Raw genomic sequence first — 114,558 nt, 5'->3', positions numbered from 1 at the left:
CCTCATCATAACTTTCACGTTGGTTTCCCATGCCACACCTCGACCTTGAATTTATATCTATTATTATAAAGGCCGTCCCCTAGTGTGTGTCTACTGAAAAGTCTAACATCAGAGGAACCCGCACGCGGAACGTAGGGGCGCTATTTTGGCGTTTTACCGGTTTTTCCACCTCGAAAGCGGGAAATAGAGGCTCCTCGTTCCACGAAAACGTGAAATACGCTGTTTTGAGCAAAATAAAGCTTCTACGTTCCGCTAAAATCTGGTGATGCCGGTAAGTGTTGAGTTTGGGAAACAGATATAAGAGAATATGTTCACAGGTGGATGAACAATTATTGTTTGGCTACTTAGTAAAAGGAGCGGCTGGGAAGATCACCCTGACTGTCCTTTTAGGTTTTAGAGGATATCCGTAATTCTGTATTCACGTCCCCGTGGGACTGCCTCTCAACAAGTATCCCTTCCATTTCCGTTTTCATTTTACCACTTATCCACAAATCGGATTCTTGCATAATTTCCTATACAATAAAAAATGCCCAAACTGATTACTATCAGCCTAGGCATTACTTAAAATAAAATCATTTACTTTGTTCGAGCTGCTTTACAGCATTACCGAAATGATCATTTACTTGAACAAGCGCATCCAAAGCTTTCTCACGGCTTACGTTGAACATAATCATCAGAATCGCGACTCTTGCATCTCCCTTAGCTTCCATTCCGACGCGGCGGGCTGTTTCTTCATTAGCACTAGTCGCCTCTTGAATAATCCGCACGGTACGATCCCTAAGCTTCTTATTCGTCGCCTGAACATTTACCATCAGATTACCATACACTTTCCCCATCTGAATCATCACAGTCGTGGAGATCATGTTGAGAACCATTTTTTGCGCCGTCCCCGCCTTTAACCTTGTCGACCCTGTAATAATCTCAGGTCCGACGGGCACCTCGATCGGATATTTCACAACTGCACTGAGCTGCGTATCTCGGTTACAGCTAATTCCAATCGTCAATAGACCCAGCCGGTTAGCCTCTCGTATGGCGCCGATCACATAGGGTGCCGTTCCGCTCGCTGTAATACCGACGACTACATCACCTGCTCGTGCAACATCTGCTATCGCACGTACTCCAGCTTCTTCATCATCTTCAGCATTCTCTACAGCTGCACGAATGGCTATTTCTCCTCCAGCAATAATGCCGTTCACAAGCTCCGGCTCAACACCGAACGTAGGCGGGCATTCTGATGCATCTAGAACGCCGAGACGGCCACTGGTTCCAGCTCCAATGTAGAAGAGTCGGCCGCCGCGAGTCATCGCATCGACCACTGCTCCAGCTGCATCAGAGATTTGCGGCAAAGCTCCATTTACGGAGAGAGCTACCGTTTGGTCTTCCTCATTCATTAGAGTCACGATCTCCCGAACAGTAAGTCGGTCTAGGTGACTTGACTTTGCATTTCTCTGCTCGGTAACCGTTTGATTAACTTGTTGTACCACGTTACCTTGCCTCCTTTTTATGGATGCGTTACATTGCCTCTATTTACGAAAGATAAATGCTGCTATCCGTTGTTTCATTACTTCCGTTAATTCGAAGCCCCGTTCCTGCAAGGCAAGAAGATAGGCTCCAATGACTGGTGGGCGTTCGAGCAGTCGGACATCGAACATACCGGACCGCATCAACGGTGTTTGCATAAAGCGAGTTTCGAACATTTGATCTGAAAATAAGCCACCAGTTATCACAAGAGGGATTGTATTTTCCGCCAAATGATGGCTATCGCTTTCCTCAATGGGCTGTTGTTTCTCCATGGAAGTTATAACGGTATTAACGAGCTCTTCTAGCTCCTGAATCGCTTCTTCCACGAGCTTAACAGCAATCGGATCCCCATCTGCTGCAGCCCGCATAACGAGCTTGGATCCATCCGCAATCGCGGTCCGTACATTGTCCTGGCCATAAATGGTGTTGATCAATTGCCCAGGATGCTGTAAGGACCAACGTTCAAGAATTAACCCCGTCAAAGCTGTAGGCTCCCCTCGGCCGTCATACGCTCGCATAACAGCCACCAGCGCTTTCCGCCCAAGATCAAACCCGCTTCCTTCATCGCCGAGTAAATAACCCCAGCCTCCGACTCTTATAAATCCGCCTGTCGCCGGATCGAATCCATATGCGATCGAGCCTGTGCCTGAAATGAGTGCAATGCCCTTCTGCCCCCAAGTACCAGCGGCCAAAGCGGTCACTGCATCATTGTGCACGGTAATCGGAACACCTTCCGGCAATTCGGTTTGCAGCCAGTCACTGATCCGTTTCCTGTCTTCGGGACGATCACTCCCCGCAAGCCCAAGGAAGATCCCACCTAACTGGGACATCTCCGAACCCGATTGGTCTAATACGTCACGGATGAGTGTGAGCAGAACTCGCTGAACATCCTCCCATGGACGAGACTTCACGCTGCTGGATTCTCCGCGGCTTTCAGCCAATATGCTGCCTTCCGCATCGCCGAGAATACATACCGTTTTGGTCCCTCCGCCATCAATCCCAATATATCTAATTTCAGCCATATTATTTCACCGCTCCTGCCGTCATGCCTTCCATAAACTGTTTCGACGCTAGGAAAAACATGACAATCATTGGTACTGAAGCCAACGTGAGCCCGGCAAATAGCATGCTTAAATCCGTAGAGTACTGTCCGAACAACGACAGCATGCCAACCGGTATTGTCTTTTTCATATCGTCCTGGATAAAAATCAGCGGGAAGAAGAAATCGTTCCACGCCATAATAAAATTCATAATCATAACCGTCCCCAGTGCAGGGCGAATAAGCGGCAGCAAAACGTGCCACATAACACCGAAATCCGAAGAACCATCAATGCGTGCTGCTTCCTCTAGCTCCTTCGGCAGCGTTCTAAAAAAGCCAGTTAAGATCAGGACAGCGAGCGGCATTCCGATCGCCGTATACACGCTAACAAGCGACCAAATGCTATTCAGCAGGGCTAGCTTCTTCATCAATAGGAACAGCGGTACAATCCCAAGCTTAATTGGAATCATCATGCCTAAGAGAAAAAAGAAGAACAGCGCACCATTCCAACGGAACGGATATCTCGCGATATAAAATGACGCTAAAACGCCAAACAGCAGAATCAAAGCTACGGAAATGACACTAACCACGACACTGTTCCAAAAATAAGTTCCGAACGGAATTTGATGGATTAGCTTACTATATGCCGTAAACGATATAGAAGTCGGAAGCGACATCGGGTTTTTCAAAATCTGGATATTCGTTTTGAAAGAGGAGGTCAGCATCAGAAAGATCGGATACAAACTGACCAGTGCACCCAAGTACGCAGCAGCGTATTGGAGCCCCCGAACGGATTTGTTGGTTTTCATGGTGTGTGCCTCCTTTCTCAATGCTGGGACGATTGGCTCCTAGTAAAGTACAGGAACAAAGCGGATATAGTCGCGATAATGAAAAATAGTACTACTGCCAGTGCCGAACCTAGGCCTAATGCGACCGAATCGCCGCCAGACGAGCCGCCAAACGCAATCCGATAAAAGAACACAGCAAGCGTGTCGGTGGAGTTGTAAGGTTCCCCTTGCGAACCTTCCATGGCATAAATAAGTTCGAACGCTTCAAAAGCATGAATAAAGGTAAACACCGTAATGATGATTAATGATTGACTCATCATCGGCAGGATAATGGAACGGATCAGGCGTAAACCTTTTACTCCGTCCAGCCGCGCCGCTTCAATGACTTCTGTCGAAATTGCGTGCAGACCAGCGAGAAAAATCAACATGGAGAAACCTATGCCAAACCAACTGTTGACCAGTGTAATTGATGTTAACGCATAAGCCGGATCCCCGAGCCAAGGTTTAGCCCACGAAACAAGACCGATCTTTTTGAGTAGCACATTGACAATACCGTTGTTCGGGTTCAACATGAGTTTCCACAAAAAGCCAACGACGATGACAGAAAGCAGCCTCGGTAAAAAGTAAGCCATTTTCAGAAAGTTCGAACCCTTAAGTTTGCTGTAAACAAGATAGGCAAGCACGAACGCAATCACGTTCTGAACAGCCATTTCAACTGCAAAATAATAAAGATTATGACCAAACGCATTCCAAAATAAATGGTTGAACGGTTCTTTCGTAAACAGGCTCACAAAGTTGCCTAGCCCCACAAACTCCCCGCGGGTGTGACCCTTCCAGTCATAAAAACTGTAACCGAAAGCCGAAAGGATCGGATAGATCACGAAGAGAATGTAAACCGCGAGGGCAGGAACCGGGAACAGATGAACTGCTCCCTTTTTCCACCAAGACGATTTTGCAAAGTTATTCATGTGCCCCCACCCCTCTTTTTAAACTGATTTATTTCTTAGGCTTGAACCATGTATCTGCGCTCTTTTGAACTTCTTCCGTCACTTGCTCCGGAGTCAATTTGTTCAAATACATACCTTGAATGGAGTTTTCTAAAGTAGATTTAGTTGTAGGGTTGCCTGCATTGAAATAGACAACGGAAGCGTAAGGTGTAGATATCGTATCTGCATTCTTAGCAATTTTGGCTACAAGCGGATCTTTCGCTGCCACACCTGGGATTGTGCTTGGTTTTTGAAGTTCATTTACAGCAAGCGCTCCGAACTCTTTCGTTGTTAAAAACTCCATAAATTTCAGAGCTTCTGCCTTATGAGCAGATTTAGCATTCACTGAAAAGGAGCCGTCTACCCACGTTGTAACTGTTGCTTTGCCATCTGCTTTCATCGGCGGAACTGGGAACACATCCATTTGTAGATCTGGATTCGTTTTCTTCATGACGGCATATTCCCAATCACCCATGACCATCATAGCTGCTTGCTCGGAAACAAACATGTTTCTCATATCGTCCATACCAATCCCTACATAATTATCTGGGAAGTAAGGGGTCATATCTTTTAGCATTTTAATCGAACTTACATATTCAGGGCTTTTGAAATTCGCTTCGCCGGCAAGTATCTTCTTAATGAAATCAGTACCATAAACGGAAGGTGCAAGCGTACCTTGGGTTAGGGAAAGAATCCAACCTTCTTTAGAGCCGAAAGCAAACGGAGTTACTTTATTTTTCTTCAAAGTATCAGCTGTTTTCAACAGCTCATCCCACGTTTTTGGCTCTGTCAGATTATATTTTTGGAAGATTTTCTTGTTGTAAAATACTTGCGTGGAACTGAATACAGTCGGTACGCCGTATACTTTACCATCTGTTCCAGTAGCGGCCAGCAAAGTGTCCTTCGAGAACACATCCATTCCTTTGAGGCTAGTCAGCGGCTCTAAGTAACCGGCATCTGCCAATACAGCACCAGCCGCATAAGGACGAAGATGAATAATATCAGGGCCATTTCCACTTTGCAGTCCTGTGTTTAAGGCTGTGTTATATTCCGTATTTTTAATCGGCTTAAAATCAATATCAATGTTCGGGTTGGTTTTCTTAAATTCAGCAATGATTTTAGCGTAAGCTTCCGAATCTTCGGTACGCCAGCTGCCCATTGTCAACTTTACTTTTTCCTGAGGTGCTGCCGATGGCGCTGTACTAGCTCCACCAGGGGTTGTGCTAGGAGTTGCGGTATTGTTGCTGCTGCAAGCGACAAGCATGGAAGAAGCAGCGATCATAGTTAATAATGCCCCACTGAATAAACGTTTCATTTAGAAAGCCTCCCTTTAATGTTTACTTATATGTTTAACCTCAAGATAGATATGAGGACAAAACCGCTTCATGTAAAATTGGACGCAGCTCCCGGATCTTGGTGTTTCGTCCGAAATGAACCGCATTGGTAAGAAATACGACGCTGATGCCCTGTTCGGGCTCTACCCATAAGCTCGTTCCAGTAAAACCTGTATGACCGAAACTACCCGCAGGCCAGCTTTCTCCGCAGCTCGGGACGTTTGCTGGATCATGCTTGACCTCCCAGCCAAGGCCGCGGCCACTTACGGGAGCCGCTGTGGCTTCTCGCATCAACGATGGCGGAACAATATCCCACTGTTCCGGCTGCAACCACCATGCCGCATAGCGTGCAAGGTCGTCCGCTGTTGCGAATAATCCCGCGCTGCCGGTAACACCGCCAAAGTGGTAACTCTTCTCATCGTGAACTTCACCGATGATATAAGCTCCATCTACCAGTTCGGTTGCCGCAATTCGATCTTGAAGTTCGGATCCTGGGCTAAAAACCGCATGCCGAATATCAAGTGGATCGAATACATGCTGCTGAACAAAACGATCCAGCGGCTCGCCAGACACACGTTCTACAATGATCCCAAGAAGGATCATACCGAGATCACTATACAACTTGTCCTTACCTGGCTGAAATAAAAGCTCTTGCGCCAGAATTTCCCCGATTAGACTAGGCCTTGCTGCTTTGCGCGGAAAATAAGGTAAATCCGACGGCAGCCCGGACGCATGCATCAATAGATGACGCAGTGTGACTTGCGGATGGCGGAATTCAGGCAAGTACGCCTGTACGGAACTATCCAGCGACAGCTTCCCTTGAGACACAAGAACAAGAATAGATGGAAGCGTAACGGTTACCTTCGTAAGGGATGCGATATCGAACATTGTGTTCAGCCGAATTGGATGTTCCCTTGTGCCGTCCGAGTATAATCCATATGATTTTTGGAATCGAAATCGGTTCGATACAGTAATGTCGAGCACAGCGCCGGGCAACAACCCATCGCGCACCCATTCTTCTACCAAGCGATCCACTTTATCCATTGCGTTTCCCCACACTGACGGCTTGTCGCGTCTTTTCCAGAGATTTGATGCTTTCCTCATAATGTCGGCCAGCGATGCCGGCATACAAAATATCGATCACGTTCAGTTGAGAAATCCTTGAGGCCATCGCCCCGCTGCGGATACTCTTCTCTAAGGTGCTTATAAACAACTGTATATCCGCAAGCTCCGATACCGGATTGGCTCCGAACCGGGTCAACGTAATGACTGAAGCACCGTTATTCTTAGCAACGGCCAGAGCACGAATCATGTCTTCGGTTTGGCCTGAATAGGAGATTCCGAAGACAACATCACCGGGAATTAGATTGGCTGCAATCGTTGCTTGAGCATCAAACCCGGTGCCAATTTCACACCAACGATTAATACGCGTTAGCTTTTGCATGAAATCCTTCGCGATAACCGCCGATGCACCTACGCCGAACACTCCGACTTTTCTTGCGTTGCTCAGCGAATTAATTGCTTTTTCCACACTTTCCGGAGAGAGTACCGTCAAAGTATCTTGGATAGAAACAATATTGTTATTGGACACCGATTTGATGAGATCTACGATAGATCCGTCGGTACGGATTTCTTGGTACGATTCTGTAGGTAACGACGATTGTGATAAATCACCTGCGATCCTCAGTTTCAACTCCTGAAATCCTTTGCAGTGAAGGGAGCGTGAAAGCCTTACAATCGTTGCTTCACTTACGCCAGCAAACTCTGCCAGCTTCTGCACGGAAAGGCTAACTACCTGTTCCGGATGCTCCATAATATACTGTGCAGCCCTGCGCTCCATAGGCTTTAAGCTCCCCATAGCCGCTTCTATACTTACTAATCCACCTTTTAACATGGGAGTCACCCTCTACGGTTTCATGTGTAACTTTGAACTTGCATACCCTTATTATAGAGTTTTATTTCACTTTGTCTATACATTTCTGAAATATTATTTCACATTTTGCGTAAGGTTTAGATTGATATCCATCAAGCTTATAACTATAAAAAAAGATCAAGCCTCATTTGATTGAGAGCTTGATCTTATCTTTATCAGTTAATCATTCCTAATACATGATGAATAGATTTTTTCAAATAATAGGCATGCCATGGTGATCAAAATTTGCTGAGGGAACGTAGAGGCGTTATTTGGACGAAAAACACCCTAAATCACGAGGAAGAGGAACGACGATGCGTTATTCCGCGATTTTTCCCTCTAATACGTTCATATGATCAAATAACGCACCCACGTTCCCCTCATTCGATTTCTAGCCCCGATTTCCTAAAATAACGAATCGTAGTTCCGCTTACTAGAGGCCTGTTGGTCTTTTCTGTCCCCTTAAGTGAATTTAATACTTTTGGGACACCCCATCACTATTAACCACGAGAGCGGCGCATTCTATTAATAAGTTGGTGCAACAACGCCTAGATCGGCTGCAAGCTTTTTCAACTCTAAACCGTTTACTAAATCGATCCGTTCATTTCCTTTCACAGCAACATGCCATTCGCGTCCTTCATAAGAGATAACTCCTTCTACCGTTCGAACACTCATACCGATAAGCGACTTCAATTTTCCTTGACGATCGGTCACGGCTCTTAAGCCATTTGGAAATATGAGAGTGACCACACCGTCTCGATAAACCACGGATTCATCCAGTGTATTAATCAGCTCAAATGTAATACCATTTATAACCCGACTGTAAGCAGTTCCATTCGCAATCACTTCCCCGTGATCGACTGCATAAGGCAGCAGTCCTGTAAACCAAAGTTCATCTTCCGGTCTGGGCATAATACCGCTCAAACGTTCAACATAGTCCAACATACACAAAATCGCTGGTGAATAAGTCTCCGTAAAACCTTCCTCACCTGTCCATGGACTTAGCGCTTGAGCGAATCGAGTCATTTTATGAAATGCAGCCATTAACGGATATAACACATAGGTGAGTTCTACAAACCTTCCATGATGCTCAAAAGCATGCGGTGCACGGATCAAGCTAAGGAAATTGGATGGCCCTGCCCAGCTGTTATAACTGGAAAAAGGGTCAAACCTCGGATCGTCCATAGCGATCGACGTAAATGGATATTTGGCAAAAAACTTTCGCGTATTCAACAAATATTTGCGCAAAGCTTGATCAAAGAATGCTCGATCTCCCACTTCACATGCGAGCACACGCAGAAGGACATCGGACTGTACACGAACATGCTCATCATTTTTATCCAGATCATAAAAGAACTGATCCGTCTCATCAAAACAAAACCGGAACAAGCTGTTTAAGCTCATTTCCGCCTTTTCACGCCAGGGCTCTCCACTCTCCTCGAGTTCTTCCGCAATTCTCGCTAGGTAGAGTCGCTGACAGTATACATTTGCCGTTAAGTCGGGCGCAACGAATGGCAAGATTGGGGAGTCCGGATTACAAATTCTTGCGTCATTCCCATGTGGCGTATCCGGAACATGCCAAAAGCGTGGTGATAAATCATGTCCCGTATCAAATGTGCAAAAGGCTTCCACCCCATTCGTTCCGCGCGTATTGCGATAGGTATGCAGCCAATCATCATACTTCTGCATAGCTGTATATATTTTTCGTAAAAACGTCTTATCCTGCCCATTCAACTGATAATGATTCCATACGCTTCTAGCAAGCGGCGTCACCAATTGAATTTGTCTGTAAGAAGGCCCCGACTCCGTGAGTTTATAAGGAATTAAACCATCTTCACGCTGATAATCAGCAAACAATTCATAAGTCGATTGCGAAACAGAAGGAATGAAACGCGATAACAATTCAGCGTTAATCGTCCCCGTGCTTTCCAGCCAGCACCCTAGATAAATACCACCTTCATGCAATATTGGTTTCTCTCCACCCGTCGGTACGATACAGTCCAATAGTTTACGCAGAGCTTCGTAGTATACGCCCTCCAATTTATCGGAAGATGCTGCAAACTTCACTCCCGATTGGTTCCATTCCGCAAGAACTGGACCATCGGATTCCTTTTTTAAAGTACCAATCCGCTCCTCCGTACGAATCCTACGCAGCTTGCTTAACAATGCTTCTCTCATATATCCGCCTCTTCTCTCTAGTTAGGAACACGTCTTATGTCATCTAATTGAAAAAAAATAGACTGCCATTGGCAGCCTATTTCTCCCGACAAGCGGCTTTCGTTATTTGTTATTGTTGAAAATTTTCACGGTTCCGTTATAGAAATCCTCAACGCCCTTTTTCACATCTTTTTTACCAAAGCCAATTTCTTGCACAGTTGTTTCAATTAGTTTCGTATATTCCGTATTGCCTGGGGGGTTATAACTGATCGCAAACGGCTCTTTATTTGTCGCTGCCGAAACGCGGCTTGTGTAATCATAGATGACCTTCTCAACCGGAGTGGCATCCTTCTTCAGAAGATCCCGCATTTTGGAAGTCACAGGAACACCACGATCATTGCCAAGAATTTTCGCCGCGTCTGGATCATTGATCCAATAATTCATGAGCTTCGCAACTTCCTTTGGATGCTTCGTTTTCGCATAACCAGATAACCCTTGACTCGATTCGAAAACAACACCGGTCCCTTTCGGTCCGCGAGGCAGTTGAACAAGTGCTAATTGATCTGGAATCAGATTTTGATGAGCACCCAGCTGATTGGAGGCGAGTAAGCTCATCGCTACTTTGCCGGTTACAACGAGAGATTTACTTGTATCTGACGGCGGATTGGATACTTGCAAAGCTGGTGTTACCACGCCGCCTGTTTTTGTCATCGTATCCCATAAAGTGAACCACTCTTCCGCATCCTTCTGTTCGAAGCCTAACTTAGCGTTATCCATATCGTAGAGCTGTTTGCCTCTTTGTTTCATGTAAATATCCATACCGTCGACCGTGAAATTGTAGGTCCCGAAAACATCTTTACCAAGCTTATCCGTAATTTCTTTGCTGATTCGTCCATAATCTGCCCATGACCAACCATCTTGCGGAACAGGAATACCTGCTTTTTTGAACAACTCCGTGTTGACGACGATACCACGTGCGTTAGCTCCGGCGGAGACGTGAAGCAGCTTTCCTTTGAACGTACCGTATTGGATCATCGATTTGTCCATATCGTTTAAATCAAGTTCTTTCCCCACGAATGGATCCAGTTCAAGCAGCACGTTTTTATTAGCATAATCGACTACGTTCCCTCCGAGGAAAAACGCATCTGGCGCAGTACCCGAAGCCAACTGCGTATTTAGCTTATCGAAATAACCTGAACTCGGGGCAAATTCACCGACAATTTTGATATTCGGGTTTTTCTCCTCGAACTTGCGAAGCGCCTCATTGGTACGATCTGCCCGCTTCTGGTCACCCCACCACATAATTCTTAACTCTACCGGCTCTGCCTTTGATACTTCTTTAGCTGTACCTGCAGCTGTTGCATTTGGAGCGCTGCTGTTCCCCGTGCCAGTCCCTGAAGAACAAGCCGTTGTAACGGCCATCAACATGGCAAGTGTCGTTATCGCAAAACGTTTTTTCATATGAACTCTCCCCCTGAACAAATATTAGCAACCGCTTACATTCTGATCGTAATTCATTTTGAAAACCAATTGAATGTCATTTCTTCGGGTGTTGATTCATCATTTTTTCGGATTATTTAAGACCAGTGGTCGCAATACCCTCTAGAAAGTACTTTTGGAAAGAAAGAAAAATCGTCATGATCGGAACTAGCGAAAGAACGGACATTGCGAGCAGCGCTCCCCAATCGGATTCTCCCGATGGATCAAATAACGAGCGAATACCGAGTTGAACGGTAAACAGTTTGATATTGTTGAGGTAAATCATTTGCGAGAAAAAGTCGTCCCATGTCCAGATGAACGTGAAAATAGCGGTTGTGATTAAAGCAGGTACAAGAAGCGGCAAAATAATGCGAAAATAAATCTGGCCATGTCCGCAGCCATCAATGGTTGCGCTTTCGTCCAATTCCTTCGGAATTCCTCTAATGAACTGAACCATGAGTAAGATGAAGAACGAATCGTGTGCTAACCATTTCGGTACAATCAGCGGTAAATACGTGTTGATCCATTCAATCTTGTTATAAATAATGTATTGAGGAACCAACGTGACATGGTACGGAAGCATAATGGTGACCAGCATAAGGCTAAACCAAAGCTTTTTGAATCTAAATTCTAGCCGTGCAAACGCATAGGCGGCAAAGGAGCATGTGATAATGTTGCCAAGGACGGAGAGCACCGAGATTTGAGCCGAATTAAGGAAGAAACGACCAAACGTTGTGCCCTGCAGCCCTTTCCAACCATGAATATAATTGTCAAACGTCACTTTCTTAGGCCAAAGACTTGTATCTGAGAAAATCAATTGATTCGGCTTAAAGGAACTGCTAAGCAGCCATAAGACTGGATAGAGCATCAACAAGCCAAAGGCGATAATCAACAGATGCTTCAGCAGTTTGTTGTAGTTCGTGTTCGAAATCATCTGGTCATCCCCTTTCATCCTTGCTGTCCCCATAGAATACCCAATACTTCGATGTCACAAATACAATGGCCGTTAGCACACCGATTACAACAAGCATAATCCAAGCAAGCGCTGAGGCGTATCCCATATCGAAAAAGGAAAACCCTTTCAAATATAAATACAAGGTATAAAATAAGGTCGAGTTTACCGGCCCTCCACGTCCATCTCCGATGACATAACCGGGTGTAAATACTTGAAACGAATTAATAATGCTCATCACAAGGTTGAAAAAAATAACAGGGGATAGCAGCGGAAGCGTAATTTGAAAAAACTGCCTTACCTTGCCAGCTCCGTCCACCTGTGAAGCTTCATAAAGATCAGCAGGCACCTGCTTCAGTCCTGCCAGAAAGATGACCATGGCCGATCCAAACTGCCATACTGACAAGGTGATAATCGTGGACAAAATGTAGTCAGGGTGAGCCACCCAAGCCGGCCCTTGAATACCAAACCAACTTAGGAATTGATTGAATAATCCATCCCCATCGAATATTTTCCTCCAAACGATAGCAATCGCAACGCTCCCCCCAAGTAAGGAGGGGATGTAATAAACCGTCCGATAAACCCCAAGTGCACGAATCCCTTTATTAAGTGCCAAGGCCACTAATAAAGCGAAAATAAGTCTTAAGGGAACAGACATTAAGGCATATTGAAAGGTTATCCCCATTGAGTGATAAAAGGAGTCATCTTCGTTAAAAATTTGCACATAATTGTCTAGTCCTAGCCACCTGGGGGCATTCAATAAATTAAATTTCGTAAAGGATAGATACAGCGACCCCAGCATAGGACCCAATGTTAAGCAGAAAAAACCAACTAACCAAGGCAATAAAAATAAATAGGCTGTGCGATTTTGCCGCGAAAGGGCGGTTTTACCTAATGATGACATGAGAGCGCCCTCCTCCTTCGTGATCGATAGCGATGAATACTCATCACTTGTAAGATCATCATAAGGATTATAGGCGCTCCTTTGAATGCTATTTCTTCGGCTCTTGATTATCAATTTTTTCAGGTGCTTTACGAAGACGATAATCAGATGGCGGCATCCCATACATGCGTTTAAATTTAGAACTGAAGTAGCTGGCATTCGAGAAGCCTGTCAGTTCAGCGATATCCCATAAGCTCAACATCGTTTCTTCAAGCAGCTGTACGGCTTTGGCCATACGCACATCAGTGATGTATTGAATAAACGTTTTTCCTGCTTTGGATTTGAACATTTCGGAGAAATACGAAGAATTATAATTAAAGCGTTCGGCCAGCATAGTCAAATTAATATCGTACATATAGTTATCATGAATGAATTGCTCAGCTGCTTGTATCATGGAAAGTTCATCTCCGACAGGATCATTGCCCGAGTTGACAATTTTGTGTGCCAGGTTATATAGAAATTGCTGTGCTTTAGCTGCCGTATCGAACCCCCATACCTGCTCAGGGCGAATCCACAGCTGTTCTCCGTTATCCAAGGCAATGCCAGCCGTATAGGCGAGCGTGTCCAGCATGAGATATAGTTGAAAAATAAGTTTAACGAATCTGGCTTGCGATGCTGCGAAAGCTTCATTCAACTCTTTGTGAATCGCCTGTTCGAAAGCAGCAAGCTCTCCACGAGCCAAATAACGCTGCATCACCTTATTCGTTTCTTCTGAGAGTACAGCCTCTGGCGTTAACTGATTTTGAATGGCTTGCGGATCTTTATTCCCCTTCAAGTTCCACTCCAAAAGTGAAGACAGATAACCATCCTTCCACTGATTAAGCCCATTAACCGTCTTACCGATGCTAATCACTGGCTGGTATCCCAAATGATCGGTCACCGCAATGTGAAGCGTATCGACCAAGTGATCTATGTTTGTATTGGACGCCACAGCTATAAAATGCATTAATCCTGCATAGTTCGCATCGCGGAATATTTGAATTTGACCCGGGATGATCTCTGCAACCTCCCTGCAAACCATTTCAAACGGCAGCCGCAGCTTGTCCGGCGAACGCTCTAAACGCCCCGCGCCACCAGTGCGTTCCATGAAACCTGCTGTAAGGAAACAAACACGGCATTCCTCCCAGGTATCCAATTGAAACAACTTGGCCTTCTCCCTAATCGTTGCTTCCCGTGCCAATTCCTCTTTAACTAGGTGAACGATAAAATGCTCTTTCATTTCCTTATAATATTGCGAAAGCCGCCACTCTATCATAACTTGTTGATCTCGCTCGTTTCGCTGCGCATCGAGCTCATAAATAACCTTTAACATAGCCTCTTTAAGTTCATCTTGCGTAACCGGCTTCAGCAAATAATCCCTCGCCTGATTACGAATAGCTGCCTTGGCATAATGAAAATCTTCATAGCCTGTAATGACGACCAGCCGTAGAGAAGGATAGTTCTCATGGCATGCTTCCAAGAAGGATACCCCATCCATCATAGGCATGTTCATATCTGTAATCACAATGTCAACTGGATGATTCGTCAACCATGCTACAGCCTCTGCCCCGTTTCCCGCCTCTCCTACCATGGACAACCCGAGGCTTTCCCAGTCAATTTTGAGTCTCAGTCCCTGCCGAATTTCGGGTTCATCATCAACGATGAGTACACTATACATCTCTCGTTCCTCCTTGTATCGGCAATATAAGTGCTATATAGGTCCCCTGCTCCTTAGTGGAATCGATCTCAAAAGCAAACAACGGCCCATAATAAAGTTGACATCTGGCTAAAACATTCCGTAATCCGATCTGCTGTGACCGGCTGTTCAATATTTGCTCAAACTGTGAGGTTAACGATTCCGTTCTCAGTTGCTGTGCCAGTTCCTCTGGGATCCCAGGACCGTTATCCGCAACTGAAAGGATGAGTCGGTTATGTTCATTTCGTACCCGAATAATCACGTTAGCCTCAGCTTGTTCCCTGAAGCTGTACTTCACGGCATTTTCAATTAAAGGCTGCAAAATGAATTTTGGTATGACGCATTGACGCATATTATCGTCATCTACGACTGTAATTTGAAGCCGATCGGCAAATCGGATTTGCAAGATAGACACATAATGGCGGACATATTTCAGTTCCTCTTCCAGCGGTATCAGATCATCACTGATTTTCAATGAGAAGCGCATCATTTTCCCTAGAGATTCAATCACTCTCACTGTATCTTGTGTGCGATGCTGCATCGCCAGACTGCTTAGCAGTTCTAATGTGTTAAATAGAAAATGAGGATTAATTTGCATCAATAATGCTTTATACTCTGCTTGCTGCCTTAGCAGCTTTAGCTCAAATTCCGTCGTAATATGTTGTCTTAACTGACTCACCATGGTTCTGAACGTAGTCGTCACATAGCCGACTTCATTCCGAACTCTTGCCTCGGCCGGAATCCGATTCTCTGCGGCGTGGAAATCGCCCATCTGCACATAACGCATCGCGGAGGCGAGCCGAGAGAGCGGTTTGGAAATCCCATGCGAAAGCCATATCGCTGTAGCAATGGCTGCAACAAGCAATAATGATGCGAAGATTAGGATGCTCGTTCGAAGCTTATAAAGCTTGCCGTATAGATCAGCTTCAGGCACGATGCCAACCAGCAGCCAATTATTAAGCTTCAGCTTTTTATAGACGAGAATGTCTTTAGTTCCATGCTCATTCTTTAAGTAGACAACCCCATTCAGGAGATGGTTCGCGCGGATCGCCTCCATTTGTTTCGCTGCCTCCGGATGAGAGGAAGTATATTCCTGTTGGCCTAAAACAGAATCTCCCTGCCCATCCAACAGGAATATCGTGCCTTTCTCTCCAAGATGAATCCGACTTAGCGGTTCGAGAAAGAATTCGGATTTTACATTGATTTTCATCATATTTTTGGATTGAGAGGGTTCAAAAGTGCCGATAGGAAGCAATAAACTCAGGACGTCAAATGGTTTCGAGCGTCTTACCTCAATCGGGTCTTGATGAGCGGATACCCATTGGATTCCTCTTGTTTTAAAATGATCATACCACCGCTCACTTTTGAACGATGTATCATTGGTGATCTGATTATCTGAGGAGATCCACATCCCCTCTTGCTGATACACTGTGACCGACGATATAATCGAATAATTGTTCGTCGTCTGTGTCAAAAACTGGCTTAAATTAATGTTCGCGAGCATCTTCTCACCGGCGGGCAAAGCCGGATCAGAGAGCGCAGTATCCCAACTTTTCGTTGTGCTGCTATTAAACACAATCGAGGAAACATCGTAGATTTGCACAAGCGCCATGTTGACGAACGACCCATATTCGTCCATCTTTTCATAGGCTGACGACTCGATATAGGAGCGAATGATTGAACGGGACTCCGTGAAAAAAAGATAGGACATCGTCCCGAACGAAACGAACAACAAAACCACGAAAAAAACGATCAATCGGTTTTTGAGCGAATAGAACATCGTAGACCCCCTCAGTCTGCTCAACCATCGCTAGCTAATTACATCCATATAACGCCTAGAAGCTGGGGTTTGTCAACTAAAAACATACTTGCGAGGTGTCGAAGTCATTGCTTGCAAATTGTTTTAGGAACTAAAAAAAGGAGCCTTTCGGCTCCGACATGTTCCTAATTTTAATAAGTGCGGCAAACAAATTCATTAGTATCAAAGAAACGTTCAAATTGAAAATTTGAGTGAGTACTCCCACACCAACAACAGGAACAATGAATGCGGTATAAGCGGTTGAACAGCACTGTGTTGATTCAAACGCCAGACTCAAGCTTCATGTTTGTATAAGCAACTTCACGCCCATTCACGAATAGCCCTATTCTGTGCTCACCGGGATAATGACGACGAGTTGTCAGATCCGCCCAACTATGCGTCCGAGTGCCGTTAAGATGGGTACCGCCTGAAACTGTTTTGTCTGACAGTAAGAACAACTTGCACGATGTCTGTCCCCCCGCCTTTACAAAGTAAATGCCGTATTCGACGCGGATATGCGCCGATTCGCCCTCCCTAATTCTAAGCTCGTACCTGACGTCGCATTTCTGACCGATTGTTAGTATTTGAGGCTCCGTTATTATTGAAGCATGGATGGCAAGGGGAATCTCATCCGTGGTTTCCGCATAGCCAAACAGTGCAAGCACCTCAGGATTCGCCTTACGAATTAATGTCCTACACCCATGTCGCAAAATCCAGTTTGTACCTGGATTCTTTCCTTTCCAGCGGCGAGCTGTTTCGATCACCACGGATGGATGATCCTTGGCAATATCATTAAGATTGTTGGCAACGCTCTTACGTACATAAAGCGACGGATCCTCCTTCAATTGCTCCAAAATAGGCAGCAAGGGAGCAGGGTCACGCTTAAATATCGGTAGTGCCTGCCCCCACGGAAGGCGCGGCCGACAACCCTCGCTAGCAAGACGCCGAACATGCTCATCCTTATGCTTAGACCACGTCATCATCTGCCGCATCATCCGTTCCGGATGTCGCAGAATGAACGACCTTACTGCAAATTCTGCAGACGACCTCATGGTGAACCGTTCCAATGCTTCCATGGAAAGTTCCCAGTGTTCCTCCGCCTGCCCATACACTTCCACGAAATCCGGGAAAAACAAGTATGGAAAACCAACGCATACCTCGTCAATCTTAAACAGCACGTCCAATGCTTCCTCGTACCGTTCGGGTAGGTAAGCACCAAGCTTCTGTGAGATCCGCCGCGTACGTTCTTTAAGTTTAAGCCCCTCCCATGTATCGTCCATGATCGCTGCAATGAAGCCCTCAGTATCGAAGGCCCGATACACGTCATGAACCAAGGCTCCGAATCTGCGCAAAAACTCCAAATTATATATTGATTTCAACGGTTCTGTCATCGCCTAATCTCCTCTTTCCTCTGTCTATATAAGGCGTATCTTACTATTGACTTCGAAATTTGTCTAATCTATTATTCTTATGAAATACATTACTTATATTCATGAAAGAGAGTGGTCAATATGGAACTCACGCAACTGGATTACTTCCTTACCGTAACTCGTCTTCAGCATATGACCAAGGCCTCCGAAGCTCATTCCATCACTCAACCGGCGTTAAGCCACGCTATTTCTAAGTTAGAAAACGAGCTCGGTGTTCCTTTATTCGAACGTCGCGGCCGGAATGTCCAAGTTAATCGTTATGGGGACATGTTCGCGAAATGGGTTGAAAGAGCGCTAAAAAATATTGAGAGCGGCATCCAAGAAATTGAAGAATGGTCTAACCCCGATACTGGCGTGATCAACATGTCGTATTTAAATATACTCGGCGTTGAGTTGGTTCCCTCACTTATCCGTGACTACCAAAACAAAAACCCAAAAGTTCGGTTCGAGTTAATGCAGGGCGACAATGAGCATATTGATCAGCATTTGGAAAATGGATACTCCGACCTTATGATAACATCTAGGGAAACGACCTCACTCGATCATGAATGGTTAAGAATGAAGCTGCTTCCGCTATACATTGTTGTCCCTGTTTCTCACCGATTTGCTGAACGGTCATCGCTTAGCCTAACTGAATTAACTGGTGAGCCATTTGTCGGACTCAAAAAAAACTGCGGATTACGGGCAACCTTGCTGTCTCGTTTCCAACATACGGGATTCACACTTGCATCTACCTATGATGCAGAAGATCTTTCAACAGTAGCGGGCTTTATTGCGGCAGGCCTTGGCGTATCCGTACTGCCTAAGACCTTAGGACTCATGCTTGACGGTTTAGCATGGCTGCCAATTGAAGAAGAAGGTTGGCATTGGGAGCTCGGTTTGAAATGGCGAAAAGATCGGTATCTGTCGCCCGCATCCGAAAGGTTTATTGATTTTGTTGATAAGACATTTCAAACACAAGATCCAAACCTAAGTGATGCTGATTTTAAAAAATAAAACTCGCCATTCGTTCTTGAATGACGAGTTCCGAGATTATTAATTTATTAAACAGTCGGAATCGTTCCGCCATCAATCACATATTCGCTTCCCGTGATGGATGCCGCACGATCAGAAACCAAGAATGCCACCAGTTCGGCAACTTCTTCTGGGAGTCCCGGACGGCCAAGCGGAATGCCGCCTAACGAGTCCATTAATTGCTTCAGCGCGCTTTCTCTGCTGCCTGTTTCGGTTGCAATTCGATCGATCATCGCATCAGCAGCCTCGGTTTGAATAAAACCTGGTGACAGCGTGTTTATTCGTATGCCGCGTGGAGAAAACTCGTTGGACAAGCCTTTGCTGTAGTTGGCAAGAGCTGCTTTCGCGGCTGCATAAGCCAGTGTCGTTTCATAAAGTGGCAGCCGTCTCTGGATGGAAGTGATATGCAGAATAACACCTGATCCTTTCTCTACCATCAGCGGCAGCAATCCACGGTCTAACCGAACAGCAGCAAGAAGATTCCAATTCAGCGCATGGAGCCAGTCTTCGTCAGACAAGACGAGCGCTCCCCCTGGTGGTGTGGTCGATCCGCCGACAACATGAACCACAATATCGATACCGCCAAGCTGATCCTTTACCCCTTGAATGACCTTCTCGACCCCTTCAGGCGAAGCAATATCCGCTTGAACGAACAGATTCGATTCTGACAAACCGTCAGATGCGGAACGAGCAGTTGTCAGGACGGTTGCACCTGCAAGCGAAAGTCTTTTTACAATAGCTTGGCCCATCCCTTTCGTACCGCCAGTTACGAGTATCTTTTTCCCTGCAAATTCTTTATACGGATCTTCTAACCATTTACTCATTATGTTTTCCTCCTATAAGTATGAAATTTGGGATATCTAAACTTCGGACTTTCGATCACTTCATGCGTTCCATAAATAGCAAGAGGCGTGATAGGATGCCCGGTCAACCCAGCCGTGGCTTTCTCTGAATATATGTTGAGCTCAACAGCATCTTTGGTTTTCTCACGTATGAAAATTACATGGACCGACATCGTCCCCCTCCTCTCCTTCTTTTTTTCATTTTAGCTAATCAGTTTCAAGGTAATTTTACGCTTAAACCTTAGATAACGTCTAATCGATAGTAGTAATCAAATTCATTAATATAATTCATGTAAGAAAACAACTTAATAAATAAAAACGAGCCTTCGCTAGCACAAAACCAGCGAGGACTCATCCTATTAATAACCGTTCTTGAAACGGTTCATTGAAAATAACGAAATGTCATGCTCACTTCTGCCTGTCGTAATAAGTTGGCACAAGATTTCGCCGACTACACTACTGAATTTAAACCCATGTCCGGAAAATCCAGCAGCAAAAGCTATATGAGGATACTTTGGATGTGCATCTATAATGAAATTTTCATCGGGAGTGAGGGTGTACGTGCAGGTTTTTCCCTTGCGTAGTTTCGTATTAGCCAAAGGCATAAAGCGGCTTAAAAACATTCTTAAGTCTTCTTCATCCTCCTGAAGTGCCCCAAACTCGGGAATGGCTTCATCCGGATTAATTCGAAGTCCCCCATCATGACGTCCTACCTTAAGACCAGCTCCCCCCATGCTGGGAAAACCGTAATAATGTCCCAAGGAGGTTTCAAAAGTAAACGCCGGAAACCGTTCCTCCCCGAATAAAAAGTCATCTGCTTCAAACCACGCAAACGTTTTTCTTTTGGTAACCAGCGGTGGATGGATATTCAAGAGCGAAAGCAGCTTAGAAGACCAAGCCCCTCCTGTAACGATTAGGGCGCGTCCTCTATAACTTTCATCGGCTGTTTGGACCGTCACCCCAGTTGAATCGATAGACAACTCTTGTACGGATGTATTCGTTAAGATGGTCACTGGATGAAGTTCCAACAATTCCCGATAAGCACGAATACATTCCTCGCTCTTAAGCACACCTGAATCTGATTCGAAGCAGCCCACGTAGCCGTCTGGGAGCGAAATCCCAGGCCATATGGTATGAATTTCACTGGAATCCACGGCTTGCAGCGGAAGTGAATAGGCTTCGGAGCTAGAAACAACTTGTTGTATAAAGGTTGAATCATGAGTGCCTACATTCAGTACCCCGGTTTGGTAGAACAGTTTTCTTCCCGACTCTCGCTCCAAATCGTACCAAAGCTTCTGGGCTCTGAGGGCTAAAGGGACATAGCTCGTCCCTTCTCCATAGGCATGCCTGATAATACGGGTATCGCCATGATGTGCCCCGCGATCGTGCGGAGGGTTAAATGAATCCAGCAGCAAAACGCTTTTCCCTTCAAGGGCCAAATAATAGCCTGCTGCCATCCCCATCGAACCGGCACCAACAATAATTACGTCATAGTTCATCATTCCATCACTTCCTCTGAAAAAAAGTTCAACATACAATACTGGCTCGAATGACATAAGCTGCAGATTCATTGCGAAAATGGCATAATCTAATATTCACATTATCCAACAAGGAAGCTCCCCACGATAATACGCAGAAGTCGCCTTTCTCTAACCACAGAGACTGATCTTCATTTATACTAAGTCTTACTCGGCCCTCGGTACAATAAAAAGCTTCTGTTACTAGTGAAAATTCCACATCATCCTTGTGACTTTCGATCTCATGAGTAGCTCCTTCTTTGATAAATAAAGCTTCTAGTTCTCCCCGGCAACCCGCCGCTGTGATGAGATTGAAGTCTGTTACCTTCCCCATACTCCGGGTGACCCATCCTCCGCTGAAGCTCTCCTGCTCGTAGGGCTTTAATCCCACCTGACGTGATCCTTCATATTCTAGAATCACTTCTCCTTCTATAACCATAAGCTTTCTCCAAAAGTCAGGAAGGCAGGTGAACAAAGACTGCTCATCTTGAATGCTGGCCGTGCTGATTCTCCATAAAAAATTTCGTTTATTATACTCCGCGTGTTCAGGATATATGGCAAGCTGCGTTGTCGTTCCTCCTGACCAAGCGGCCGTTATCTGCTCATGCTTTTTAATGACTTTGATCGAATAAGACATATAAGCATCTCCTTGAATTTATTCCATAACGATAAACGAATGGAAAAAAGGACCTGGAAATACCAAGTCCCACATAACTAGTCCGAACAATGACTACTCTGCCTTTATCATATCAGCGTACCAAGAAAAATACGAACCTACCGCATCGTTCTTACGGATCAATCTCTTTGTTCTATCCTTAATCTCATCCACATTAACGTTTAAGCGTGCACTACCTGTATCTATGGCTGCTTGAGCAACGGCGGCAGCCACATTGGCAGCAATCATCGGTTCAAACGGATGCGGAATCACATAGTCCTGATTCAACTTATGTGCCGGAACCAACCCGGCAATGGCGTACACAGCGGCTAGTTTCATTGCCTCATTAATCTCTCTAGCACGCACATCTAGTACGCCGCGAAAAATGCCAGGAAACGCCAATACATTGTTGATTTGGTTGGGAAAATCGGAGCGTCCCGTGCCAACGATCGCAGCTCCAGCTGCTTTCGCCTCCTCCGGCATAATCTCCGGCACCGGATTCGCCAATGCAAATATAATAGAGTCACGGTTCATGGTGCTGACCATTTCTTTGGTAAGCGCTCCTGCCGCAGAAACGCCAATGAAAACATCGGCTCCTCTCACTGCATCGGCGAGCTTACCTGTTAGATTGCCTTTATTCGTCATCCGTGCGATTTCCAGCTTGAATGGATTCATGCCTTCTTGTCTTTCTTCATGAATAATACCCTTCGTATCGCATACGATGATATCCTTAGCACCCATATGGCCCAGAAGCTTCATGGCCGCTATGCCGGCTGCGCCTGCCCCGTTAATAACCACACGAATTTGGTCGATCGTTTTGTCGACTAATTGGAGAGCATTGATTAATCCAGCCGCAATGACAATAGCCGTACCATGCTGGTCATCATGAAAAACAGGAATAGCGCATTCCTTTTTCAATCTCTCTTCAATTTCAAAACAATCCGGGGCTGCGATGTCTTCTAAATTAATTCCGCCGAACGAAGGTGAAAGCTGCTTGACCGTCTCAATCACTTTCTCTTTATCCAACGCATCTAAACAGATCGGAATCGCATCTACACCGGCAAATACTTTGAAAAGCAAGGCCTTTCCCTCCATCACCGGCATGGCCGCATGCGGACCGATGTTCCCCAAACCGAGCACAGCCGTTCCATTCGTAACGACGGCAACCAAGTTTCCTTTCATCGTATAATCGTATACTTTATCTTCTTCAATAAAAATCTCTTTACAAGGCTCTGCAACTCCCGGAGAGTAGGCAAGGCTCAAATCACGGACAGTGCCTACCGGAACCTTGGCGATAACCTCAAGTTTTCCGGCATACTTTTTATGCATGTGAAGAGCATCTTCACGTAAATTGTTCATGATTCATCACCTTCCAAGGAATTTTGATCAGAGCATAGATTAAATCCATCCGCGCCATTTTATCGCTTCGACCATTCGCTTTAAACCAACGATATAGGCCGCTAATCTCATGTCTACTTGCTTTTGCAAGGATAACTGATAGACGTTATGAAACGATTTTCTCAATATTTGTTTAAGCTTTTCGTTCACTTCTTCTTCATTCCAATAATAGCCCTGATTGTTTTGGACCCATTCAAAGTAAGAAACGATCACCCCGCCCGAGCTGGCAAGCACGTCTGGAACGATCAAAACGCCTTTTTGGGTCAAAATTTCAGTAGCCTTCAAAGTCGTCGGTCCGTTGGCCGCTTCCACCAAAATCTTTGCCTTAATATCGGATGCATTGTCTTCTGTGATCTGGTTTTCAATCGCAGCTGGCACTAAGATATCACAGTCTTGGATTAACAGCTCTTGGTTCGAGATCACATTCGGGAACAAATTCGTCACCGTTCCGAAAGAATCCCGTCGATCTAATAAATACTGCACGTTCAAGCCTTCAGGATCGTAGAGAGCCCCTTGAGCATCCGAAATGCCTACCACTTTGGCTCCAGCCTCGTGAAGGAACTGAGCAAGAAAGCTGCCTGCATTGCCAAAGCCTTGGATAATGACTCGCGCGCCCTCAATTGGAATCCCAGCGACATGAGCCGCTTCTCTAAGCAACAGCACCACGCCCATGGCGGTAGACGATTCTCTTCCAATCGATCCGCCCAAGACGAGCGGCTTGCCGGTAATAAAACCTGGCGAATCGAATTCCCGAATCCGGCTGTATTCATCCATCATCCACGCCATGATTTGTGAATTCGTGAACACGTCCGGCGCCGGAATATCCTTGGTCGGCCCGACAAGTTGGCTGATTGCCCTTACGTAACCACGGCTTAATCGTTCCAGCTCCCCGAAGGATAGCGTGCGCGGATCGCACTGGATCCCGCCTTTGCCTCCGCCGTATGGTAGATCCGCAATACCGCATTTAATAGTCATCCACATGGAAAGAGCCTTCACTTCGTCTTCGGTGACCCCGGGATGGAAGCGAATCCCGCCCTTGGTCGGACCTACCGCATCATTATGCTGTGCACGGTACCCTGTGAACACTTTCACCGAACCGTCGTCCATTTTCACAGGAATGCGTACGGTTAGCAACCGAAGCGGTTCCTTTAGCAATTCGTATAAGGATTCCGCGCATCCCATTTTGTCGAGAGCAGCTTGGATAACAAGCTGCGTTCTGCTCAAAACATTCAAGCTTTCCGCTTGCATAGGCTTCTCTTTTACTTCCGTCGGAGCTTCCATGATGATCCCCCTCGAATCTTCGTACAGACTGTAACCGTTTAATGAATCCGTTTTCCGTCGGAGACCACCATTTTCCCCTGTTTAAATACCGAATGGACATGGTTGATCCCAAAGTGATAAGGCAGATAGGCCAAGTTATCCGCATTGAAAATAACCAAATCTGCCTGTTTGCCCGCTTCCAAACTGCCTATGGTATCCGCTTTTCCGATCGCGTGAGCCGCATTGATGGTCACAGCCGTCAGAACTTCCTCCGGCGTCATCCCTAAATTCAGGCAGCCTAGCGTCATAACGAGCTGTATAGATTCCGTTGGCGAGCTGCCCGGATTATAATCCGTGGATAAAGCTACGGGTAGTCCCATTTCAATCATCCTACGTGCACGGGCGTGATGCTTCAGTCTTAAATTAAAGGAGGTAGCAGGCAAACAGACGGCAATGACGCCAGCCCGCTTCATCGCTTCCAATCCTTCATCTGATGCAGCAATCAAATGTTCGGCAGAAATACAGCTCAGTTTGCCGGCAAGCTGCGCGCCGCCCATCGGCTCAATTTCGTCCGCATGGATCTTCAAGCCGAAGCCCATCGCTTTTGCAGCCAGCAGGATTTGCTCCGATTCTTCCACGGAAAATACGCCGTGCTCACAAAACACATCGCAAAATTCAGCAAGTCCCTGACGTTTCACTTCGGGGAGCATCTCTTCAATGATAAGCTGAACGAATTCTTGAGACCGGCCCTTATATTCTTCTGGCACCATATGAGCACCCATGAACGTAGACACCAGATCAACCGGATGTTCCTGATTGAGTTTGCGAGTGACCCTAAGCTGCTTAAGCTCATCCTCCAGAGTTAAACCATATCCGCTCTTGGCTTCTGCAGTGGTAACCCCATAAGAAAGCATCGTATCCAAGCTTTTTTTAGCCTTTTCGTACAGCTCTTCTTCCGTAGCCTGACGGGTTGAACGGACTGTGCTGAGTATACCGCCGCCTTGAGCTAAAATTTCTAAGTAAGAAGCTCCTTTCAGCTTCAGTGCTAGTTCATTCTCACGCGAGCCACCGTGAACCAAATGAGTATGAGGATCAATAAGTCCTGGGGTAACAAGCTTACCCTCAGCATCATGCTTATGAGTTACCGGTAGTTCACCGATTTGAGCCAAAACTTCTTCTTCCGATCCCGCTGCAACAATGATCCCGTCTCTGATGGCCACGGCTCCCCTTCGAACTGCCGCAACCTCAGACATTTCACTGCCTTGCCGCGGTTCCTGAGTTCCTTGCATCGTAATCAGCGTACCAATGTTATGGATCAGCAGGTCAATCCGATTGTTCTCCATCGATTCTCCCCCTCGAAATACAGCAAGCCCGATCGGGCTTGCTGCGAGTTATCATCCTTCATTTTATATGTTCTGTAACGATTAGATGCCCATCATCGGTACGCGAACGCCGCGTTCCTTCGCCGTTTGAATGGCAATGTCATAACCGGCATCAGCATGACGGATGACGCCCATTCCAGGGTCCGTATTCAAGACGCGGGCTAATCTTTCGTCTGCTTCTTTGGAACCGTCCGCAACTACAACCATACCTGCGTGCAGCGAGTACCCCATGCCTACGCCGCCGCCATGATGGACGGAAACCCAGCTTGCACCAGATGCTGTATTTACAAGCGCATTCAATATGGCCCAGTCGCCAACAACATCGCTGCCGTCTTTCATGGACTCGGTCTCACGGTTTGGAGAAGCCACCGAACCGCAATCCAGATGATCACGTCCGATAACGATTGGCGCAGACAGTTCTCCATTGCGCACCATTTCATTAATAGCTAGACCCATCTTGGCCCGTTCCCCGTAACCCAACCAGCAAATACGAGCTGGCAAACCTTGAAACGCCACTTTTTCTCTTGCCAATTCGATCCATTTACGTAGGTGCGCATTTTCTGGGAACAGTTTCAAAGCAAGTTCATCGGTTTTGTAGATATCCTCCGGATTACCGGATAATGCCGCCCAACGGAATGGTCCTTTCCCTTCGCAGAAGAGCGGACGAATGTAAGCCGGAACAAATCCAGGGAAGTTAAAGGCATCCTTAACCCCTTCATCAAGAGCCACTTGGCGGATATTGTTGCCGTAATCAAATACAGTTGACCCAAGTTTTTGAAGATCAAGCATCGCCTGCACATGAGCAGCCATCGATTTCTTGGACAGCTTCACATACTGTTTCGGATCGTTTTTACGCAAGTCAGCCGCAGCTTCCAATGAATACCCGACCGGCACATAGCCGTTAAGCGGATCGTGGGCCGAAGTTTGATCGGTTACGAAATCAGGCACAATTCCCCGTTTCACAAATTCTGCGAAAACCTCTGAAGCGTTTCCTACTAACCCAATAGCGAGCGCTTTCCCCTCAGCTTTCGCTTCGTTCGCTAGCTTCAACGCTTCATCTAGATCGTAAACCATGACGTCACAATAACGCGTGTCGATTCTGCGTTGAATACGGGTCGGATCCACGTCCACACCGATGACCACGCCATCGTTCATCGTTACAGCGAGAGGTTGAGCGCCGCCCATGCCGCCAAGTCCGGCCGTTAATGTCAAGGTACCTCTTAATGTGCCTCCCGAATGCTGCCTAGCTGCCTCAGCGAAGGTCTCATAGGTTCCTTGTAAAATGCCTTGCGTACCGATATAAATCCAGCTGCCAGCCGTCATTTGGCCATACATCATAAGACCCTGTTTATCGAGTTCATGGAACGTCTCCCAGTTGGCATATGCTGGAACAATGACCGAGTTGGAGATGAGAACCCGCGGCGCATGCGAATGCGTTCTGAATACACCAACCGGTTTCCCGGATTGCACAAGCAGCGTTTCATCCGCTTCCAGATTTGTTAAACATTCTACGATCTTGTCATAAGACTCCCAGTTCCGTGCAGCCTTGCCGATTCCCCCGTAGACGACGAGATCTTCTGGACGTTCGGCTACGTCAGGGTCCAGATTGTTCATCAACATACGCAGGACAGCTTCCTGCTGCCACCCTTTTGCTGTTAGCTTCGTTCCGTGTGCTGCTCGAATCGTACGTTTGACTGTTTGTTCCATGAATTAGTCACTCCTCTATGTTGTGTTCGAATTAATCTCGTTTCATATATCCCGTCAAGAAAGTCAAAATGACATGCAAGGCGGTCCTGACCGTCGCTCTACGGGGATCTTGCATTGGATCTACACAAACAATATCAAAGCCTCTTACCTTAGGATGCTGCCCTAAAAGGAATACCGCTTCCAGCAACTCCCATGAGGTCATTCCGGCCGGAACGAGTGCTGGCACACCTGGCGCATAAGCTTGATCCAGCACATCCATGTCAACAGTTACATAGATGGCATCCGTCCCGTCACCAGCAACCTCCAACGCCTGTTTCACCAAGGATTCGATCCCGTTCTTAGCAACCTGTCGCGCTGTATATTGGGTGATTCCTTGCGCCATGGCATATTCATGATACGCTCTTGAATTGGCAAAGCTGTGAAGTCCGATTTGCGCAATATGGCGACCTTCAACCGTGCCCGATTCGATCAACCCGCGGATTGGCGTTCCATTGGAAGGACCTCCGTCCTCCAGATTCCGGACATCCATGTGCGAGTCAAGCTGAACGATACCCACCTTACCACCGACATGGTGCTTAAACGCTTTCACAGAGGGGCACGTAATGGAATGATCGCCGCCAGCAATAATCGGGAACAAATGAGGCATTGCTGCATAAACGTTCTTCAGCCCTTGTTCGATATTGGCATGACAGCGCAGCAGATCCGTCACATGCATCTGAATATCACCAAGATCACGTGCTTTTAATTCCTGCAAATCGACACCGTGGTCGATACTGTACGTCGTGACATTTGCAAATAATTCCCGTAAGGCATTCGGTGTCATCGAAGCGCCTGAAATACTGATTGACGTCTTAGAAAGCGGAACACCGATGAAACCGACTTGGACTTCTTCCTCGCCTTCCCAAGGGGTCAACCACTGGGATACCTTGGTCTCGAATCGATCCCGCCAATTAGAGTTTCGTACGAATTCTGGCGGATTCAGCAGTTCAATTTGTCTCAAAGCTGCTTCCCTCCTGTAGGTTGATAAAACAAATGTTTGTTTGTTTCTATGAATACATCATACTTAAAAAAGAGGCATCTGAATCTAGCCGAATTTGCTGAAAGGTAGCACAATATTACGATTTATCCTTGAAGGAATCATTTCTATGAAAACGCTTAAAAGCCAACCCCTGAGCGGGTTGGCTTAAAGTGATTTTATCTATAACACTAGCACTGGGCAGATGACCGATAGTCCGTCGGGCTGCACCCCATAATCATTTTAAATTTCCTTGCAAAATAGTTCGCATCCTGAAAACCGACTCGCGCGGCAATCTCTTGCATGGTTAATTCCGTTTTCTCTAACAAATAAACGGCCTTCTCTATACGAACTTTATTTAGAAAGTCGACAAAGCTTACACCTGCTTCTTTCTTGAATATATGGGCAAAATAATGGGTGCTTAAGTAACAATGCTGGGCAATTTCTTTTAATAACAATTTGTCTTGATGATGCTCTCTTATATATACAATGGCGGATCGCACAATTGGGGAAACCTCTAAGGCATGATCGTCCGATACTTGCTTGGCCAACTTCCTCCAGTATGCACACAGCTTTTTAACAAATTTGTCGTATCGAATGGTACTGTACAAGTCTTGAAGCATTCTTGCATTTTCAGATAAAATCTCAGAAGCATTACCGCCTAAGTCGACAACCATTCTTGACAAAGAGAGGACTAAATCATAGGCTTCCGACTTAAATAGATCAATATTATGCTTATACGATCGGGAAAGGCTTTCTAATAACTCAACCAAATAAGCAATCGAGCCTTCTTCATCACCGATCCGGACTCGTGACAGCAATTCGATTTTCTCTTCATGAGTCACCGGCTTAGCACGTTCTTCCTGAATGCTTCTTTGTCCTTCATATTGAAAAATCATCCGGTTTCCTTGAAAGAAACGGTCGATCAATGATTCTTTGGCTTCGCTGTAGGAAAGATGAAGCTTGTAAGGATCTTCGTAATAAGTGCCAATACCGGCTGACACAGAAAAGCCCTTCGTATCTACGAAGTTTTGAATTTTCCGGACCATGCCATACGTAACTTGCTTGTAGGTCGGTTCTACGGGCTGAATCGATTGGAGTTCCAATAATACGGCTAACACGCCTTCTCCCACCCATACCCACAAGAAAGGCAAGGTAATACTCTCGAAAATGGCTTCCACCAGCACCTGCCCGATCTCAATACTCCATTGCAATGACTTGTCCAAAGCCAAATCGGTATAACGGTCTATGGACAAAACGATAACGATTTGGGGTCGCGGTTCGATGCCAAGCCGCTCACGCATTTCTTCAAAATCCGCTTCATGGATTAACGTCCCGGAAATGAGAAGCTGCGAAAAGGAGGCTTGAGCTGTATCCAGTTTCATTGTCTAATCACCCCCTATCTTAAAAAAGGAAGCCGTTTTGCTCTTAAACTTCAGAGAAAACTGCTTCCATGTTATTTTATTCTATTTCACCTATCATGTCTTCAACAACCTTAACGATGTCGCCCTCATGAATTTGATGATAGATCGTCACGATGTCAGGATAGAAAAAGCGGTCTTCCTCCACCGTTGGCACTTGTGTTCGTATCAGGTTATAGACTTGCTCAATAACCGGAGAAGATTTCATCGGCCGATGAAAATCGAGAGCTTGTACAGCAGTCATTAATTCAATTGCCAAAATATACGACAGCTTTTTCGAAATCTGATAGGCTTTCTTCGAGGCCGCATATGCGAAACTGACAACATCTTCTTGATTGGCGCTAGTGGGAACACTTTCTACGGAGGCTGGATGAGAAAGAATCCTGATTTCCCCCAGCAGCCCAACAGCTGTATATTGAGGGATCATATATCCATTGTTTAATCCCGGATTTCTCACTAAATAACTAGGCATCTCGCTCAGGTGAAAATTTACTAATCGATCGATTCGTCTCTCCGCTATTTTTCCCAAATTACCCATGGCTATACACATGATATCTGCCTGGATACCGACATAAGTGCCGTCAAAATTACCCCCCATTAAGGCAATCCCGTCGTCTTCCTCGGGAACAATAACAGGATTATCACTTACAGAGTTAAGCTCATTATTAATGGTGTAGGCGGCATCCTTCAAATTTCTTTTAGAAGCTCCATGAACCTGAGGGATGCATCTTAAACTTAAAGCATCCTGCACTCGATAGTTTTTATACGTTTCGGCAATTTCACTGTCTTTAAGGATTCGCAATAAATTTTGTGCTGTCTTAGCCTGCTCCTCATGTTGTTTTAAAGCATGGAGCCTTGGATCGAAGGCATGAATCGTACCTTTTAAAGCTTCGAATGACATTGCGCCCGCAATATCAGCTGTTTTCACCGCTTGAATGGCATTAAATAGGGTTAATATGGCCATAGCTGTGACAGATGACGATCCGTTGGTCAGCGCCAGCCCTTCTTTACAACTTAATGTCGTAGGGGTTAACCCTGCTCTTTCAAGCGCCTCTCTGCCTGTAAGGAGTTCCTCCTTGTGCCAAGCTTTTCCCTCCCCAATTAGCACTAACGCCATATGTGCTTCTGGGGCAAGATAACCGACGGATCCATCACCGGGAGCAAACGGCGTAATTCCTTGATTTAAGAGCGATGCTATGAGCTCTAGCAGTTCCAATCGGACGCCGGAATAGCCACGCCCCAAATGAATGAGCATCGTCAGTTGAATCGCTCTGACAACTTCTTTCTCCAGTGGATCGCCTACGGAAACTGCATGGGATCTAACGATATTGCGCTGCAAAGCTTCGGCATCTTCGGTTGAGATGATCTCGGTCACATTGCTCCCGAAGCCGGTCGTTACGCCATAAATGATGCGGTTTTCGTTTAAAAATTTTTCGATAAGACTTCTGGAATGATTAACGCGATCGCAATAAATCGGCGAAAATGATACTTTTGCCCCGTAACGGGCTACGGCGACAAATTCGGCAACAGAGACCTGATGATCGCCAAGAATTACTTGATTTATGTCTTTAGGATGAGTAGGAGCAGAAGCAATTTTCATGAAAACATCTCCTTTTAAAACCAATACATACTATGCAATAGTTGTCAGTTAAATATTCATACAAGAGATGTCGGAGACATCTCTTGTAAAAGTTTTTTAATGATAATGGATGTCATCATCCAGGGCAAGCGATTTCGTCTCCGGCGCCCAGGCGATGGAAACAATGGTCCCTATCAGCAGAACTATTGTCATACCAATCATAGAAGGGGTTAGTCCCATGGAATTAATTGTTACCGGCAACAGAAATGTTCCAACAGCCGAACCGATGCGGCTTATTGCAGTCACGACACCGACACCAGATCCCCGGATTTCGGTTGGAAAGAGCTCGGCTGGATATACTAAGGTAAGATTTGAAGCGGCTGACATGACGAAGGTAAATAAACAAAAGATCGTAATAGCCACGATGTGTGAACCAGCAGGTAAAAGAGTAAGTGCAAGCAAAGAGATTGTAAGGATAATAAACGTGTTAATCGTAAAGCTTCTGCGCGAATATTTCTCGGTAAACCACAGACCGGCAATCGAACCGACAAGCAGGAATAAATTTAAAATCGTGTCCATAAGGAACGTCTCTTCAAATCCCATTTTAGCTAAAATATCTGGTAGGAACGTATAAATTGCGAAATAGGGAAGCACTTGACAGACATAGAAGAGACCGCCAAATGCCGTACGCTTCCAAAGCTGTTTTCCGAAAAGATCTTGAAAACGGTACGTTTTGGAGGTATGCTCCAAACGCGTTTCATCAAGCTCCGCAAGTGGACCGATATGCTTCTTCACGATTTCCCTTGCTTCCTCCACACGCCCCATGCTAATGAGCCATCTTGGAGATTCAGGTGTTCCGATCCGCATTAGAAGAACGATTACTGCCGGGATAGCCGCACTGGCTAGCATCCACCGCCAGGAATCCGGGCCGGTCTTAAGCAGATAATAACCGACAATGTTGGAGACTACATATCCGACAGTCCACATGACATTCAAGAAAGAAAGTAAAAAACCTCGATGTTTTCTAGGCGCGAACTCAGCAAGCAGCGTCGACCCAATCGCGTAATCGCCACCCAAAGCAAAACCAATCAATATACGCAGGATGAACAGAATCGTAGGATCTTGTACAAAAAATTGCAAGAAAGATGCTAAAGCAATGACTACGAAGTTACCAAGGAAGATTTTCTGTCTACCTATACGGTCGGATAGTCCTCCGAGGAGTAGACTGCCGAAAAAAAGTCCGATCAACGCTGAACTTCCTATTAATCCGCTCCAAATCGGGCTAAGGTTCATTTGAGGTCCAATCAAAGTGAGAGCCATTCCAATAATGCCGAGAGCATACCCATCAGAAAAATTAGATCCAAACGTAAGTGCTGTAATTTTCAGATGAAACTTATTGAGTGGAGCGTCATCAATCTTATAAGGTTTCGTGGAAAGTTGTACGGACATAGAAGTAACCCCCGTTTATGAAAATCGATTTTAAAATTTCTTGCCCGGTTCATCTTTTTCTACGATTTTATCAAGTTAGGACTCCATGCGCCTCCTTCATGTTAATTAACTTAACAATAAATGATTTTAGATCATCAAAACGAATATTAATGTTAAGTTTATTAACATTAGGATACTCTCAAAACAGATGGATGGAACTAAACAATATTGCCTAACACTAGCACGATTTTGCTTTCCAGTTTAGAATCAGACTGATCTGATCATTTCTGATTTTGACTAATAAAGTGATACATTCCATTCCTTTTCTTTGTTTCAAAGCACTTTAAAGCGTTTTCAAAATACCAATGTTCCTTTGAGATACGCTGCAGTAAACAAATTATAAACGCTCATTATGGATTGCGCTCTAGATTATAGTTCGGATCACTAGCACAATATTGCTGGAAAGAAGTGCTACTTGCAAGGTTTATGAAATGATTTGGAGCAGCCATAATTCTTTCAGCATACCCAATTTGATAATAAAAATAACCATACAGCAGTGGGGGCTGAATGGTTATTTTTATTATCAAATATTCTTTCATCGGGATGACGAAGTCGCCGCTTGACGGGGAATCTCCAGACTTGACTGCTCTTTTTTATTGCCAATGATAAGCTGGAGCAGCATCATTAGCACGACGACTATGACCATTCCGCCAAATGCCGGAACGAAACTGCCTGTAGCATCATGTAGCCAACCAACAAAAATCGGACCCAAAGAACCAATAACATACCCACCAGACTGGTTCATCGCTGCCCAAGCACTCGCGGTTTCCACATCACCCGTTTCTTCGAGCGGCAGCATTAAAACGATCGGGAACAATCCGCCTGCACCGATGCCGAGTAGCATGGCACAGTACCAGGGATTACCGTTCATCATGAAGACAAGCAATCCTGCAAGCTGAAAAAAAGCGCAGCCCAATAACCAGTACATCCGTTTAGGAAAGCGCGCAATCAGGATCGGCAGCACGAAACTTACCGGTATTTGAATAAACGTGAACAACGTTAGCATTCCCCCGGCAAATGCTTTATCGTATCCTATGCTTTCAAACGCTGGAGCCAACCAGGCTGTTAAAGAGTAAAAAATGACCGCCATTAAGCCAAAGAGCAGCGTTATGATCCGCGCTCTCTTATTTCTCCATGGGAGCTTAACCCTTCCTGACGTGTTCTTTGAAGCTGTTGAATTCGAATTCGAGTGCGATGCATGTGCAGCCAGACGCCACCATACTGGAAGTGCAACAATGGCGAATATAGCCCATGATGCTAGCGAAGCGCGCCACGAATCGTGAAAAAGATGCTGAATCGGCGCGGATAATCCTGAACTAAGAGCTGCCCCAATTACCATTGCTGAGGAATAAATTCCTACTAAGGAAGATGCACGATTAGCGAAATATCTTTTAATAAATCCAGATAGCAAGGGTCCAGTTATCGCAATGCCTACGCCCGCAAGAAAAGCGGTAAGCAACAACAGCAGCGAGGAAGCCGCAAAATAGCGAAGAATGGTACCTACACCTATAAGCAATAGAGACCAAGTCAGTGTCTTCTCCAATCCCCATCGATTACTTATCTTAACGGCTATAGGCGAAAACAAACCCATACATAGTACCGGAATTGAGGTAAGAAGGCTGGCCAAAGCCCCGTTTATTCCAAGATCTTTACGCATCGTTTCCAATAATGGAGCAATCGACGAAATGGCCGGACGTAAATTAATGGAGGCAAGAAACAATGCACATACTAAATATCCAAACCTTAATTTCATCTTGCATTTCCCCTTACACTTCATTTTGTACGATCGAGCAGCGCTCAATTACACTAGTGTAAAAGAAAACGAATAATTGATCAATATTATCATTCCTATTATAATCATAAGCAATACTTATGATATATAGAGGTGAAAAGCTTGGAATTTCGTCAATTAGAATATTTTATCGCCGTATGCGAGGAATTGCACTTCACTAGAGCTGCGGAAAAAATAGGAATCTCACAGCCTGCATTAAGCCAACAAATCCGTGCGCTAGAAGATGAATTAAACATTCCTTTGTTTGACCGGATTGGCAAAAAAATCGCTATCACAGAAGCAGGCTCCATTCTTCTTGAGCAAAGCCGTGTTGTCCTGCGAAGTCTGAAAAACGTCAATGAATTTATCGGTGAACTTCATAATTTGCAGAGAGGCACATTAATCGTAGGTGTATTACCCTCGGATTTGGATTACAGAATATCAAAAATGTTAATTGATTTTTACCACGAATTCCCCAAAATTAAGCTCAGAATCGTATCTTCTGTTGAAATTGTTGAACAGGTACTGGCAAATGAAGTCGATATAGGCATTGGAATCATGCCTCAGCCAGATGAACGCTTGGTACGAATTCCTCTGTGCCTTGAAGAATATGTGCTAGCGGTTTCCGAGAACCACGCCTTAGCAGGCAGACAGTCTATTGATATTGACGAGCTGCGCCATGTTGAAACCGTCATGCCTCCTAAAGGTATGATTGGCAGAGAGCTCGTTGACGATTTTTGCCGTGAGTATGGGTTTGAATTAACCACTATTATGGAAACCACCTCACCAACTTCCATTATTAATTTAATAAGGGCAAACATTGGAGCGAGCGTCCTCCCACTTCCTTTAATCCAATCCATTAATGAACCAGATCTGAGATGCATTCACATTACCAAAAATGCGCCTAGCCGCAATATCGGCATCATCTATCGGTCCGATCGGTTTCTTGGTCAAGCGGCTAAAGCCTTTATTCGCAAAGTGACCGAGCATTTTAGTCCGAAATAAACGGACTCTAATCGAATTTTTAGTGCTGAAATAAGTCCCTTTGTTTCACGCACATCGCAAGGCATAAAGTACTACGTGTCTGGACAAAATAGGTAAATACAACCGAAAGGAGGAGATAGATTTGGGTCCTGACCAAACTAATCAGTTGGAACAAATCAGAAAATTACATGAAAGAGTTTCAAGTACATCAATTGATTATTGGTTTAAATATTCAAATATAAACACTTGGGAATTTTGGTTTACTATAGGGTTATTTATTATTCCTTTAATAGCCCTTTATTTCTTAATCGACAGAAGAAAGGCTCTGCTTATCGGTTTCTTTGGTTTTAATATTCATATGTGGTTCCATTATGCTGATATCTTTTGCGTAACAAACGGACTTGTGATTTATCCCTATAAGTTAATTCCTTTTCTGCCTGCAAGCGTTTCTCTTGATACGTCTTTCATTCCAGTGACTTTCATGTTGCTTTACCAATGGACTTTAAATAATCGTAGAAATTACTACCTTTATGCTACAGCATACACTATCTTTCTTTCCTTTTTGTTTAAACCTGCTTTGGTAGCATTTGGCTTATTCCGTTTATATAAAGGAATGAATTATTTTTACATCTTCCTAATTTTTTTGGGTGTCTCTTTTTTATCCAAATGGGTTACCAACCTATTCCTGCATTTTCAACAAGAACGCCAAAAAGAGCCAACATACGGACAAAAAATTTCAATAAAAAAACTATTCCTTAAAAAAGAAAAAGCTAAATAGAAGCCTTATGACATATAAACAGATACAACAAGGATCACCCTTCGCTGATGAGCATCTCAGCGGAGAAGGTGATCCTTGTTGTTATACTTGCCTTATTCCTTTTTCTTTCAGCAGTTTCATGTAAAATCCCCCCACGACGCTGCGATGCTGGAAATTCAGCTGCCGGGCTGTAATCGTATCCGTCCAATCAGAGAAAGCTACCCGGTCCGGGGTGTCGTTTATCATTTTCCATAACGGTTCCACTAGCTTAATAAAATCGTCCCGATCAGTCGCGAGCGAAGCTGACCATATGAGCCAATCCGCTTTCGTATAAGTTTCCCTGCTATCCAGCGGAGTACCGTATTCATTCCTTTGCTTCAAATACCATTTCACTTCTCTGTGGATGACCTCTTCGCCGAATAATTCCGTGCCGAATATTAAATCCCATATTAAGTTATACTTCAAGCTCCAGGTTCCTTCTTGACCGAACGCCAATTTCGAGTGATCCCCGTCGTCAGCAAACATTTTCCATTTACTCGCCATTTCCCTTGCTAAGCTCAAATAACGAACCGACTCCACCTCATTATCCATAAACGCCATAAGTATGGAGTAGCTCGCTACACCCATAATGGCTTTGATGGACAGGTTTGCGTTTCGTTCCAAATGTCCGGCAAAATCATCCGTGCATAGTTGATTATCTGGGTCTAAACCGAATTCTAATAAATAATGAGTCCATTTCTCAAGCAAATCCAAATTCTCACTCGCAAAGCTAACCTTGCCCCCGGATAAGCAAGCGGCAGCCGCCATAATCAGCATATTTCCACATTCTTCAACCGGCATTTGCCCTTCCCTTGCATTATTGCTATACACCTGGCCATTGCCTAGCGGATATTGCCCAATATCATGGGGAGCGAACTCAAAAGGCCAAGCGTCGGTTCTGGCATATTTATAGATCGGCCGAATCATTGCTTCAACAAGTTCCGGATTATACAGAAGGAATAACGGAACAGAAGGGTAACTGACATCCACGGTGGCCATGCAGCCATTGCTGTAGCATTCTTTTGAAAGGAACAACGAATCCCCATTCGAATCGTTTACGAGTTTATGAGCGGCGATAGCCTGCCGGTAGGATAGAGCGATTATATCCGCATATTTCTCGCCACCCGCCTTAAGGGCATCTTCAAGTAATTGCTGGTCGTACCCCGCGCATCGCACCATTAGTTGTTCGTAATCAGAAAATGCTTCGGCAATCATCTCCATCGTACTCTTGCCGTTTCTTTTCCAATAGGCCTGCAGCTTATCACCGAAATATTCCACCGCATAAATGTCGTCGTAGGCAAGCACAACCAAGTTTTCGACCGGGTCTGCGCCCAACTCGCCCACTTCGAACACAACCGCCATCACGGGTTTGCCGTCCGCGACCTCCAAAGGCATTCGATGTGCTTCCCCTGCAATGATTTCCACATTTCTCACGAACAATTTGCGAATATTGGCCGAATCGACATAAGTCCTAACACGGTCCGAACTCTGAGTGCATAGATAGAAATCGCCCCAGTCGATACGTAAATCGTCACCCGACTTGTTCAAATAGCGCTGCTCGGCATGGCTCATTCGCTGCCAAACGACCCCTTCATTCTCCCCCTGTTCCCATACGACGGCTTGCCGTGGATGATCAACACACCACTCACCCGTTACGTCGAAATAGATTTTCACGTCATGAGATTTCCCATCCGTTGAACGGACCTCCAACAAAACATAGGATGCGGGCCGAGATAAAACATCCAGATCATCCAAAAGCAAAGGCGTAATAAATCGAACATCAAGAGCTACGCCTGCAGCTTCGAAGGAGTATGTGCTGCAAAGCGGGGTGATGGACAAACGGGTTTGTTCCATTGCCGGCGGCTCCGTGAAATATCGTTCGGCGCTAGATTCTACCCGCCCAGCAAAACGCCAAGTCGTTCCGTCGATTCTGATCAATCCGGTCATGGCTTGCCTTTGACCCGTCCAATGGCGCGTGAAATCATCCGTAAGTCGATCGGCCGAAGACCATACGCTGAAATAAGGATCTACGGTTACAAGCGGAACTGCCGACGGTCTAAACGTACCCTCAGTCATGTGACAACACCCTTTCTAAATGCATTAATATGTATATATAATATAATAAATATATGGATGCATATATGTCAATGATAGTTATCGTAGTCTTTGAAAAGGCAAAAGCCGATTAAGAGTCGCTTGACTCCTAACCGGCTTTTGTCACATCATTCGCTTCATTTACGCCTCAAATGCTGCCCTTCTGGTGCTTCTTTCGTCTTCTATCGTCATAGACCGTCTCTGTTCTCTTCTCGGAACTCCCGTGGTGATAGACCGTTTATCTTGCGGAATAGCTTCGAAAAATAATGCAAAGACGAAAATCCGTGTTTGTCTGCGATCTCGGTGATGGTTAGATTCGTAAAGAGGAGGTCGTCCTTAGCCCGATTGATCCTGAATTGGATGACATACTGAGTTGGTGGCAATCCGGTTGCATATTTGAACAAATCAAAAAAGTAACCACGGCTTATGCACAGCTCTCTGTAATAGATTTCCAAAGGCTGCAGATTGCCTTGTACCAGATCCTGATCCAATCGCTCGAGCAACTTGGACATACGGAGATTAGGGATATGCTCCTCTTTCAGGGCAAAAGTTAGAAAAAACTCAATAAACTGTTGGAAGCTGCTCTGAACCTTTAAGCTGCGAACGTACGTCCGTTGGTTTGTATAGTGATTTTCGGTATAAAACTTCTCAAAAAAATCCATCCACAGTCGCAGCTTCTCAACTTTCACATGCTCTGGTAATGAATAAGGAAATGCAGGTCCGATCAGGGTATGAACAAGAGTGGCTGCATCATAGCAGATCATGCTCGGGTGGGTGAACTCGGCCCTACGATCTATGTATGACCAATCGAAATAACAACAGATGTGGACCATCGGTTCTTGGCTGTCCGCAACCCAATGGTGGGGCTGTCCTGCTGGTATGTACACGAGAGAGCCGGCTTCCGTTTCATAAGTGCGACCATTGGTATGAATGACACCTCTTCCCTCACTGATCAAATATAGGGAGGATGCATAACAGATCCGATTGTTGCTAGTCTGTCCTTTGGAGAATGGGTACCGTGTTGCAAAGTACACATACGGATGTAAGTCGGCGAAATCCATCCACGATCACCACCTTATTCGTAAAAATTTAAAATGAAATTGATATGACGATTGTACAAATAAATGACGATTTTGCAAATACAAAATTAACCGAACACTGTAATATTTATAAGTGAAGATGATGATTTCTAAGGAGGATTTAACATGTTAGATAGCAAGTATTTGTTGACAGATGAGCAAATGATGCAATTTATTACCAAAGGATATCTTGTACTTCAGAACGACATGCCTCATCAACTTCATATGAGCATTATGAACCAGATCAATCATGTTATGCATAATGAAGGCAACCCTGGTAACAACATTCTGCCCCGTGTTCCGGACATTCAGCAGCTGTTCGATACGCCGATCGTCAAGGGAGCCTTAAGCAGTGTACTTGGTCCAGACTACTACATGCATCCACATCGCCACTGTCATTACAACCAACCGGGAAATCAGACGCCGGGTGGCGGAAAATGGCACAAAGACGGCTATTGGTCTTCCATGCGCAGCCATCGACCGTGGTGGGCGATGATTTTCTATTACACCCACGATATTACCGAAGATTTAGGGCCTACTGCGATCATGCCAGGCACCCAATACTACGAAAAATTTCTCGGCGACCAAGGTGAGACGCTGCTGCCCACAGGCAAGGCGGGTACTATGGTACTCGTGCATTTCGACTTGTGGCATAGAGCTTCGCTTAATGTATCAGAACTAGATCGTTATATGCTTAAATTTCAATTTCTCAGATTGAGTGCACCGGAGTTTCCGAGCTGGAATCATCAAAACAGAGAGATGATTGTACCGGAAGGAACGCCCGCTATCCATATGAATTTATGGCAAGACGTATGGGATTGGCTACGAGGAGAACCTACGGCAAAGCAGGTTGGCGCGCCAAAGAACGCGGAGCGATTGTTAGCATTACGGCAAGAGCTTGAGGCAGAGAATGCAGCCGATCGCGGGCGGGCAGCGGACGAATTGGGACTCATCGGAGCAGAAGCGGCTTCTTGCGCTCCCTTGCTAGGGCTTCTATTAAACGATCCGGTGGAAACGACCGCTTTGAATGCAGCCTATGCACTTGGACAACTTGGAACTCAAGGAATCGAAATGCTGATCAAGCAAATAACGGAGGGATCGAGCCTGACAGCGGAACGGGCCGCATACGGATTGCAAGGAGCTGGCATTGAGGCGATCCCCGAGCTTCTCCGTGTTATGGAACATGAGGATGAGAAGCGCAGGGCGTTGGCGGTTTTCGTACTCGGGATGATAGGATCTTCCGAAGGTGAAGTGGTGCCGTCGCTTCTCTCAAGCTTGCAGGATCAGAGTGAATGGGTTCGCAGGAATACGGTTGAATCATTAGGTATGCTCAAGAATGCTGGTGAACAGGTTGTTTCGGCATTAGCGAAAGTATTGAAGGATTCTCTACGATGCGAAACAGACGATGCTTCAGAATCAAATCATACGGATTCGAAAAAGTCGTATGTAGGCGATCAGACATACATTACCAATAAAGTCGGATATACTGCGGCACTTTCATTGCTGCGCACCGGAAATGCTGGCGATGTGAAGGAAGCTGTTCACTCCTTGGAGCAAGCTCTTTACAGCAAAGACCGTTACGTCAGAGCTTATGCAGCGGAAGCACTCACCCATCTGCGAACGGAAGAAGGGGTCGATATCTTGATTCGATATTACCGCACTTCCCGATGGTGTCCGGATACAAGTAAAGTCAGTACTTTTTAAGGTCCCGATTACTAACTGAATACGAAGGCGGGGCTGTCCTATAAGTAGGTAAATCTACTCCTAAGAATAGCCCCTACATAATTGTGCACCAAATGTCGGATGGATACATTCAATTCTTGCTATTCTTTTGATAGAGGAGGTCAGATAAATGGAGTTGCTTACAAATATGAATGGTGCTTTAAGGTACGTTGAAGAAAATCTTACGAACGATATTGATTTAAAAGAAGTAGCGAGATGCGCCTTCTGCTCCGAATACCATTTCAAAAGAATGTTTTCCTTCCTTGCAGGTATTTCGCTATCAGAATACATCCGCCGCAGACGCCTTACCTTGGCAGCATTTGAGCTCAAAGACAGCAGCGTAAAGGTCATTGACATTGCAGTGAAATACGGGTACAACTCACCAGATTCTTTTGCGAGAGCTTTTCAAAATTTGCATGGCATTGCACCATCAGAAGCCAGAAATAATGGCCATTCACTTAAAGCCTACCCGCCAATGACCTTCCAGTTAACCATCAAAGGAGGAAATGAAATGATCTACCGAATTGAGGAAAAAGAGGCATTTCGCATTGTTGGAATTAAGAAAAGAGTTCCTATCCAATTTAGTGGAGTTAATCCGGAGATTACGTCTATGTGGAAAAGCTTAGATGGTGAGACGATCAATAATCTTAAAAACCTTTCTAATGTCGAGCCTATGGGACTGCTTAGTGCTTCCACAAACTTTTCTGAGGGCAGGATGGAGGAAAAAGGGGAACTCGATCACTATATTGGCGTTGCAACAACAAAGGAGTGTCCAGATAACCTAACACAGCTTGATGTGCCTGCTTCAACATGGGCTGTATTCGAAGCAATCGGACCCTTTCCTGATACACTGCAAAATGTATGGGGACGCATTTATTCCGAGTGGTTTCCATCCTCAAACTATGAAGCAATAGAAGGTCCAGAAATCCTTTGGAATGAGAATAAAGATGTAACCTCACCAACTTTTAAAAGTGAAATATGGATACCGATTTTGAAAAAGTAATTACAGATTGAAGCAATGAAGGACGGTTCTTTTTTAACCTTGCAACAAAGGAATCGCGCAGTTTCATAAATAAATGTAAAACGGAGCACGCAAACCCGCGATGCTCCGTTTATTTTACGCCCCCTACTATTCTCGTAGCATTTCTACAACTAAATAGTAGACGATTTATATTGTTTAAACAATCAGATTAAAAATAATCTTCATAATAGCAGGATTGCATGATAAATAAGCAAGATTAATACTTCATCCAATTTAAAATTCAACTTACACTATAGATTGAGAGATGGATGTCACTTACCATCCCATGACTTTGAGATAAGGGGTGAGAAACATGAACAATCAATTAGAAGTTCAAATGTCGTGGTGGGCAATGGATAATCTTGATGTTTTTGGAGGAAACGTACTGTCCGACGAAGAGAAAATTGCCTTAATTGCTAGCAGTGGTTATGACGGCATTAATGGATTCCTTCCTTCACCCGAGAATGCTGATTATTGGAAGCATCTATTAGACAAGTATCACCTTTCGTTTAGTGTAAACGCTTACCCAAAATCGTATGAGGATTTAGCTGATTTCCTGGAAAGAGCAAAAGCCTTTGGTGGTATTGGATTTATTAATGCACAAGTCATGCAACCGTTCATGACAGGTCAATCTGCCATTCAGCTCTTGAAGGGAATTGAGCAACTGTCTCAGCATGCGGGAATTCCTGTTTTCATTGAAACACATAGGGGTACTATTACCCAAGATTTAATACGTACCGTTGAATACGTTAGAGAACTAAAGTCTCTACCTTTAACAATCGACTTCTCCCATTACATCGTCGCTGGGGAAATGCATACTGTTTCTCAGGAAGCGGACGAGTTATTGCTTTCATTACTTTCGAACACTTCGAGCATACATACACGAATATCGAACGGAGAGCAAATACAGATTGACCCTGGTGAGGAAGAAAATCATCCGATGTTCTCCCATTTTAAGAAATGGTGGCAATTGGGAATGAAAAATTGGATGCTTCAAGCTAATACAAATGATGTATTCCCGGTCGTAATTGAACTAGGTCCACCATCATATGCAATAACGACGAATGAAGCAAGCGGGAGAAACAAAGAGATTAGTGACCGATGGCGGCAATCTCTGTACTTACAGCGTGTAGTAAGAGAACTATGGAGCACGATCAATCGATAATGGGAGGTTAACGAAAATGTCAGGAAACAGAGCTGTTGTCTACAGTAAGCCAGGTAGTGTAGAGGTTAGAAATACGGATTATCCAGATTTGGTGCTTAAGGATGGCCCAGGCGTCAACCCATTGAATGTGGGTCGCAAATGTGAGCATGGCGTCATTCTTAAAGTCGTTACAACTAATATTTGCGGCAGCGACCAACACATGGTTAGAGGTAGAACTACGGCACCATCAGGTCTCATTTTAGGTCATGAAATTACTGGTGAGGTTATTGAGGTTGGACGCGATGTGGAATTTATTAAAAAGGGAGATCTCGTCTCTGTCCCTTTTAATATTGCTTGTGGTCGTTGTCGGAGCTGTAAAGAACGGAATACAAATGTATGTCTAAATGTCAATCCGGATCGTCCAGGTTCCGCATATGGTTATGTCGATATGGGGGGTTGGGTTGGAGGGCAATCGGAATATGTGATGGTGCCATATGCAGATTTTCAATTATTGAAGTTTCCGAATAAAGAACAAGCGATGGAAAAAATCCTTGATCTAACAATGCTATCTGATATTTTCCCAACGGGTTATCATGGTGCTGTTAGTGCAGGTGTTCGTCCAGGATCAACCGTATATGTTGCCGGCGCGGGTCCGGTAGGTCTTGCAGCGGCTCACTCTGCTCAGTTGCTGGGAGCGGCCGTTGTTATTGTCGGTGATTTAAATGCGGAACGTCTTGCACAAGCGAAAAGTTTTGGTTGTGAAACGGTTAATCTACGTGAAAATGGTGACTTAGCTGGGCAAATCGATCAACTATTGGGCTCTCCTGAAGTGGATTCAGCTATTGATTGCGTAGGTTTTGAAGCTCATGGACATGGGAAATCTCATGGTGAAGCGCCAGCTACCGTGCTGAATTCAATTATGGAAGTGACACGCGCGGGAGGAAGCTTGGGAATTCCAGGGCTTTATGTGACTGGCGATCCAGGTGCTATTGACGAAGATTCAAAAATTGGTACACTAAAAATTCGTTTCGGACTTGGTTGGGCAAAATCCCATACCTTCGTTACAGGTCAGACACCTGTCATGAAATATCATAGGGATTTGATGATGGCCATTCTTAGCGGCAGAGCACAAATTGCTAAAGCAGTAAATGCAACACTTATTTCATTGAATGATGCTCCGAAAGCTTATCAAGATTTTGATCGAGGCGTTTCGCGGAAATTTGTTATTGATCCACATGGCCTTGTTAAATAATTGGATGAAAGCTTGTTCATTTTATTCCTCCAAATGACGGTAATTGAAAATAAGAAAAGAGCCATTGCTAACTCACATGTTAGGCAATGGCTCTCTTGCAATAATATTAAATCTGTCTGCTTAATGGAAATGGATTAAATCCACAAAGGAAGCTTCGTTATTCTGAAAAAATCATGAATTGGCTAGAGGGGCATTATTCCGATGAAATTTCACTCGATACGTCACGAACAATTTACCTAATTTCTGCCAGGCTTTCAAAAAGCTTGTAGGCACGACACCGATGAAATATAGAAAAAAACTGCGTTAGCTTATTATTCCAAAATTAATGTTCCAACGAATTTTTTATAATCTTTAAACACTCTTTCGTGATGTCTTGCAAAAAGCTCGTTCGAAGCTTCTGGAAGATTATCTAGTTGATAAAAGTCGGCATCTACGCTCTCACCAGTCTCTTTTTCAAGAGTACCTTTCCACTCATCTACTCGAAATAAATATTCGATTACATGATGCTCGTTACCCCAACCATCCGTGAATGTTTGTGTGGATGGAGATGAATAAACAGCAATTAGTGTTGCTTGAAGAACGTCAAGCCCTGTTTCTTCTTTGACTTCACGCTTCATTGCATCAAACACGGATTCGTCTAATTCCATAGCTCCAGCGGGCATACCCCATTTTCTATCACCACTACGCCTTATGAACAAGGCACGACCTTCACCATCCAATACTATGGCCCGTACCGAGTTTACTATTATTTTTTGCGTTCCAATCACTTTGCGAAGCTTACCTAAATAGGAATCATGCCAACTACCACTCATATTTGCTCACCCTTCGGATTTTGTTGGATAAAATAATCCTATCATATCTGGCTTGGTTCCGTTACTTAGACTTGCAAGGAATATGAGAATACAACGAGTAACCCTACATTTCTAACTACATGGTTCTCGACACTCGTTTCACTTAATTCACAATTTCAAATCTATTAAGGAACCAGACAAATTGACGAATTATATTGAAAACAAATCATAAAAAAAAAAACGGCTTACGCCGCCCTTAGGGTCGGAATTTCTCCAGCGTTGTAGGGGTACATGATTCTTGTTTGACCTGTCGTAAACCATGTGACGTGCTCCGTTATTGGAGTGTACAGTTAAAAATTGAGTGCGAGGGCAGGTAAATAGAAATCTGTTCAAATACAGATAAACAGTTGGGTCAAATCCAACTCTGTGGAGTGATTTTGGACATAAGGGAACGAGGAGCCGCTATTTCGGTGATTATGCCGATGCGGGGCATGTACGCGGAACGTGGGGACGTTATTTTGGCGTTTTACCGGTTTTTACACCTCGAAAGTGGGAAATAGCGGTTCCTCGTTCCGCGAACGTGAAATACACGTTTTTGATCAAAATAAGGCATATGTAGGAAACCGACACCTTGTAGCTTCCAGCTTCGCTCACGGTAATTCCGTTGAATTGCAGCGAGCTTCCTTGATAGAGGCCGCCTACCTTCTTTCCTCCCGAGCATACGGTGCATTCGGCCGCTGACGCGTTACCGCTTAAAACATTAACAGGTGCTTCCGCTTCGTAGGTCTGACTTTCCGCATACGCGGTTTGAACACCAATACCGGCATTGGAAGGGACAGTCATAAACAACAGCATGAACAAAGCTACCCATTTTGCAATCCTTTCTCGCATAAAATCTCTCCTTGTAAAATGTAATTACATCCATGTCCATTATAGGAATGAAATCAAAGAGATCTCTACACGATTATTTCCAGAAATATAACGATAATTAACGGACTTTGTAATTAGCCAGCAAAAAAGACCCACAGCAACGAGCTGAGGATCTAGGTTTTGAGTGCACTGGGGAATTGTTCAAGAAGTTCTTGCTTGAGAAATTGGTAAAGCTTTGAGCTTGCCTGTTTCAATGGATATTCCGAAGGCTTGGAGAGAATGCCGAAAGTCATGTCTATAAGACTGCCGCTCATAGGCCGTATCGTCGTTCCTGTAGGAACTGGTTTCAAAACAATCTCTGGCACAAGGGCAATACCTAGCCCGCTTTCGACATAATATTTCAAAGCTGTCATACTGCCAATCTCCATAGTATCTATTGGAATGTTCCCTGATTCCTGCAATACCATCTCAAGTTTTCTACGGTAAGGACAGGTTGCTGACGTGATAAGCAGACGATGTCCCGGAATATCCTCCGGCGCGATAACAGCTTTTTGGGCAAGCGGATGGTTCTCCGGCATCAAGACCACAAATTCTTCCTTAAATAAGGGTTCAAAATAGAGATCGGAACCCAGATCCGGTGCCGAACAAAGAGCCAAATCGATATCCCCTTTGAGAAGCCGCTCGCTTAATGTTGGCGTGTTTGCAAATTCCACCGAGATACGAATTTTCGGAAATTGTGATAAAAACCTCTCTAAGATTCCAGGTAATCGATAACTGGCAGTTGGCTCCGTCACCCCTAAACGGATATTCCCCCTTTCGCCTAATTTCAAATCCGACAAGTTCGTTTGTAACTGATCTATATTCTTTACAATTTGCAAACTCTGTTCATAGAACAGTCTCCCGGCTTCTGTTAGCCTGATTTTTTTTCCGCGTTCGATAAGCTGAACGCCCAAGTCGGATTCAAGCTTTTGGATTTGCATCGTAACGGTGGATTGTACATAATTCATTTCATCAGCTGCACGGATAAAACTACCGTACTTTACAATCATTTGAAACGTTTTTAATGTTTTAAGATCCATCGAAGTACCCCTAGCTCCAAGTTCAATTTTTTTGAACATATCGATCAATTAATTCAATTATACAAATTTAAAATGGCCATATACAATCATTAATATCATAGTGCAACAAAAGGAGATGGACTAATTATGGATTTAAAAGACAAAGTGGCTCTTGTTACTGGCGGTGGTACAGGGATCGGAAGGGCTACTAGCCTTGCACTTGCTGAGCGGGGGGCAACTGTCGCGGTGAACTATTCGCGTTCTAAAGCCGATGCGGAAGAAACAGCACAAATCATCAATATAAAAGGTGGTCGCGCAATAACCATGCAAGCCGATGTTTCTCAAGACTCAGAAGTCAGGAAAATGGTAGATACATTGGTTCAACAATTTGGGACGATTGATTTGCTTGTGAATAATGCCAGCATTACACGGCATATCCCATTTGATGATCTGGAAGCGGCAACAGAAGAAGTATGGGATGAACTTTATGATGTTAATGTCAAAGGTATGTATTTCTGCGCTAGAGCTGTTGCCCCATTCATGAAAATAAATAAACAAGGAGCGATTGTCAATCTCGGCAGTATAGCGGGACAAACAGGATTAGGCTCCTCTCTTCCATACGCCGTATCCAAAGCGGCAGTTCACGGTCTTACGAAATCGTTAGCACGCGCCTTAGCTCCAGATATTAAAGTCAACTGCGTTGCACCGGGAGCCGTCGCGACAAGATGGTGGACTGGAAGAGAAGAACAAATGAACAGGTTAGCTCCTAATCTTCTGCTGCAGCGCATTTCCACACCTGAAGATATTGCTAAATTTATCTGTGCAGCCTTGGAACAAGAAGCAATGACAGGTCAAATCATTACAGTTGATAGTGGACAAACTTTATAATCAGAGTAGCTGCAACGGCAGTCTGCTCCTTATTCGCAAAACTATGATTAACCAGTCGATGCTTATCCGTTTTTTACCTCCTCCATCTTGCCCATAATCACCCCGCCTGCAGAGGGGCTTTTTTTCCTGAGGAAAAATGTGAGTGGAACTGCTATGACAACAAGTATCGTGCCGATTATAAACACGTCCTGTATGCTAAGGGAGAGTGCGCGCGAAGCTGCTTGGCTATCATTAACTCCAGATTGTCCCATATAACTAAGGGTTCTGGAAGAAAGAATGGTACTGAAAAGGCTGACAGAAAGAGCAGCGGTTCCTTGACGGATCCAGTTCATAAGTGCCGACGCTTGCCCTGACGATTGCGATGGAATGGCAGACATCCCGGCATTTGTTACGGGCATATTGCTCATAGCGATTCCAACGTAACGAATGGCAATCCAGGTAACGATGAAGATTGTGCCTGAAGTCATGCTTAATCGAGACAACGCCCATGTGGACACACCCATTAGTATGACGCCGGACAGGACCAAGCGGAATGGCCCCACCTTGTTATATACTTTCCCGACAAGTGAAGAAACAAGCACCATCGCCAGTGTTCCCGGCAGCATGACAAGCCCGGTGTGCAGTGCGGATGCATGTTGAATTTTTTGCAGGTAAATCGGGATAAGGAAGGTCCCAGCATACAAAGAAATCGTAATCGTGCAATTCAAAATTAGACTGTACGTAAACCGCGGTATTTTAAATAAGCGCAAATTAAGTAGTGGTTCGTTTGACTTAAGCGACCGCATAACAAAGTAAGCAATCATGATAATGCCCATAAGCATAAGCCAAATCGTTTTCCATGATGTCCATCCCCAGCTATGACTTTGGCTAAAGGATGTAAGCAGCGAGCTCGTTCCGATGATGACCGTAATAAATCCGATGAAGTCTAAGGATAAACCTTTCCCCAGCCGATAGTACGGAATAAAACGCTGAGTGACGAGCATTGCTATAATCCCGATCGGAATGTTCATGAGGAATAAAGCTTTCCAGCCATAAAATTCCGTTAACCAGCCCCCTAGCGTTGGGCCGAATGCAGGTGCAAGCATCGCAGAAACGGTCCAAAGACTGATTGCGCTGGCTTGCTTCTCTTTGGGAATAACCTGGTAAATAATCGTCATCGTTGTGGGCATAATAATACCGCTAAAGAGTCCCTGTAGAATTCGAAAAGCGATAAGCGACTCCATATTCCATGCGAAAATGCAAAGTAAGGAGGTTAGTGTAAATCCACCTAATGCGTAGACATACAGCCGTTTGTAGCTTAATTTATCTCCGATGAATCCAATGACAGGAGCAATAACGCCAGTTGCTAGCATAAATCCAGACATCATCCATTGAACGGTATTCAGTGGAGCATTAAAATCATCCATGAAAACCGGCAAAGCGACATTAATGGTAGTCGTGCTCAAAGCCGCCATGAAATTCCCAAAAAATACGGCAAAAACAATACGCCAGAATGGTTTCTGTATTGAGTCTCTACTCTCCACTTCTTTTCCTCCAACTTGCCGAAGTACGTTCTTTTCTTTCCTTTGGCATCCTTATAAAATGGACTGGAAGGAATGCCGAATAACATCCCCCCTGCTGATTATTCCGACAAGAACGCCTTGGTGTAGAACCGGCAGTTTTTTTATTCGTTTTTTACCCAATATGGCAGCAATTTGCTCAATATCCTCTTCAGAATCTACGGTAATTACCTTCTTTCGGGCGATTTTCATCACATTCAAAGGAAGCAAGCTCTGAACTCTTTCGTGGAACTCTTGATTGTCTCCCTTGATGACAGCCGTGTAGAAATAAGAACCGAAGACATGGTCGTCATGCTTGCCGATAAAACGCATAATATCCCCATCACTAATGTAAGCAACCACTTCATTCCGATCGTTAACAACGGGAAGCCCGCTGATTCGGTGCTTTATAAATTTTTCAATCACGACGCGTACAGTATCGTCTTCTTTTACTTTGTAGACTTGACGAACCATGATTTCATTTGCCTTAATGACGGTTCCCCTCCAGTTTAGAAATTGCCTTTTGTTCAAATAAGTTGTATGATGAAACTATATACTTGCATTATACAACTATACAGTGCGAAGTCAATCCGTATTCAGTCCGTATGTTCGAAGATATTCAAAACATACCGGGTATGTTACGATAAAAGTAATGAAGTTTTATAAAGAACTTAAGACGAGGTAACCTATGACGAAACATCCTGCCGAAACCATCGAGGTTGAATTAGCCATTCTTATGCGCCGATTTATGGCCGCAACCACTAATAAAAAAGTTGGAAATCTGGATCGTTCTGCCTATCTTTTACTTCATCAAATCTCTTCACACGGATCTGCCGGCGTCAAAGCCTTGGCGGAGGAATTTCATCTGGATATCTCAACAATCAGCCGACAGTCGGCCGCTCTGGAACAAAAAGGCTATGTATACAGGATTCTAGATCCCCAAGATGGTCGTGCCTATTCCCTTCAAATCACGGAAAGCGGAGCCAAAGAACTGGCTTTAAACAAACAGGCGCGTTTCGAACGAGTAGCGGAGCTATTGCATGACTGGTCTTTGGAAGATCAGCAAATGTTCGGAGAACTTCTGAGTAAGTTTAACCGCACTTTTATATAACCCCCCCTTAGTGTTCCACCCTCATTGGAACCATATTAATTTGCTTTGCAGACTTTTGTGTGATAAGATACATCTTATAAACAGTTTTCACATGAATTCACATATTGAAAAGGTGATCATTTGTGTAATGGTACCTTTTTCAATGTGTGATTTTTTTGTTAAAAAAACATGTTAAATAACTATTTGGAGGTAATTTATTATGGAAACAGGAACAGTAAAATGGTTTAACGCAGAAAAAGGTTTTGGGTTTATCGAAGTAGAGGGCGGAAATGACGTATTCGTACATTTCTCCGCGATTCAAGGCGATGGTTTCAAATCACTAGACGAAGGTCAACGTGTTGAATTCAACGTAGCTCAAGGCAACCGCGGACCTCAAGCCGAGAATGTTGTAAAACTGTAATACACAGACACAGTAAACTGTCCTTAACACGTGTTAAGGGCAGTTTTTTTAATCTAAGGAGGATAAACTATGTATTTTCGAAGAAAATCGTTAGAAGATCTCCCTCAAGAAAACACTACAATCTGGGCTTGCAAGAAAGAAGATTGTAAGGGTTGGATTCGAGACAATTTTGCGTTTGAATACGTTCCAACTTGCCACCTTTGCCATTCACCCATGATTAGTAGCGTGAAGATGCTTCCTCTGCTTGCCAACTCCAACATAGATATGAAGTCCCTAAATAAAGGCAGACAGATCTCGTAGGGGGAACCATATTGATTACGGTGCATACAAAAAAAGCTGGTTTCTGTTACGTACAGGAACCAGCTTTTTCGTTGTTTTATGAGACCCGTTGTTATTCCACGTTATGATATACCTGCTGCACGTCCTCTAAATCTTCCAAAGCATCAATCAATTTATCGAATTGGGCTTGTCCTTCTTCCGATAAGGTGACGTTGTTTTGAGCTAGCATCGTCAGTTCAGCAATGGCAAACTCCGTGATTCCAGCCTTTTTGAATGATTCTTGAACAGCATGGAACTGCTCCGGATCAGCGTAAACCATAACGATGTCATCTTCTTCTGCAATGTCACGAACATCTACATCCGCTTCTAGCAAAATTTCCATGATGTCATCGATGCTCTTGTCTTCAATACCGATGACAGCAGTGGCATCGAACATGTAAGCGACTGAGCCGTTTACACCCATATTACCGCCATTTTTACTAAATGCAGCACGTACGCTTGAAGCAGTACGGTTCACGTTATTCGTCAATGCGTCCACAATGACCATCGCACCGTTAGGTCCGAAGCCCTCATAACGAAGCTCCTCATAAATTTCATCTGAGCTGCCTTTTGCTTTATCGATAGCGCGATCAATAATTGCTTTCGGCACATTATAGGTTTTTGCCCGTTCGAGTACAACTTTCAATGCACGATTCGCTTCCGGGTCCGGTTCACCCTTCCGTGCTGCTACATAAATTTCTAGGCCGAACTTAGCGTAAATTCGACTTGTATTTGCGTCTTTAGAGGCTTTCTTCTCTTTAATGTTATTCCACTTACGGCCCACGATTGATCCCACTTTCTATTTTTATTTCATTAACATAATAACCGATTTTCATTCTAAATGGAAAAAAAATTGTATCCATATTCCCGTACTAACGTTTTTCGTTGTTCAAAATCATTTATGAGCTAATCACCACGGACGCGAGGGACAGACTTCTGAGAAGCCGATTTTCGGCTTCTCGGGCTCTACCGACGAGCTTCAGCTCGCCAAACCGCAAGGAAAGGGCTATCACCGACCGATTCAATTCGGATTCGGAGGATAGCCCTCGAAGATAGTTCACCTATAAACTTACTTACTGCTGAAATACAACCGTTGGACTAGACGAGGTATCGGTCATGCTTTCCTTCTGTGTCCCCAGGTAAGAGATCCCGAACGTTAAGAGCCGGGCAGCAGCTCCTTGCTGGCCTCGCCGCCGCTCGTACTTCCGATTGCCCGCCAACTGCCCGCATAGTAGGAGGCCGCACCACCGTCAAGCGGATTCCCTTGACTGTCCTTCAGCTGCACCTTGACGTTTACCGTCTGGAAGACGATGACGGCGTCGGTACCGGTATTTTGCACCTTCTCGTTGCGTGTCCCTTCATATGTTAGCGCGACAAGAGATTCACAATCGTGATAATCCACAATTAAATAGAAAACGGAGCCCGCAAACCCGCGCGACTCCGTTTTTGTTGATCATATTGAAACTCCATCTGTTTATATCACATTGCCGGGATTTCAGAAGGCACCTTCAAATTGGTTACATCGATCCCTTTTTCATCGCGTGCTTTTAAGTCTTTTAAAAACTCAAGGAAGCCATAACGAGGTTTCCAACCAATTGCCTTTTCAGCCTCAGAAAGGTCATGTTGTTCCACTTGCTCAGGCAATTCGATTTCATATTTCTTTAGCAAATGAATTGCACCAGGAACCTGTTTCTCACACCACTCTGGACCATATTTTTTGAAGTCTTGGATTACTTCTATCGGCATCCCGTGATTTGTATGAACAATTGTACGAAAAAGCCCTACTTTCTTCTCCAAAACAGCCTTGACTGAGGCAACTGTAGCTTCAGCAACGTCCCTTCTATCCACGCCATTACGAAGCAACCGTGCCCCGAACTCTAAGTAGGGGCGAGGTATGAACTCATGGTAACGAAGCATAGCTATCGATGCACCGGTCATTTCATGATAAGTCCTACACAGATCTTCCCCAATAACTTTACTAACGCCATAGACCGAGCCCCATCCATATGCCATTGAAGAAGCATATACAATAGATTGAATCCCAGCTTGTCTGCATGCTTCTAGAACATGGAATGTTCCATCCACATTTACAGCAAAAATCGTTTCATCGCTAACGGGTGGATTATGTGCGCAATGCCACGCTGCTAGATGAACAACCGCATCCATTCCATTTACCGCTTGACGTACATCACCTGGGGTTCTCGTGTCACACCTAACGAATTCGATTTCTCTCAAATCGTCCGCATTTGGGGGCATAACGTCTGCCATCCTAACCGAATAACCTGCTTGAATTAATGCTCTGCAGACAGCTTGACCACCATTGCCTGCAGCACCGGTAACAAGTACTTTCATGATTTCACACCACCTAACTTCAATTCCATCCTTTAGCGATAACCGGTTTCTTTTTATTATTCAAAACCCTACCTAATAAACTCAATTTCTTTTTTCGTTTGAGAGCGAGTTTAACACCTTCAATTAGTAATATTGATCTCAATTCGTCGCGACGATTGAGCGTGTGTAACCTCTTTATGAACTGCTTGTCCATGTTGACCATCCTCTCAAATGTCTGTAAATGAGTAGCAGGACTTCTTATTCTGATATATACACATTATAAACTTGTATTGGATAAATGTTTGTCACATTATAGATGAGTACTACGCTTATTTTGTCGACATTTAGGTAGTACAAAGATTTATCCATGGATATGTCCATGTACCCATTCACTTATTTGAAGAGCCACTTCATTTACCCCTGTTTTAGAAGTCTCGACGGTCGGCATTGGTGGTGTATATGCTTTGTCAGCATTTTCAAGCAACCACTTTGCAAAGGATTTATGTTCTTGAATCATTTCCTCTGACCATTTCCTTGCACGTAATCGTAATTCACGGGTTTCATCGTCACAATGTAAGTTCAAATAGTAAATATTCTTGAAGTATGGATAATCCTCACACTTTTCAACATCCCACGGCATCATTGTTCCACATATGATAGATATTCGACCACTTTCGGCTATATTTCTTGCAACACGAAGCCAAATATTTTGAATTTTGTTCCAGTCGTCTCCAACAAAAGGATGAATGGAATCAATGTCGAAAATATCAACATCTGGTAATAATCCTCTGAGTTCCTTAATAACTGTCGTCTTCCCTGCACCACTTGCACCTGTCACTATAAACAACGGTATTTTTTCGTCCATGCTTCTTCCCCCTTATGCGAAAAAAGCAGCCAATCCATACGGAACGGCTGCCTTTGTCTTTCACTTAAATTTCATTCCACAATTTTCTTAAGTTATTCATGCCTATCCGTGAACCGATTTCGCAGTCTTCCATCCCTTCGAATTCTACGGTTACATAGCCGTCATAGCCCGTATTTTTGATCAGCTTTATGATTTCTCTGATCTCGATGTCCCCATGGCCGACGATTGCGCCCCTTAAATAATTGCCGTTTGTAGTCCGGAACCAATTGCCTTCTCCCGGGTCTTGATAGTACGGTCTGAAGTAAAAGTCTTTAAAATGGATTAAGGAAGCGTAAGGCAGATTTTTGCGCACGCCGACAAGCGGGACTTCGTCCACGCACATAAAATTACCTACATCCAAGGTCGTTTTAAAATTGGGGCGGTTCACTTCTGCTAGCACACGCTGCACCCGGTCGCTCGCCTGCACAGAGAAACCGTGATTTTCAATCGTTGTCGTTATGCCGTAGTTTGCCGCATAATCGGCAATAATTCGGCTTCCACGAACGATGAGCGGTAAGCTATTTTCAAAGTATTCGATTGTCATTTTCTCCGGAGGCAGTGTAAAAGCAGTAACATCATGGCGCATATGTCTCATGCCCAATCGATGCACGAGATCAACGTGCTGCTTGACGCGATCCATCTCCGCTTCGAACTCTTCCTCCGTCCCCTGCACGAAGTTAGCGGGTATTGAATAATTCGATAAATCGATGCCGACCGATCTTGCCTTATCTCTGAGCTCATCCGCCAGCTCTAGGTTATCCACAAGCGTATAGCCATACGGAACAAGCTCCAGATGCTCACCGCCGTTGTCTTTCACCCACTGAACAACATCCAGAATTGTCATTTTTTCCGACTTCAACGCCTGCAGCAAACTATAAGAACTAAGCCCGATTTTCATCTTCATACCTCCAAGTATTCATCGATTAACGTTCTACCTTCGAATCAGTTTACCGAATAAGCAGCAAATTTGCGCACAATCGGCGTCGCTGCGCACGCGGTGAACCGAACTCTCAGTTCGCTTGTATCAACCGCTTTAAATCTATCGATTTTCTTGTGACCGATTGCGCTTCCTTTTACAAGCTCTACCCACTCGCCGTTACACTTCGCTTCAAGCACATATTCCCGTACCCGTTCGCCGTGTGCGATGTCTTCCATAATCATAACATGGTCGACGGATTGCTCGCCATCCAAATGAAGCGTTACTTCCATGCCTTCTCCTATTGTGACAGCTAGCGGAGCATCAAACCGACGACGGATTTCATCGCCTAGTTCGATTACGCGCTGCACGTCCACTTCCGGCAGTAGACCGCGGTCATCAGGAGCCACGTTTAACAGCAGTGTCGCGCCATGCCCTACAGAGCGGTAGTAAAGATCCATCAAGTGTTCCAAGCTGTGCAGGCTGCTCTCGTCGTCCGGATGCCAAAACCAATGGCGTCTGCGGATCGGCACATCGCACTCCGCAGGCACCCATGACGTAGTCCCTTCCATCCAAGTAAGCATGTCGCTTGTGAACATGCTCTCTCTTGCACTCTCCGCCGTATTCCAGCACGGGTATGGGGCAACGCCGTCTTCGTTTCCAACCCAGCGAATCGTCGGCTGCCCCATATTGAACACCATCGCATCCGGTTGGTACTGTGTGACAAGTCCGATAATTCTCTGCCAGTCGTACTCCCGTCCCTGAGAGCCTGCCCCATCAAACCATACCTCAACAAGCGGACCGTATTGTGTCAACAGCTCCATCAATTGTTCGGCATAGAAATCGTCGTATGCCGCTTTGTCCGAATAACACGGCTCATGACGGTCCCAAGGCGACAAGTACAAACCGAACTGCAACCCTTCCTCCCGGCAGGCATCAGACACTTCGCGGACAACGTCCCCTTGTCCGTCTTTCCATGGGCTCGACTTGACCGAATAATCGGTCGTCTTCGTTGGCCATAAGCAGAACCCGTCATGATGCTTGGCAGTCAAAACAAAATATTTAAATCCGGCCTGCTTGGCCGTCTTCACCCACTGGCGCGCATCCAGTTGCGTTGGATTGAACTTTTGTGGTGAGTCTGTGCCCTCTCCCCATTCCTGATCGCAAAACGTGTTCATGCCAAAATGACAAAACATGCCCAGCTCCAGATCCTGCCAAGCCATCTGCTGCAGGGTCGGTTTAGCTAAAACGTCAGTATCCATGAATCAGCCACACTCGCTTTCTATCATTTGTATGATCATAGCCTTAGCTATAGTAGTCAGAAATCGCATAGTTCCGCCATCCGATCAAATCCGAAGGCGGAACCTATTTTCGTATTACTTTTTGGCAATGGCCTTTTGATAGATTTCGATATACTTGCCTAACTGCAGGCCGTCAAAGCCTTTTACATAGGTATCCCAATCTTTCTCAATGTCTTTGCTGCCCGTAATGAACTGCGCCATGTTGGACTTAATGTAATCGCGGATTGTCGTTTTCAGTTGGGCTGCCACTTCCGCATCTTCCAGTGCGATGAACACGCTAGACGGATACATCATCTTCGATTGGAAAGGTTCATATTTCGCCGATTCACGCTTCAGTCGAACTTCGTAGGCGCCTTCAGCAAACGGATCTTGAAGCGCTGCCCACGAATCGCGGTATTGGAACGTGCGGAGAGACGGACCGATCTGTTCCCAACCATCGTTGTGTGTCGGTTTGGTTTCAGCTTTCGTAATAATCGCATATTTCGCCGGCTTGCCGTTCATATCCAGCTCGCCGTCCTTCGCTTTGCGCCATCCTTGGCCTTCCGGACCGCGCTCTTCAAGTACGATCGCTTCTTCCGTGTATAGATAGTCGGCCAAACGGATTGCGGCAATTTGCTGTTCTTTCGTCGCTTTATTCGTAATCGCCATCTGCGAGCTGCCCACTCCCGCATAATACCCTGCTTGCTGCACACCGTTCGGTCCTTTGAGCGGAGGAACGGTTACATATTCTTTATGGCGCGGGTGCTTTTCGTCCGGCGAGTGCGCGTAACTGATCAAAGCCGTTGTAATGCCCCCCATCACATTTGCGTCCTGACGGTTGCCCAACTGCTGAATGGCATCGGAATTTTGCGTAAAAGACGCTGGATCGATCAGTCCTTCCTTGTATAACTTGTTCAGGTACAACAATCCCTGCTTCCATTCTGCCTTATTGGCGGACAAATCCACTTTGCCGTCCTTCAACTGGAGGAACGTGCCGCTGTCTTTGTCCACCTGGTCGTCGATAATGAACGAGTTCATCAAGAAGGAGGCGATGTTGCCTGCCCACATGTCGTCGGAACCAGTAAGCGGAATCTCGTCTTTTTTACCATTGCCATTAGGATCTTTTTCCTTAAATGCTTTCAGCACTTCGTAAAACTCGTTCGTCGTTGTCGGCATTTTCAGCCCGAGCTTATCCAGCCAAGACTGGTTAATCCACAGCTTCTGGGCATAGTTACAGTGATAGCACTCGTTTATTTGCGGAAGCGCATAAATGTTGCCATCCGGTGCCGTGATAGAGCTTTTCAGATAAGGCAGATCAGCCATCGCTTTCTTGAAGTTCGGCGCGTATTTATCAATTAAATCGTTCAGCGGAATAAACACGCCCTGCTTGCCGTACTTCATCTGCTCATCTTTAGTCAAGGATCCATGTAAAATCACTTCTGGATAATCGCCGCTTGCCAGCATTAGTTGTTTGCGGTCGTTTAGCGCTTTGTCAGGTACGAGGTCCCATTTAATTTGAATGTTTGTCTTGTCCTGAACGTATTTCGTAAATGTATTGGTCTCCATATTCTCGATGCTGGCGAGCTGAGGTGCAAACATTTTAATCGTCATCGGTTTCTTTACGATCGGGTATTGTCCAACAGGTGAGAACGCATCGCTAGCAACAGGCGCGCTGCCTGAAGGTGTGTTTACCGCAGGTGTACCTGATTCTGTGCTGCAAGCGCTCAAAATGAGCGAAAAGCTTAATGCTACCCCCATCGTACCCGTATAAGCTTTATTCCATTTTTTCATATAGACGACTCCTCCCGTTTTATCGAACCATGTAATTTGAATCTAAAGGAAGTAATCTAAGCTGCAGGACTAACGTACCACCACCCTTCATGTTAATTGGGCTATTTGGCTGCCATAGCGTTACCCTTTCAATGAACCGATCATGACGCCCTTAACAAAATGCTTCTGCACAAAAGGATATATGATCAGCACGGGGGCACTCGCAACAACGATCAGCGAATATTTGAGCAAGTCCTTCAGCCCCTGCTGAGCCAGCATTTGATCCACTTTGGACACCATGGTCGCATCAATTGTGTTCAGAATCAGAATGTTGCGCAGCACGATTTGCAGAGGGAACAAATTCGGTGATTTCAGGAAAATCAAGGCATCGAAGTAAGCGTTCCAATGGCCGACTGCATACATCAGCGTTAGCACAGCCAGAATCGGTTTGGAGAGCGGAATCACGATACTGGTAATGAACCGGATGTCGCTGCAGCCGTCTAGTTCAGCAGCTTCGGCAATCTCATCGGGAATCGTTGTCTGGAAAAAGGTGCGGGCGACAATAACCTGAAACACAGCCATCGCCCCCGGCAAAATCATCGCCCAGCGAGAATCGAGCAAATGCAGGTTTTTCACAACCAGATAGAACGGGATAAGCCCTCCGTCAAACATCATCGTGATGACTAGGAGTACCATAATAAAATTGCGGCCATAGAACGTTTTTCTGGCCAGCGGATAAGCAAGCATGACGGTCAATGCTACGTTGACGGCCGTACCGGCGACGGCATAAAAGAGCGAATTCGAGTAACCGGATACGATTTGCGGATTGCGGAACACCGCTTTATAGCCCTCCAGCGTAAAATCAACCGGAAACAGCCACACCTTACCGGATACGACAGCTTGCGGTGAGCTAAACGATGAGCTAATGATGAAAATGAGCGGGAACAGGACGACTATCAGCACTACTGTTAATAGAATGTAGATGCCTAGCAGAAACAACCGATCGCCCTGCGATTCCCGAATCGTTGTCGTTTTTAACATAAATGATCCTCCTTACTGCGGACTGACGCTCCTGAATTGTGCGTAACATCGGATTCTTGCGACTCCATCCGTCGTTACCACAAGCTCGAATTGGACAGCTTCTTGGCTATGTAGTTGACACCTACGAGAAGAATCAGGTTGACGATTGAGTTAAAAAAGCCGATTGCTGCTGAGAAGCTAAAGCTAGAGCTAAGCAGACCCACCTTGTACACATAGGTCGAAATGACTTCCGACGTGCTGACGTTGAGTGGATTTTGCATCAAATATATCTTTTCGAAGCCAAGCTTCATTATGTTACCTAAATTCAAAATGAGCAGGATGACGGAAACTGGGATCAAACTTGGGATATCGATATTGATGATCTTCTGAGGTCTGGACGCGCCATCTACTTTAGCCGATTCATACAGTTCAGGGTTAACGCCTGACAGAGCCGCTATATAAATGATGGCACCGTAACCCGTATACTGCCAAACATCTGACCAGACATAGATCGATTTGAACAAGCTGGGGATGCCCATGAAGTTTGTGTTATCCACGCCGAGCATTTGCAGAAACTTGCTGATGATTCCGACGTTTGGCGACAGTGTTACGATGAGAATGGACACCATGATAACCGTTGAAATAAAGTAAGGCGCGTAAGTGACCATCTGGACGCTCTTTTTGAAAAATCCGTTGCGTATTTCATTCAAAGCCAACGCCAGTATGATCGGGGCTGGAAAACCAACAAGCAAACCGTACATACTGATGCCGAGCGTGTTCTTCATATACAACCAAAAATTCGGCGATTCAAAAAATTGTTCAAAATATTTCAAACCAACCCAGGGACTTCCCCAAATGCCTTTGATGACGTTGTAGTCTTTGAAAGCAATGACAACACCAGCCATAGGAATATACTTAAAAATGAGCAAATAAAGAAGCGGAAGCAATACAACCAAATATAACTGCCAGTGACGCTTCATCTTTTTCCCAACAATGTTTAAAGATGACTTGCTGCCGGGCATTGCCGTTTTATGCTGCTTGCTGTGGTTTGGAGGTGTGGACGTCCTTAATTCCTTTTGGATGATTGACATTAGCTCCTTCTCCTTTCGTCTGTGCTGATTGCGCTTTCATATCCTAATACTAGAGTGCGATAACAGGTTGCTGCAAGAAACAAGAATCGTGGCCCTAACCTTTTTCGCATAGCCTGAAAATACGCGTAGCTCCGGTTAATAGCCGGAGCTGCTGCTTGATAACCATTATTAAACTGATAGGTGAACAAGCTCGGCAAACTCTTTTCTACCGCTTAACCAATTTCACCCAGTCTCCCTACGCACCGCATCCTCACGAAATTCGCTAGGGGAGCAGCCAATCACTTTCTTAAACGCGCGGCTGAATGAAATCGCGCTCGTATAACCGACCTGTTCGGCTACCTCCTGCATGGAAGCTTGTGATTCCGTAAGGAGACGCTGTGCAACCTGCATGCGGATATCGATCAGGAAGTCGACGAACTTCTGTCCGGTCTCTTCCTTAAACAGCTTACTTACATATTTGGCATTGATGTTAAAGTTTGAACTGAGATATTCAAGCGACATATTCGGATTGGCGAATTGCTCTTCGATGAATTTTCGCATATCACGAATCGTAGCTGCATGCAGACGCTGCTCCTGCGCTTCCTGCAAAACGGTACCCAGACTATTTAGCACAGCCAGAGTCTCTTCCCGCATTTGATCGAGAGAATGGCTATTATCAATGGTTTTGCTGAGCTTCGGCAAACCGTCCCTTACCCATATTTCTTGAAACTCTTTCGTCATGCCCGCCATTTCCCGGCCCAAATAGTAAATTAAATAATTCATCAGATTCGTAATCTCATCCTTCGTCAGCAGCCCCTGTTTCATTTCTCCAAACAGCTCGTCGTACTTCGCCTTCCATTCGTCATCGAGAAGTCTGAACGACTGGACAATAGAGCGAATCGCGTTCAGATGCGAGAACACTTCTGCTTGACCGTGATTTGCTATGTGTTTGCTTGTAATGAGCCGGTTTTCCCCCAGCACAATTTTGTGCTTCAGTGCCGTTAGCGCCTCTTTGTATGAATTTGCAACATCGGAAAGTTGTTCAACCTGCTCGCCGATACCGATAGTTACCGTAAACTTAAGGTTATCCTGCGTCCATACTCGAACGCTCTCAAAAAGCTCGTGAATCTCAGAATGCTCGCTGGCCTCCTCCTCGCTGTCAACGAACACCATGACGCTGAGCTGAGACGCGGAAGTCCACTCTGCCCACAGCTCGAGCTCATGCTTGGGCGCAAGCTCTTGAATGACGCTGCGAAGCGCGAATTTAAGCAGATTCTGGTCTATGCGCGAGTATTGGCGGCAAAAGTCATTGTATTTATCCATTTCGATCACAAGCATCACTTGTCCGTCGGAAGGGCGTGGAAGCTGCAGACTACTCGTTTCTTCCATCCATTCATCGATCGTTAATCCCGTACCGCCTTCAATGAGCTGATGAAACAAATACTTCGTTCGAAGATGCATGTCTTCTTTGTGCTTTTGCTGATACTGATTGGACTGCTCAATAATATTTACGAGCGCCGATTCGATGAACGAGAACTCATCCCCGCCCTCCTTAGACAAACTACCTGACAGCGGAAGACGGTAACCTCGAATACGCGCCACTATCTGCTCAAGCGGTTTGGAATTGCGTCTGGTCACATAAACGAGCCATATGAATCCAAACAAAATCATCGCGATCCCGATAATAAACCACACATTATATAGCGAGGAGACGATATGAAAAACCCTGCCGTTGACAAGTCCGCTTTGATAGGACCATCCTGTATAGCTCGACACGTAATTGGAGAATACCCTTGCTTGTTCATTAGAGCTTGAAGCTTTAAATAAATCTTTGCCTGATGCGTCCTGAACCCCGATAAAGCTTGCTTTCGAATCGTACAGGTCGGCGATATTTTTTTGCAAAGAATCGGTCGCCACATTGACAACGATCATTCCTTTCTCGCTCGTTATGAACGGCGCCCCCCGGACAAGACTGACAACAGGCTTGCTGCCTTTTACCGAAAACTGCTCAAAGTCTCTAACGCCCGACCAGTGTTTGGACATCTGCGGAACCATGGCTCGTTTAATGAACGGCTCATCCTTATAATTGCTGAGTTGATCGCTTGTCGCATTGCTGAGAACGAAATTGTCTTCAAAACGCACCAAATAGATTGAATCGATTATTGGATAGGAAGAGATCATATCCTGCATTTTTTTTACCGCACTTATGTTGATGTAAACGTTATCTTTCGCTTCATTATTAAAGAAATCAATCAATTGCTTATTATTAATCGATTCGGTCATCACCATATTGTCAATCGCTTTCAGGGAGGTGTCGATCAGGCGCATTGCCTGCAGTGATAGCATTTTGTTGGCGTTCAGCGCCTCCTTCCGGCTTTGCTCGCTTAGCAGCTGAAAAAACACGAAAAACGTAAACGTGACCACGATAAAAAAGATCGGTACATACGAAAGCAGCAGCCGATGAAATAACGTTTTTCCCATATTCAGCCTCCAGTTTAGAATACCTGCTACTGTTTATTTCTTTATTCAGACGTTATTCCCTTTGAACTTATTAAAAACTTATTGAAAAGTTAATCTTAATGGAACTATAGCCTTTAGTTGAATAACAAAAAGTGACCCACAGCAATAGGCTGAGGGTCTAAGGTTTATATATTTTAAACAAATCGTCGCATTAGTCTCTATTTAGAAACATAGAAACATGTTCGGCAAACAAATCTGCGTATTGGAACAGGAATCCGTGACCGGAATCCGGATAAATGATCAGTTGTGCATTAGGAATGCGTTGGGAAACAATATAAGAATTGATTGTCGGAACCATAATATCGTTATCTCCATTAGCTACAAGAACGGGCTGCTTAATCTCTCCCAGTCGGTCAAAGGTTGAATTCGTTCCCCAAGCCATAGCTGATTTTATTTGCGCTTGTACCGATTCAGGCTTGACTAGCGGCGCTCTGTCGTCTTTTCTTCTAGCAAGCTGTTCCAGATATTCAAGTCCTGCCGCTCTGCTCGTTTCCGTAGATTCGAAGAATAAGTACAGGAAGTCCTCCGGTTCGTTAACCGGCTTAAAAGCGACTTGGAACACTTCAGGTTTGCCCTGCTGTGTACCTTCCCCAGTTCCACCTCCCGTACCTGCCAAGATCAAACGACGGACCAAGTCTGGGCGATCAAGCGTTACTAGTTGCGCTATATAACCTCCCATTGAGAAGCCGAGAAGGTCCACTTGTTTAAGACCAAGTGCTTCAATGAAAGTAACTGCATATTTCGCTGTTCCAAAGAAAGTTTCTGCGACCTCTCCTGAAGATAATCCCACACCTGCGCTATCGAATAGGATGACCGTACGCTCCTTCGCCAATGCATTGACAAAAGCAGGATCCCAATCATCCATCGTACCTCTGAAACGTTGGCAGAATACAAGCGGAACATCGGATGTTTTACCGAAAGTCCGGTAGGCGAATCTAATTCCGTCAGCTTCAATATAAGAAGTCTCAATGGTTTCTGCTGTTGCTCCATTTTGTTTAACTGTATTCATGATCTATCTTCTCCCCTGAGATTAAGTTTTAGTCTTATGTCCAAAAGATGATTCTTATGCCATTTGTGGTTTTCTTAATGTCAATCGAAGGTAACCGATCGCGCAACCGATGGATAAGAATACAACAACCGCCAATCCCCAATAGATGTTGCTATAAGCGCTCGCTAGAGGAATGTTCTTCTGCCAAACAAGGGCACTTGCTGTCATAGCAACACCAAAGGCTCCGCTAAAAAATTGGAGAAGCTGAAACAAACCGAGTCCAGAGCCAATCTGCGAAGGCAGCAGTATTCTAGACATTTCATTGGATACACTACTATTCAAGATTGTGATACTTACACTCATTAACATGTAAATCAACATGATCGAAACAAAAGAAGTACCTTCGAACAAGGCGAACAAAATGACAGAAGCGAGAAGGAACAACGGTAGAAATCTGATAATCGTGTTGTTTCCACTCGCATCAATGATACGGCCGACCCGTCGGGAAACGAACACGGCTAAAATCGAGCCTGGAAAAATGACAAGCCCGGCTTGAATAGCACTTAGGCCATACTGTTTAACAAGGATCTGCGGCATTAGGAATAGTGTAGCAAAGCTACATAGATACGCTGCAATCCCCACTGCTCCTAGAATGAGAAAAGACCGATTCTTGAATAGTGATGGGAGTACGAAAGGCTCCTTAACCGATCGAATGCGAACGATAAATAAAGCAAGAGCGATAAGCCCAATCAACAGCATAAACCATGAATGGTTGGTTAAGAAAAGAAGCAGTCCTGTCGTTCCAACGCCAATAAATAGTGCGCCTAGGGCATCAAAAGACCCTTTCCGCGGCTCTTCCTTAGGAATGAGCACTACAAAAAAAGGTACTAACAGCAAAGTAACTGCCGTCACGGCGAACAAAATGTGCCAGCCTAGGTATTGGACAATGGCTCCACCTACAACCGGACCTAATCCAAGACCAAGCGAAATGGATGACATGATCAGAGCCATTGCTTTACCCCGCCGCTCAACCGGAACATACCTGGAAATCAAATTTAGGGACAAGGCTGGGATTGAACCTGCTCCAGATGCTTGTAGAATGCGAACGATGAGCAGCATGATAAAATTGTTACTGAACAATCCGGCGATTGCCGCTAGGCTCAGAAATAAAATTCCTATAATAAAAAGCCTTCGGATAGGAATGAAATCAGCTAATCGGCTGTACGTAATGGATGCCATCGCGAATACTATGGAGTAGCCCGTCACTATCCACGAGGTAGATGAAGGAGATAGATGAAAATCTTTTGAAACAGCAGGTAAAGCCAAATTAAACATCATCGTGTTCATGATGACGAGTACGATCGTTATACCAAGTAGAAGGATAACCACACCTTCTTTCATAACACCCTGATCTTTCACATGGCTAGAATTATTCTTCATTTTAAACAACCCCTCCCTCATGCTTTATTCTTCTTATAGTTCCCCACATGTGATAAGTGAATATTAGAGTCATCCAGAATTCTTCCTTCCCAATTAATGTATCATTTAAGAATGATCATTCTCAAATGGACAGCAAAATAACAATTATCGGCTGCGTTATCTAAGCCCAACTATACGCCATTTAAGAATGGTCAGTCAACTATAATATTTGGTTATAAGGATATATGCTGGTTTTTTAAAGCCGTATTGATGATTTCCCAAAGAATATTAGCTGTTTATTTTGACTAACCGTTCTTAAATAACTATACTATCCTTAAGGAGGTTATCCTATGCCCAGACCGAAAGAATTTGATCAAGAACTCGCTTTAGATAAAGCCATGGAGCTATTTTGGCGGCAAGGCTACGAAAGAACTTCTATTCAAGACCTCGTGGAACAGACGGGTGTTCACCGTGGAAGCCTGTATGATACGTTCGGAGACAAAAATCAATTTTTCTTGACCTGCCTGGATCGGTTCCGTCAAGTTTCCAACCATAGACTTTTTTCGATCTTAGAGGAAACTGGTTCTCCCAAAGAGGTGCTTTCTCATTTCTTTGATAGGGTAATCGACAGTGCCTTGGGTAACGGAACTCAGCGAAGGGGATGTTTTATAGCAAATACGGCCATGGAGCTGGCAGCAATCGATCCCGGCATAGCCAGTAGAGTTGAAGCTTATAACCTCGATATGGAGTCCCGATTTTATAATTTTCTACTGATGGCGCAAAAACAAGGGGGAATGAAATTCCATCATACCCTGCGCGAGCTTTCACGGTTTTTGGTTAATACGCGCAACGGCCTTTATGTATTGGGCAAAACCGCTTCAGATCGGCAATCTCTGCAGGACGTTGTGAAAGTAGCCTTATCTATTTTGTGATCCGAGAAAAAACGAATAAAGAAGTATCCCTGTTTACGCAGGGAATACTTCTTTCTGTGATTCGCGATTAGGATTTACACTTTATCCTAAAGCCGAATCTAGCGGTTGATTCAATACATGTGTTCGCCAGCATGCCAATAATACTAATTTTGTGAATTGCATGCATTTTAAGCTGATGATTAAGGTCTGTGTTCGCAAATCCACTTGCCGCGCAGTCGCGTCAAGCCACTTTATCGTATTACAGTTGTGTAAATTCTTTCTGAAGCTTCTCTGACCAAAATCTCCTCAGCATGAATGCATGCTGCTTCCATTGGATTAATCCAGTGGAAGTAGGGATTTGGAGCCACTGATCGAGACTTTATCGCAACGGCTTTCTATGCCTATTCCGTTTCATTACTCGCGAAAACAGCAAAAGTGTTATCGAAGGAAGACGATTGGGAATTATATACGCGCTTATATGCTCAAATACGTCATGCTTTTCAACACGAGTTTGTCACCCCCTCTGGAAAGTTATCTGTCCCTACACAGACTGCCAACGTATTGGCGCTCATGTTCGATCTTCTGGATGGAACCGCTAAGGAACGTGCGGCCAAAAAGCTTATAGAGCTCTTGGAAGAAAGTAAGTTCCATTTGACCACCGGCTTCGTCGGAACTCCCTACTTGAATCTAGTATTAAGCCAAATCGGCCATACCGAAGCGGCATATCAGCTATTGTTTCAACAAGATTATCCATCTTGGCTTTACCAAGTTACAAAAGGGGCCACCACCATTTGGGAGCATTGGGATGGCATCAAGGAAGATGGCAGCTTCTGGAGTAAGGATATGAATTCGTTTAATCACTATGCCTACGGCGCGATTGGTGATTGGTTGTACCACTGCGTTGCCGGTATTGATGTCGATGAAGAAGCACCGGGGTATAAGCATATTCAAATCAAACCGCAGCCAGGTGCAGGCTTAACTTGGGTAGAAGCGAAACTGGAATCTATGTATGGATGGATTCATGCAGAGTGGCGGCAGTCGAGTGAGCATATAATGGAAATTAGGATAAGTATTCCACCGAACACGACTGCATCTGTCCTTCTTCCGAATGCTAAAGAAACTCATCTCCGCGAGAATGGTGCAGCGCTAGATCAAACTACTGGAATTAGTGAAATCAGGCAAACGGAAACTGGAGTATCACTGACATTAGGGTCAGGGACGTATAGTTTTACTTATTAAAGGCAAGCTCCACGGGGAATATACTTCTGATATCGTATCCTACCCCTATAAAAATATACGCTGATTAATCAATGAGGGATCAACAAAAAAATGAGGTGGTAAGGTTATACTTGCCCGGCCTAAACTCCCCTTAAGTAGTGGACCTTCCCCGACTTTAGTACAGCTTCCATAACCGTCGACGGTCCGTTTTCTTAGATGTTCGAAGAAGCTACAATAAAGACATAAGAACGAAGCAGACATACAATATGCTTACATTTGAGAGGAGACTTATACAATGAACAAATTATTCAGATCCACTACAGACAGTAAATTAACCGGCCTTTGCGGAGGAATCGCTGAATGGCTCGGAGTTAATCCAACCATCATTCGCCTAATCGTTGCTTTTACTGCTCTATGCAGCTTTGGAACCGTCATACTGCTGTACTTCATCGGCTCTATCCTTGTTCCGAAAATGCCATATAGCCACATATAAAAAAGAGGCTGTCCCAAAAGTTCATTATGAACTGGGACAGCCCTTTTGTTTCGACTATAATAGAAAGTCACCCCGAACTCTATTTAGAGGAACGTAGGGCCGCTATTTCGAGAAATATGCGAATAAAATCGTATAGGAGGAACGTGAGAGCGCTATTTGATCAAAAGGGGCGATTCGGAGACAAAAAACCGTGAAATAACGCCTCCTTGTTCCTCTTCCTCATCATTTCGGGAGTTTTTCAACCAAATAACGCCTCTACGTTCCCTCGGTAAGTTCTAGTTACCAAACCATAGCACGTTACAGTAACGGTCAAAGTGCCTGCCATTACTCCATAAACACCTTTTGAGACAGCCCCTTTAACTTGGTGCTTATTAGTTATTTCCAGATTGATCATGAGGCACCGTGATGGTTGCAGTTATAAATGTTTTGTTGCCCACTTTATCGGTAGCCGTGTACGTGATGGTGTAGATGCGTGGTTTTTCCGCAAGAGTGATTGGGTTCCTGATCATATATGTCTTATCGAAACGGTGCACCAAGGAGCCAACACTTGCGGGCACCCAGCAAAATTAATGAATACTTGTAATTGGTGCCAATTCAGCCGCTATATCTGTCTCTTGTAACATGGAAGTTATTTTTTTGATGTCATAAGACAGCACTCTATCTTTTTCCAAAAACGGTACCTGTTCGCGGCACTTGGCATAAATCCACTTTGTCCCTTTGCCCAGAAGCTCGGGATCACGATAATCGATAGCTTGAGAAGCACATAAAAGCTCAATAGCGATAACTGAGTAAGCATTTTCTACAATTTGCTTCGCTTTTCGAGCACCGATCGTTCCCATGCTCACGTGATCCTCTTGATTACCTGAAGATGGAATTGAATCGACACTAGCTGGATGAGCTAGAGATTTATTTTCGGACACCACCGAAGCGGCAGCATATTGGGCAATCATAAACCCGGATTGAAGACCTCCATGCTTCGTCAAAAAGGGCGGTAGATCACCATTTAAATGCGGATTTACTAAGCGCTCGATCCTTCTCTCGGATATGTTGGCCAATTCTGACATACAGATGGATAAAAAGTCCATGGCCAATGCGATCGGTTGCCCATGAAAATTGCCGCCAGAGATTACCCTCTCTTGCTCCTCGAATATGAGTGGATTATCAGTGACTGAATTCATCTCCACCTCGATTTTTTCCAATACATACGAAAGTGCATCACGACTCGCTCCATGCACCTGCGGGATACAGCGAAGAGAATACGCATCTTGAACCCTTATTTCCCCTTGATTTGTCATCAATTGGCTTCCCATCGTCAGTCTCTTTATATTTTCGGCAACCTGCAGTTGGCCTTTGTGCGGTCTAATTTCATGCGTTTGTGCATCGAAAGCGTCCCTAATACCTAATAATGCCTCGCAACTCAGAGCTCCCGTCGCATCTGCCCATTTCGCCAAATTCAAAGCGTCATAACAGGCAATTGCCCCGACCGCGGTCATGACTTGGGTTCCATTAATTAGCGCAAGTCCTTCCTTAGCTTCTAAAGATATCGGTTGAATGCCCGCCAATTTCATTGCCACTCCGCCATCTAGGCGCCGACCTTCGTAAACCGCCTCACCTTCTCCAAATATGACTAAAGCTACATGCGACAAAGGAGCCAAATCGCCACTGGCACCGAGCGAACCTTTCTCTGGCACGACCGGAACGACATCTTTATTCAGCATCTCGATCATCGTTTGGACAACCTCAAGCCGGATGCCCGAGTAACCTAACGATAGCGATTTAATTCGAAGCAGCATAATCGCCCTAACGACTTCTACTGGCAATGCTAGCCCTATTCCGCAAGCATGACTGCGAATGAGATTTGCCTGGAGCTCTTGTGTATCTTCACTAGAAATATAAGTATCACTGAATTTACCAAATCCGGTGGTAAGTCCATAAACTGTTTTTTTCTCTCGAAGGAGCTTTTCCACATAACTTCTGCTGCGATTCATTTTTTCCACACTCGTATGATTCAAAGCTACCTTAGCCTTGTTTCGAGAGACTTCAATTACATCTTTTAATGTTAGTGTTATTCCACTACCTACTACGATTTCTGTCTTTAATGTCTGCATCATAATCTCTCCTTGTATGAAAATATAAAAAGGAGCCAATACCAAATAAGGTATCGGCTCCTAAATCACTAAAATTACTAATAGCCTGGTTTATTATTAAATTCACTAACATTGTTCCATGTGCAAAGAATAGTCATTAGTCACTAAATATCTAAATATGATTAAATCCATAGCCAAAGGCTTCATGCTCAAAACCCTTTTTGGGAGCACCAATGGTTCCGTAAATAGATACAGCGATCCACTCACCGCTCTGCTCAGAAGATTCTCCTAACTTACCGCGAACAATGGAGAATGTCAGCCCTACAGTCCGTAATATATCACCGAACTGTACCATACCTCTGCCAACTCCCTGAAGAGCTTCAATGATAGCGTGGTATAAAGCGTGCACTTCGTGATAAATATCTTTATTAATAATATGATTGTTTTTAGCCGTCGTTTCTATGGCTGCGATAACTTTGTTTAAGTCCATCGCTCCAACTTTGCCTACAACGTATCGATAGCCTTTTTCTTTCAACTCATTTTCAACATCTTCATTCCATGAATGATCTCTCAAAACTGCTAATAACATAGACAATTTACCGATCGGAAATGGTGTCTTTTCTGGACTCGACATTGGATCGCCTCCTAAAAATCTTATTTCATACTTTTTGAATCCAATGCATCACTGAGTTACATTAGCTTTAATGTAATCCATCTGTTTTAATTTTATATAGCGCATACATGCAATAATTAAGCCTTGATGACAAACCTGATCTTTGATTGTCTGTAGCTTTTATTTCAATAAAAAACAAAAAAAGATCGCGTTAAAAGTAAGCAGATACTTAGCGTATCCCAATTACTTTAGCCCCGATCTTCTAAATAACTAATTTCTAAACGACTGAACTGTATAATGAAATATAACATGGTGATTGGTGGTTGTCAATGAACGGAAAGTCTTCTTTTTTTGTAATACTCTATATCAAGCAGCACTACGAGCTGGTTCTTTAACAGTTCTACGTACTGGGAGAAACCAGAGGAGCACAATAACTAGAGCCGCTGTTATAAATACCGCTGAACCCATAATTGCTACAGAAATAGCATGAGCAAATTGTTGTTTTAATGGTGACGCTGATCGGTTCACTGCCTCAAAGACTGTAATAAGAATAGCCAAACCCATCGAACAGCCCGTTTGTTGTGCGACATTGATTAGACCAGACGCGGCACCCGAATCACGTGAATCTACACCAGACAGACCAAATGACGTCAACGGTTGAAATATCATCCCTGCGCCCATTCCCATGATGATCAACGGAACGAAGATTTGCGGAAAGAATTGAGAATCTACTGAGATTTGGCTCAACCAACTCGTACCTATAATTGCAATGATCAAACCGGTGATGAGAACCTTTAAATTTCCAAAGCGGGATACCAACCATGGCATGAGATACATCATCCCGAACTGCACAACCGTAAAAGGCAGAAATGCAAGCCCAGATTCAAAAGAGCTAAATCCAAGAACATTTTGCAAGAATTGCGGGATAAAGAAAAATAACGAAAAATTGCCACACAAAAACAAGAACCTTCCGAGATATGCTCCTGACCGCTGACGGCTTGAAAACAAACGGAGCGGTGTAATGGGTTGCTTCGCACGAGCTTCAATAAACACGAATGTCACTAACAATACAGCACCAACTATAAGTGAAATCAATGTCACCATATTACCCCATCCATTAGCTGCCGCCTGTACAAAACCAAATACCAGCGCAGTAATTCCGATAACAGAAGTCAATGCCCCCATTACATCAAAGCGCCCCGTGTTTTTCTCCGTCTCCTTTAAATATCGCGGCACCATTAAGAGCAGGGCAATACCAATGGGTACGTTGATAAACATCCCTACGCGCCAAGAAATTAAATCCGTCAGTACTCCGCCAAGGATGAGACCAATACTGCCGCCTGCTCCTGATACAGCACTGTATATCGCGATTGCTTTCGTTCGTTCTTTGGCTTCTACAAAGGTCACCGACAATAATGCGAGCGTAGACGGTGTTGCTATGGCTGCCGCAAGGCCTTGTAAGGCGCGAGTAATGATCAGAAATTCTGCTGATTCTGCTAAACCAACCAATATAGAGGCAAGTGTAAATAATGCAATACCAGCACTAAACATTCGCCTTCTCCCCAAGATATCCCCCGCTCGGGCACCTAGCAGTAAGAACCCCCCAAAAGCCAAAATATATGCGTTCTGTAACCATGTCAAATTGGTTGTCGATATATGAAGTGTACGACCGATTTCAGGCAGCGCCGTTACCATGATGGATGAATCGAGTACTACCATAAGTTGACATGCAATGATAATGATTAAAATCATTTGTTTGGACTGATGCATGCTGTTCGCCTCTCCTTCTCAAATGCTTGATTTGAACTATAGCACACAACTTTTTCGAAGTAAACACTTTGTGTGTTTTTTGTCTATTTTGTATTTAATGTAATTTAACTTGTTAATTATGTATAATAAGAAGGAGAGTTTGTAGGAGGGTTTATTATGAAAATTATTTTTGAGAATGAACAAGATAACACTAAACATAAATTACTTAAAAAATTAATCTCTTCCGTCATGACGGAAGGTTTTCAACATTTGCGGATGGACGACATTGCCAAATATATGGCCGTAAGCAGAGCCACCATGTACAAACACTTTTCTTCAAAAGAAGAAGTCATCGAGGGGATTGTACAAATTATTATTGACTACTTGGAAAAGTTGGAAGATCGATCTACGGAAGATGACGAAAAATGGTTCGGCATCTGGTTTCAAAAATTGTTTGAACAGTCGGTATCGCTCGTCGGTAAGATTACTGACGTATTTTTAAAGGATATTCAAGCGATGTATCCAGATTTATACGATGTTCTGAAAAGTGCTTTGAATAAGCGTGAAAAGATGACCTCCGAATTTTACCAGGATGGAAAAAACAAAGGCATTTTCAATCCAATAAATGAGAAATTCATTTTGCTTCAAGACGATGTTTTGCTCCGAGAGATTATTGATGTTAAGTATTTACTTTATAACCAAATGTCGATTCAACAAGCTCTCAATGATTATTATCAGTTCAAAAAAATACAGTTATTCAAAGCTGAAAAAATTTCAATCGTCGACGATTCAAACATAAAACCAATCATTGATCATCTTGTTGAAAAGTTTAACCGGACGTTGTAAGGTTGAAAGTTTAACCGGACGTTGTAAGGTTGAAAGTTCATCCTTCGCAAAAAGTAAGGGTAAAAGCGGAAATATGATCCGATAAAAAAAGAAAAACCGCCATTTAGGCGGTTTTGAATCGGACTATTTTCTTGTCACCTGGCAACAGGGAACATGCCGGTAGAAATGGCAATGCGGTTCCAAGCATTAATTGTATTGATCGCCATGATAAGAGTCACATATTCCTTTTCGTCAAAATGCTCCCTTACTTTCTCATAAACGGCTTGTGGTACACCATTCTCCGAGATTCGGGTCACAGTTTCCGTCAACTCTAACAATGCTCTTTCTTTGTCGGAATAAAAGGGGGCTTCACGCCATGCTGTGAGTAAATTAATCCTTTGCTCGGTTTCACCCATATTCCGCAGATCCCTTGTATGCATGTCAATACAATAAGCGCAACCGTTGATTTGTGACGCTCTTATTTTGATGAACTCATATAACTTTGCATCTAAACCGCTTGTTTTAATAAAACCTTCCAGCTTCAACATCGTTTGCAATGCTTCTGGATTTACTTGGCTATGCGTTAATCTAACTTCCATGTGAATCTCCTCCATATACGACTATTTTAGTATTACCTCTATAAGACAAATTAGTCCCGAGATTTGTGACAATCCAGCACGAAAGAAATATGTTGAAGTTTATCTGGATTCAAAATCTGAAAAACCTGATTTGCTTGCAACTGATTCTCATCCATATCGAAACATATAACCATATCAGCGATTTGATCCTTTACGAGTACAAGACCGGTTTGACCGTTGATGAGTATTGGAAGCCATTGCCCCAGCAGCGAGCCTTTCGCTGCAATACCTTCGAAGAGGGCCTGGACACGTTGCTTGCCGAATATGGTCTTGAGAGCTGTTCGTCTTTTTCCACCGCCATCAGAAATCAGCACGGCATCATCGGTCAGCAAGGAGACAAAATCTTTAAAGTTCCCCGTATGAACAGCATGCAAAAATTTCTTTACAAGTGGTTCTGAGTCCCCGATTTCCTCCAAATTCCGCTCCTTTCCTTGGTTAACTTTCACTTTTGCTCGACTATAGATTTTACGGCAATTTATTTCAGTTTTATTTAGCATTTCTGCGACCTCGCCGTACTCATAGCCAAGCACTTCTCTTAGAACGAATACAGCTCTCTCCACAGATGATAACTCTTGCAGCAGTACCAGGAAAGCATAAGAAATGGTTTCGTCTTGAACGACCTTTCCCATGGGATCAAGATTGTTCTCCATAATCAGCGGCTCAGGCAGCCACGCACCAACGTAAATTTCTCTTTGCTTGCGAGCCGATTCCAAGTAATTCAGGCAGCGGTTGGTCATCATTTTGACTAAATAAGATTTCAGGTTGCTGATGTTATCCGTATCTAACGTTTGTAGGGATGAAAACAGATCCTGCATCATATCTTCCGTGTCAGACACAGAGCCTAGCATCCGGTAACCTACTGAGAAAAGTAGATGCTTATACGTATGATAAATCGTTTCGAAGTCCATAAGTGCCATATATCTCCAATCTTCTGTGATTATTCCCCTACTTCCAAAAAGTAATTCAGTCGCCTTTTGGGAGGCTATTATTACTTATTATAACGATTATTCAAGCCATCGTCCTCAGTTCATGCATCCTTTCCCTTCTTCATCCGGCCATATTCGAAATCATGCACATAATAAGGAAAGGACAGGCCGAATGCAATCATTCGTCTGTCCTCTCTCTGCAATTGCACACCCTTGTGTGACGTCATAATTATTGAGAATTTATAAGTTCAAAACGTTGGTATACCAACCTCAAATTTCACATTGTGATCGCTTAAGAATCCAGTTCCCCGGCTGGGACAGGTAACCAAGCTTGCGGTTTACGGCTAGCATAGGAGCGTTGGTAGAGTGATTATTGGTTCGCAGCTGCTTCACACCGTTTGCTTGAGCAAATCGGATGGATAGAAGTTTTAGCGCATGAGCGATTCCTTTGCCTCGGTATTCCTTGACCACTCCTGTGAATAGCGTGTACAATTCGTTGCCTTGCGGAACAAGACAAGTAATCCCCACAATTGCTTCCCCTGCCATCGCAATAAAAATACAGCGCTGGTCCATCCGACGAACCATAGCGGTGAACGTTTCAAATGGAAAATCAAGCGCGCCTTGAGAGTCTGGCGTGTCGCCTGAGAGCTGCTTCACTACCTGATACAAACGCTCCATATCGTCCTCAAGTGAAAAATGCTCGAATGTTCGGAATGCAATGCCGTGTGCTTCGGATGCCCGAATACCTGCGTCGATCGTTTCTACCGGAAACGATGTCAGATCCAGCACGGACTCGAACTGGTGCGACTTGAACGTAAAGCCACGACGCTCCGCCCAAGCCCTGGCTTCGGGATTGTTGTCCCGAACGGCAGTCTGCAAGCCGATGGGCTGTTCTTCCTGCACCCAGAGTGTGAGAGCCTCGTCCAGCATCTGCCCGTAGCCCCGTCCGCGATGCGCGGCGTCGACAATGATGGTTTGACTTAAGAAGCCTTGCGGTGTCATCCCTGTGGCGTGCAAGAGCTGAGCCATTCCAACGACTTCGTTATTTACTGTCAAGACAATCCTTTTATAAAAGGGATACGTTCGTACTCTTGCCTCCTGCATCTCAAACATGTCTTCGCCAAGCGGCACATTGCTCGTTTGATTGAGCAGATTACAAACATCCGCCTTATCGGATTGTTCATACGGGCGAATGATGATTTGCATATGAGATCACACTCCTGTTTGATTCTTCAATGCTTTTAGCAAGTAGAAATTGAGCAAGATAGTAGGAGATCATCACCCCGTAACCCGCCCATGAAACCGACGTGACAAACATATTCCAAGCAAGCAGCGAATCAGACATGAAGAATATAATTGCACCTGCTATGGCAATCCAACTCCTACTAATAACAGCGCTCCAAATCATGATAGAAATCACGATGACATAAACCAACACCGGGATCCATAATCCAGCATTTCCGCCTGCAAGCATGCCTTCTTGGAGTCCGCGTAGTAACAAAAAGGAGTATGCCAAAATCGGAATAAGAGCAAGTAATTGGAAGGGAGAAAAACGCCAACGAGTCACAAAAGCAGCGACATATGCAAGATGTGCGATTAAAAAAGCGACCAATCCAAACATAAACCATTGGTTTCCTGATAACAATAAGAAGCTATCGCCTATGGCGGAGAGGAATAACCCTGCAATGATTAGGTTTTTATAAGGTTTAGCAGCATTTCGCATTGTTGCCGCTAGTACGATCATAAGAATGATAGTTCCTGGCTTTAAGATCCAACGCATCGCCATATTTTCACCTGATAATGCAAAAAGGTAGCCTAGACCTGAAAAAATAATAGCGACTATTAATAGCTTTCTATACATGGCAAAACCTCCAGATCCCAGTTACTTAACCGTTCAATATGCCCGCTGATGCGGCGGCGGCATTAGCAAAAAAAGACAACCTTTTATTTTTGTCGTAAACAACTTCTGTCACCTCTATGAGTTAATTAATCAAAGTTTAAAATCTATGGCATGAAACATAAACTTATTTCGAAAGCAGCTTTACTCCCAATGCAGCAGCAACTCCTTTAGCCCCCTCATCCATAACTTGATCATGATTCCATATGAAGGCCGGTCTCAAGATCGGGGCTAGCCTGTTCATCCATTTCTTATTTGCATTTACCTGCCAGACATATTGGACATGCGTAATGTTACCTTCTTGTGTTAGTTTCCAAACGCCTCTGCCTTCCAATTCCCCAGTAGCTTTGATTTCTAAATACTTCGGCTCTTCTTTCCTTACTATTTCCGCCACGAAAGCTAGCTGATAGGAAAGCTTTGTACGGAAAACATAGTTGTACTTATCGCCAATCCCATCTTGCCTAGAGCCTTGATATATACTCTCAGAACTTACTCCACGCCACCAATCGCTATACTTAAATCCGGCGATGAGTCCCCAAACTTGATGGATATCAGACTCGAATTTCCAATTTGTTTCAAAATTATACTTATATGAAGCCATACAGATCCTCCCCAAAACCGATTCATTTTCCGCAACGATAAACAGATATTTAAGTTACGATTGTATCAACCCAAGTTTAAAAACTGTTAAAAAAACAAAAAAAAGCGACATTCCTCGTAAGGAATTATCGCTCTGCTTAAAACTAAAACTTATACATCCAAGCAAAATTTATACCCAAAGCCTCTAACCGTATGAATATACTTGTGCGCTGCCGAATCAGATTCAATCTTCTTGCGCAGATTGCTAATATGCACCATTACCGTCCGCTCATCGCTGAAGCTGTCCCAGCCCCACACCTGCTTGTGCAGCTGTACCGCACTAAACACTTGGTTCTGATTTTGTAGTAGAAAAAGCAATAGCTGCCGCTCTTTGGCGAACAAATCGATAAACTCTCCCTTCACCAGGACCTCTAAGCTCTGCAAATTTGCCTGCAATTCGCCGCACGTGATAAGCATGTCTTCCTTGTCTCGTTTTTGACCGGCTGCCGCCCGCCTCAGATTCGCCTTAACCCGAGAGACGAGCACCATCGGATCGAACGGTTTGGTCATATAATCGTCCCCGCCTGTATCGAGTCCAGTGATAATATCTTCCGCCTCCCGCTTGCAGCTTAGAAAAACAATCGGTATATCCGAGTGTTCGCGAATCCGTCTACAAAGCTCTACGCCATCCGTATCAGGAAGCACAATATCGAGCACGATCAGATCAGGTTTTTCCTGCTTTAGTAGCGCAAGTGTCTGGCTCCCGTCTTTCGCCATAAACACCTGAAATCCGTGATTTCGCAAGTAGAGGCCGATCAGTCCCCGAATTTCCTCTTCATCATCGACGATCAATATTTTCGCTGCCTTTGTCATGCGCCTAGCTCCTCCTCCATATCGTTCATGACCGGAAGTGTAAAGGTAAACGCGCTACCGCTGCCTAACTTACTTTCCACCTCAATCGTACCGCCGTGTTGGGCAATAATCTCTTTGCAAATCGCTAGCCCGAGACCCGTTCCGGTCGAACTGTTCTTGCTGGATTCCTTCCCTCTATAGAAGCGATCAAAAACAAACGGCAAATCTTCCTCGTCAATTCCTCTTCCGGAATCCTGAACAGTGACCCTTACACCCAAGTCACCCTTCTCCCTGGAGCCAGACTGCTCGACGATAAGATGAATGATTCCACTTGAGGGCGTAAATTTTCGCGCGTTGAACAACAAGTTTGTAACGACTTGCTCCATTCGCACCACGTCAATCCATACGGGGGCTCCTCTATTTGTAACAGAAGCAGAACGATTAATAAATTCAAAGCTGTATCCATCTTGCTTGATAGACAGCTCGTATTTATCGTAGAGCGAGCGAATATATGCTGCCGGGGAAACCGCTTGACAGTCAAAGCGGATTTTGCCTGTTTCTAACTTCGACAGCTCGAACAAGTCGCCGATAATGCGATCTAAGATCAACGTCTTTTCATAGGTCAACCGCAAATACCGATCGTGGTTATCTTCATCTACTCGGTCCAAAACCGCCTTCACATATCCTTGAATGAGCGTTAGCGGCGTTCCCAGTTCATGGGAAATATTGGTTAACATATGCCGACGTGACTTCTCCATTATGACCAATTCCTTATTGACCCTTTGCATGCTCTCGTTGGATTGTTCCAGCGCCTCGGTTCTTTCCTGCACCTTTTCCTCCAGCATTTCGTTCCACTCTTTCAATTGCGCAGACAACGTTTCGACACGTGCAAACGACTTTGAAAATTGATGCGACAAGTTAACCGATTCCATGAATACGTAAAACAGCATGCCAAGCTGCACCAAATGTTCAGTAGCAATAATCCGATTGTCAGAAAGGACATCGTTCAGCGCAAAGACTAAAAACACGACCACCGCTGCCATATTGAGCCGAGCCCCTTCTCTTCTGCGAATGAAAGCTCGCACAAAAACATAGAGAGCATAGCCTATCAACATAAGAATAACAATTTGAAAATGCAGCATCGTGTAGGTATAAACGGACGCATGTGTTATAAGAACGAACAGGCTGTATGCCAATAGCACCCCAACAAACAGGTTGCGCAATCTCTTGTTCATCTCGGCGGGATACCGGCAATAAACGAACAAGGCGAACATGATCATGCTAAAACTCGCCGACAAATACTCCAGGTGAACCTGTAATTCCCAAGAAATGTGCGGAAACAGGTAAGCAACTAGCGTCTGCCCGGTGACCATCGTCCTAATCCCAATAGCAAAGGAAAATAATCCGAAAACTAGCGGAGACTTATCCTTTCTGCGTGCCATGAAGAGGCCTATATGATAAAGCCCCATCGTAAATAAGCTGCCGACGATCAGCAGTTGAGAAGTCATCTCCTTCTCCCGCTCATAAATCACCTCCTGCGAATCTCCTAAACGAAAAGCTTCCCACAAACCGCCTTTACGCTGCACAAAATTGGACACTTGAATGACAAGCTCCGTCTGACTACCCTGTAAATGGAAAAATACAGGCTTCGGAAAGTTGGCTGGAACCATTTCCTCTTTGCTCGTCCCGACAACACCGTTCACAGCTGCCAGCCTTCCGTCAATCCATAGTTTATATGCCGTCGCAGCACTCGGTACATAGAGCCCCATATCTTTACCGTTGTCGACAGACTTTGTACGAATCAGCAGGCGATATGTTGCGTATCCTTGGTTCGACAGCAACTCACCGTCCATCCGCAAACCTTTCCATTCCTTCGGCACTTGTGCATAGGAGGGTGAGCTGCTGTACGACCCGCGACCAAAATCATCTGGCGTCAAAAGCTGGCCCCAGTAAAGCTCCCACTCGCCATCCAGCTTGGCAAGCCCGCTGTGTTCCCAATTCCACTCCGACAAATCGAGAATACCTTTCACTGCCTCTGGCTGAGAGCCTTTACCTAAAGCAGAACCGCCAGGAAGCAGTACACAAAATAACAAGACAAGAAACAGTACATATGGCTTGTAAAATACTTTTCTCATACGGCCTCTCTTCTCACCCCACCTTGACAAATTATTTCGGTAAACTAACAAAAAACTACAAGAACTGACATAGTCACTATGTATATTCTTCAAGAATTTCTCTTTTCCTTTGAGGAGCTGCTATACATACATGCTTAATGCGTCGGCACCTGAATAAGTCTGCGTAAGATAACTTATCTTAAGGATGACTAAACACACCCCATTTTTCATCATGCCGCCAAACTACAAAAAGACCACCGATGCACCGGCAGCCTTCCTGCATTTTTTCAACAACAGTTTTATATGTCTTTATTCAACATCATTTCGAGAATAAGTTTATCAATCTCAGATGTTGCCTCATTACCTATACGGCAAAAGTTGTCGATCGTCTTCTCTGCTTCATTTTCGATAAATCCATTCGTTGAGGAAATAGTCATTCCTTTTGATGCGAGAAGCGCTGATTGTACCGCTGCACTCGTACAGGTCGCTACTTTCATAGCGCAGCCGCCTTTTGCTCCATCGCACATCATCCCGGATACATTACCGAGCATGTTTTGGATCGCCGCTTTAATCTCCGTTTTCCCTCCGCCAAGCAGATAGGTAATGCCGCAGCTTGCACCCGTACCGGATACGGTGACCCCGCATAATGCGGATAATCGCCCAAACTTGGATTTGATATGGATGGTGACCAAATGGCTTAGCGTAACAGCGCGAATGAGTTGCTCCTCAGAGGCACCAAGCTTTTCTGCAGCCGCTACAACAGGGTTTGTCGCTGCAATGCCTTGGTTTCCGCTTCCCGAATTCGCCATCACCGGCATGGTGGAACCTGCCATGCGAGCATCCGATCCAGCTGCTGCAAGTGCCATCGCATGAGAAATTAAATCGTCGGACAAAATACCTTTTTGCACATTTTCTTTAATCGTTTTACCGACTTCCAGACCGTACGCATGTTCCAAACCGTCTAATCCTGCTTTACGGTTAAGCTCGATACTTTGCTTGACCAAACCGAGGTCGGCAAGATCCACCGTGTTCACGAATTCCACAATCGAATCAATCGTTAGCTCGCTGCGATCTTCTTTGGAACTCTTGAAACTCGCGTTGGCGCAGCCTCCCATATCAACGATCTTTCCATCAACTTCTATCAAAGTGATATTCGTATGATTATCCGTAATAACAACCTTCGCATAACTTTTATCAGCTTCAATAATAACCTCAATATATAATTTCTTTGGCGTATCGGCGAGATGGACAACAGAAATCCCTCGTTCCACCATATCCTGCGCCACAGAAATATCTTCGGGCTTAATATCGGCAAGCACTTCTAGCTGCTTCTCCGCATTACCTGCAATTGCACCTAAGGCAGCGACAAAATCGATCCCTGTCAGGCCTGTTCCAGGTATACCAACTGCAAGTGCATTCTTGATTATACCTGCGCTTGCATAAACAGTAATTTTATCGATAGTGCCATCCACATAAGTCCTAGCCTTTGCCGCAGCTAAGGCAATCGCAACCGGCTCCGTGCAGCCCAGCGCGACAACGAGTTCGTTTTGCAGTATGTTTATGAATGTATTTGTCCTCATGATGAGCCTCCCTTAACACCGAAAGGCACCAAAAGACCTTCGACTGATTATTAAAATATACAATAGTTGCTTCACCTAGTTCAACTCGTAAATTTTGAGAACGGTTATGAAGTGTGTTGCTCTTAGCTCGCTCGTTCCGTTTTTGCAGACAAGGAAGCGAGTGCAGATTCATTGAATCCTTTAACTATGAGCCATACAGCTAAAATCATTTCATTAGCTGCTACTGGCAGCGCCAAAATAGCCCCCCAAAAAGAAACTTGTTGAATGACACCGAACATGACTAACAAGGCACAAATAAAAACAAGTGTTGCCCCTGTCATACCCAAGATGGAGATAAACCTGGGTACGAGCTTGGATTTATAAAATATATAACTGTACATCATCGTGTTGATGCCCAGCATGAAAAGAGGCCCAAGCAGAAAGGTCCAGTCATGTACGGCTTTTAATAATGTACCTGAAGCTTGAAAAGAGGCGGTATCCGGAGCCGCTGCTGCTGCAAATTCCCGGCTTAGGGTCAACAGGGACAGTACGCTGATTATACCAATAGTAATAATAATGGCTTCAAGAAACCTGAAGCAAAGATGCCAAAGAGCAATAGTTTCATTATATTTTCTTAAAATTGGAAACATTGTAGTTGCAGTACCAACCGCTGAAACGACAAGCATTAACTCCATAAGCGCTCCCAGTATCACCTGGTTGGCATGTTCGGAACCTTTCCTCAGGTAATCCGGACCATTTAGTATAGGATCATATAAAAGAAGACCTATTATCGCCGTAACCGCTGCAAGTATAAACAGTACTCCCACAATCAATGCGCTCTTTTTATTAGCATTCATTTATTTATCTCCTTTTTTGAATTTATATCCTTGCAGCTATGACCACGTTCCCCCGCGGGCTGCGCTGTCTATCTTCCCTCAGCGCCACCGATCTCCGCGATTCTTCACGTAGTGCGCAAACACAAAGCGCCAAGGGATTACGAAAGGAATAATCACGGCCACCAAGCATTCTGAGACTGTCGCCCAGGTTGACTCGTCCATTTGACCGGAGGACCACAGTGGGAGCGCAACGACGATTAACCAGATCGACTTCCACACCAATTCCCACAGAAGCAAAGGCAGCATCTGCAGCGGATACCGCAGCCCCAGGACTGACAAAGCTGAAAAGGCGGCCAGCATGCAGGCGACCACTCCTTGCTTAAGTTCCCACGGATTTTCGTGGTGGATGACTCCAGGCCATACCACGATAGCGAGCCCCACGACGATAAGAAGGTACAGCGCCCTTAGCAAATAAAGACGAAACAATGAGACCTCCACAATTAATGCTGTTTTCCTGTTAGTATTCATTTATTTATCTCCTTTTTTGAATTCATGTCCTCACAGTTATAACTACATTTCCCTTTTTGTGTCCTTTCTCGACATACCTATGAGCCTCGGGAATTTGTTCTAACGGATAGTGTCTATCGATGACCGGATTAATCTTTCCTCCCTCAATAAGCTCCTTCATGAAGACTAGATGTTCATTACGATGCTTCCATGACATATCTACACTCACATAGGTTCCGTTCGAGCGAAGTGCTTTCTTACATGTTGATTTTGTGATTTTCGATGTTTTTTTCCCAACGGCATCAAAGATTAAATCATAACATTCTCCACTCGCTGTAAAATCCTCTTTCGTATAATCAATTACCTTATCGGCTCCTATAGATTGCACCAACGCGAGATTCGTCGTACTGCATACCCCTGTTACATCCGCCCCATAATATTTGGCAAGCTGTACCGCATAAGTACCTACACTTCCAGAAGCTCCATAAACAAGAACCTTCATTCCACTCGCGATTTTTCCTTTCCTAAGAAAATTCAACGCGGTTATACCTCCAACGGGAACAGCGGCGGCCTCCTCATACGTCAGATTGGCCGGTTTTATAGCCACCATGCCATCTTCAGGCAGACATTTGTACTCGGCATATGCACCAAAGCCAATACCACAGAACGCAAAAACTTGGTCACCTTTCTTAAATTTTTCAACATTCTTGCCAACCATCTCGACTTCCCCGGCTAACTCAAACCCTAATATCGTTACTTTTTTTGGCCTTAAGAACCCATTGTAAAGTCTTGCTAGGAAGGGATCAGCCTTTCGCATGCGCCAGTCCCCTGCTGTTACCGTTGTCGCATAGTTTTTCACCAGTATTTCATTGTCCTTGGGTGTAGGTTTTTCTAACTCTTTTAGATGAAGAACATCGGGCGATCCGTATTTGGTATATACAATTGCTCTCATATTTGTCCCTCCTAATGATTATCAAATGGTAATAAGCAGAATACCTAGATTTCCCAATTTAGACATAATTCTTCTTCATCCAATCCGTGATACCATGACCCTCTGATTCATGTAATTCATCCACATCAGCCATTCTAAGTAATGATCCGTTTTTAATCGCAATGAAGCAGTCCAATAATGATTCAATTTCCGCAATCTCATGGCATGTCATGATTAGTGTCTGAGATTCCAAGTCTACATAAGAAATCATTCCTTTAACGATAGATTCTCGCACCATGGGGTCAAGTCCGGACAGTGGTTCATCCATTAGAATGTAGGACACTTCTCTGGCCAAAGTAAGCATGATTTTTAAGCGAGCACGATTTCCTTTCGAGAGGTCTTTGATTTTCATATGTGGCTCCAGCTTCATAAACTTCATGATTTCTTCCGCTTTAGCCATGTTAAAGTCCCTATATTGGGAAGCCTGAAAATCTATCGCTTCACGTACAGTGAACATTGAATAAAAAGATCCAAGCTCCGATAAATAAGAAACCACTTTGCTGATTCTTCGATTGGCAGTCTCTCCATTTACGGTTACCCTCCCGCTCGTAGGAAGCGACAGTCCGGAAATAAGTCTCAATAGCGTTGACTTCCCGCTGCCATTCTCACCCACAATGCCAACGATTTTACCTATGGGCAAAGTGAATGAAATGTTATTGAGTGCGGGCTGTTTAACATATTTTTTAGAAACATTCGTCAATTGAATCAAGTTACTCATCTCCTTTATCAAATTTGCTTAAGTGGTCCTGTAACCCTGATATGATTTCAAAAGAGCTGAACCCCATTTCCTGCATGACCTGGACAAACGATAGGATCTGCTCATTTTTTAAATTTTCACGTAGCTGAACCAAGCGATCCTCTTGTTCTGTGACAAATGTACCTTGACCCCTTTTCGTTTCCAGGATACCCTCACGCTCCAACTCACTGTAAGTACGCTGAATTGTGTTTGGATTTACACTGTATTTGATCCCCATTTCTCGGACAGAAGGAAGCTTCTCACCTGCTTTCAATTCTTTGCTTACAATCTGTCGATGGATTCGATCCGCTAATTGCAGATAAATTGGCTTTGAAGCATTAAATTCTTCCATTCTTACACCTCAACTTTATTGTCAACGATCCATGCGCTCAGAAAGAATAATCCAATGATAAAAATGAAGGTATACAAATATTCTCCTGCATATGTTTGTATAGGTTGTATTGAAAAAGAAGGAAAATCATAGGTAATACTTCCCCATTTCGTTACTAAACTATACAGTTTAGTGGATTCGAATAGGGTAGTTAACCAACTAGGTAAGACAATTGTCCCAATAACGACTAACCAGCTCCAACGCCCGATTGCAAATTTAAGGGATTGGTATAGCGCCCAAAGAAATAACACCCAAACGCCAATTATTATAGAAATCACAATAATATGAAGAAATATGAATAATCCTGATATCCAAGTATCCGTCCAATACGCTTCAATTAAGTTGAACTTGGGTATGATCAGCAATCCAGACATCACATATAACATCAGTAGTGAAATAACAAGCATCATCAGCCCGTTCACTATCTTACTAATTAACAATGTAGAAGCCGGCCCAGGATTATGCAGCCATAGATGCAGCTGATTTGCCTCTGTTTTCAAACTGATAAATACCATTATCGGTACATATAAAATATGCAAAACAATAGCAACTACTAAGGGTAAGAAAATAAGTAAGGTATGATCTGCTTTCATCCCCATATATAACGTCAACAAGACAATCAATAAATTAATTACAAGTCCTACGAAAAATACGGTTCTTGTTAATTTAAAATCTTTTTTTAATAAAGCTACCCATGCCCTCATCCAAATCTCTCCTTCTTAATGAAACTAAACAATTGAATTACTGTATTAATGCAATAGTACACTAAGACATTATATATGTAAATAGACAATAAAAAAAGAAGCAAGAAGGAAAACCTTCTTTACTCCCTGAGTACGTGAGGACGAGACCGCCTCAGTATCGTGCGTTTTTGTTATATTGAACTTATTCCAATAAGGCTGTTCGTAACCTTTTCAGCTTCAAGCTAAGCCAAATCGTTAATGGAATAATGAGCTGAAAAATAATTGCGTATACAGCATAGGTTTTTGGAAAGCTAATAATCTCGAGTTGATTCTGGAAGGTAATAAGTGTAATGGACCAAACAAGTATGCCTACAGGAATAAGGAACACTTTGGTGTTACCGTACTTTACCACCTTCGAAGCGATCTTTGCTAATATGTAGTATTCGACCGACAATTTAATAATTGCGGTAGAGTACCAAGCTAGTATGACGAGAGGTTCAATGCGTATTTGTGCGGATCCATACGTTAATGCACCAGATGCCACGGCCCCCGGTATGGAAACATATATTAGGTATTCACCTAGAGACCCAACGGCCACGATATACTTAATGAGGTTCGTCGTTATGATGCAAGCAATCGGAATAAGGAATTTTGTCAGATTAGACCTGATTTCGGTACACATATGGGGGATGAATAGCAATAACAATGCTTCGCCTGAGGAGTTGAAGGCTATTGTAAAAATCTCTTGAAATACGGGCTGAAAACCATCATAAAACAAAGGTAAGAAATTTTCGAATTTTATTCTGCCGATACTGAATCCAAGAATGACGAAATTCGTAAATAAACAGAGGGTTGAATAAAACACACTAATTTGTATGATCGTCTTCATACCGCCTTGCATACAGATCAGAAAAAGGTGGATTACCACAATGGCCGCAACAACTTGGGGGGTATACTTTGGCAATGCCATGTTTCCCATGGTACCCCACACAATGGCGAGGTCTTTACTTATCATCAATACAATATATAGACCGTACACGCTCCATAGGGCTCTTGAGATTAAGTTACCGAATGCGGACTTAATAAGGTCGAATATATCCTCACCCTCGGCACCGCAGCGCAACAACGCTTGATAAAGGGCTAGCAATAGAAATGTCCACGAAACACCAAATAAAATGGCTATCCCCTGGTCCTGGGGTGGAGTCAAATAACTATAAGGTATCAATACGCTTGTTCCAACGCAAATCCCGTAGAGTAAGAAAGAGCCTGCTCTAAGTTCATATTTACTTTTCATGTCAAGCTCCTCCGTAAATAAAAGAAATAATAGGATTAACAAAACTGGTTATGTATGTGCTGATTGAAACATGAACATTGAGTAAGGAAATGACAAAGGCAACAATGCTTAAGCAAGATATCGCCCAATACCTCATCTGCTTGTCCCCTGATTGAACTCCTATTTTGCGGTTGCCTGATAATAATATAACGACTAACAATGCGAGCAGTCCGATTTTTATCATCTGATGGGCCCCCTACATATGAAGTCCGACATTATGGATTTTTATGGTTGGATGGAATGAAATTTCCACATAAGGTAACGTATCACTCCACACTTTATTATTTTTTTTCCAATAGTTAGTATGGTATCGATACAGATGGTTTCCGAACCCTAAGACATCGCCTTTGTATTCGGAAATGATTTTTTTCGTTAGCTTATTCAGACTCTTCTCAAGCTTATTTGAAACCAAACTTTCTAAATTCACAATGTCTTCAGGCGTTGTGATAGTTCCAATCTCTTGTTTATTAATATTAAAGGAAATGTTCCCAACATAGCTAAATTGAGGTTTATTATGGGATATTGCTGAACTCAACTTCACTTGACTATGACGAACGACGACCTCTACCGGGTGATTTTTATACATCACAGAAATGCGACTGTTTGATTTCTGATTGATTAATAGGGCAAGAAGCCCTGTTTCCTCCTCATCCAAATAACCCTCTAACTTTCCCTGGTTTAATATCACCGCTCCTGACATTGCCAATCGCTTCTTACCACCTGATTCTATTACATCCAAGACCGATATCACGATCCCTTGCGGTTTCCCGCTTGCCTCCTGTAGAAAATCAGACGCTTTTACTTGAAGGCCTTGACGATTCACGAGATTAACAATGGAATCCGAGAGGGACTGATCCTTTGTTGAAGTAGAATTAAGAAGCTTGTGAACATTTCCTTTTGCAGCTACAATCAAGGTGCCTCCGCGAATGGAATTCATACGGGTAAACTCCGAGATAATGTTCATAATTCCCTGTTCAAGCATTTTTTCACCAAAAATAAGCGTTTTGTTATGTAAAGGAACAATTTCCTTTGAATGCATTAATTTTTATTTTATCAAGGCATCCGATATATTTTTATCCGTAACCGACTCTAGTAAATACTTTTGAGAACCCGCTCCCTTGCTTTGTCCTCCTGCCGCTTCAATATCAAGATACTCTGTGGTAATGGTCATCATCCCCGCTGCTTCTTTATCGATGCCCATAGACAAGGATATAGCCACGTCCTCTATTTGGGTTCCAGAGCTGCATCCCAGTAGAAAAATAAGAACAACGAAGACAAAACCTTTCCACATAATGTCACCCCTCAGTCTTCTTCTTCATACCCGAAATTGAATAACCATTGCTTTGAGGATTTTGCATCAAGCTTACTTGCCGGGCTCATGTAACTCATACCGAACGATTCTGTGTTTATGAAATGCGCGAATACAACGGTCAAACTAAAGAACAAACCGGGCAAACCTGCAATTGAAGCGATGATCAGAAGAGGGAACCTAAGCAGCCTGGTTGAGGATCCAAAATTGTATTTGGGGACGATATAGGATGCAATTCCAGTAAAGGCTACGATAATAATCGTAGGGGCAGATACGAATCCGGCTTGAACGGCAGCTTCCCCTATGACAAGAGCTCCGATTATGCTCACGATCTGTCCTACATTTTTCGGAAATCTCATCCCTGCTTCTCGGAGAATTTCGAACATAAACTCTAACAGCAAGATCTCCAATATTAACGGGTACGGGATACCTGTTCTCGCAGTGGCAAAACTAATCAGAAGCTCCGTAGGAATTAATCCCCAGTGGAAAGTAGATATTCCTACATAAATGGAAGGCAATGTAATGGAGATCACAAACGCGATTACACGAAGCATCTTTACAAAGATGGCAAAGACCGGCAGCTCATAATAATCGTCTGGGTTATCCATGAATTGCCAAAAAGTGGCTGGTAGAATTAAAGCATCTGGAGAACCGTCAACAAGTATGGCAATGCGACCCTCCATAAGATTACATACAACTGTATCGGGCCGCTGGGTATGTTGAATAATCGGCAATAGTTTAAATTTTCTTCTATCGAGACTTCTCTCAATGAAGCTCGAGTCCGTGATATAACGTAGATCTAAGGTTTTTACTTGTTCTTCAATCCGTACGGCTAACTCGTTATCCGCAATTCCATCCATATAATACATTTCTACAGATAAATTTGAGTAGTTACCTATAGTAACTGAAACGATTTTTAATTTATCGGACCTCAGCCGCTTTCTGATCAAACTTCGATTGGTTGACAGATCTTCAACGAACCCGTCCTTAGGTCCACGCAACGTGACCTCCATTTCGGGGCTTTCGATATTTCTTTTTGCAAAATTTTCCAAATTAATGTCTAGAGATGAGTAGGCGGTTTTCCTTAATAGGATCACTGAACCATTTAATAATAGCATTGGGATATCTCTATCTTCATGAACGACATTGATTTTCAAAGCGGTCAATGAAGTAATCATATTCTCCATAGACAAATTCTCTCGACTAAGTGGCAGCAATGGCTTGATGATACTCTCCTGGCAAAGATGCAAATCAACAATTCCCTCTATATGAACTAAGCAAATTTCTTCATTGTGAATATATCTCACCTGTAAATCTGAAGGGTTCTGAAGTGCGTCAGCAATCATGCTTACGCGTTTATGTATATCCACATGTTCCATATTTTTCACCCAACGTCATTGTTTCCTAGTTTAAATTGGAATATACAGGCTACGAGTTGAGTTCATGTTATCATCGATTCACGAGCTTTAAGGCGTCATTTTGTTCGTACTAATGTGATACAAAAAGACCGTTTATTGCCTGGGAATGGCAATAAACGGTCTTTGTCTATTTTCGTCCCTATCAAAAGTAAAAAATAGGGTTACTTCTGTTCGACTTCTTTGCTAAGTTTAATAATTTCTTCCCAAGCTTGTGCAGGCGTCAGTTTATTAAATAAGACTTGCTGTGTAATATTATCATACTCTTTGGAGAATTTCGCCCATCCTCCCTTATTACCTGGACCTGGATCAAACGGATTGCCATCTTGGGCAACTTTATTGATCAGTTCTATTCCTACTTTATCTGCGGCATTGAACTTAGGTTCAAGAGCTTTCACAATATTTTTAGAAACCGGAGTTCCCCGGGTTGTGCCCAGTATGTCGGCTGCCTCCTGGTCATTAATAAACCAATTCAAGAATTTCTTGGCTTCCTCTTGGTTTTTGCTGTCTGGGCTAACGCTCCAGTACATCGATGCTTTGAGCCATCCGGATGCTTTCGTGCTGCTCGGCAATGTCGTCAGAAAAATTGCTTTTAAGAAAGTAACAAAATGGAAATACTTTTAAATAGTCAAAATAATGGAGGTAAGGTCATAATTAATGTTTAACCAACATCCATCTATAGAGGAATTAGAAAAGGCTAGAAAGAATTATCTTGATTTACATCGTGAATATTGGCTTAACCATGACCTATTTTCATTTAATTGGTGGTTTCTAATCTTTATTAGCATAATTCCTTGGATTGTCTGGTGTATGATGGTAGATAAAAAAAAATTAACACAAATATTACTATACGGATTTTTTATTGGTGTTGAATCAATATTATTAGATATATGTCTAACCAATTTAATGGTTTGGGCCTACGTAACTAGAATTACTTACTTACTTCAACCCATTTTATTACCATACGATTTAACAATAATGCCTGTCGTTTATATGCTGATATATCAGAAATTTACTAAGTGGAATACCTTCCTGATTGCTAGTATTTCAATATCTATAATTTTTACTTTTGTTTTAGAACCCATCTTGGAATGGATGAAAATTTATAAAGAGTATAACTTCCCAAGTATATATTCTCTTACACTTTACATTCTAATAGCCATTTTCTCAAAATGGATTGTAGAAAGAATTATGGCTACAAGTGATACCCGAAGGTAACTTTCAAGCTAGGTGTCAAACTAGTATAGCTTTGATCCGCCGAACTCCAGAAGAAGAACTTTCTTCTTTTACAATTTTAATTGAACCTAACTCTTTTGTGTTCTTGACATGAGGTCCCCCGCAAATCTCTTTGGAGTATTTACCCATTGTATACACTTTTACTAAGTAGTCGTACCTGTCATCGAAAAGACCAATGGCTCAGCTTCTTTAGCTTGATCAACCGTTAATTCATCAAAGGAAATATCCACATGATCCTCAATAGCTTGGTTTATAATCTTTTCAACTTCATCAAGCTCTTCTTTCGTTAGTTTTCTCGAAAATGAGAAGTCAAATCTCAATCGTTCTGGAGTGATATTACTTCCTTTTTGGGCCACTTCTGGTCCAATACTTTTCTTAACGCAGCATGCAAAAGGTGAGTTGCCGTATGTAACTTTGTCGTCTCTTCCGAGTTATCGGCCAGTCCACCTTTAAACTTTTGTGATGCCCCAATTTGTGATAATTCGTTTTATTGTACAATTCGCTTAATAAGCCTTGCTGATAAAAGGATGTCATGAGAACCATTTCTTGGGTGGAAATCGAATAGGTCAACCAAATCACAACACTCAACAAAATGACCATAATACTGGAAAATCCGCCGTACATCAAATAATCGATGCGGAATCTTTTAAACAGGTTCTTCATGATATAAACTCCGCAGGGGTCACGCCGAAATATTTCTTGAATGTCGTACTAAAATAAGGGATATTTTTATATCCCACGCTTTCTGCGATCTCAAATATTTTAAGCTTCCGTTCTAGGAGCAGTCCTTTAGCCTTTTCCATCTTTACCCGAATGATATAATTATTGATCGTTTCCCCAGTACCATTCTTAAAGATTTGGCTTAAATAATTTCTTGAAATGAATACCTTCTCCGCAAGCTCGGCTATTGTAATATCACATTTAAAATGCTCATGAATGTACTGTTTGATGAAATCAATCGTATAACACCTTATGTAACATTACGGTTCCAAATTTATAGAAGCACTTCTACGAGGAATATGTTTAAAAAAAACCGCCAATCACTTGCTTTCAATTTAGAAAATGAGAAGGAGCCACGTTGGCTCCTTCCGTCGACAGCATTCTGCATCGACTCACTGAGTGAGATCGGCCCCGAGGCGATGGAATGACAGCTTTACAAAATAATCGTACAGCTGTTCATAACCGTTTCCAAGTCCTCCCGATATCAGTATGGCTTTAGCCTTATGTTCTTTGGCCATTTTGGCGACCCAATCTGCATTTTTATTTTGTCAGCTAATCCAGCATCTAACAGCATCTACTATTCGAAACTTATCCAAACCGCTACGATTGACTGTTTGTTACCCTGACTCATTACTAGTTACTCCCCCCAGAATTTTTCCCCCATGGAAACAAAAAAAACCTGACCGTTTCCAGTCAAGGGTTGGGAAATTTTTATGAAATTAAGATTTGGACCTAAATAATACAATCAGACGATTTAACGTGGAAGTACATTCAGCAGCATCTCACATTTGGAATCATTATTTCGTAACTATACTTCGTTTCCTGTGTTACCGTTGTACATGTGTGCGTGAGGGTGCAATCCATTAACTGTTGTATAACCCTCAAAGTAGTGATAATGCCCTCCATTCGGCAAAGGAATAGAAGGACCAGTAGTTCCGTTGATAAGATGTGTGTGACCGTCGTTAAAGGCTGTTTCTGTATAATAATTATGAACGTGTTGAACTCCACTTGGAGCTGGTTCGGTTATTCCTGCATATTGGTGGTTATGTCCATCATCAAATGATGTAATCCCCGAAAAGGGATGAACATGAACTGGACGACCATTCCACGAAGTAATAAATAACTTGTGGCTGTGATTTGAATCCTCTTCATTCGAATGCATGATAAAGCCTGTTATTGGGATATCCACTCACAATCTCTTCCCTTCATAAAACTTAGATTTTGTATTCTATGAAGGGGCGTTTGTTATGGTTTTAGGCAATAATCCAAAAAAAAACCATGACATGCAAAAGCAGTTCATGATTTTAGATTTAAAAAAGCGAATTAGACTTAGCTTTTAAATTTGGACAGAATACCTTTTCTTGTAAAAGTGATTAATAAGCTCTGAAGGTTTTTTTTTAATAGAATCACTAAGCATCGACTTCCATTCAAAACAAAGTAAAAAAGCCGAGACCAGAATAGAGATTCCTAATTTATTCCAGAATTATTCTTTCCTTGCGGCAGCTTCCACCCTGCTTGCTCCAACAGCTGTTTTGACTTTTCAGGTTCAAAACCATAAGTCTTAATATTTTTATCGGTGTAAGGGAAATTACTCGATATCAGTTGATCAGCAATCGTTTCCGTCCCGTAAAACAAATGGTCGATGACTGCCTTCTTGTTGAAGCCATATTCCAATGCCTGATGTACAAGCAAGTCTTTTGTCGGTCCTCGATTGGAATTGAGTACAAGTAGACGAGTAGCTAATGAGCTTATGAAAATCATTTTCTGAAACAAGACCCTACAGTTATATAACTTCTATGGGTTCAATATGAACATGAACATGTGTGATTTTATGCTCAGCCAACATCCGTTCTTCTATCTTTTCTGTAATTTCGTGACTTTCCACTACGTTCAAGTTGCCATTTACGTGAATAGTAACATCAACTAATATATTATTTCCGTGTACACGGGCTTTGATATCTTTTATTGCCCCAACACCTGAGGTATCTTCAATCGTTTTTTTTATTTCCTCTAGCTCTTTTTTGTCGAAGCCATCTGTTAATGCATGGGATGCATCCTTAAAAATATCCCAAGCTGTTTTGCATATTATTAAACCCACGATTGTTGCTGTTAATGGATCCAACCAAGGTAAACCAAACTGAGAACCAATGATTCCTATAAATGCACCGATACTAACAATCGCATCCGAACGGTTATCCTGTGCCGCTGCCATCATGGCGTTACTGTTAATTCTTTTTGCAAGGCGGATATTATGCTTATAAACAAAAATCATAACGATCGCACATAACAATGCTGTCCATGCGGCAATCATATCAGGAGTCCCTATGGTCGGCTCAAAAATTTTCTGAACAGCTTGGAATAAAACTTGAATACCGACAGCGAACATGATGAAAGACGCAATTAAAGCGGCCACCGTTTCAGCACGAAAATGCCCGTATCGATGGTTATCATCAGGTGGTTTTCGAGAAATTTTTAAACCAATAAGAACAGCAAATGAGGCAATAATATCTGTTGTATTATTAAGCCCATCAGCCAACAATGCTTCTGATCCTGATACAAAACCAATAAATAGTTTGATAGCTGAGAGGCATATATAAGCTATAATACTTACCCAAGCCCCTTTTTCCCCTTCTTTAATCTCGTTATAAATGTCCATTATGTCACCCCAACGATTATGTTTCCCTATTTTAATCTTAAGTCATCATACCCGACACACTATGTGTGGGTCTAGAGAAACAGTGTTGTCCATGTCACTAATAATAGGAACACATCAACTAATTTGCGTAAGGGGAAATATATTGGCATATTCAAAATTTTCTGTTTTCTGTTGTAATTCATATGCTTGGAAACCGCAAGAATTATAAAGTGTCCTTATTGAGAACTACTGCTCGGTAGTTGAGCACCCAGTTTGACTTGCTTCAGGTAAAAAATAAACGTTCACCCAATAGAGTGAACGCATAGTTATTTCAAAGCTTAAGGTCATTTATGGCGAACCAGCTAAGATCCATTAAGGGCCTTGGTCCCATCTTTGTTGCAGCGATTTTGGCATGTGCAGGTGATCTTAGGCAATATGCACATGGACGTCAGTTACTGAGAAAAGCCGGTCTAAATTTGGCTGAAGCACTTCGAGAAAACGGAAAGGGCAGATTGTCATAACCAAACGAGGGGATTCCACCTTACGTAAATATTTGTTTCTCGCTACCATACAGCTCATAGGTATCAATCCCGTTTTTCGAGAGTTACATGAGTATAACATTAAAGTAAAGCATATGAAGAAGCAGAGATCCGTTTTTAAACATCTGGGAAAAGTGGCTTGAATCCTGATCGGCATCGTCCAAAAAGGAGAAACATTTTTGCCTGAGAAGGCAAGTTTCATTCTTACTCAAGCTGCATAAAACTTTGAATACCACGTAGATTGACTCATTCGCAGGATTTAAAAAGAAAGCACGGAGAACCGAGTTCCTGCCCGAAAAGGGCTTAGACCCGTAGAGCCATGGGATGGTAAACTTCCAGGGTATTCGTGGAATATGCGTGCAGTAGAGTAAGATTTAGAGAAAAGGCTTTTACGGTTCCTCTGTTCCCGCACGCTCAAATAATAGACCACTTATCCAAATGAGTTTGTTTTCCAGGCAATCGTTATTATTCAAGGTGATGAAATCCTGCGAATAAGTGAGTAAACGTAAGATAAACCCTTAAAACCGAGGGACGGGCAGGATAGTGCAACAAAACCTTGAAAGTCTGCCGGCATGAACGACAGCCTTTGCTCACATAACGGGCAGCATTGTCCTGTCACTCATGTATTTACACGAGAAATTGATAATAATTTGAAGAGCTGGGGATGAGGGTGGCGAACGACTGAAACGAACGATACAATTCGGCGATTACGCGGTGCCCCATCCAATTGTATGGAAGCAAAGAAACCGGAAGCATGGGATCCCTAAGACTAATCTCGCTGATAACCTCTCCGACATGTAAATAAAGGACAAACAGCTCTAAGGGATCCATCCTGCCTCTGATTTCCTTATTCAAAGCCGGCACGAATTCGTCTTGATACCATTGCCACTTCTCCTGATACATGCGATGGATGTCGGCTAGAGGCCAAATGTCGGCTGCCCGCTCGGGGGTAATATCCCGAAACAAAATCGACGCTTCCGAGATAGTGACGTATTCATCCATGGAGGCCGCATGAATCAATGACAAAAGTTGCTTTCTGTAATCCCAAGGAGAGACATATACGCCTTTATATAGTTGACCGAAGCCAAGCTGCAGCAGTTGCAAACGGAATTGATCCCTTCTTTGCCTCTCCGGCTCCGGTACCTCGAAGTGCACGAAATACCATTTGCGGTTCCAGTCCACATCGTATTGCCGCGGTTTCCGGTTCACGAAGGATAAAAACTGCTCCCCTTTGTCCATTATGGAATACAGGGAACGCTCTTCCGCATGAATATACTTTTCTTTCTTCATTCGTGATAGAACGTTCCTGATCGACTGCTCCTTATATCCGCGTTTCGTATAAATTTGTACTAATTCTTTAGCATGCATGCAAGGCTTTTTTGTCAGCAGGAAAAGTATCTGCTTCTCGATTGACAGCATTCGGTTTTTGATCCCCTTCCAGAATAATTGCTATCCTCATATTACAGTAATTTGACAAAAAAAGAAATAAATAATATACTCGCATTGTCGTCAAACGAATAATAAATGGTATACGGAGGAGAAAAAATGAACCTTATTTTTCACGGACACTCTTGCATTCAGATCTCGGATGGAGAGCACTCAATCATCATCGATCCGTTCCTAAGCGGCAATCCCGTTGCCAAAGCGAAAGCCGAGGACATTCAAGTTCAATACATCTTGCTTACACACGGACACTCGGATCACACCGCTGATGCGGAAGCTATCGCCAGAGCTAACAATGCAACCATTATCGCCACCTTTGAGCTCGCTACCTATTACTCTTGGAAGGGCCTGAAGACGATCGGAATGAACATCGGAGGAACTGTGGACTTGGGATTTGCCAGAGCAAAGCTTGTTCACGCATTCCACAGCTCTTCTATTATAGCGGACGATTCCCAAAGCATCGTCTATGCAGGCATGCCGGGCGGATTTGTCATGGATTGGAACGGAGTTACGCTTTATCATGCCGGCGACACCTCCTTGTTCGGAGATATGAAAATGATCGGCGAGCTCCACGATATTGATTACGCGGTACTACCGATCGGGGATTTTTACACAATGGGACCTAAGGATGCTCTGATTGCAGCAAAATGGCTGCAAGCAAAGAACGTTATCCCAGTTCATCACAGCACATTCCCAGGCATCGTGCAAGATAGTGCAGCCTTCACCGCACAGCTGAAGGAGCAAGGAATCGAAGGCTTCGCTCTCCAGCCAGGAGAACAGCTTTCACTTGTAAAATAAAGTGGGTGTCAACGCTATACATATCGAACAGGACATCTCATTCTGACGTCAAGCTTGAAGCAACGTGTAATTTGAGCAAGGTACTGACTTCGGTGCCGGAAAGCGCTGCAACTCGGGCAGCGCAAGCTGAACTTGCAAGCGTACGGACACAAGTTCGAGTCGAAGGCTGCGAAGCCCACGCCGGGCTCCATCAACTTACCTAACGAGATTCTGGAAGAAATATCTTCCAGCAACAATCCAAAAAGGGTTAATCTCCCATATACGGACAACCGCATAAACTCACAGTAACGGCACCTGAAATAGGTGTCGTTTTTGCTATTTGTCGTAAAGCCGGCCTAAGTTTTATAGTTTTATAGTTTTATAGTTTTATTGTCTTATATTCTTATACTCTTATACTCTTATACTCTATATTATATTAATACGCCCTTTTTGCTAGATTGTAAGACAAATATCCAAACAATCGCATGAAATTGGAATAAACATGTACTATAGTGAAAGCGATGAGTAAAGGGTCCGACATAACCTGCAGTCTTCCGTTTTCATTCTTTATGCTTAACGATTGATTATGCGTTGAATTCAGTCTCTCAAGCAGTTGGTTCATAATAATATCATTCAAACTCCCTGTCGAAGAAATTACATCTTGGCCATTAGCGCCGTTGGAAGCAGGAGCGCCGTCCATACCGCTTTGCCCTTATCCATCCTCAAATCCATCCCTCCCATTTTACTTTTCTAGTGTTTTAGGTTTCTTAATCCTGCGCTATTCTGCCAGTTCGGAGTGAAGGGCTGCCACGCTGCAGCCCTTCTGGTATCGTTCATTAACAAGAAATTCGAGGACCGGGTTACTCCCTTCTCAGTCAACTATTTTCCGCCCTTAAGGCTGGCGTTTATTTCTTATGGCCAAGGCTACATGTCCACTCCATGCGATCCATCCATGCATATTCTATTATACTCACTACTAAAATTCATAAGATTGGCGGGTGCATCCATGTCTAATAAAACACTGCGCATTGGGGATACCGGCAATGATGTTATCACCTTACAGAAAGCCCTTTCCGCCAAAGGCTTCGATCCGGGAGCCGCTGACGGGATTTTTGGCAACCTCACATTAAAAGCCGTAAAGGCTTTCCAGCAAGTAACCGGTTTAGTCGTAGACGGCATAGTGGGGCCGATAACTTGGTCCGCATTAGGCCACGTACAATCGTCTTCTGGCAGGCTGCTCGACGCGCCGCATATCCTTCAATTGCCTGAATTACCACGCGGATGTGAAGTGACTTCTCTTGCAATGATGTTAAATTATGCAGGCATCCATGTTGATAAAATGACACTTGCTTCTCAGGTTAAAAAAGTCCCTTATTGGGAGGATGGCTTTCATGGAAACCCGGACGAGGGTTTTGTCGGGGATATGTATGATCTCAATCAACCCGGATACGGGGTGTACCACGGCCCGATCTACGAATTAGCCTCACAATACATGCCGGATCGAGTCACAGATTTAACCGGCTCGGATTTCAGCAGCGTCGTCAATGGGATAACGAAAGGAACTCCGGTCTGGATCATTACCAACACGAGATTTAAACAGCTGGATCCGAACTCGTTTGAGACATGGTATACGAAGTCGGGAACCGTCAAAATCACCTGGCATGAACACTCGGTTTTAGTTACTGGCTATGATGCGAATTACGTTTATATCAATGACCCGCTAGATTCCTACGGAAAAAATAAAAAGCTTGCGAAAAAGAAGTTCATTGCAGCTTGGGAACAAATGGGAAAACAAGCCATCACCTATATATAGATTTGATGTTTAAATATTCTCCTCTATGATTTGCAACCTCAATAAGGATTTGATTTTGCTCCCAATAAGATAATTGTAGCTGGAAACAGTGGTGACGCACCATTTTTTATGACTGGGCCGTATAAATGACTAGAATTTACATCAACAGCAGATCACGAAGAAGCTTGATTTTTCCCTTAGCAAAGGCTTAAAAAGCAAAAAAAGACACTAGTCACAGTTCTGACTAGTATCTTTCTTCATTAATAAGCCGTCCAACCTGCATCTGCCGTGATCGTAGTGCCATTCACGAAGCTCGATTCTTCCGATGCGAGAAACAGTGCGACTTTCGCAATCTCTTCGGGTTCACCCAGACGTGGATTAATGGCCATGCCGCTGGACGCTCGTTCCGCGCCGAATGGATGCGGCTGCATGGATGCAGCGATATTCGTCTTCACCGCTCCTGGTGCAATCGCATTGCAGCGAATACCGAGCTTAGCGTATTGAAATCCGACATTTTTCGTAAAGCCGATGACAGCGTGCTTCGAAGCCGTATACGCTGCACCCGCACGCGAACCGTTAAGCCCACCATTCGATGCGATATTGACGATGACACCCGCGTTCTTTTCCGTGAAGATTGGGAGCACCTTACGAGTTGTACGCATCGGACCCGTCGTATTAACAGCGAAGACCTTCTCCCATAGCTCGTCCGTGACATCGCTTGCAGGAACGAAGTTATCCATAATTCCTGCGTTATTGACCAAGATATCCACCGTTCCATATTCACTGACCGCACTGTCGATCAAGCGCTGAACATCCTCTTCAATTGCCACGTTGGCCGCAACCACGATGGCGCTGCCGCCCTTACTCTGAATTCCCTCAACAACTTTATTCGCGTTATCAACATTCAAGTCGGAAACAATAACCTTTGCGCCTTCTTCTGCAAAAAGCTCGGCAATTGCTCTCCCCATACCCGATGCTGCACCCGTTACAACCCCTACTTTCCCGGATAGTTTCATATCCCTTACCTCCACTATTGTGTTAATATTACAACATGTTGTAAAACCAACATCTGTTTATTAAGTATAATCAATTGCAAAAATGCCTGCAATCAATAAAAACGGTGGAATTGACTACTAAACAACAGATACACCCTAGTTTGTAATTTAGAGAAAGGATGAAGATCTAACATGCAACCGCCTGCTCCTAAAACAGACCCCCGAGTCATACGCAGCAAAACCGCATTAAGGAAAACCCTGCTTCAGCTAATGACACAAAAGTCATTCTCCGCGATCTCGATAACCGATATCGTGACAGTCGCGAAATATAACAGGGGAACGTTCTACGCCAACTATGGAAGTAAAGAGGAGCTTCTCGATGACTTGATTTCTGAATTAATAAAAGATCTGCTCGAGTCTTTCCGGGCACCTTACAATAAAAACAAGGAATTCGTACCCCATGAGCTTCATGCGAATTCGATCAAGATTTTTAATCATATTGCGGAGCACTCTAGCTTCTATACCACATTAGCGAAAAGCGACGTGTTGCCTATATTGAAGGAGAAAATGTTTGTATCCTTGAAGCAGATTGTAATGGAGGAGCTCGTCCATCAAGACCTTGAGATCGATCAAGAGCTGCTTGTCATCTACTCGCTTCATGCGCTGCTCGGGCTGATCTTTCACTGGATCGAGAACGGATACGCGCACTCTCCTACTTATATGCAAGAGCAGCTGGTGAAGATCTTATTTCACCGGCCATCAAGCACAAAACTGGCCATCAAGACTGCACCTTAAACTCTCTTTAATTGAGAAAACGGCAACCATGTATCAGGCTGCCGTTTCTTCGTGTTTATTCAGCTATCGTTCTTGTTAGTTTAGTGTGCAGATCTCATTCTTCTTTAATTCAGGGTTATTCTGAACCTGATTAATTACAGAACCAATGAAGGAATCAACAATGCAGTGTGGTGTTTCCGAGGTCGATCTTAATTGTGGAACAAATAACATACCGATGAAGAAATTGTGTTCTGGTAATTCAATTATTCTTGGGTTTTCCATGGAATCTGTTCCAACTATTTTTAATCCGGCTTCATGAATTTGAGCTTCGTATTCTAGACTAAGTCCATAATTACACCTAAACTGTTCAATTACATTTGTTTCTTGATAAATTTCAAACACTTTCGAAGGTTTCTTTATTATGATTTCGCCTATTTGACCAACTAGTGAACAAGTAAGTTTACTAATAACTAATTGACCTGAGTGAGGATCTCGTTCTTCGTGTCCTGCTTCCTTCAACATCAATTTGTTTCTTGCATACTCCATAATGATGTATTGAAACCCACCACAAGTTCCTAACAAAGGCACATTGTTTTCGCGAGAAAATTCAATAATACTTAGTACCCCATCAATAGAATTAGGGGAGCCGGGAGCTATCCAAAAACCTTGATATGTTTCTTTGATGGTATCAATTTGTTCAATTATAGTAGTTGTAGGAATCCATTCTTGCTCGATAGAGACTCCTAATTTATTAGATGAATGAATAAGTGCATTAATTGTGGCGAGCTGTGATGGATATTCTGGATTATAGTCACCAACAATTCCTATCTTCACTGGACATGCCCCCTCTCAAAGTTAATTAGGTGCCTATCGAAATCCGCTTCGCAAAGCATGACCGCAACGCGCACAGTACCGAGTGTCCTGAGGCGACACCGTGCCGCATCCGTCGCAAACAAGTTCTCTTGGTGTCTCATCCGATACTTCATTGTGATAAAGCGACTCTTGCATATAAGGGTTCAAGGAGTGTAGCGCTTTGAACTCTGCTCGTCTGCCGTTACGCATCAGCACAAATAACAAACTGAGTCCCATACCGCCAACACTAGCCATCATGGCCGCTTTCATCCACCCGTTAATGAAGTGAAAATCCCATAATGCATGCAGTCCGATTGCCATAACAATCAGTCCAGTCGCACGCAATCTGCGGGAAATCATTCCGGTCTTATGCGTAGACACGCTGTCTCGCACAGACGTTGCATACCATAGGCCAGTTGCTGCAATAGCTGTCCATGTCCCATGCCCGAAAGGTGACAGCAAAGCTCTTATCCATAGTACAGCCAGCATTCCCGTTGAGGAGGCCTCCTGTAAGTGCGCCCAACCGTAAATAACGCTTTCCACCGCAGCAAAACCCATGCTGGCCGTAGCACCGAACACCACCGCATCCATCAGGAAATGCATCGACCTTGTTCGGACAAGCATGACACAGACAATTAACTTGGCGATTTCCTCTATTAACCCAACCATCAGAGGTACGTAATAACGATAAAACTCACCCTCTTGATTATGCGCATCAAAAAGCCATTCCCGCTCCAAATACCAAGCTAACGGAATCGCAACAAGCGCCGTTGCTGCAAAAACTGTGATGAGACGCAATTGACGAAAACCTAATAATTGTCGGCTTCTGACATAGGCTACAAAAGCAACAGGACCAACGATTCCCCCCACCAGCAATGCAGCAAATTTCCACCATGGCGCTTGAAGAGACATAGCTAATATGGAGAATATAAGAAACCCTCCTCCTAGCCACAGCAACAGGTCGATCCATCTGTCTTTGGCTTTGGGCAGTACCGCGGCATTTGCCATTGATTCTTCTACTTGAGCAAATTCCTTTGGCAATAGGGATATCTGCTCGGGTGTCCGTATGCGAATAATCTCCATAAACTGTTGCTGGATTGGAACATAGTAATTCAAAATGTATATGAACTCCTCACGTCCCATAGTAAGGAGCTCACAATCGGTCAGTGCGACTAGAGTACTTGATGAAGGAGTCTCCGTAAGCAAAGCCGTTTCACCGTAAAAATCGCCTTCACACAACACCGATTTTCTCTTGCCCCCGGCGCGAAGTTCCATTCTCCCGCTGCAAACCATATAAAATTGATTAACATGCGATCCTTCCGCAATAACCTGCTCACCTTTTGCCACTTTTCGAAGAGTCGAAATCTCAGCAAGACCTCGAAGTTCGGTATCGGGTATCGAAGCCCAAATGGTCGCTTTGCGAAGCATGCGATGAATCATTCGAATGCGTACCGTTAAGAGCATGCTTTCATAAAACAACGGGCTTCGCTCTGCCAAATATTCGAACCCTTGACGGTCAAGGCGCAATGCTTTGACTTGACCGATGGCCGTAACGCGGGCTAGTCTTCGTTCGTTACGAACGAGACCCATTTCACCCACTAGTGCCCCGGGTCCGAGCTCGGCTAGAAGCAGGTTCTTTCCCACCAAGTTGGGTGAGGACACTTGCACCTTCCCTGTCCATATAAAGAAACAATCATTCGATGAGGCATTCTCAATCAGAAGCGGCTGTCCATCCTCGAACGTCAACAGTTCAATGGAATTAGCCACGAGGCGCAGCTCTTGTTCCGGAATACCGTACAGCAATGTATGGTTGCGTAAATAATCAATGATAGCGGAGGATGTGATGGACAATTATCTCATTACCTCATATTTCCAATGACACTACTTCTGCTATCCTGCATTTTTTTAATAAAATTAGTCATCACGTCAAATGCTTCGTTACGTTTGTTCGTCAAGCTCTGCATGCGAAGCATGTCCATTTGTTGACTGGAGTTTAAAGAGTCGATTTTTCCTCTGATTTGTTCTTTCGCAACATCAAGATCGCCTCTTGTTTTAGGCGTGATTGCCCCCGCTGAAGTCAACTTGCTAATGAAAGTCGCATTTAGCTTCACAGCATCGCCCGCTTTGGCATCGCCCGGAAGTTTAGCAATTTCCCCTTGAATTTCAGCTAAAAGTGTATTGAGTTTAGCAATTTCGTCGTTTCTGGCTTTAATGGAATCCATCTGAGTTTTCAATTGCTCTTCCAACAAATTCGCACGATTACTTTGGATAGCCATCATCGCCGTTTCAAGGTCCATCGCTTTGATATCAACCGTTGTTATCCCATTAACCCCACCAACCGCATTTTGCGTCGCACCGCCCTGCAGCGTATCCCGAACAGCAACGTACACCGAATCGTTGAATAACAACGCTCCCCCTACCGCAACCCCTAAAACAAATGTACCTGCCATAGATAAAATGATTTTTTTCGTAAACACGCAATCCCTCTTTTCCACTAAGTATCTTACATAGAGTAAGTCTACAAAAGCCGAATAAAAGAATAATGAAAAACCTTGGTAGTAAAAAAGAAAAAACCGCATAGCATCAAGCCTTTTGCGATTTTTGTCGAAGAAGATTTTTTTTGAATGAAGATTGTCGATTACGATTAAATGATTTACTAAGTCTAAATGCTGAAGCAAATTCTCCAATGTGGTTTGATGACGATTTAGGATGGCCGGCATTAGTTGAATATATTTTAGCTTAAAGATTCCGTAATTCTTTTATCTTTAACGAATTTAAATAAATACCGCACAAGCGGTCCCATAATTATAAGTTGTAGAGGGAAAGCAAAAATAAAATTTTTAAAAACTATAGAAAAGTAACTTTCAAGTAATGATTCTCCAATCAAGCTGTTAGAAAAGTAAGCACTCCCCAATCCATAAAGAGACATACAGAGAACCATTCCAATCACCATAAAAAATGAAATGGATAGAATCACAAATACTTTCTTAGATTTGTCATATGGTAATGATAAAGCAATTTTCTTTGCCACAGGACCGACAATAAATAATTCCAATAAGAAAGCAGTAATAAAGCCCAGAATAAATTGAATAAGTATTCCTTTCAAGGATACCGAGCCAAACAAGCCGTTTGTAAATAAATTATAAAATGTCATGACTATGACCATCCCAAAACACATCATCAACCCAAAATAAAAACTTTCTTTCTTAGTTGTTGGCAATTTCCATCATCCTTTCTTTTTACCCTTGTTATTATATAGACAGTGGAAGCCTCCGCATAAGTGAACAGTCTGTGAACATTTTGACGATGAATGTTTTTCTACTTCATATTTAATTTATTGGGTATAGGTAATTTCTACCATATATAAAAGATATCTCATTTATTTGAGGGCATAAAGTATTGGTCTATTTAACTCTAGTAAAATATTACCAATATCTGTTAAGATATTTTTTTCAAGGATTTTGCTTAATAAACACACAAAAAAGGAGACAAATATTGATGAGAAAATTAAGATTAGGTTTCATTACTGGGTTTTTAGTAGTCTGTATGTTACTAACATTTTCCGGAGCAGCCAGTGCAAGTGAATGGCCAGGTCCAACGATTTATGCGGATGATTGGCCTGAGAGAGGTTGGTGCTGAAATCTAGCCCAGATTTCTTTGAATAATTCTAAACTGATCGTATCACCGTTTTTTTATCATTCTTAAAAACCTTTGCCGAATCAAGAGGGAACTGAAAAGTACGATATTTCTAGATTCCAAAATAATAAAATTAAAACGAGCCTCTAGAATTACTTCTAAGGCTCGTTTTGCGTGTAGGGAGACATATTTGAACCCCCTAAATTCATGGTTTTTTCAAAATCACTACTTCTTCAGTGCCCTAGCATCTGGCCGGCTGCCTTCTTGCTTTATTGATCCTCCACTTATTTTTCTTCCGGTATTAAGTAAAAGGCGGTTAATTTAACTCGTTCCCATTAGCTTATTATGATTACTTATAAAGGAGCAATGACTGAAGCATCACGTTACGGAACTACAATGACCTGAGACAATTTGCCATTTCCCGATCCGATACTGCCAAACACGAGTGTAACAGAACTCGCCTTCAAATGGAGTTCCGAAAGTACCAGTTAAAGTCACTCGTGTAACGGTTACGGCTAACATATCCAAGAGTCTAATTCTTTGGTCTAAAATATCAATTCTAGTAATTTTCAAGTTGCCTGAACGGTGGGCTTAAATATCAGTTTCTTTTGATAAAATTTGTCCGAAATGATTGACGAAGATAAGGTCGTCAGCAATCAGTTCATCTAACACTTCCACATTGCTGGATAGCATTGCTGTCCAGAAGTTTTTCGTTTACTTGCTCTGCATAGCAAGCCAATCCATCAGAGATACTTCCTTACCCTCCACCACGACCGGCTTCCCGTCATAATCCAGGTGACAGTCATCGTTCAGGGCATATATCCAGGAGAAATGCCCTATATAGTTAAACGGCTCTCCCTTTTCATCCGCAAACAAGCCATGGATGTCCACAACCTTATCAAAGAACGAGAAATGCACATTCTTCGCACCGGCCTTAATCAAGCGCTTATAAGTCGGTATTACAGTTTCCTCCGGTTTCACAATCAAATCATCCTTGGAATGGGTAAACCAAATCGGCACATGCTTAATCGCCTCGATATCCGCATCACTGATGACGTCATTGAACAGCGCCTCGCAAACCGGATATGCCGCAGCGAAGAAATCCGGATAGTCCAGCACCATACGCATGGTCATAAATCCCCCATTGGAGCAGCCGCCGATATAGATTCGGTTAGTGTCGATTGCCGCATCATTCCTGGTAATGAACTCATCAATCAGAGCCTTCAAGGCCTCCCCATACTTGGACATACCTGTCCTACCGTACTGTCCGCTGCCGTCGTTCATCCAGAAGGTCGGTGTCTGCGGTACCAACATGTAAGCTCCGCCAAACTTGGCTTGGATTGCATCGCTGGCCAGGTTCACCACCTTGTTGCCCGTATAAGCGATGGTCGGATCCTGTCCGCCCTCTCCAGCTCCGTGCAACCAAATGATGAGTGGCCGCCTGCCGTTTCCAGTCTGCGGCACGAAGTAGCCATACTTTAGCGGCTCCTCTTCATAGGAGGAAATGCCGTGCAGGAACTTCTCCGCCTGTTTCATGGTATTGCCTGCACACAGGTCGAATACCAATCCCGTCAGCCTCTCTTCCTCAGCCGGAATTTCCGCAATCTGGGTAATTCGATAATCGCTGAAGATAAACTCGTTGAAGTCGTTTGGACAAGCAATTGCAGCGGATAAGGAATCGAGTGGTCCATACTTCATTTCCAGAGTCACGAATTCCCCTTCCTCTCTCCGTATACCATGGTGGCAGGAAGGATAAGCGGCTTCCACCACGCAGTAGCCCTTACTTAACTCCTTTTCCGTCTTCTCTAACCAGTTCCTCGAAAGATTCAGGATCTCACCCTTCTTGTCCTTCCGCTCGACATATACACTAAAGCATTCCGGCTTCACCTCTTCAGCCTTCACGTTCACCGATATGGGCAGCACCAGTTTGGTAACGTAAGGACCATAGTCCGTTATCTCGATAATTGCGTAGTAACTTCTTCCCATAGCAAAATCCTCCTTTTTCTCAGATGAAATGTTTGACTCCCGCCAGAAATTGTCTTGCGCTTAAACATAGCGGATCCGGGATCCCAATTCCGGACCCAATCAAGGATGAGAGCGTATTCATCAGACAAAGAGCGCCTGCTATACAAGACCGGAGACCCAAAATCGTTCTTATCGGCGACCTGGATTGATAAGCCTCCTGCCGTTTCACCCCCTTGTTCTCATTCTACCGGAATCATATGGAGGCTCACATCCAATATGGCGACCTTTTTTTTTCGTTTTTGCGACCATTTGATGTAACTATAATTGTTGTATCTCCCCCATGCCGAACATCGGGCCGAGCGCCGCACTATCAAAAAGACCGACCTGTCCTTCGTTCCCCCTAATTGAGAACACCTCTCAATCGAGGGAACAATACATGTTCCTTTCCCAAATCGGCAATTGATATCTATACACTTCTCATCACAATTTCGTTTTGTTCTCCCGAAAATAACTAAACAATTAAACAATATGCTTTTCAATTCTACTACTTATTAGTTGAGAAAAGGCTGCCGGGCTGCCGGCACAGTTTTTTATGGATGTACATTAATGTATTTTCTCTTTGTATATTCGTTTTTTTTAAACTACAACAAACTTTGAAACATTTGTGTGGTGTCATAATTATTGAGAAAATAACCCTAAAAAGTGTGATTGTATCAAGGGGCATTTTCATAATTGATGAGAAATATAAAAAAAGATTGAATTAACGTAAAGCTCAAATTTTCATACGATGCTTGATCATATTTTTCAGATAGACTTCTTCCTAATATTGTATCTGGTGGTGTTTATTTAAAACTCTTAGTAAACCCATTGATTACCGCGGGACTTGCAGTAATCTTAATGCAATAACTTAAATTTACAAATTATTGACGAAATAAGTACTCGCCTTCCTCAAAGTCCTACAACATATTCTTTCTAAAAAGATAGGTAAGGCTTTTCTGGTCGCATGCATCACGCTCGTAGTATTAATGGCAAATACTCTTTCCCACTGTTCATCTACAATGTCACCAGCAGGTTCAAAATTATCCATAATTCCTGCATTATTGTTTTAAGAAAAGCTGCAGACATAACTCCATCTCAGTGAAGCCTGAAGAATCCCCACCGCTACTAATTTTTACATATTTAAAAACATTTTTGGGTCCTTTTGAATTTATCAAAAGACACTTACTGGAAGATACATTGACGTTTAAGTAGTTGTTTTGAAAGAATGACTAAAAATGAACAAAAAAAACACAGTCCCTAATGGACCGTGTAATGCTTTTTGATATGTGGTAAATTCGTGACGCGTCTAAATGATAATAAATTCTTCTTTTCGCAATTAGTGATCATTCATTTTGGCAGGAAGGAAAAGATTTGAAGATTCTGGAGGATAGTTTTATGTTTTTTAACTACAAATAATACGAAATAAAATTTCAATCCTTATGAAGATTCAGCAGCAAAAAAAACTGTTTAGCTAAAAATTGTGGTGTATAAGGCATGTCGTTTCGGAGCCAAGCCACAATCGTGCCGATCAAGGCTGCCGAACCGTGCCATATCGCGATGTCTTTTTGAATTCCGGCATTTAGAATGATGGATTTTCGGTCGTTCTCCAGCCTATTCGTAACGGTCTGCGTCAACATTTTTAGCAAACGCTCCGTAAAAATCGGGGCCCGTTTCAAACCTAGTACAACTTTATAAAATTTAAAATGTTCTGCAATGTGTTCAAGCAAACTAACCATAACCCATAAATCCTTTTCTTCCTCAGAACTTGGATGCAGTGGCTTGCGGTTCATGGCATTTTGAATGTCCTCAATCATCTCATCAGCCATTTTCTCCATCATATCCGAGATATCACGATAATGCAGGTAAAAGGTTACTCGATTAATGGTTGCCCGCTCTGAAATCCGATTAACCGATATTTTCTCGATCTCCATTTCCTGTAATAAATCGATCAAGGCATCTTTAAGCAGTTGGCGCGTTCGAAGGATCCTCGGGTCAGTACGAGGCTTGTCCAGGTTCATGCGGATGATTCCTTCCCATTTTTAATTTACATTTTCATCATTCTTGTCTTTTAAATAAAGCTTAAGCAACATAAATGTAATCAAAGATTATTACTTTACACTTTGGCCCATAATCGTCGCTTGCAAGAGACAGCTTTCTATATATAATCTAATTTATATAGTGTTAATTATCTAACACTTTGTAAATTAAGTCTAGAGATATATGGAGAGGATGGAGAAAATTGAGTAAAGGTAAGGAGCCAATCAGTAGTTCAATCAAAAGAGGACCCATTTTGTTTGTTATGATTTTGGGTGCCTTTCTGGCGACGCTGAATCAAACCATCATGAGTGTTGCGACACCGGAACTGATGACCGATTTTGACATTTCTGCCGCAACCGCCCAGTGGCTGACCACGGGCTATATGTTAGTCAACGGCGTGCTGATTCCCATTACAGCCTATTTCATGCAGCGTTTCAGCACAAGGCAGCTTTTCCAGGCTTCGATGATATTATTCCTATTAGGAACAATTGTCTCCGCGATCGCGACGGACTTCCCCGTTCTGCTAACCGGACGTATGATTCAAGCAGCCGGTGCGGGTATCATTATGCCGCTTCTCACGAATGTCATTTTAACGCTGTTCCCGCCCGAAAAAAGAGGAGCTGCGATGGGAATGATGGGACTTGCCATTATTTTTGCCCCAGCGATTGGACCGACGCTTGCCGGTTACATTCTGGAAAATTATGCTTGGGAAACGTTGTTTTATGGCATGATTCCGCTCGCCCTCATTGTCATTGTCTGCGGATTCATTTTTTTGAGGAATGTATCGGAACGAGTAGAAACTGAGTTCGATACTTTCAGTGTTGTACTTTCGACCATTGGCTTCGGTACACTGCTATACGGATTCAGCCGGGCGGGGAGCGCAGGCTGGTCGAGCTCAGAGGTTCTTCTTACTATTATTATAGGCATCGTAGCCCTCGTATTATTTACATGGCGTCAGCTGGTTTCCAGTAATCCTTTACTCGATCTGCGGGCATTCAAGTATAATATGTTTTCCTTGACGACGATTATCAATATCGCTGTAACGATGATCATGTATGCGGATATGATGCTGTTACCGCTCTATCTACAAAATGCACGCGGGTATACAGCCTTGGAATCCGGTTTAATGATGCTTCCTGGCGCGCTTGTGATGGGCTTTCTAATGCCGGTTACAGGCAAACTTTTCGATCGCTTTGGCGCAAAATGGTTATCCATCATTGGCATGATCATTACGATCGTTACAACGCTAGGTTTTATTAACTTAACAGACTCGACTAGCTACACCTATCTGTTGCTAATGTCTACCGCACGCCGCATTGGGATGGCGTTGCTTCTGATGCCGATCCAAACCGCAGGTTTGAATCAATTGCCAAACCGATTGAGTGCACATGGGACGGCAATCTCGAATACCATTCGTCAAGTTTCCGGCGCCATAGGCACTTCGCTGCTCATAACCATCATGACCGACCGGACAAAAACTCATATGCAGAATATGATTGCTTCCGGTGGAACAAAGGGCGTAACGAAAGCTCAGATGATCACGGAAGCAAGCATACAGGGGATCAACGATGCCTATCTCGTTATTGTTGGGATCGGTGTTATTGGGTTGTTGCTCTCGTTCTTTATCAAACGTGTAAGTCAAGCGGTTGAGAAGCCGTCCACCGTCGAAATGAAAGAACCTGTCGTGCTCCGGACAAATTAAAGTTACGAATCTTGACCCCACAGCCAGCCCATGTCATTTTGAAAGGCTTGTCCCCATTAGCATCTAAAATAAAAGGCACTTTGAGAAAGGAAGATCGACATGAATAATTCGGAACAAAACGTACCAGGAAAAGCAGCATTCAACGTATTTAGTGGCGCCAGCGGTGAAAACACATTTCCGATATTTGCACAAATGCGGGCAATGGGGTCTGTTGTTCCTATCTCGTTTCCGATGGGTGGAACGGATCGTCAAGCCTGGATGGTCACACGTATGGAAGTGGCAATGCAGGTGCTCAAAGATCATGCCCGCTATACTGTAGACGCTAGCTCCATCGATGGCAACAACGACATTAGGCAAACCTTAACTGGCAACGTTGATCCGTCCGCTCCACCAACCTTCTTTACCGGTTATTCCATGCTCACTGTGGATGAGCCCGATCATCGCCGGTTGCGCGGTCTGGTGTCTAAAGTGTTCACACCAAGATATATGGAAAGCTTACGACCTCGCGTGCAGAAGCTTGCCGACGAATTACTTGACCGAGTGGAAGCACAAGGCGAGATGGATCTCGTTAAGGATTATGCCGCTCCTTTACCAATCAACGTCATTTCAGATATGCTCGGAGTGCCTCAAGAAGACCGACCACAGGTCCATGTCTGGTCTAATGTGATCGCGCACGGTCTGGGCCTGGGAAAACTGGAGCCGGGTGTCGCGGAGCACATACGAGCCTTCGGCGAATACACAGCCCGCCTAGTTGCCGACAAGCGCCGGCATCCTGCCGATGATTTGATTAGCCAATTGATCGCCATCGAAGAGGAAGGGGATCGACTCAGCGAAGCGGAACTGAATTCGATGATCACGCTATTGATCTTTGCTGGCCATGAGACAACCTCAAACCTGATCGCCACCGGCTCCTTAATGTTGCTGGATCATCCTGAGCAGCTGGTGAAGCTTAAGGCTGACCTCAGTCTTGTTCCTTCGGCCGTCGAAGAACTGCTGCGCTTCAATGGGCCCTCCACGATCCTGGGTCCCCGTTATGCTACTGAAGATACCGAGCTCGCAGGGCAGCAGATCAAGAAGGGGGATATGGTCATTGTCTTAACGAAATCAGCGAATCGGGATGAGCGGCAGTATACGCAGTCGGAGGAGCTGGATATTATGCGTAAAATCAATCGTCATCTCGCCTTTGGACAGGGTATCCATATGTGCTTGGGGGCACCGCTGGCCCGCGTGGAGGCAGATATTGCGTTTACCACTCTGCTAAGGCGAATGCCCAACCTGCGACTGCGCATTCCAAGGGACAGTGTCAACTGGCAGTTTACGTTGAGCTCACAGGGGCTAGCTGACCTGCCCGTCGCTTTTTAGATTGAGAATGACCTGCGTATCTCGCGCGTAGGGGTTATATCGACGGAGTAGGGTCATCGTTCCTCATTCCGTAAGTGCTATCTTCTAGGCGTTATCGGATTTGTCCCACCTGGGATCGGAAAACTCATAAAAAAGACTACTGCCTTCAAATTAGGTAGTAGTCTTTTTGTAATTACGGGGGCTATATAAAACCTTATTTTTACACCCATTAATATTTCTCAATCATATTAGGTGTTGATCTCAATTAAATCAACTCATTTCTATAACAAACAAGGTCAGTCGACGTTATATCGACTGACCTTGTTGTATATTTATGCACTATGTTGTATGAATTCAGTTTTCCACTGAATTACGAAACAAATTGTCTAAGGAATTCTGAAACAATTCTAAAGAATTATGGAATTTGACAAGATGTGATATTCCATGATCTCCCTGTGGTTTCCGCTTTGGCCGTATTCCGGAAGACACTTTAATTGGGAATACCAACGTTCTGCGCGAAGCTTGGAAAGTCGTATGTAATATCACGACAAGCCAGCTGCAAATCGTTGCCGGCTTGAATGTACGCTATGTAGATATTATAAAAGCAGTGTTTTTAGAACTGGTTCAAGTGCGTCTGCCATCCGCAGAAAACCAAGATCCGTTGGATGCGAGCCGTCTACTGTGCATTCGAAGAAATCTTCATTACCGAGCGATCCGGAGCCGTCGAAGAAATAAATATTCAAGTCACCTTGCTCCCGCAACTCGTTAACGAGAGACTGTTCGAAACGCTTACGTTCCATTCTGGCCTCGTACAAGTGTGGGGTCAGCTCCTCACGCGCGTAACGAATTCGTGAGACAACCAAGATCGGTGTTACCGGATGAGCTCCCCTATAAATTCTAATAAATTCCGGAAGTGTCTTACGGAAAAGTTCGGTGCTCACGCAATTGCCTTCATAATCAATGACCATACACGCAGGGTCATTAATCTGCGAAATGATTTCGGCAAGCTCCGGCTCTCCCTTGCCGCTTCCAGAGAAACCAAGATTAATAAATTCCAGCGGAATTC

Annotated in this window: 107 protein-coding genes and 7 pseudogenes (1 of these 114 only partly in view); 25 read left to right on the top strand and 89 right to left on the bottom strand. The window is 43.9% G+C overall.

The features are described from left to right. Positions 1-572: 572 nt before the first annotated feature. From murQ to AC58UU_RS03755, 14 genes are all read right to left on the bottom strand, one after another. Positions 573-1,484, bottom strand: coding sequence for an N-acetylmuramic acid 6-phosphate etherase (murQ, locus tag AC58UU_RS03820; protein ID WP_497313085.1), 912 nt, complete (start codon positions 1,482-1,484; stop codon positions 573-575). A 39-nt stretch (positions 1,485-1,523) separates the two neighbouring features. Beyond that, positions 1,524-2,543, bottom strand: a complete 1,020-nt coding sequence (locus AC58UU_RS03815) for an N-acetylglucosamine kinase (RefSeq protein ID WP_497313083.1) — start codon at positions 2,541-2,543, stop codon at positions 1,524-1,526. A 1-nt stretch (position 2,544) separates the two neighbouring features. Further along, on the bottom strand, positions 2,545-3,369 hold the full coding sequence (locus tag AC58UU_RS03810) for a carbohydrate ABC transporter permease (RefSeq protein ID WP_497313081.1): 825 nt from the start codon (positions 3,367-3,369) through the stop codon (positions 2,545-2,547). Between the two features lie 17 nt (positions 3,370-3,386). After that, positions 3,387-4,316: a carbohydrate ABC transporter permease gene (locus AC58UU_RS03805; protein WP_497313079.1), complete on the bottom strand. Its 930-nt coding sequence runs from the start codon at positions 4,314-4,316 to the stop codon at positions 3,387-3,389. A 28-nt stretch (positions 4,317-4,344) separates the two neighbouring features. Beyond that, positions 4,345-5,649, bottom strand: a complete 1,305-nt coding sequence (locus tag AC58UU_RS03800) for an ABC transporter substrate-binding protein (RefSeq protein ID WP_497313077.1) — start codon at positions 5,647-5,649, stop codon at positions 4,345-4,347. A gap of 40 nt (positions 5,650-5,689) precedes the next feature. Next, entirely contained in the window at positions 5,690-6,712 is a 1,023-nt protein-coding gene (locus AC58UU_RS03795; protein ID WP_497313075.1) for a serine hydrolase domain-containing protein, read from the bottom strand. Then, positions 6,705-7,562, bottom strand: coding sequence for a MurR/RpiR family transcriptional regulator (locus AC58UU_RS03790; RefSeq protein WP_497313073.1), 858 nt, complete (start codon positions 7,560-7,562; stop codon positions 6,705-6,707). The genes AC58UU_RS03795 and AC58UU_RS03790 overlap by 8 nt, the downstream gene beginning before the upstream one ends. 543 nt (positions 7,563-8,105) lie before the next feature. Beyond that, on the bottom strand, positions 8,106-9,758 hold the full coding sequence (locus AC58UU_RS03785) for an MGH1-like glycoside hydrolase domain-containing protein (RefSeq protein WP_497313071.1): 1,653 nt from the start codon (positions 9,756-9,758) through the stop codon (positions 8,106-8,108). Positions 9,759-9,860: 102 nt separating this feature from the next. Next, positions 9,861-11,198 carry an ABC transporter substrate-binding protein gene (locus tag AC58UU_RS03780; RefSeq protein ID WP_497313069.1) on the bottom strand — a complete coding sequence of 446 codons (1,338 nt, stop codon included), beginning with the start codon at positions 11,196-11,198 and terminating at the stop codon, positions 9,861-9,863. Positions 11,199-11,310: 112 nt separating this feature from the next. Next, a complete protein-coding gene (locus AC58UU_RS03775) occupies positions 11,311-12,150 on the bottom strand; it encodes a carbohydrate ABC transporter permease (protein ID WP_497313067.1) in 840 nt (279 codons plus the stop codon). A gap of 4 nt (positions 12,151-12,154) precedes the next feature. After that, positions 12,155-13,072, bottom strand: coding sequence for a carbohydrate ABC transporter permease (locus AC58UU_RS03770; protein WP_497313065.1), 918 nt, complete (start codon positions 13,070-13,072; stop codon positions 12,155-12,157). A gap of 88 nt (positions 13,073-13,160) precedes the next feature. After that, a complete protein-coding gene (locus AC58UU_RS03765; protein ID WP_497313063.1) occupies positions 13,161-14,768 on the bottom strand; it encodes a response regulator transcription factor in 1,608 nt (535 codons plus the stop codon). Continuing rightward, on the bottom strand, positions 14,761-16,566 hold the full coding sequence (locus AC58UU_RS03760; protein ID WP_497313061.1) for a sensor histidine kinase: 1,806 nt from the start codon (positions 16,564-16,566) through the stop codon (positions 14,761-14,763). Before AC58UU_RS03760 ends, AC58UU_RS03765 begins: the two co-directional genes overlap by 8 nt. 299 nt (positions 16,567-16,865) lie before the next feature. Beyond that, positions 16,866-17,975, bottom strand: a complete 1,110-nt coding sequence (locus AC58UU_RS03755; protein ID WP_497313059.1) for a DNA alkylation repair protein — start codon at positions 17,973-17,975, stop codon at positions 16,866-16,868. Between the two features lie 120 nt (positions 17,976-18,095). Here AC58UU_RS03755 and AC58UU_RS03750 point away from each other — a divergent pair, with 120 nt between their 5' ends. Continuing rightward, positions 18,096-19,010 (top strand): LysR family transcriptional regulator, encoded by a 915-nt coding sequence (locus tag AC58UU_RS03750; RefSeq protein ID WP_497313057.1) that lies wholly within the window; start codon positions 18,096-18,098, stop codon positions 19,008-19,010. A 47-nt stretch (positions 19,011-19,057) separates the two neighbouring features. On the opposite strand, the gene AC58UU_RS03745 is transcribed toward AC58UU_RS03750, so the two are convergent. The 13 genes from AC58UU_RS03745 to AC58UU_RS03685 all read right to left on the bottom strand — a co-directional run bounded on the left by AC58UU_RS03745 (position 19,058) and on the right by AC58UU_RS03685 (position 35,045). Next, positions 19,058-19,852 carry an SDR family oxidoreductase gene (locus AC58UU_RS03745; RefSeq protein WP_497313056.1) on the bottom strand — a complete coding sequence of 265 codons (795 nt, stop codon included), beginning with the start codon at positions 19,850-19,852 and terminating at the stop codon, positions 19,058-19,060. After that, the gene (locus AC58UU_RS03740; protein ID WP_497313054.1) at positions 19,852-20,043 is read right to left on the bottom strand and encodes a hypothetical protein; all 192 of its coding nucleotides are present in this window, start codon (positions 20,041-20,043) and stop codon (positions 19,852-19,854) included. The genes AC58UU_RS03745 and AC58UU_RS03740 overlap by 1 nt, the downstream gene beginning before the upstream one ends. A 186-nt stretch (positions 20,044-20,229) precedes the next feature. Continuing rightward, positions 20,230-21,372: an N-methyl-L-tryptophan oxidase gene (gene solA / locus AC58UU_RS03735; protein ID WP_497313052.1), complete on the bottom strand. Its 1,143-nt coding sequence runs from the start codon at positions 21,370-21,372 to the stop codon at positions 20,230-20,232. A 25-nt stretch (positions 21,373-21,397) separates the two neighbouring features. Next, positions 21,398-22,024, bottom strand: a complete 627-nt coding sequence (locus AC58UU_RS03730; RefSeq protein ID WP_497313050.1) for a HutD/Ves family protein — start codon at positions 22,022-22,024, stop codon at positions 21,398-21,400. Between the two features lie 93 nt (positions 22,025-22,117). Next, positions 22,118-23,401, bottom strand: coding sequence for an NAD(P)-dependent malic enzyme (locus AC58UU_RS03725; RefSeq protein WP_497313049.1), 1,284 nt, complete (start codon positions 23,399-23,401; stop codon positions 22,118-22,120). A gap of 39 nt (positions 23,402-23,440) precedes the next feature. Further along, positions 23,441-24,721, bottom strand: coding sequence for a Glu/Leu/Phe/Val family dehydrogenase (locus tag AC58UU_RS03720; RefSeq protein ID WP_497313047.1), 1,281 nt, complete (start codon positions 24,719-24,721; stop codon positions 23,441-23,443). Positions 24,722-24,759: 38 nt separating this feature from the next. After that, positions 24,760-26,043 (bottom strand): imidazolonepropionase, encoded by a 1,284-nt coding sequence (hutI, locus tag AC58UU_RS03715; protein WP_497313045.1) that lies wholly within the window; start codon positions 26,041-26,043, stop codon positions 24,760-24,762. An 81-nt stretch (positions 26,044-26,124) separates the two neighbouring features. Next, positions 26,125-27,789, bottom strand: a complete 1,665-nt coding sequence (gene hutU, locus AC58UU_RS03710) for a urocanate hydratase (RefSeq protein ID WP_497313043.1) — start codon at positions 27,787-27,789, stop codon at positions 26,125-26,127. A 31-nt stretch (positions 27,790-27,820) separates the two neighbouring features. Next, complete coding sequence (gene hutG / locus AC58UU_RS03705; RefSeq protein WP_497313041.1) at positions 27,821-28,789, bottom strand: formimidoylglutamase; 969 nt, start codon at positions 28,787-28,789, stop codon at positions 27,821-27,823. A gap of 206 nt (positions 28,790-28,995) precedes the next feature. Beyond that, a complete protein-coding gene (locus AC58UU_RS03700) occupies positions 28,996-30,189 on the bottom strand; it encodes a helix-turn-helix domain-containing protein (protein ID WP_497313040.1) in 1,194 nt (397 codons plus the stop codon). 76 nt (positions 30,190-30,265) lie between these two features. Further along, positions 30,266-31,825, bottom strand: coding sequence for a histidine ammonia-lyase (gene hutH, locus AC58UU_RS03695; protein ID WP_497313038.1), 1,560 nt, complete (start codon positions 31,823-31,825; stop codon positions 30,266-30,268). A 96-nt stretch (positions 31,826-31,921) separates the two neighbouring features. After that, positions 31,922-33,253 (bottom strand): MFS transporter, encoded by a 1,332-nt coding sequence (locus tag AC58UU_RS03690; RefSeq protein WP_497313037.1) that lies wholly within the window; start codon positions 33,251-33,253, stop codon positions 31,922-31,924. 574 nt (positions 33,254-33,827) lie between these two features. Next, entirely contained in the window at positions 33,828-35,045 is a 1,218-nt protein-coding gene (locus AC58UU_RS03685; RefSeq protein ID WP_497313035.1) for an MFS transporter, read from the bottom strand. 141 nt (positions 35,046-35,186) lie between these two features. On the opposite strand from AC58UU_RS03685, the gene AC58UU_RS03680 reads away from it, so the two are divergent. Both AC58UU_RS03680 and AC58UU_RS03675 read left to right on the top strand, forming a co-directional pair. Then, positions 35,187-36,068 carry a LysR family transcriptional regulator gene (locus tag AC58UU_RS03680; protein ID WP_497313033.1) on the top strand — a complete coding sequence of 294 codons (882 nt, stop codon included), beginning with the start codon at positions 35,187-35,189 and terminating at the stop codon, positions 36,066-36,068. A 121-nt stretch (positions 36,069-36,189) separates the two neighbouring features. After that, a complete protein-coding gene (locus tag AC58UU_RS03675) occupies positions 36,190-36,825 on the top strand; it encodes a CBO0543 family protein (RefSeq protein WP_497313031.1) in 636 nt (211 codons plus the stop codon). An 81-nt stretch (positions 36,826-36,906) separates the two neighbouring features. On the opposite strand, the gene AC58UU_RS03670 is transcribed toward AC58UU_RS03675, so the two are convergent. Both AC58UU_RS03670 and AC58UU_RS03665 read right to left on the bottom strand, forming a co-directional pair. After that, a complete protein-coding gene (locus AC58UU_RS03670; RefSeq protein WP_497313029.1) occupies positions 36,907-38,919 on the bottom strand; it encodes a glutaminase family protein in 2,013 nt (670 codons plus the stop codon). Positions 38,920-39,125: 206 nt separating this feature from the next. Then, the gene (locus AC58UU_RS03665) at positions 39,126-39,998 is read right to left on the bottom strand and encodes a helix-turn-helix domain-containing protein (RefSeq protein WP_497313027.1); all 873 of its coding nucleotides are present in this window, start codon (positions 39,996-39,998) and stop codon (positions 39,126-39,128) included. Between the two features lie 144 nt (positions 39,999-40,142). On the opposite strand from AC58UU_RS03665, the pseudogene AC58UU_RS03660 reads away from it, so the two are divergent. From AC58UU_RS03660 to fdhA, 4 genes and pseudogenes are all read left to right on the top strand, one after another. Beyond that, positions 40,143-41,390, top strand: a pseudogene (locus AC58UU_RS03660) (HEAT repeat domain-containing protein); the annotation flags it as partial. Positions 41,391-41,868: 478 nt separating this feature from the next. Then, positions 41,869-42,741 (top strand): AraC family transcriptional regulator, encoded by an 873-nt coding sequence (locus AC58UU_RS03655; protein ID WP_497313025.1) that lies wholly within the window; start codon positions 41,869-41,871, stop codon positions 42,739-42,741. Positions 42,742-43,072: 331 nt separating this feature from the next. Further along, on the top strand, positions 43,073-43,924 hold the full coding sequence (locus tag AC58UU_RS03650; RefSeq protein ID WP_497313023.1) for a sugar phosphate isomerase/epimerase family protein: 852 nt from the start codon (positions 43,073-43,075) through the stop codon (positions 43,922-43,924). Positions 43,925-43,940: 16 nt separating this feature from the next. After that, entirely contained in the window at positions 43,941-45,155 is a 1,215-nt protein-coding gene (gene fdhA, locus AC58UU_RS03645; RefSeq protein ID WP_497313021.1) for a formaldehyde dehydrogenase, glutathione-independent, read from the top strand. A gap of 311 nt (positions 45,156-45,466) precedes the next feature. On the opposite strand, the gene AC58UU_RS03640 is transcribed toward fdhA, so the two are convergent. From AC58UU_RS03640 to AC58UU_RS03630, 3 genes are all read right to left on the bottom strand, one after another. Beyond that, positions 45,467-45,967: an NUDIX domain-containing protein gene (locus tag AC58UU_RS03640; RefSeq protein ID WP_497313019.1), complete on the bottom strand. Its 501-nt coding sequence runs from the start codon at positions 45,965-45,967 to the stop codon at positions 45,467-45,469. 492 nt (positions 45,968-46,459) lie between these two features. Further along, positions 46,460-46,837: a carbohydrate-binding protein gene (locus AC58UU_RS03635; protein ID WP_497313018.1), complete on the bottom strand. Its 378-nt coding sequence runs from the start codon at positions 46,835-46,837 to the stop codon at positions 46,460-46,462. 152 nt (positions 46,838-46,989) lie between these two features. Beyond that, complete coding sequence (locus tag AC58UU_RS03630; RefSeq protein WP_497313016.1) at positions 46,990-47,895, bottom strand: LysR family transcriptional regulator; 906 nt, start codon at positions 47,893-47,895, stop codon at positions 46,990-46,992. Positions 47,896-48,021: 126 nt separating this feature from the next. On the opposite strand from AC58UU_RS03630, the gene AC58UU_RS03625 reads away from it, so the two are divergent. Continuing rightward, positions 48,022-48,762, top strand: coding sequence for an SDR family NAD(P)-dependent oxidoreductase (locus AC58UU_RS03625; protein ID WP_497313015.1), 741 nt, complete (start codon positions 48,022-48,024; stop codon positions 48,760-48,762). Positions 48,763-48,824: 62 nt separating this feature from the next. Here the strand turns inward: AC58UU_RS03625 and AC58UU_RS03620 are convergent, their stop codons facing one another. Then, entirely contained in the window at positions 48,825-50,285 is a 1,461-nt protein-coding gene (locus tag AC58UU_RS03620) for an MDR family MFS transporter (protein WP_497313014.1), read from the bottom strand. 51 nt (positions 50,286-50,336) lie between these two features. Further along, positions 50,337-50,792 carry a CBS domain-containing protein gene (locus tag AC58UU_RS03615; protein WP_497313163.1) on the bottom strand — a complete coding sequence of 152 codons (456 nt, stop codon included), beginning with the start codon at positions 50,790-50,792 and terminating at the stop codon, positions 50,337-50,339. A gap of 196 nt (positions 50,793-50,988) precedes the next feature. Between AC58UU_RS03615 and AC58UU_RS03610 the strand changes: the two genes are divergently transcribed. The 3 genes from AC58UU_RS03610 (at position 50,989) to AC58UU_RS03600 (ending at position 52,111) form a co-directional block, all read left to right on the top strand. Then, positions 50,989-51,411 (top strand): MarR family winged helix-turn-helix transcriptional regulator, encoded by a 423-nt coding sequence (locus AC58UU_RS03610; protein WP_171688823.1) that lies wholly within the window; start codon positions 50,989-50,991, stop codon positions 51,409-51,411. A 199-nt stretch (positions 51,412-51,610) separates the two neighbouring features. After that, on the top strand, positions 51,611-51,811 hold the full coding sequence (locus tag AC58UU_RS03605) for a cold-shock protein (protein WP_028553508.1): 201 nt from the start codon (positions 51,611-51,613) through the stop codon (positions 51,809-51,811). 69 nt (positions 51,812-51,880) lie between these two features. Further along, positions 51,881-52,111: a cold-shock protein gene (locus AC58UU_RS03600; protein WP_171644535.1), complete on the top strand. Its 231-nt coding sequence runs from the start codon at positions 51,881-51,883 to the stop codon at positions 52,109-52,111. Positions 52,112-52,202: 91 nt separating this feature from the next. On the opposite strand, the gene AC58UU_RS03595 is transcribed toward AC58UU_RS03600, so the two are convergent. The 12 genes from AC58UU_RS03595 to AC58UU_RS03540 all read right to left on the bottom strand — a co-directional run bounded on the left by AC58UU_RS03595 (position 52,203) and on the right by AC58UU_RS03540 (position 66,368). Further along, complete coding sequence (locus AC58UU_RS03595; protein WP_307547592.1) at positions 52,203-52,913, bottom strand: YebC/PmpR family DNA-binding transcriptional regulator; 711 nt, start codon at positions 52,911-52,913, stop codon at positions 52,203-52,205. Positions 52,914-53,285: 372 nt separating this feature from the next. Continuing rightward, entirely contained in the window at positions 53,286-53,531 is a 246-nt protein-coding gene (locus AC58UU_RS03590) for a hypothetical protein (protein WP_497313011.1), read from the bottom strand. Positions 53,532-53,608: 77 nt separating this feature from the next. Beyond that, a complete protein-coding gene (locus AC58UU_RS03585; RefSeq protein WP_497313009.1) occupies positions 53,609-54,481 on the bottom strand; it encodes an NAD-dependent epimerase/dehydratase family protein in 873 nt (290 codons plus the stop codon). A gap of 340 nt (positions 54,482-54,821) precedes the next feature. Next, the gene (locus AC58UU_RS03580) at positions 54,822-55,325 is read right to left on the bottom strand and encodes an AAA family ATPase (protein WP_497313007.1); all 504 of its coding nucleotides are present in this window, start codon (positions 55,323-55,325) and stop codon (positions 54,822-54,824) included. A 64-nt stretch (positions 55,326-55,389) separates the two neighbouring features. After that, a complete protein-coding gene (locus AC58UU_RS03575; protein ID WP_497313005.1) occupies positions 55,390-56,262 on the bottom strand; it encodes a sugar phosphate isomerase/epimerase family protein in 873 nt (290 codons plus the stop codon). Positions 56,263-56,306: 44 nt separating this feature from the next. After that, entirely contained in the window at positions 56,307-57,542 is a 1,236-nt protein-coding gene (locus AC58UU_RS03570) for an alpha-L-fucosidase (protein WP_497313004.1), read from the bottom strand. A 114-nt stretch (positions 57,543-57,656) separates the two neighbouring features. Continuing rightward, the gene (locus AC58UU_RS03565) at positions 57,657-59,351 is read right to left on the bottom strand and encodes an ABC transporter substrate-binding protein (RefSeq protein WP_497313002.1); all 1,695 of its coding nucleotides are present in this window, start codon (positions 59,349-59,351) and stop codon (positions 57,657-57,659) included. 120 nt (positions 59,352-59,471) lie between these two features. Further along, positions 59,472-60,371, bottom strand: coding sequence for a carbohydrate ABC transporter permease (locus AC58UU_RS03560; RefSeq protein ID WP_171688841.1), 900 nt, complete (start codon positions 60,369-60,371; stop codon positions 59,472-59,474). A gap of 74 nt (positions 60,372-60,445) precedes the next feature. After that, positions 60,446-61,372: an ABC transporter permease gene (locus AC58UU_RS03555; protein ID WP_497313161.1), complete on the bottom strand. Its 927-nt coding sequence runs from the start codon at positions 61,370-61,372 to the stop codon at positions 60,446-60,448. A gap of 291 nt (positions 61,373-61,663) precedes the next feature. Then, entirely contained in the window at positions 61,664-63,901 is a 2,238-nt protein-coding gene (locus AC58UU_RS03550; RefSeq protein WP_497313000.1) for a helix-turn-helix domain-containing protein, read from the bottom strand. Positions 63,902-64,091: 190 nt separating this feature from the next. Then, positions 64,092-64,949 (bottom strand): alpha/beta fold hydrolase, encoded by an 858-nt coding sequence (locus tag AC58UU_RS03545; protein WP_497312998.1) that lies wholly within the window; start codon positions 64,947-64,949, stop codon positions 64,092-64,094. 54 nt (positions 64,950-65,003) lie between these two features. After that, on the bottom strand, positions 65,004-66,368 hold the full coding sequence (locus tag AC58UU_RS03540) for an MFS transporter (protein WP_497312996.1): 1,365 nt from the start codon (positions 66,366-66,368) through the stop codon (positions 65,004-65,006). A 329-nt stretch (positions 66,369-66,697) separates the two neighbouring features. Between AC58UU_RS03540 and AC58UU_RS03535 the strand changes: the two genes are divergently transcribed. Beyond that, positions 66,698-67,279 carry a TetR/AcrR family transcriptional regulator gene (locus AC58UU_RS03535; RefSeq protein ID WP_497312994.1) on the top strand — a complete coding sequence of 194 codons (582 nt, stop codon included), beginning with the start codon at positions 66,698-66,700 and terminating at the stop codon, positions 67,277-67,279. 67 nt (positions 67,280-67,346) lie between these two features. Here the strand turns inward: AC58UU_RS03535 and AC58UU_RS03530 are convergent. Then, positions 67,347-67,475, bottom strand: a pseudogene (locus tag AC58UU_RS03530) (hypothetical protein); the annotation flags it as partial. Positions 67,476-67,630: 155 nt separating this feature from the next. On the opposite strand from AC58UU_RS03530, the pseudogene AC58UU_RS03525 reads away from it, so the two are divergent. From AC58UU_RS03525 to AC58UU_RS03515, 3 genes and pseudogenes are all read left to right on the top strand, one after another. Then, positions 67,631-68,149: pseudogene (locus AC58UU_RS03525) on the top strand (alpha-L-rhamnosidase-related protein); the annotation flags it as partial. Further along, positions 68,147-68,497, top strand: a complete 351-nt coding sequence (locus tag AC58UU_RS03520; protein WP_497313159.1) for an alpha-L-rhamnosidase C-terminal domain-containing protein — start codon at positions 68,147-68,149, stop codon at positions 68,495-68,497. The pseudogene AC58UU_RS03525 and the gene AC58UU_RS03520, both read left to right, overlap by 3 nt. A 274-nt stretch (positions 68,498-68,771) precedes the next feature. Continuing rightward, the gene (locus AC58UU_RS03515; RefSeq protein WP_464648304.1) at positions 68,772-68,969 is read left to right on the top strand and encodes a PspC domain-containing protein; all 198 of its coding nucleotides are present in this window, start codon (positions 68,772-68,774) and stop codon (positions 68,967-68,969) included. A gap of 371 nt (positions 68,970-69,340) precedes the next feature. Here AC58UU_RS03515 and AC58UU_RS03510 read toward each other — a convergent pair whose 3' ends face one another. The 4 genes from AC58UU_RS03510 to AC58UU_RS03495 form a co-directional block, all read right to left on the bottom strand. After that, entirely contained in the window at positions 69,341-69,526 is a 186-nt protein-coding gene (locus AC58UU_RS03510; protein WP_497312992.1) for a hypothetical protein, read from the bottom strand. A gap of 9 nt (positions 69,527-69,535) precedes the next feature. Beyond that, positions 69,536-71,077: a histidine ammonia-lyase gene (gene hutH / locus AC58UU_RS03505; RefSeq protein WP_497313157.1), complete on the bottom strand. Its 1,542-nt coding sequence runs from the start codon at positions 71,075-71,077 to the stop codon at positions 69,536-69,538. A 151-nt stretch (positions 71,078-71,228) separates the two neighbouring features. Beyond that, entirely contained in the window at positions 71,229-71,690 is a 462-nt protein-coding gene (gene hutP / locus AC58UU_RS03500) for a histidine utilization transcription antiterminator HutP (RefSeq protein WP_497312990.1), read from the bottom strand. Between the two features lie 345 nt (positions 71,691-72,035). Then, the gene (locus AC58UU_RS03495; RefSeq protein WP_497312988.1) at positions 72,036-73,439 is read right to left on the bottom strand and encodes an MFS transporter; all 1,404 of its coding nucleotides are present in this window, start codon (positions 73,437-73,439) and stop codon (positions 72,036-72,038) included. Positions 73,440-73,595: 156 nt separating this feature from the next. Between AC58UU_RS03495 and AC58UU_RS03490 the strand changes: the two genes are divergently transcribed. Beyond that, on the top strand, positions 73,596-74,264 hold the full coding sequence (locus AC58UU_RS03490; RefSeq protein ID WP_497312987.1) for a TetR/AcrR family transcriptional regulator: 669 nt from the start codon (positions 73,596-73,598) through the stop codon (positions 74,262-74,264). A gap of 134 nt (positions 74,265-74,398) precedes the next feature. On the opposite strand, the gene AC58UU_RS03485 is transcribed toward AC58UU_RS03490, so the two are convergent. The 20 genes and pseudogenes from AC58UU_RS03485 to AC58UU_RS03390 form a co-directional block, all read right to left on the bottom strand. Continuing rightward, on the bottom strand, positions 74,399-74,842 hold the full coding sequence (locus AC58UU_RS03485) for a carboxymuconolactone decarboxylase family protein (protein ID WP_497312985.1): 444 nt from the start codon (positions 74,840-74,842) through the stop codon (positions 74,399-74,401). Positions 74,843-74,892: 50 nt separating this feature from the next. Beyond that, complete coding sequence (gene sigJ / locus AC58UU_RS03480; RefSeq protein ID WP_497312983.1) at positions 74,893-75,798, bottom strand: RNA polymerase sigma factor SigJ; 906 nt, start codon at positions 75,796-75,798, stop codon at positions 74,893-74,895. Positions 75,799-76,077: 279 nt separating this feature from the next. Further along, complete coding sequence (locus tag AC58UU_RS03475; protein ID WP_497312981.1) at positions 76,078-77,013, bottom strand: GNAT family N-acetyltransferase; 936 nt, start codon at positions 77,011-77,013, stop codon at positions 76,078-76,080. Then, on the bottom strand, positions 76,988-77,668 hold the full coding sequence (locus tag AC58UU_RS03470) for a lysoplasmalogenase (protein WP_497312979.1): 681 nt from the start codon (positions 77,666-77,668) through the stop codon (positions 76,988-76,990). Before AC58UU_RS03470 ends, AC58UU_RS03475 begins: the two co-directional genes overlap by 26 nt. Before the next feature lie 163 nt (positions 77,669-77,831). Then, positions 77,832-78,305, bottom strand: a complete 474-nt coding sequence (locus tag AC58UU_RS03465; RefSeq protein ID WP_497312977.1) for an SRPBCC family protein — start codon at positions 78,303-78,305, stop codon at positions 77,832-77,834. A gap of 149 nt (positions 78,306-78,454) precedes the next feature. Beyond that, the gene (locus tag AC58UU_RS03460) at positions 78,455-79,156 is read right to left on the bottom strand and encodes a response regulator transcription factor (protein WP_497312975.1); all 702 of its coding nucleotides are present in this window, start codon (positions 79,154-79,156) and stop codon (positions 78,455-78,457) included. Continuing rightward, on the bottom strand, positions 79,153-81,270 hold the full coding sequence (locus tag AC58UU_RS03455; RefSeq protein WP_497312973.1) for a sensor histidine kinase: 2,118 nt from the start codon (positions 81,268-81,270) through the stop codon (positions 79,153-79,155). Before AC58UU_RS03455 ends, AC58UU_RS03460 begins: the two co-directional genes overlap by 4 nt. A gap of 278 nt (positions 81,271-81,548) precedes the next feature. Then, complete coding sequence (locus AC58UU_RS03450; RefSeq protein WP_497312971.1) at positions 81,549-82,829, bottom strand: L-cysteine desulfidase family protein; 1,281 nt, start codon at positions 82,827-82,829, stop codon at positions 81,549-81,551. Between the two features lie 122 nt (positions 82,830-82,951). Then, positions 82,952-83,665, bottom strand: a complete 714-nt coding sequence (locus AC58UU_RS03445) for a DUF4386 domain-containing protein (RefSeq protein ID WP_497312969.1) — start codon at positions 83,663-83,665, stop codon at positions 82,952-82,954. A gap of 78 nt (positions 83,666-83,743) precedes the next feature. Then, on the bottom strand, positions 83,744-83,983 hold the full coding sequence (locus AC58UU_RS03440; protein WP_497312967.1) for a hypothetical protein: 240 nt from the start codon (positions 83,981-83,983) through the stop codon (positions 83,744-83,746). A 211-nt stretch (positions 83,984-84,194) separates the two neighbouring features. Next, positions 84,195-85,103 (bottom strand): NAD(P)-dependent alcohol dehydrogenase, encoded by a 909-nt coding sequence (locus tag AC58UU_RS03435; protein ID WP_497312965.1) that lies wholly within the window; start codon positions 85,101-85,103, stop codon positions 84,195-84,197. Between the two features lie 58 nt (positions 85,104-85,161). Further along, positions 85,162-85,860 (bottom strand): ABC transporter ATP-binding protein, encoded by a 699-nt coding sequence (locus tag AC58UU_RS03430; RefSeq protein WP_497312963.1) that lies wholly within the window; start codon positions 85,858-85,860, stop codon positions 85,162-85,164. Next, the gene (locus AC58UU_RS03425) at positions 85,853-86,230 is read right to left on the bottom strand and encodes a GntR family transcriptional regulator (protein ID WP_497312961.1); all 378 of its coding nucleotides are present in this window, start codon (positions 86,228-86,230) and stop codon (positions 85,853-85,855) included. The genes AC58UU_RS03430 and AC58UU_RS03425 overlap by 8 nt, the downstream gene beginning before the upstream one ends. Before the next feature lie 2 nt (positions 86,231-86,232). After that, positions 86,233-86,973 (bottom strand): hypothetical protein, encoded by a 741-nt coding sequence (locus tag AC58UU_RS03420; protein WP_497312959.1) that lies wholly within the window; start codon positions 86,971-86,973, stop codon positions 86,233-86,235. A 181-nt stretch (positions 86,974-87,154) separates the two neighbouring features. Beyond that, positions 87,155-88,246: a GerAB/ArcD/ProY family transporter gene (locus tag AC58UU_RS03415; RefSeq protein WP_497312957.1), complete on the bottom strand. Its 1,092-nt coding sequence runs from the start codon at positions 88,244-88,246 to the stop codon at positions 87,155-87,157. A 1-nt stretch (position 88,247) separates the two neighbouring features. Further along, positions 88,248-88,469, bottom strand: a complete 222-nt coding sequence (locus AC58UU_RS03410) for a hypothetical protein (RefSeq protein ID WP_497312955.1) — start codon at positions 88,467-88,469, stop codon at positions 88,248-88,250. A gap of 12 nt (positions 88,470-88,481) precedes the next feature. Further along, the gene (locus AC58UU_RS03405; RefSeq protein WP_497313155.1) at positions 88,482-88,985 is read right to left on the bottom strand and encodes a Ger(x)C family spore germination C-terminal domain-containing protein; all 504 of its coding nucleotides are present in this window, start codon (positions 88,983-88,985) and stop codon (positions 88,482-88,484) included. 75 nt (positions 88,986-89,060) lie between these two features. Further along, positions 89,061-89,576: pseudogene (locus AC58UU_RS03400) on the bottom strand (Ger(x)C family spore germination protein); the annotation flags it as partial. Positions 89,577-89,587: 11 nt separating this feature from the next. After that, the gene (locus tag AC58UU_RS03395) at positions 89,588-90,964 is read right to left on the bottom strand and encodes a spore germination protein (RefSeq protein WP_497312954.1); all 1,377 of its coding nucleotides are present in this window, start codon (positions 90,962-90,964) and stop codon (positions 89,588-89,590) included. A 209-nt stretch (positions 90,965-91,173) separates the two neighbouring features. After that, complete coding sequence (locus AC58UU_RS03390) at positions 91,174-91,539, bottom strand: hypothetical protein (protein ID WP_497312952.1); 366 nt, start codon at positions 91,537-91,539, stop codon at positions 91,174-91,176. A gap of 127 nt (positions 91,540-91,666) precedes the next feature. Between AC58UU_RS03390 and AC58UU_RS03385 the strand changes: the two genes are divergently transcribed. Then, a complete protein-coding gene (locus tag AC58UU_RS03385) occupies positions 91,667-92,227 on the top strand; it encodes a CBO0543 family protein (RefSeq protein WP_497312950.1) in 561 nt (186 codons plus the stop codon). A gap of 15 nt (positions 92,228-92,242) precedes the next feature. Here AC58UU_RS03385 and AC58UU_RS03380 read toward each other — a convergent pair whose 3' ends face one another. From AC58UU_RS03380 to AC58UU_RS03350, 7 genes are all read right to left on the bottom strand, one after another. Next, a complete protein-coding gene (locus AC58UU_RS03380; protein ID WP_497312948.1) occupies positions 92,243-92,383 on the bottom strand; it encodes a hypothetical protein in 141 nt (46 codons plus the stop codon). Positions 92,384-92,388: 5 nt separating this feature from the next. Next, complete coding sequence (locus AC58UU_RS03375; RefSeq protein ID WP_497312946.1) at positions 92,389-92,601, bottom strand: hypothetical protein; 213 nt, start codon at positions 92,599-92,601, stop codon at positions 92,389-92,391. Positions 92,602-92,620: 19 nt separating this feature from the next. Further along, positions 92,621-92,908, bottom strand: coding sequence for a hypothetical protein (locus tag AC58UU_RS03370; protein WP_497312944.1), 288 nt, complete (start codon positions 92,906-92,908; stop codon positions 92,621-92,623). Then, a complete protein-coding gene (locus AC58UU_RS03365) occupies positions 92,905-93,183 on the bottom strand; it encodes a helix-turn-helix transcriptional regulator (RefSeq protein ID WP_497313153.1) in 279 nt (92 codons plus the stop codon). The genes AC58UU_RS03370 and AC58UU_RS03365 overlap by 4 nt, the downstream gene beginning before the upstream one ends. Before the next feature lie 590 nt (positions 93,184-93,773). Continuing rightward, a complete protein-coding gene (locus AC58UU_RS03360; RefSeq protein WP_497312942.1) occupies positions 93,774-94,154 on the bottom strand; it encodes a YmaF family protein in 381 nt (126 codons plus the stop codon). 278 nt (positions 94,155-94,432) lie between these two features. Continuing rightward, on the bottom strand, positions 94,433-94,738 hold the full coding sequence (locus AC58UU_RS03355) for an ABC transporter substrate-binding protein (RefSeq protein WP_497312940.1): 306 nt from the start codon (positions 94,736-94,738) through the stop codon (positions 94,433-94,435). Between the two features lie 10 nt (positions 94,739-94,748). Beyond that, positions 94,749-95,621: a cation diffusion facilitator family transporter gene (locus tag AC58UU_RS03350; RefSeq protein WP_497312938.1), complete on the bottom strand. Its 873-nt coding sequence runs from the start codon at positions 95,619-95,621 to the stop codon at positions 94,749-94,751. A gap of 329 nt (positions 95,622-95,950) precedes the next feature. Between AC58UU_RS03350 and AC58UU_RS03345 the strand changes: the two are divergent. Beyond that, a pseudogene (locus tag AC58UU_RS03345) lies at positions 95,951-96,360 on the top strand (IS110 family transposase); the annotation flags it as partial. A 406-nt stretch (positions 96,361-96,766) separates the two neighbouring features. Here the strand turns inward: AC58UU_RS03345 and AC58UU_RS03340 are convergent. Further along, positions 96,767-97,507 carry a PaaX family transcriptional regulator C-terminal domain-containing protein gene (locus AC58UU_RS03340; protein ID WP_497312936.1) on the bottom strand — a complete coding sequence of 247 codons (741 nt, stop codon included), beginning with the start codon at positions 97,505-97,507 and terminating at the stop codon, positions 96,767-96,769. 177 nt (positions 97,508-97,684) lie between these two features. On the opposite strand from AC58UU_RS03340, the gene AC58UU_RS03335 reads away from it, so the two are divergent. The 3 genes from AC58UU_RS03335 to AC58UU_RS03325 all read left to right on the top strand — a co-directional run bounded on the left by AC58UU_RS03335 (position 97,685) and on the right by AC58UU_RS03325 (position 100,172). Then, positions 97,685-98,380 (top strand): metal-dependent hydrolase, encoded by a 696-nt coding sequence (locus tag AC58UU_RS03335; RefSeq protein WP_497312934.1) that lies wholly within the window; start codon positions 97,685-97,687, stop codon positions 98,378-98,380. A 71-nt stretch (positions 98,381-98,451) separates the two neighbouring features. Then, complete coding sequence (locus AC58UU_RS03330; RefSeq protein ID WP_497312932.1) at positions 98,452-98,583, top strand: hypothetical protein; 132 nt, start codon at positions 98,452-98,454, stop codon at positions 98,581-98,583. 782 nt (positions 98,584-99,365) lie between these two features. Further along, complete coding sequence (locus AC58UU_RS03325) at positions 99,366-100,172, top strand: C39 family peptidase (RefSeq protein ID WP_497312930.1); 807 nt, start codon at positions 99,366-99,368, stop codon at positions 100,170-100,172. Between the two features lie 239 nt (positions 100,173-100,411). Here the strand turns inward: AC58UU_RS03325 and AC58UU_RS03320 are convergent, their stop codons facing one another. Beyond that, a complete protein-coding gene (locus AC58UU_RS03320; protein WP_497312928.1) occupies positions 100,412-101,167 on the bottom strand; it encodes an SDR family oxidoreductase in 756 nt (251 codons plus the stop codon). 249 nt (positions 101,168-101,416) lie between these two features. Between AC58UU_RS03320 and AC58UU_RS03315 the strand changes: the two genes are divergently transcribed. Beyond that, on the top strand, positions 101,417-101,941 hold the full coding sequence (locus tag AC58UU_RS03315; RefSeq protein ID WP_497312926.1) for a TetR/AcrR family transcriptional regulator: 525 nt from the start codon (positions 101,417-101,419) through the stop codon (positions 101,939-101,941). Positions 101,942-102,016: 75 nt separating this feature from the next. On the opposite strand, the gene AC58UU_RS03310 is transcribed toward AC58UU_RS03315, so the two are convergent. The 4 genes from AC58UU_RS03310 to AC58UU_RS03295 are packed head-to-tail and all read right to left on the bottom strand — an operon-like array spanning position 102,017 to position 105,992. Continuing rightward, complete coding sequence (locus AC58UU_RS03310) at positions 102,017-102,754, bottom strand: glutamine amidotransferase-related protein (protein ID WP_497312924.1); 738 nt, start codon at positions 102,752-102,754, stop codon at positions 102,017-102,019. Between the two features lie 33 nt (positions 102,755-102,787). Continuing rightward, positions 102,788-104,623: a cyclic nucleotide-binding domain-containing protein gene (locus AC58UU_RS03305; protein ID WP_497312922.1), complete on the bottom strand. Its 1,836-nt coding sequence runs from the start codon at positions 104,621-104,623 to the stop codon at positions 102,788-102,790. Between the two features lie 8 nt (positions 104,624-104,631). Further along, positions 104,632-105,459 carry a hypothetical protein gene (locus tag AC58UU_RS03300; RefSeq protein ID WP_497312920.1) on the bottom strand — a complete coding sequence of 276 codons (828 nt, stop codon included), beginning with the start codon at positions 105,457-105,459 and terminating at the stop codon, positions 104,632-104,634. A gap of 47 nt (positions 105,460-105,506) precedes the next feature. Beyond that, the gene (locus AC58UU_RS03295) at positions 105,507-105,992 is read right to left on the bottom strand and encodes a DUF2798 domain-containing protein (RefSeq protein WP_497312918.1); all 486 of its coding nucleotides are present in this window, start codon (positions 105,990-105,992) and stop codon (positions 105,507-105,509) included. Between the two features lie 278 nt (positions 105,993-106,270). Between AC58UU_RS03295 and AC58UU_RS03290 the strand changes: the two genes are divergently transcribed. Then, entirely contained in the window at positions 106,271-106,411 is a 141-nt protein-coding gene (locus AC58UU_RS03290; protein ID WP_497312916.1) for a hypothetical protein, read from the top strand. Between the two features lie 375 nt (positions 106,412-106,786). Here the strand turns inward: AC58UU_RS03290 and AC58UU_RS03285 are convergent. The 4 genes and pseudogenes from AC58UU_RS03285 to AC58UU_RS03270 form a co-directional block, all read right to left on the bottom strand. Next, a pseudogene (locus AC58UU_RS03285) lies at positions 106,787-107,104 on the bottom strand (nuclear transport factor 2 family protein); the annotation flags it as partial. An 18-nt stretch (positions 107,105-107,122) separates the two neighbouring features. Continuing rightward, entirely contained in the window at positions 107,123-108,394 is a 1,272-nt protein-coding gene (locus AC58UU_RS03280; protein ID WP_497312914.1) for a prolyl oligopeptidase family serine peptidase, read from the bottom strand. Between the two features lie 946 nt (positions 108,395-109,340). Further along, positions 109,341-109,475, bottom strand: a pseudogene (locus AC58UU_RS03275) (SDR family NAD(P)-dependent oxidoreductase); the annotation flags it as partial. A gap of 367 nt (positions 109,476-109,842) precedes the next feature. Continuing rightward, positions 109,843-110,430: a TetR/AcrR family transcriptional regulator gene (locus AC58UU_RS03270; RefSeq protein ID WP_497312912.1), complete on the bottom strand. Its 588-nt coding sequence runs from the start codon at positions 110,428-110,430 to the stop codon at positions 109,843-109,845. Positions 110,431-110,711: 281 nt separating this feature from the next. On the opposite strand from AC58UU_RS03270, the gene AC58UU_RS03265 reads away from it, so the two are divergent. Together AC58UU_RS03265 and AC58UU_RS03260 are read left to right on the top strand one after the other, a co-directional pair. Further along, positions 110,712-112,151, top strand: coding sequence for a DHA2 family efflux MFS transporter permease subunit (locus AC58UU_RS03265; protein WP_497313151.1), 1,440 nt, complete (start codon positions 110,712-110,714; stop codon positions 112,149-112,151). Positions 112,152-112,250: 99 nt separating this feature from the next. Continuing rightward, positions 112,251-113,513, top strand: coding sequence for a cytochrome P450 family protein (locus tag AC58UU_RS03260; RefSeq protein ID WP_497312910.1), 1,263 nt, complete (start codon positions 112,251-112,253; stop codon positions 113,511-113,513). Positions 113,514-114,088: 575 nt separating this feature from the next. On the opposite strand, the gene AC58UU_RS03255 is transcribed toward AC58UU_RS03260, so the two are convergent. Next, on the bottom strand, positions 114,089-114,558 hold the end of the coding sequence (locus tag AC58UU_RS03255; RefSeq protein ID WP_497312908.1) for an SGNH/GDSL hydrolase family protein. The gene runs 640 nt beyond the window's last position; the window shows 470 of its 1,110 coding nt (coding positions 641-1,110); its start codon lies off the right edge, out of view; it ends in the stop codon at positions 114,089-114,091.

The organism is Paenibacillus sp. JT22N1 (genome assembly GCF_059692155.1).
Note: the sequence above shows the minus strand (reverse complement) of the source record. Positions and strands in the feature narration are given on the sequence as shown.

Excerpts from the sequence above, each read along its gene's own strand:
- AC58UU_RS03780 (WP_497313069.1), bottom strand. The coding sequence starts at position 11,198 with ATGAAAAAACGTTTTGCGATAACGACACTTGCCATGTTGATGGCCGTT.
- AC58UU_RS03635 (WP_497313018.1), bottom strand. The coding sequence starts at position 46,837 with ATGCGAGAAAGGATTGCAAAATGGGTAGCTTTGTTCATGCTGTTGTTT.
- AC58UU_RS03625 (WP_497313015.1), top strand. The coding sequence starts at position 48,022 with ATGGATTTAAAAGACAAAGTGGCTCTTGTTACTGGCGGTGGTACAGGG.
- AC58UU_RS03575 (WP_497313005.1), bottom strand. The coding sequence starts at position 56,262 with ATGAAAATCGGGCTTAGTTCTTATAGTTTGCTGCAGGCGTTGAAGTCG.
- AC58UU_RS03460 (WP_497312975.1), bottom strand. The coding sequence starts at position 79,156 with ATGACAAAGGCAGCGAAAATATTGATCGTCGATGATGAAGAGGAAATT.
- hutH (WP_497313038.1), bottom strand. The coding sequence starts at position 31,825 with ATGAAAATTGCTTCTGCTCCTACTCATCCTAAAGACATAAATCAAGTA.
- AC58UU_RS03600 (WP_171644535.1), top strand. The coding sequence starts at position 51,881 with ATGTATTTTCGAAGAAAATCGTTAGAAGATCTCCCTCAAGAAAACACT.
- hutP (WP_497312990.1), bottom strand. The coding sequence starts at position 71,690 with ATGTCGAGTCCAGAAAAGACACCATTTCCGATCGGTAAATTGTCTATG.
- AC58UU_RS03280 (WP_497312914.1), bottom strand. The coding sequence starts at position 108,394 with ATGGGAAGAAGTTACTACGCAATTATCGAGATAACGGACTATGGTCCT.
- AC58UU_RS03535 (WP_497312994.1), top strand. The coding sequence starts at position 66,698 with ATGCCCAGACCGAAAGAATTTGATCAAGAACTCGCTTTAGATAAAGCC.
- AC58UU_RS03390 (WP_497312952.1), bottom strand. The coding sequence starts at position 91,539 with ATGTACTGGAGCGTTAGCCCAGACAGCAAAAACCAAGAGGAAGCCAAG.
- AC58UU_RS03315 (WP_497312926.1), top strand. The coding sequence starts at position 101,417 with ATGACACAAAAGTCATTCTCCGCGATCTCGATAACCGATATCGTGACA.
- AC58UU_RS03630 (WP_497313016.1), bottom strand. The coding sequence starts at position 47,895 with ATGGATCTTAAAACATTAAAAACGTTTCAAATGATTGTAAAGTACGGT.
- AC58UU_RS03810 (WP_497313081.1), bottom strand. The coding sequence starts at position 3,369 with ATGAAAACCAACAAATCCGTTCGGGGGCTCCAATACGCTGCTGCGTAC.
- AC58UU_RS03725 (WP_497313049.1), bottom strand. The coding sequence starts at position 23,401 with ATGAACAATTTACGTGAAGATGCTCTTCACATGCATAAAAAGTATGCC.
- AC58UU_RS03690 (WP_497313037.1), bottom strand. The coding sequence starts at position 33,253 with ATGTCCGTACAACTTTCCACGAAACCTTATAAGATTGATGACGCTCCA.
- AC58UU_RS03655 (WP_497313025.1), top strand. The coding sequence starts at position 41,869 with ATGGAGTTGCTTACAAATATGAATGGTGCTTTAAGGTACGTTGAAGAA.
- AC58UU_RS03770 (WP_497313065.1), bottom strand. The coding sequence starts at position 13,072 with ATGTCATCATTAGGTAAAACCGCCCTTTCGCGGCAAAATCGCACAGCC.
- AC58UU_RS03730 (WP_497313050.1), bottom strand. The coding sequence starts at position 22,024 with ATGTCTTATTCGATCAAAGTCATTAAAAAGCATGAGCAGATAACGGCC.
- AC58UU_RS03775 (WP_497313067.1), bottom strand. The coding sequence starts at position 12,150 with ATGATTTCGAACACGAACTACAACAAACTGCTGAAGCATCTGTTGATT.
- solA (WP_497313052.1), bottom strand. The coding sequence starts at position 21,372 with ATGATGAACTATGACGTAATTATTGTTGGTGCCGGTTCGATGGGGATG.
- hutI (WP_497313045.1), bottom strand. The coding sequence starts at position 26,043 with ATGGAGAACAATCGGATTGACCTGCTGATCCATAACATTGGTACGCTG.
- AC58UU_RS03445 (WP_497312969.1), bottom strand. The coding sequence starts at position 83,665 with ATGAATGCTAATAAAAAGAGCGCATTGATTGTGGGAGTACTGTTTATA.
- AC58UU_RS03340 (WP_497312936.1), bottom strand. The coding sequence starts at position 97,507 with ATGCATGCTAAAGAATTAGTACAAATTTATACGAAACGCGGATATAAG.
- AC58UU_RS03320 (WP_497312928.1), bottom strand. The coding sequence starts at position 101,167 with ATGAAACTATCCGGGAAAGTAGGGGTTGTAACGGGTGCAGCATCGGGT.
- AC58UU_RS03550 (WP_497313000.1), bottom strand. The coding sequence starts at position 63,901 with ATGGGAAAAACGTTATTTCATCGGCTGCTGCTTTCGTATGTACCGATC.
- AC58UU_RS03570 (WP_497313004.1), bottom strand. The coding sequence starts at position 57,542 with ATGGATACTGACGTTTTAGCTAAACCGACCCTGCAGCAGATGGCTTGG.
- AC58UU_RS03745 (WP_497313056.1), bottom strand. The coding sequence starts at position 19,852 with ATGAGTAAATGGTTAGAAGATCCGTATAAAGAATTTGCAGGGAAAAAG.
- AC58UU_RS03790 (WP_497313073.1), bottom strand. The coding sequence starts at position 7,562 with ATGTTAAAAGGTGGATTAGTAAGTATAGAAGCGGCTATGGGGAGCTTA.
- hutU (WP_497313043.1), bottom strand. The coding sequence starts at position 27,789 with ATGGAACAAACAGTCAAACGTACGATTCGAGCAGCACACGGAACGAAG.
- AC58UU_RS03605 (WP_028553508.1), top strand. The coding sequence starts at position 51,611 with ATGGAAACAGGAACAGTAAAATGGTTTAACGCAGAAAAAGGTTTTGGG.
- AC58UU_RS03795 (WP_497313075.1), bottom strand. The coding sequence starts at position 6,712 with ATGGATAAAGTGGATCGCTTGGTAGAAGAATGGGTGCGCGATGGGTTG.
- AC58UU_RS03555 (WP_497313161.1), bottom strand. The coding sequence starts at position 61,372 with ATGCCCGGCAGCAAGTCATCTTTAAACATTGTTGGGAAAAAGATGAAG.
- AC58UU_RS03815 (WP_497313083.1), bottom strand. The coding sequence starts at position 2,543 with ATGGCTGAAATTAGATATATTGGGATTGATGGCGGAGGGACCAAAACG.
- AC58UU_RS03425 (WP_497312961.1), bottom strand. The coding sequence starts at position 86,230 with ATGGAAGAATTTAATGCTTCAAAGCCAATTTATCTGCAATTAGCGGAT.
- AC58UU_RS03450 (WP_497312971.1), bottom strand. The coding sequence starts at position 82,829 with ATGAGGACAAATACATTCATAAACATACTGCAAAACGAACTCGTTGTC.
- AC58UU_RS03490 (WP_497312987.1), top strand. The coding sequence starts at position 73,596 with ATGAAAATTATTTTTGAGAATGAACAAGATAACACTAAACATAAATTA.
- AC58UU_RS03420 (WP_497312959.1), bottom strand. The coding sequence starts at position 86,973 with ATGAGGGCATGGGTAGCTTTATTAAAAAAAGATTTTAAATTAACAAGA.
- AC58UU_RS03545 (WP_497312998.1), bottom strand. The coding sequence starts at position 64,949 with ATGAATACAGTTAAACAAAATGGAGCAACAGCAGAAACCATTGAGACT.
- AC58UU_RS03385 (WP_497312950.1), top strand. The coding sequence starts at position 91,667 with ATGTTTAACCAACATCCATCTATAGAGGAATTAGAAAAGGCTAGAAAG.
- AC58UU_RS03485 (WP_497312985.1), bottom strand. The coding sequence starts at position 74,842 with ATGGAAGTTAGATTAACGCATAGCCAAGTAAATCCAGAAGCATTGCAA.
- AC58UU_RS03750 (WP_497313057.1), top strand. The coding sequence starts at position 18,096 with ATGGAACTCACGCAACTGGATTACTTCCTTACCGTAACTCGTCTTCAG.
- AC58UU_RS03685 (WP_497313035.1), bottom strand. The coding sequence starts at position 35,045 with ATGAAATTAAGGTTTGGATATTTAGTATGTGCATTGTTTCTTGCCTCC.
- AC58UU_RS03800 (WP_497313077.1), bottom strand. The coding sequence starts at position 5,649 with ATGAAACGTTTATTCAGTGGGGCATTATTAACTATGATCGCTGCTTCT.
- AC58UU_RS03475 (WP_497312981.1), bottom strand. The coding sequence starts at position 77,013 with ATGCAAATCATCATTCGCCCGTATGAACAATCCGATAAGGCGGATGTT.
- AC58UU_RS03415 (WP_497312957.1), bottom strand. The coding sequence starts at position 88,246 with ATGAAAAGTAAATATGAACTTAGAGCAGGCTCTTTCTTACTCTACGGG.
- AC58UU_RS03470 (WP_497312979.1), bottom strand. The coding sequence starts at position 77,668 with ATGTATAGAAAGCTATTAATAGTCGCTATTATTTTTTCAGGTCTAGGC.
- AC58UU_RS03665 (WP_497313027.1), bottom strand. The coding sequence starts at position 39,998 with ATGGATTTCGCCGACTTACATCCGTATGTGTACTTTGCAACACGGTAC.
- AC58UU_RS03405 (WP_497313155.1), bottom strand. The coding sequence starts at position 88,985 with ATGTCAGGAGCGGTGATATTAAACCAGGGAAAGTTAGAGGGTTATTTG.
- AC58UU_RS03700 (WP_497313040.1), bottom strand. The coding sequence starts at position 30,189 with ATGAAACTGGATACAGCTCAAGCCTCCTTTTCGCAGCTTCTCATTTCC.
- AC58UU_RS03740 (WP_497313054.1), bottom strand. The coding sequence starts at position 20,043 with ATGTCGGTCCATGTAATTTTCATACGTGAGAAAACCAAAGATGCTGTT.
- AC58UU_RS03585 (WP_497313009.1), bottom strand. The coding sequence starts at position 54,481 with ATGAAAGTACTTGTTACCGGTGCTGCAGGCAATGGTGGTCAAGCTGTC.
- AC58UU_RS03670 (WP_497313029.1), bottom strand. The coding sequence starts at position 38,919 with ATGACTGAGGGTACGTTTAGACCGTCGGCAGTTCCGCTTGTAACCGTA.
- AC58UU_RS03370 (WP_497312944.1), bottom strand. The coding sequence starts at position 92,908 with ATGAAGAACCTGTTTAAAAGATTCCGCATCGATTATTTGATGTACGGC.
- AC58UU_RS03560 (WP_171688841.1), bottom strand. The coding sequence starts at position 60,371 with ATGTTAAAAACGACAACGATTCGGGAATCGCAGGGCGATCGGTTGTTT.
- AC58UU_RS03515 (WP_464648304.1), top strand. The coding sequence starts at position 68,772 with ATGAACAAATTATTCAGATCCACTACAGACAGTAAATTAACCGGCCTT.
- AC58UU_RS03465 (WP_497312977.1), bottom strand. The coding sequence starts at position 78,305 with ATGGCTTCATATAAGTATAATTTTGAAACAAATTGGAAATTCGAGTCT.
- AC58UU_RS03580 (WP_497313007.1), bottom strand. The coding sequence starts at position 55,325 with ATGGACGAAAAAATACCGTTGTTTATAGTGACAGGTGCAAGTGGTGCA.
- AC58UU_RS03260 (WP_497312910.1), top strand. The coding sequence starts at position 112,251 with ATGAATAATTCGGAACAAAACGTACCAGGAAAAGCAGCATTCAACGTA.
- fdhA (WP_497313021.1), top strand. The coding sequence starts at position 43,941 with ATGTCAGGAAACAGAGCTGTTGTCTACAGTAAGCCAGGTAGTGTAGAG.
- AC58UU_RS03805 (WP_497313079.1), bottom strand. The coding sequence starts at position 4,316 with ATGAATAACTTTGCAAAATCGTCTTGGTGGAAAAAGGGAGCAGTTCAT.
- AC58UU_RS03765 (WP_497313063.1), bottom strand. The coding sequence starts at position 14,768 with ATGTATAGTGTACTCATCGTTGATGATGAACCCGAAATTCGGCAGGGA.
- AC58UU_RS03430 (WP_497312963.1), bottom strand. The coding sequence starts at position 85,860 with ATGAGTAACTTGATTCAATTGACGAATGTTTCTAAAAAATATGTTAAA.
- AC58UU_RS03455 (WP_497312973.1), bottom strand. The coding sequence starts at position 81,270 with ATGAGAAAAGTATTTTACAAGCCATATGTACTGTTTCTTGTCTTGTTA.
- hutH (WP_497313157.1), bottom strand. The coding sequence starts at position 71,077 with ATGCAGACATTAAAGACAGAAATCGTAGTAGGTAGTGGAATAACACTA.
- AC58UU_RS03265 (WP_497313151.1), top strand. The coding sequence starts at position 110,712 with ATGATTTTGGGTGCCTTTCTGGCGACGCTGAATCAAACCATCATGAGT.
- AC58UU_RS03270 (WP_497312912.1), bottom strand. The coding sequence starts at position 110,430 with ATGAACCTGGACAAGCCTCGTACTGACCCGAGGATCCTTCGAACGCGC.
- AC58UU_RS03335 (WP_497312934.1), top strand. The coding sequence starts at position 97,685 with ATGAACCTTATTTTTCACGGACACTCTTGCATTCAGATCTCGGATGGA.
- sigJ (WP_497312983.1), bottom strand. The coding sequence starts at position 75,798 with ATGGCACTTATGGACTTCGAAACGATTTATCATACGTATAAGCATCTA.
- AC58UU_RS03640 (WP_497313019.1), bottom strand. The coding sequence starts at position 45,967 with ATGAGTGGTAGTTGGCATGATTCCTATTTAGGTAAGCTTCGCAAAGTG.
- AC58UU_RS03760 (WP_497313061.1), bottom strand. The coding sequence starts at position 16,566 with ATGTTCTATTCGCTCAAAAACCGATTGATCGTTTTTTTCGTGGTTTTG.
- AC58UU_RS03290 (WP_497312916.1), top strand. The coding sequence starts at position 106,271 with ATGAGAAAATTAAGATTAGGTTTCATTACTGGGTTTTTAGTAGTCTGT.
- AC58UU_RS03410 (WP_497312955.1), bottom strand. The coding sequence starts at position 88,469 with ATGATAAAAATCGGACTGCTCGCATTGTTAGTCGTTATATTATTATCA.
- AC58UU_RS03495 (WP_497312988.1), bottom strand. The coding sequence starts at position 73,439 with ATGCATCAGTCCAAACAAATGATTTTAATCATTATCATTGCATGTCAA.
- AC58UU_RS03650 (WP_497313023.1), top strand. The coding sequence starts at position 43,073 with ATGAACAATCAATTAGAAGTTCAAATGTCGTGGTGGGCAATGGATAAT.
- AC58UU_RS03435 (WP_497312965.1), bottom strand. The coding sequence starts at position 85,103 with ATGAGAGCAATTGTATATACCAAATACGGATCGCCCGATGTTCTTCAT.
- AC58UU_RS03785 (WP_497313071.1), bottom strand. The coding sequence starts at position 9,758 with ATGAGAGAAGCATTGTTAAGCAAGCTGCGTAGGATTCGTACGGAGGAG.
- AC58UU_RS03755 (WP_497313059.1), bottom strand. The coding sequence starts at position 17,975 with ATGACAGAACCGTTGAAATCAATATATAATTTGGAGTTTTTGCGCAGA.
- AC58UU_RS03350 (WP_497312938.1), bottom strand. The coding sequence starts at position 95,621 with ATGGACATTTATAACGAGATTAAAGAAGGGGAAAAAGGGGCTTGGGTA.
- AC58UU_RS03720 (WP_497313047.1), bottom strand. The coding sequence starts at position 24,721 with ATGGAAGCTCCGACGGAAGTAAAAGAGAAGCCTATGCAAGCGGAAAGC.
- AC58UU_RS03610 (WP_171688823.1), top strand. The coding sequence starts at position 50,989 with ATGACGAAACATCCTGCCGAAACCATCGAGGTTGAATTAGCCATTCTT.
- AC58UU_RS03325 (WP_497312930.1), top strand. The coding sequence starts at position 99,366 with ATGTCTAATAAAACACTGCGCATTGGGGATACCGGCAATGATGTTATC.
- AC58UU_RS03540 (WP_497312996.1), bottom strand. The coding sequence starts at position 66,368 with ATGAAGAATAATTCTAGCCATGTGAAAGATCAGGGTGTTATGAAAGAA.
- AC58UU_RS03565 (WP_497313002.1), bottom strand. The coding sequence starts at position 59,351 with ATGAAAAAATGGAATAAAGCTTATACGGGTACGATGGGGGTAGCATTA.